This is a genomic window from Acinetobacter sp. NIPH 298, from assembly GCF_000369505.1.
Taxonomy (GTDB): Bacteria; Pseudomonadota; Gammaproteobacteria; order Pseudomonadales; family Moraxellaceae; genus Acinetobacter.
Genome location: NZ_KB850055.1, coordinates 1517706 through 1633048, shown reverse-complemented (window position 1 = coordinate 1633048; position 115343 = coordinate 1517706). Strand labels below are relative to the sequence as shown.

Annotated in this window: 107 protein-coding genes, 1 tRNA gene and 1 CRISPR repeat array; of the genes, 55 read left to right on the top strand and 53 right to left on the bottom strand. The window is 39.4% G+C overall.

Going from position 1 to position 115343, the window contains the following annotated elements; genetic code table 11:
* The first annotated feature begins 119 nt into the window (after positions 1–119).
* The gene (locus tag F903_RS12665; RefSeq protein ID WP_005197517.1) at positions 120–674 is read left to right on the top strand and encodes an NAD(P)H-dependent oxidoreductase; all 555 of its coding nucleotides are present in this window, start codon (positions 120–122) and stop codon (positions 672–674) included.
* 87 nt (positions 675–761) lie between these two features.
* On the opposite strand, the gene rplI is transcribed toward F903_RS12665, so the two are convergent.
* From rplI to ppsA, 10 genes are all read right to left on the bottom strand, one after another.
* Positions 762–1208 (bottom strand): 50S ribosomal protein L9, encoded by a 447-nt coding sequence (rplI, locus tag F903_RS12660; protein ID WP_004670630.1) that lies wholly within the window; start codon positions 1206–1208, stop codon positions 762–764.
* A gap of 12 nt (positions 1209–1220) precedes the next feature.
* On the bottom strand, positions 1221–1448 hold the full coding sequence (gene rpsR / locus F903_RS12655) for a 30S ribosomal protein S18 (protein ID WP_004648825.1): 228 nt from the start codon (positions 1446–1448) through the stop codon (positions 1221–1223).
* An 11-nt stretch (positions 1449–1459) separates the two neighbouring features.
* Positions 1460–1843 carry a 30S ribosomal protein S6 gene (gene rpsF, locus F903_RS12650; RefSeq protein WP_004670631.1) on the bottom strand — a complete coding sequence of 128 codons (384 nt, stop codon included), beginning with the start codon at positions 1841–1843 and terminating at the stop codon, positions 1460–1462.
* A gap of 203 nt (positions 1844–2046) precedes the next feature.
* A complete protein-coding gene (gene cyoE, locus F903_RS12645) occupies positions 2047–2925 on the bottom strand; it encodes a heme o synthase (RefSeq protein ID WP_005197516.1) in 879 nt (292 codons plus the stop codon).
* A 10-nt stretch (positions 2926–2935) separates the two neighbouring features.
* On the bottom strand, positions 2936–3265 hold the full coding sequence (locus tag F903_RS12640; protein WP_004670633.1) for a cytochrome o ubiquinol oxidase subunit IV: 330 nt from the start codon (positions 3263–3265) through the stop codon (positions 2936–2938).
* Positions 3265–3885 carry a cytochrome o ubiquinol oxidase subunit III gene (gene cyoC / locus F903_RS12635; protein ID WP_004670634.1) on the bottom strand — a complete coding sequence of 207 codons (621 nt, stop codon included), beginning with the start codon at positions 3883–3885 and terminating at the stop codon, positions 3265–3267. Before cyoC ends, F903_RS12640 begins: the two co-directional genes overlap by 1 nt.
* Positions 3886–3889: 4 nt before the next feature.
* Positions 3890–5872 (bottom strand): cytochrome o ubiquinol oxidase subunit I, encoded by a 1983-nt coding sequence (gene cyoB, locus F903_RS12630; protein WP_005197515.1) that lies wholly within the window; start codon positions 5870–5872, stop codon positions 3890–3892.
* 3 nt (positions 5873–5875) lie between these two features.
* Positions 5876–6919: a ubiquinol oxidase subunit II gene (gene cyoA, locus F903_RS12625; protein WP_005197514.1), complete on the bottom strand. Its 1044-nt coding sequence runs from the start codon at positions 6917–6919 to the stop codon at positions 5876–5878.
* Positions 6920–7218: 299 nt separating this feature from the next.
* Positions 7219–7995, bottom strand: coding sequence for an RDD family protein (locus F903_RS12620; RefSeq protein ID WP_005197511.1), 777 nt, complete (start codon positions 7993–7995; stop codon positions 7219–7221).
* Positions 7996–8061: 66 nt separating this feature from the next.
* Positions 8062–10440, bottom strand: coding sequence for a phosphoenolpyruvate synthase (ppsA, locus tag F903_RS12615; RefSeq protein WP_004670638.1), 2379 nt, complete (start codon positions 10438–10440; stop codon positions 8062–8064).
* Between the two features lie 158 nt (positions 10441–10598).
* On the opposite strand from ppsA, the gene F903_RS12610 reads away from it, so the two are divergent.
* Both F903_RS12610 and F903_RS12605 read left to right on the top strand, forming a co-directional pair.
* Positions 10599–11435, top strand: coding sequence for a posphoenolpyruvate synthetase regulatory kinase/phosphorylase PpsR (locus tag F903_RS12610; protein WP_004670639.1), 837 nt, complete (start codon positions 10599–10601; stop codon positions 11433–11435).
* A gap of 337 nt (positions 11436–11772) precedes the next feature.
* Positions 11773–13824, top strand: a complete 2052-nt coding sequence (locus F903_RS12605; protein ID WP_005197510.1) for a sensor domain-containing protein — start codon at positions 11773–11775, stop codon at positions 13822–13824.
* 63 nt (positions 13825–13887) lie between these two features.
* On the opposite strand, the gene F903_RS12600 is transcribed toward F903_RS12605, so the two are convergent.
* Both F903_RS12600 and F903_RS12595 read right to left on the bottom strand, forming a co-directional pair.
* Positions 13888–14889, bottom strand: a complete 1002-nt coding sequence (locus F903_RS12600) for an LLM class flavin-dependent oxidoreductase (protein ID WP_171065239.1) — start codon at positions 14887–14889, stop codon at positions 13888–13890.
* A 140-nt stretch (positions 14890–15029) separates the two neighbouring features.
* Positions 15030–15533 (bottom strand): glycine zipper 2TM domain-containing protein, encoded by a 504-nt coding sequence (locus F903_RS12595; protein WP_005197504.1) that lies wholly within the window; start codon positions 15531–15533, stop codon positions 15030–15032.
* A gap of 256 nt (positions 15534–15789) precedes the next feature.
* On the opposite strand from F903_RS12595, the gene F903_RS12590 reads away from it, so the two are divergent.
* On the top strand, positions 15790–16503 hold the full coding sequence (locus F903_RS12590) for a pseudouridine synthase (RefSeq protein WP_005197503.1): 714 nt from the start codon (positions 15790–15792) through the stop codon (positions 16501–16503).
* On the opposite strand, the gene F903_RS12585 is transcribed toward F903_RS12590, so the two are convergent.
* The 3 genes from F903_RS12585 to F903_RS12575 form a co-directional block, all read right to left on the bottom strand.
* Entirely contained in the window at positions 16504–16947 is a 444-nt protein-coding gene (locus F903_RS12585; protein WP_004670644.1) for a GNAT family N-acetyltransferase, read from the bottom strand.
* 99 nt (positions 16948–17046) lie between these two features.
* A complete protein-coding gene (locus F903_RS12580) occupies positions 17047–17355 on the bottom strand; it encodes a type II toxin-antitoxin system RelB/DinJ family antitoxin (protein ID WP_005197502.1) in 309 nt (102 codons plus the stop codon).
* Between the two features lie 109 nt (positions 17356–17464).
* On the bottom strand, positions 17465–18373 hold the full coding sequence (locus F903_RS12575; protein WP_005197501.1) for a pseudouridine synthase: 909 nt from the start codon (positions 18371–18373) through the stop codon (positions 17465–17467).
* Positions 18374–18490: 117 nt separating this feature from the next.
* On the opposite strand from F903_RS12575, the gene tsaE reads away from it, so the two are divergent.
* The 7 genes from tsaE to F903_RS12540 all read left to right on the top strand — a co-directional run bounded on the left by tsaE (position 18491) and on the right by F903_RS12540 (position 25226).
* Positions 18491–18967, top strand: coding sequence for a tRNA (adenosine(37)-N6)-threonylcarbamoyltransferase complex ATPase subunit type 1 TsaE (gene tsaE / locus F903_RS12570; protein WP_005197500.1), 477 nt, complete (start codon positions 18491–18493; stop codon positions 18965–18967).
* Positions 18957–20909 carry a DNA mismatch repair endonuclease MutL gene (gene mutL / locus F903_RS12565; RefSeq protein WP_005197498.1) on the top strand — a complete coding sequence of 651 codons (1953 nt, stop codon included), beginning with the start codon at positions 18957–18959 and terminating at the stop codon, positions 20907–20909. The genes tsaE and mutL overlap by 11 nt, the downstream gene beginning before the upstream one ends.
* A 6-nt stretch (positions 20910–20915) precedes the next feature.
* Positions 20916–21860, top strand: coding sequence for a tRNA (adenosine(37)-N6)-dimethylallyltransferase MiaA (miaA, locus tag F903_RS12560; RefSeq protein WP_005197494.1), 945 nt, complete (start codon positions 20916–20918; stop codon positions 21858–21860).
* A gap of 90 nt (positions 21861–21950) precedes the next feature.
* Entirely contained in the window at positions 21951–22472 is a 522-nt protein-coding gene (hfq, locus tag F903_RS12555; protein ID WP_005197492.1) for an RNA chaperone Hfq, read from the top strand.
* A gap of 352 nt (positions 22473–22824) precedes the next feature.
* Positions 22825–23682 (top strand): EamA family transporter, encoded by an 858-nt coding sequence (locus F903_RS12550; RefSeq protein WP_034595056.1) that lies wholly within the window; start codon positions 22825–22827, stop codon positions 23680–23682.
* 252 nt (positions 23683–23934) lie between these two features.
* Positions 23935–24531 (top strand): TetR/AcrR family transcriptional regulator, encoded by a 597-nt coding sequence (locus tag F903_RS12545; protein WP_005197489.1) that lies wholly within the window; start codon positions 23935–23937, stop codon positions 24529–24531.
* A 68-nt stretch (positions 24532–24599) separates the two neighbouring features.
* Complete coding sequence (locus tag F903_RS12540; protein ID WP_005197488.1) at positions 24600–25226, top strand: NAD(P)H-dependent oxidoreductase; 627 nt, start codon at positions 24600–24602, stop codon at positions 25224–25226.
* 115 nt (positions 25227–25341) lie between these two features.
* Here the strand turns inward: F903_RS12540 and F903_RS12535 are convergent, their stop codons facing one another.
* The 3 genes from F903_RS12535 to F903_RS12525 all read right to left on the bottom strand — a co-directional run bounded on the left by F903_RS12535 (position 25342) and on the right by F903_RS12525 (position 27551).
* Complete coding sequence (locus F903_RS12535; RefSeq protein ID WP_005197487.1) at positions 25342–25995, bottom strand: oxygen-insensitive NAD(P)H nitroreductase; 654 nt, start codon at positions 25993–25995, stop codon at positions 25342–25344.
* A gap of 230 nt (positions 25996–26225) precedes the next feature.
* Complete coding sequence (locus F903_RS12530) at positions 26226–26942, bottom strand: UDP-2,3-diacylglucosamine diphosphatase (RefSeq protein ID WP_005197486.1); 717 nt, start codon at positions 26940–26942, stop codon at positions 26226–26228.
* A 99-nt stretch (positions 26943–27041) separates the two neighbouring features.
* Positions 27042–27551, bottom strand: a complete 510-nt coding sequence (locus F903_RS12525) for a peptidylprolyl isomerase (protein WP_005197485.1) — start codon at positions 27549–27551, stop codon at positions 27042–27044.
* A gap of 168 nt (positions 27552–27719) precedes the next feature.
* On the opposite strand from F903_RS12525, the gene F903_RS12520 reads away from it, so the two are divergent.
* Entirely contained in the window at positions 27720–29447 is a 1728-nt protein-coding gene (locus F903_RS12520; protein ID WP_005197484.1) for a glutamine--tRNA ligase/YqeY domain fusion protein, read from the top strand.
* Positions 29448–29539: 92 nt separating this feature from the next.
* On the opposite strand, the gene F903_RS12515 is transcribed toward F903_RS12520, so the two are convergent.
* Positions 29540–29851, bottom strand: coding sequence for a hypothetical protein (locus F903_RS12515; protein ID WP_005197483.1), 312 nt, complete (start codon positions 29849–29851; stop codon positions 29540–29542).
* A gap of 158 nt (positions 29852–30009) precedes the next feature.
* Complete coding sequence (gene ahpF, locus F903_RS12510; protein ID WP_005197480.1) at positions 30010–31575, bottom strand: alkyl hydroperoxide reductase subunit F; 1566 nt, start codon at positions 31573–31575, stop codon at positions 30010–30012.
* A gap of 231 nt (positions 31576–31806) precedes the next feature.
* Here ahpF and F903_RS12505 point away from each other — a divergent pair, with 231 nt between their 5' ends.
* Positions 31807–32022 carry a DUF1653 domain-containing protein gene (locus F903_RS12505; RefSeq protein ID WP_005197478.1) on the top strand — a complete coding sequence of 72 codons (216 nt, stop codon included), beginning with the start codon at positions 31807–31809 and terminating at the stop codon, positions 32020–32022.
* 41 nt (positions 32023–32063) lie between these two features.
* Positions 32064–32651, top strand: a complete 588-nt coding sequence (locus tag F903_RS12500; protein WP_005197477.1) for an O-methyltransferase — start codon at positions 32064–32066, stop codon at positions 32649–32651.
* On the opposite strand, the gene F903_RS12495 is transcribed toward F903_RS12500, so the two are convergent.
* The gene (locus F903_RS12495; protein ID WP_005197476.1) at positions 32628–33677 is read right to left on the bottom strand and encodes a helix-turn-helix domain-containing protein; all 1050 of its coding nucleotides are present in this window, start codon (positions 33675–33677) and stop codon (positions 32628–32630) included. The genes F903_RS12500 and F903_RS12495 overlap by 24 nt on opposite strands.
* Before the next feature lie 119 nt (positions 33678–33796).
* Between F903_RS12495 and F903_RS12490 the strand changes: the two genes are divergently transcribed.
* Positions 33797–34990, top strand: a complete 1194-nt coding sequence (locus F903_RS12490) for an alkane 1-monooxygenase (RefSeq protein ID WP_005197475.1) — start codon at positions 33797–33799, stop codon at positions 34988–34990.
* A 68-nt stretch (positions 34991–35058) separates the two neighbouring features.
* Here F903_RS12490 and F903_RS12485 read toward each other — a convergent pair whose 3' ends face one another.
* Both F903_RS12485 and ahpC read right to left on the bottom strand, forming a co-directional pair.
* On the bottom strand, positions 35059–35274 hold the full coding sequence (locus F903_RS12485; protein WP_004670664.1) for a KTSC domain-containing protein: 216 nt from the start codon (positions 35272–35274) through the stop codon (positions 35059–35061).
* Between the two features lie 251 nt (positions 35275–35525).
* Positions 35526–36089: an alkyl hydroperoxide reductase subunit C gene (gene ahpC / locus F903_RS12480; RefSeq protein ID WP_004670665.1), complete on the bottom strand. Its 564-nt coding sequence runs from the start codon at positions 36087–36089 to the stop codon at positions 35526–35528.
* Positions 36090–36434: 345 nt separating this feature from the next.
* Between ahpC and F903_RS12475 the strand changes: the two genes are divergently transcribed.
* From F903_RS12475 to F903_RS12465, 3 genes are all read left to right on the top strand, one after another.
* Positions 36435–37595 (top strand): sterol desaturase family protein, encoded by a 1161-nt coding sequence (locus tag F903_RS12475; protein ID WP_005197474.1) that lies wholly within the window; start codon positions 36435–36437, stop codon positions 37593–37595.
* 112 nt (positions 37596–37707) lie between these two features.
* On the top strand, positions 37708–41583 hold the full coding sequence (gene hrpA / locus F903_RS12470) for an ATP-dependent RNA helicase HrpA (protein WP_005197473.1): 3876 nt from the start codon (positions 37708–37710) through the stop codon (positions 41581–41583).
* 46 nt (positions 41584–41629) lie between these two features.
* On the top strand, positions 41630–42736 hold the full coding sequence (locus F903_RS12465) for a beta-ketoacyl-ACP synthase III (protein ID WP_005197471.1): 1107 nt from the start codon (positions 41630–41632) through the stop codon (positions 42734–42736).
* 66 nt (positions 42737–42802) lie between these two features.
* Here F903_RS12465 and F903_RS12460 read toward each other — a convergent pair whose 3' ends face one another.
* Both F903_RS12460 and lipA read right to left on the bottom strand, forming a co-directional pair.
* The gene (locus F903_RS12460) at positions 42803–44509 is read right to left on the bottom strand and encodes a DUF4394 domain-containing protein (protein ID WP_005197470.1); all 1707 of its coding nucleotides are present in this window, start codon (positions 44507–44509) and stop codon (positions 42803–42805) included.
* Between the two features lie 364 nt (positions 44510–44873).
* On the bottom strand, positions 44874–45887 hold the full coding sequence (gene lipA / locus F903_RS12455) for a lipoyl synthase (RefSeq protein WP_004670670.1): 1014 nt from the start codon (positions 45885–45887) through the stop codon (positions 44874–44876).
* Between the two features lie 188 nt (positions 45888–46075).
* Here lipA and sthA point away from each other — a divergent pair, with 188 nt between their 5' ends.
* Complete coding sequence (sthA, locus tag F903_RS12450) at positions 46076–47491, top strand: Si-specific NAD(P)(+) transhydrogenase (RefSeq protein WP_004670671.1); 1416 nt, start codon at positions 46076–46078, stop codon at positions 47489–47491.
* An 80-nt stretch (positions 47492–47571) separates the two neighbouring features.
* On the top strand, positions 47572–48036 hold the full coding sequence (locus tag F903_RS12445; RefSeq protein WP_005197467.1) for a DUF3465 domain-containing protein: 465 nt from the start codon (positions 47572–47574) through the stop codon (positions 48034–48036).
* 40 nt (positions 48037–48076) lie between these two features.
* Here F903_RS12445 and F903_RS12440 read toward each other — a convergent pair whose 3' ends face one another.
* From F903_RS12440 to F903_RS12405, 8 genes are all read right to left on the bottom strand, one after another.
* Positions 48077–48529: an Mpo1 family 2-hydroxy fatty acid dioxygenase gene (locus tag F903_RS12440; protein WP_004670673.1), complete on the bottom strand. Its 453-nt coding sequence runs from the start codon at positions 48527–48529 to the stop codon at positions 48077–48079.
* A gap of 159 nt (positions 48530–48688) precedes the next feature.
* Positions 48689–49300 (bottom strand): septal ring lytic transglycosylase RlpA family protein, encoded by a 612-nt coding sequence (locus F903_RS12435; RefSeq protein WP_005197464.1) that lies wholly within the window; start codon positions 49298–49300, stop codon positions 48689–48691.
* A gap of 332 nt (positions 49301–49632) precedes the next feature.
* The gene (mltB, locus tag F903_RS12430; protein WP_005197461.1) at positions 49633–50634 is read right to left on the bottom strand and encodes a lytic murein transglycosylase B; all 1002 of its coding nucleotides are present in this window, start codon (positions 50632–50634) and stop codon (positions 49633–49635) included.
* A gap of 19 nt (positions 50635–50653) precedes the next feature.
* Positions 50654–51796, bottom strand: coding sequence for a rod shape-determining protein RodA (gene rodA / locus F903_RS12425; protein WP_004670676.1), 1143 nt, complete (start codon positions 51794–51796; stop codon positions 50654–50656).
* A gap of 152 nt (positions 51797–51948) precedes the next feature.
* Positions 51949–52608 (bottom strand): hypothetical protein, encoded by a 660-nt coding sequence (locus tag F903_RS12420; RefSeq protein ID WP_004670677.1) that lies wholly within the window; start codon positions 52606–52608, stop codon positions 51949–51951.
* A 33-nt stretch (positions 52609–52641) separates the two neighbouring features.
* Positions 52642–53457, bottom strand: a complete 816-nt coding sequence (queF, locus tag F903_RS12415; protein ID WP_005197458.1) for an NADPH-dependent 7-cyano-7-deazaguanine reductase QueF — start codon at positions 53455–53457, stop codon at positions 52642–52644.
* Positions 53454–54227 carry an ABC transporter permease gene (locus tag F903_RS12410; protein WP_005197456.1) on the bottom strand — a complete coding sequence of 258 codons (774 nt, stop codon included), beginning with the start codon at positions 54225–54227 and terminating at the stop codon, positions 53454–53456. The genes queF and F903_RS12410 overlap by 4 nt, the downstream gene beginning before the upstream one ends.
* On the bottom strand, positions 54224–55159 hold the full coding sequence (locus F903_RS12405; RefSeq protein WP_004670680.1) for an ABC transporter ATP-binding protein: 936 nt from the start codon (positions 55157–55159) through the stop codon (positions 54224–54226). Before F903_RS12405 ends, F903_RS12410 begins: the two co-directional genes overlap by 4 nt.
* A 401-nt stretch (positions 55160–55560) precedes the next feature.
* On the opposite strand from F903_RS12405, the gene F903_RS12400 reads away from it, so the two are divergent.
* Positions 55561–55977, top strand: coding sequence for a hypothetical protein (locus F903_RS12400; RefSeq protein ID WP_004670681.1), 417 nt, complete (start codon positions 55561–55563; stop codon positions 55975–55977).
* A gap of 210 nt (positions 55978–56187) precedes the next feature.
* Here the strand turns inward: F903_RS12400 and F903_RS12395 are convergent.
* The 3 genes from F903_RS12395 to F903_RS12385 all read right to left on the bottom strand — a co-directional run bounded on the left by F903_RS12395 (position 56188) and on the right by F903_RS12385 (position 57755).
* Positions 56188–56263, bottom strand: a tRNA-Arg gene (locus F903_RS12395).
* 122 nt (positions 56264–56385) lie between these two features.
* Positions 56386–56961 carry a hypothetical protein gene (locus tag F903_RS12390; protein WP_005197454.1) on the bottom strand — a complete coding sequence of 192 codons (576 nt, stop codon included), beginning with the start codon at positions 56959–56961 and terminating at the stop codon, positions 56386–56388.
* A gap of 101 nt (positions 56962–57062) precedes the next feature.
* Positions 57063–57755, bottom strand: coding sequence for a 3'-5' exonuclease (locus F903_RS12385; RefSeq protein WP_005197452.1), 693 nt, complete (start codon positions 57753–57755; stop codon positions 57063–57065).
* Positions 57756–58012: 257 nt separating this feature from the next.
* Here F903_RS12385 and F903_RS12380 point away from each other — a divergent pair, with 257 nt between their 5' ends.
* Positions 58013–59278, top strand: a complete 1266-nt coding sequence (locus tag F903_RS12380; protein ID WP_005197451.1) for an alpha/beta fold hydrolase — start codon at positions 58013–58015, stop codon at positions 59276–59278.
* Positions 59279–59566: 288 nt separating this feature from the next.
* Complete coding sequence (gene glyA / locus F903_RS12375) at positions 59567–60823, top strand: serine hydroxymethyltransferase (RefSeq protein WP_004670686.1); 1257 nt, start codon at positions 59567–59569, stop codon at positions 60821–60823.
* 153 nt (positions 60824–60976) lie between these two features.
* On the opposite strand, the gene F903_RS12370 is transcribed toward glyA, so the two are convergent.
* Positions 60977–61408 carry a glycine zipper domain-containing protein gene (locus F903_RS12370; protein WP_005197450.1) on the bottom strand — a complete coding sequence of 144 codons (432 nt, stop codon included), beginning with the start codon at positions 61406–61408 and terminating at the stop codon, positions 60977–60979.
* A gap of 258 nt (positions 61409–61666) precedes the next feature.
* Positions 61667–62134 carry an inner membrane protein YiaA gene (gene yiaA, locus F903_RS12365; protein ID WP_004670688.1) on the bottom strand — a complete coding sequence of 156 codons (468 nt, stop codon included), beginning with the start codon at positions 62132–62134 and terminating at the stop codon, positions 61667–61669.
* Positions 62135–62386: 252 nt separating this feature from the next.
* On the opposite strand from yiaA, the gene prfA reads away from it, so the two are divergent.
* Entirely contained in the window at positions 62387–63475 is a 1089-nt protein-coding gene (prfA, locus tag F903_RS12360) for a peptide chain release factor 1 (RefSeq protein ID WP_005197449.1), read from the top strand.
* The gene (gene prmC, locus F903_RS12355) at positions 63475–64293 is read left to right on the top strand and encodes a peptide chain release factor N(5)-glutamine methyltransferase (protein WP_005197448.1); all 819 of its coding nucleotides are present in this window, start codon (positions 63475–63477) and stop codon (positions 64291–64293) included. Before prfA ends, prmC begins: the two co-directional genes overlap by 1 nt.
* On the opposite strand, the gene F903_RS12350 is transcribed toward prmC, so the two are convergent.
* Both F903_RS12350 and F903_RS12345 read right to left on the bottom strand, forming a co-directional pair.
* A complete protein-coding gene (locus F903_RS12350; RefSeq protein ID WP_005197447.1) occupies positions 64290–64922 on the bottom strand; it encodes an FMN-binding negative transcriptional regulator in 633 nt (210 codons plus the stop codon). The two genes, prmC and F903_RS12350, sit on opposite strands and share 4 nt — an antisense overlap.
* Positions 64923–64938: 16 nt before the next feature.
* Positions 64939–65997 (bottom strand): AraC family transcriptional regulator, encoded by a 1059-nt coding sequence (locus F903_RS12345; RefSeq protein WP_005197445.1) that lies wholly within the window; start codon positions 65995–65997, stop codon positions 64939–64941.
* 144 nt (positions 65998–66141) lie between these two features.
* Here F903_RS12345 and F903_RS12340 point away from each other — a divergent pair, with 144 nt between their 5' ends.
* A complete protein-coding gene (locus F903_RS12340) occupies positions 66142–66912 on the top strand; it encodes a 3-hydroxyacyl-CoA dehydrogenase (RefSeq protein WP_005197444.1) in 771 nt (256 codons plus the stop codon).
* Between the two features lie 149 nt (positions 66913–67061).
* Positions 67062–67745, top strand: a complete 684-nt coding sequence (locus tag F903_RS12335) for a superoxide dismutase (protein WP_005197443.1) — start codon at positions 67062–67064, stop codon at positions 67743–67745.
* Positions 67746–67807: 62 nt separating this feature from the next.
* Here F903_RS12335 and F903_RS12330 read toward each other — a convergent pair whose 3' ends face one another.
* Positions 67808–68830 (bottom strand): AraC family transcriptional regulator, encoded by a 1023-nt coding sequence (locus tag F903_RS12330; RefSeq protein ID WP_005197442.1) that lies wholly within the window; start codon positions 68828–68830, stop codon positions 67808–67810.
* 279 nt (positions 68831–69109) lie between these two features.
* On the opposite strand from F903_RS12330, the gene F903_RS12325 reads away from it, so the two are divergent.
* From F903_RS12325 to F903_RS12290, 8 genes are all read left to right on the top strand, one after another.
* Positions 69110–70129, top strand: a complete 1020-nt coding sequence (locus F903_RS12325; RefSeq protein WP_005197441.1) for a lipase family alpha/beta hydrolase — start codon at positions 69110–69112, stop codon at positions 70127–70129.
* An 82-nt stretch (positions 70130–70211) separates the two neighbouring features.
* Positions 70212–71246: a lipase secretion chaperone gene (locus F903_RS12320; protein ID WP_005197440.1), complete on the top strand. Its 1035-nt coding sequence runs from the start codon at positions 70212–70214 to the stop codon at positions 71244–71246.
* Positions 71247–71308: 62 nt separating this feature from the next.
* Positions 71309–71876: a CRISPR direct-repeat array (repeat unit 28 nt; unit sequence TTTCTAAGCTGCCTATGCGGCAGTGAAC).
* Between the two features lie 292 nt (positions 71877–72168).
* Positions 72169–72897 (top strand): HesA/MoeB/ThiF family protein, encoded by a 729-nt coding sequence (locus F903_RS12315; protein WP_416202030.1) that lies wholly within the window; start codon positions 72169–72171, stop codon positions 72895–72897.
* Between the two features lie 57 nt (positions 72898–72954).
* The gene (locus F903_RS12310) at positions 72955–74253 is read left to right on the top strand and encodes an ABC1 kinase family protein (RefSeq protein WP_004670699.1); all 1299 of its coding nucleotides are present in this window, start codon (positions 72955–72957) and stop codon (positions 74251–74253) included.
* A gap of 29 nt (positions 74254–74282) precedes the next feature.
* On the top strand, positions 74283–74663 hold the full coding sequence (gene folB / locus F903_RS12305; RefSeq protein WP_004670700.1) for a dihydroneopterin aldolase: 381 nt from the start codon (positions 74283–74285) through the stop codon (positions 74661–74663).
* Complete coding sequence (locus tag F903_RS12300; RefSeq protein WP_005197438.1) at positions 74620–75054, top strand: 2-amino-4-hydroxy-6-hydroxymethyldihydropteridine diphosphokinase; 435 nt, start codon at positions 74620–74622, stop codon at positions 75052–75054. The genes folB and F903_RS12300 overlap by 44 nt, the downstream gene beginning before the upstream one ends.
* A 38-nt stretch (positions 75055–75092) precedes the next feature.
* On the top strand, positions 75093–75644 hold the full coding sequence (locus F903_RS12295) for a DUF2799 domain-containing protein (protein ID WP_004670702.1): 552 nt from the start codon (positions 75093–75095) through the stop codon (positions 75642–75644).
* Between the two features lie 139 nt (positions 75645–75783).
* Positions 75784–76239, top strand: a complete 456-nt coding sequence (locus tag F903_RS12290; RefSeq protein WP_005197437.1) for a hypothetical protein — start codon at positions 75784–75786, stop codon at positions 76237–76239.
* A 61-nt stretch (positions 76240–76300) separates the two neighbouring features.
* On the opposite strand, the gene coq7 is transcribed toward F903_RS12290, so the two are convergent.
* Together coq7 and F903_RS12280 are read right to left on the bottom strand one after the other, a co-directional pair.
* Positions 76301–76939 carry a 2-polyprenyl-3-methyl-6-methoxy-1,4-benzoquinone monooxygenase gene (gene coq7 / locus F903_RS12285; protein ID WP_005197435.1) on the bottom strand — a complete coding sequence of 213 codons (639 nt, stop codon included), beginning with the start codon at positions 76937–76939 and terminating at the stop codon, positions 76301–76303.
* Positions 76940–76942: 3 nt separating this feature from the next.
* Entirely contained in the window at positions 76943–78265 is a 1323-nt protein-coding gene (locus F903_RS12280) for an MFS transporter (RefSeq protein WP_155757051.1), read from the bottom strand.
* A gap of 163 nt (positions 78266–78428) precedes the next feature.
* Here F903_RS12280 and F903_RS12275 point away from each other — a divergent pair, with 163 nt between their 5' ends.
* From F903_RS12275 to F903_RS12255, 5 genes are all read left to right on the top strand, one after another.
* On the top strand, positions 78429–81134 hold the full coding sequence (locus F903_RS12275) for an autotransporter assembly complex protein TamA (RefSeq protein WP_005197431.1): 2706 nt from the start codon (positions 78429–78431) through the stop codon (positions 81132–81134).
* A gap of 45 nt (positions 81135–81179) precedes the next feature.
* Positions 81180–85685 carry a translocation/assembly module TamB domain-containing protein gene (locus F903_RS12270; protein WP_005197429.1) on the top strand — a complete coding sequence of 1502 codons (4506 nt, stop codon included), beginning with the start codon at positions 81180–81182 and terminating at the stop codon, positions 85683–85685.
* Positions 85686–85986: 301 nt separating this feature from the next.
* Complete coding sequence (locus F903_RS12265) at positions 85987–86346, top strand: hypothetical protein (protein ID WP_005197427.1); 360 nt, start codon at positions 85987–85989, stop codon at positions 86344–86346.
* 253 nt (positions 86347–86599) lie between these two features.
* Positions 86600–89239 carry a bifunctional aconitate hydratase 2/2-methylisocitrate dehydratase gene (locus tag F903_RS12260; protein WP_005197425.1) on the top strand — a complete coding sequence of 880 codons (2640 nt, stop codon included), beginning with the start codon at positions 86600–86602 and terminating at the stop codon, positions 89237–89239.
* A gap of 112 nt (positions 89240–89351) precedes the next feature.
* The gene (locus tag F903_RS12255; protein WP_005197424.1) at positions 89352–90104 is read left to right on the top strand and encodes an abortive infection family protein; all 753 of its coding nucleotides are present in this window, start codon (positions 89352–89354) and stop codon (positions 90102–90104) included.
* A 58-nt stretch (positions 90105–90162) separates the two neighbouring features.
* Here F903_RS12255 and F903_RS12250 read toward each other — a convergent pair whose 3' ends face one another.
* The gene (locus tag F903_RS12250; protein WP_005197422.1) at positions 90163–91620 is read right to left on the bottom strand and encodes a DASS family sodium-coupled anion symporter; all 1458 of its coding nucleotides are present in this window, start codon (positions 91618–91620) and stop codon (positions 90163–90165) included.
* 314 nt (positions 91621–91934) lie between these two features.
* Between F903_RS12250 and F903_RS12245 the strand changes: the two genes are divergently transcribed.
* The 6 genes from F903_RS12245 to F903_RS12220 all read left to right on the top strand — a co-directional run bounded on the left by F903_RS12245 (position 91935) and on the right by F903_RS12220 (position 97568).
* Entirely contained in the window at positions 91935–92924 is a 990-nt protein-coding gene (locus F903_RS12245; protein WP_005197421.1) for an ion transporter, read from the top strand.
* Between the two features lie 90 nt (positions 92925–93014).
* The gene (locus F903_RS12240; protein ID WP_005197419.1) at positions 93015–93632 is read left to right on the top strand and encodes a LysE family translocator; all 618 of its coding nucleotides are present in this window, start codon (positions 93015–93017) and stop codon (positions 93630–93632) included.
* Between the two features lie 318 nt (positions 93633–93950).
* On the top strand, positions 93951–94904 hold the full coding sequence (locus tag F903_RS12235; protein WP_005197418.1) for an ABC transporter permease: 954 nt from the start codon (positions 93951–93953) through the stop codon (positions 94902–94904).
* Positions 94897–95853, top strand: a complete 957-nt coding sequence (locus F903_RS12230; RefSeq protein WP_005197416.1) for an iron chelate uptake ABC transporter family permease subunit — start codon at positions 94897–94899, stop codon at positions 95851–95853. The genes F903_RS12235 and F903_RS12230 overlap by 8 nt, the downstream gene beginning before the upstream one ends.
* Positions 95844–96608: an iron ABC transporter ATP-binding protein gene (locus tag F903_RS12225; RefSeq protein ID WP_005197414.1), complete on the top strand. Its 765-nt coding sequence runs from the start codon at positions 95844–95846 to the stop codon at positions 96606–96608. The genes F903_RS12230 and F903_RS12225 overlap by 10 nt, the downstream gene beginning before the upstream one ends.
* A gap of 9 nt (positions 96609–96617) precedes the next feature.
* Entirely contained in the window at positions 96618–97568 is a 951-nt protein-coding gene (locus F903_RS12220; RefSeq protein ID WP_005197412.1) for a siderophore ABC transporter substrate-binding protein, read from the top strand.
* A gap of 44 nt (positions 97569–97612) precedes the next feature.
* Here F903_RS12220 and F903_RS12215 read toward each other — a convergent pair whose 3' ends face one another.
* Positions 97613–98833: an MFS transporter gene (locus tag F903_RS12215; RefSeq protein WP_004670719.1), complete on the bottom strand. Its 1221-nt coding sequence runs from the start codon at positions 98831–98833 to the stop codon at positions 97613–97615.
* A gap of 230 nt (positions 98834–99063) precedes the next feature.
* Here F903_RS12215 and F903_RS12210 point away from each other — a divergent pair, with 230 nt between their 5' ends.
* Positions 99064–99855 carry a DUF4198 domain-containing protein gene (locus F903_RS12210; protein ID WP_212749529.1) on the top strand — a complete coding sequence of 264 codons (792 nt, stop codon included), beginning with the start codon at positions 99064–99066 and terminating at the stop codon, positions 99853–99855.
* Positions 99856–99927: 72 nt separating this feature from the next.
* On the opposite strand, the gene F903_RS12205 is transcribed toward F903_RS12210, so the two are convergent.
* Positions 99928–100602 carry an epoxyqueuosine reductase QueH gene (locus F903_RS12205; RefSeq protein ID WP_034595055.1) on the bottom strand — a complete coding sequence of 225 codons (675 nt, stop codon included), beginning with the start codon at positions 100600–100602 and terminating at the stop codon, positions 99928–99930.
* A 308-nt stretch (positions 100603–100910) separates the two neighbouring features.
* Here F903_RS12205 and F903_RS12195 point away from each other — a divergent pair, with 308 nt between their 5' ends.
* Positions 100911–101831: a LysR family transcriptional regulator gene (locus F903_RS12195; protein ID WP_171065287.1), complete on the top strand. Its 921-nt coding sequence runs from the start codon at positions 100911–100913 to the stop codon at positions 101829–101831.
* Between the two features lie 96 nt (positions 101832–101927).
* Here F903_RS12195 and F903_RS12190 read toward each other — a convergent pair whose 3' ends face one another.
* Positions 101928–102383: a DUF441 domain-containing protein gene (locus F903_RS12190; protein WP_004670724.1), complete on the bottom strand. Its 456-nt coding sequence runs from the start codon at positions 102381–102383 to the stop codon at positions 101928–101930.
* Positions 102384–102499: 116 nt separating this feature from the next.
* Positions 102500–102955: an Rrf2 family transcriptional regulator gene (locus F903_RS12185; protein ID WP_005197402.1), complete on the bottom strand. Its 456-nt coding sequence runs from the start codon at positions 102953–102955 to the stop codon at positions 102500–102502.
* Positions 102956–103062: 107 nt separating this feature from the next.
* Between F903_RS12185 and F903_RS12180 the strand changes: the two genes are divergently transcribed.
* A complete protein-coding gene (locus tag F903_RS12180; protein WP_005197399.1) occupies positions 103063–103941 on the top strand; it encodes an NAD(P)/FAD-dependent oxidoreductase in 879 nt (292 codons plus the stop codon).
* Positions 103942–104002: 61 nt separating this feature from the next.
* Here the strand turns inward: F903_RS12180 and F903_RS12175 are convergent, their stop codons facing one another.
* The gene (locus tag F903_RS12175; protein WP_005197398.1) at positions 104003–104863 is read right to left on the bottom strand and encodes a hypothetical protein; all 861 of its coding nucleotides are present in this window, start codon (positions 104861–104863) and stop codon (positions 104003–104005) included.
* A gap of 451 nt (positions 104864–105314) precedes the next feature.
* On the opposite strand from F903_RS12175, the gene F903_RS12170 reads away from it, so the two are divergent.
* Entirely contained in the window at positions 105315–105875 is a 561-nt protein-coding gene (locus tag F903_RS12170) for a TetR/AcrR family transcriptional regulator (RefSeq protein ID WP_005197396.1), read from the top strand.
* Between the two features lie 98 nt (positions 105876–105973).
* Here the strand turns inward: F903_RS12170 and F903_RS12165 are convergent, their stop codons facing one another.
* Positions 105974–106753 (bottom strand): ferredoxin--NADP reductase, encoded by a 780-nt coding sequence (locus tag F903_RS12165; protein WP_005197395.1) that lies wholly within the window; start codon positions 106751–106753, stop codon positions 105974–105976.
* 100 nt (positions 106754–106853) lie between these two features.
* Here F903_RS12165 and tsaA point away from each other — a divergent pair, with 100 nt between their 5' ends.
* Both tsaA and F903_RS12155 read left to right on the top strand, forming a co-directional pair.
* Positions 106854–107594: a tRNA (N6-threonylcarbamoyladenosine(37)-N6)-methyltransferase TrmO gene (gene tsaA, locus F903_RS12160; RefSeq protein WP_034595054.1), complete on the top strand. Its 741-nt coding sequence runs from the start codon at positions 106854–106856 to the stop codon at positions 107592–107594.
* A 43-nt stretch (positions 107595–107637) separates the two neighbouring features.
* A complete protein-coding gene (locus F903_RS12155) occupies positions 107638–109416 on the top strand; it encodes a type IV pilus assembly ATPase TfpB (protein WP_005197393.1) in 1779 nt (592 codons plus the stop codon).
* Positions 109417–109499: 83 nt separating this feature from the next.
* Here the strand turns inward: F903_RS12155 and hemP are convergent, their stop codons facing one another.
* Positions 109500–109670, bottom strand: a complete 171-nt coding sequence (gene hemP / locus F903_RS12150) for a hemin uptake protein HemP (protein WP_004670732.1) — start codon at positions 109668–109670, stop codon at positions 109500–109502.
* 177 nt (positions 109671–109847) lie between these two features.
* Between hemP and F903_RS12145 the strand changes: the two genes are divergently transcribed.
* Positions 109848–110759 carry a thiamine phosphate synthase gene (locus tag F903_RS12145; RefSeq protein WP_005197391.1) on the top strand — a complete coding sequence of 304 codons (912 nt, stop codon included), beginning with the start codon at positions 109848–109850 and terminating at the stop codon, positions 110757–110759.
* An 8-nt stretch (positions 110760–110767) separates the two neighbouring features.
* On the opposite strand, the gene F903_RS12140 is transcribed toward F903_RS12145, so the two are convergent.
* Together F903_RS12140 and mrcB are read right to left on the bottom strand one after the other, a co-directional pair.
* The gene (locus F903_RS12140; protein ID WP_005197390.1) at positions 110768–111328 is read right to left on the bottom strand and encodes a tetratricopeptide repeat protein; all 561 of its coding nucleotides are present in this window, start codon (positions 111326–111328) and stop codon (positions 110768–110770) included.
* A gap of 19 nt (positions 111329–111347) precedes the next feature.
* On the bottom strand, positions 111348–113747 hold the full coding sequence (gene mrcB / locus F903_RS12135; RefSeq protein ID WP_005197389.1) for a penicillin-binding protein 1B: 2400 nt from the start codon (positions 113745–113747) through the stop codon (positions 111348–111350).
* A gap of 231 nt (positions 113748–113978) precedes the next feature.
* Here mrcB and F903_RS12130 point away from each other — a divergent pair, with 231 nt between their 5' ends.
* Both F903_RS12130 and F903_RS12125 read left to right on the top strand, forming a co-directional pair.
* Positions 113979–114887, top strand: a complete 909-nt coding sequence (locus F903_RS12130; protein ID WP_004670736.1) for an NAD(+) kinase — start codon at positions 113979–113981, stop codon at positions 114885–114887.
* Positions 114884–115156, top strand: a complete 273-nt coding sequence (locus F903_RS12125; RefSeq protein ID WP_004670737.1) for a YeaC family protein — start codon at positions 114884–114886, stop codon at positions 115154–115156. Before F903_RS12130 ends, F903_RS12125 begins: the two co-directional genes overlap by 4 nt.
* Positions 115157–115343: the final 187 nt, after the last annotated feature.

The window sequence follows — 115343 nt, the reverse complement described above, 5'->3', positions numbered from 1 at the left end:
CTAACTTTTGGTCTAGTATATAACCATAATTACCGTACTTAAATTATTTATAGCGTAGATTTATAATCAATTTCATACCTTTTACTGAACGATTCATAAGTTTGATGGAGTTTGTTGGAATGAAAAAAACGCTAGTGATTATTGCTCACCCTGATATTGATAATTCCGTCATTAATAAACGTTGGACGGAGGAGTTACAACAATATCCAGATGAGTTCACTGTACATGAGCTTTATAAAAGTTACCCCGATGGTCGTATTGATGTAATAAAAGAACAGGCATTGGTTGAAGCGCATCAAGATTTGGTCTTCCAATTCCCGATTTATTGGTTTAACTGCCCTCCATTATTAAAACAGTGGTTGGATGATGTGCTTACCTATGGCTGGGCTTATGGATCTACAGGTAATCAGTTAAAAGATAAAAAAATAACGCTCGCTGTGTCAGCAGGTATTAAAGAGAAAGACTATTCAGGAGATGGGCGATACCAGTTCAGCCTCAAAGAACTGTGTGCGCCTTTTGAGCTTACAGCGCGTTATGTGAAGGCTGACTATCAAGCTATGTATGCGTTTTATGGAATGGACACTAATCCAGAGGAAGGAGAGGTTCAGCCTACCCAAAATGATATTGAACAAAGTGCAGTAAATTATGTGAAATATTTATTGGAGATGCGCTAATTGTATTTTTAATCATTAACTTTGTAATTACATGATGATTAGGCATAAAAAAAGAGCATGTAAAACATGCTCTTTTTTTTGCAGAAATTACTCAGATACGATAGTAACGAGAACTTCAGCAACAACATCATGATGCAATTGAATTGCGACGTTGAATTCACCAGTGTGACGAAGCGCACCGTTTGGTAAACGAACTTCTGCACGGTCTACAACTAGACCAGCATTCGTTAAAGCATCAGCAATATCACGAGTACCGATAGAACCGAAAAGTTTACCTTCATCACCAGCTTTAGCAGTGATAACGATATTAACTTCGTTCAATTGTTCAGCACGTGCATTTGCAGAAGCCAAAATGTCAGCTTCTTGTTTCTCAAGTTCAGCACGACGTGCTTCAAAAGCAGAAGTATTTGCTTCAGTAGCAGCTACTGCTTTACCTTGAGGAATCAAGAAGTTACGACCGTAACCAGCTTTAACTGATACTTTGTCGCCTAATTTACCAAGATTTTTAATGCGTTGTAATAAGATAACGTCCACAGCTCACCTCACTTACTTATGGTTGTCAGTGTACGGAATCAAAGACAAATAGCGAGCTTGTTTAATAGCTAATGCTAATTGACGTTGATAACGAGCTTTAGTACCTGTAATACGGCTAGGAACAATCTTGCCGTTTTCAGTAATGTACTGTTTTAAAGTGTCGATATCTTTATAGTCGATGTACGCAACTTTCTCAGCTGTAAAGCGGCAGAACTTGCGACGACGGTAAAAACGTGCCATTGAGGTTCTCCTTATTCAGCTTCTTGAGTGACGTGTTGTGCTTCTTCACGTTGAGCTTTACGCGCACGTTTTTCTTCAGCACTTTTCGCAAGTAAAGATTCTTCAGTAATTGCGTGTTCACGACGAATAATGATGTTACGAATAATTGCATCGTTATAACGGAACAATTCTTCTAATTCATCAAGAGTCGTTTGACCACATTCAACATTCATAAGAATGTAGTGCGCTTTATGAATTTTGTTAATCGGGTAAGCCAATTGACGGCGGCCCCAATCTTCTAAACGGTGAATTTGACCTTCAGCTTCTTTGATCTGAGAGATATAGCGTTCTACCATACCTACAACTTGATCGCTTTGATCTGGGTGTACTAAAAGTACGATTTCGTAATGACGCATTGTCAGCTCCTTACGGTTTAAACAGCCCCTAACAACAATGTTAGAAGCAAGGAGTCATAACTTAAAAAGTTAAGTCGCAAATTGCGAAGCTGCGATTTTAGACAGGTTTAGTTGAAATCGCAAGCGATATTCGTCGTTTGGCGTGAAGTAAGGCAGTAAAGCCTAGATATGCGAATAAAAAGATAGAGCTGATCTCTATCTTTTTAAAAAATTGGGAGGAAAGGTGCAGGGCTATTGAAAGTAAAACTAAAACTTAAACTAATCACAGTGATTAAAATCACTGAAAATAGGAAGAAGCGTTTTGCCCAAAGCTGATCGTTCTCAGCTTTAAACCCTAAAATACCAATGTAGAACCAGTACGCGCAAAGTGCATTACAGATCACCAGAAAAATAACATCGGTGTATCCATAGACATACAGTGCGTTCATCGCCAGCGTAAATAAAACCACATAAATGAGTGATTCTATTTTCGTTCGAAGAATAGAACGAGCTACAGGTAAAATAGGAATTCCTGCATTTTTGTAATCGTCAAAGCGATAGATTGCGATTGCCCATGAGTGTGGCATTTGCCATAAAGCATATGCAACAAAAATCAAAAGGGCAGCCATATCGAATTGATGACTAACAGCCGTATAACCAATAACAGGAGGACTCGCCCCAGAAATACTACCAATCACGGTTTGATGGATTGTGGTACGTTTCGTCCACAAACTATAAAAACCGACATAGACCACAAAACCAATAACTGCGAATAAAAAAGCATAAGCATTGACATAAAACCATAGAATGCTAAAGCCAATCAGACCAAGTACTAATGCATAAAGTAATGCAATGGGAGAGGAGATTGTTTTTTTAACAAGTGCACGGTTCATGGTGCGTTGCATTTTTTGATCGATGTCTTGATCAATTACATTATTTACAACACAACCAGAAGCAACCACGAATGTTGTTCCGATTAAGGTCAATAATAATAAGAAGAGGTCTATAGAGCCTTGGGCGGCTAGAAAAAAGCCGCCCAAGGTGGTAATGAAATTACCGAAGAGAATTCCTGGCTTAGTCAGGAATAAGTATTTTTTCAACATGTCAATCAGTTTAGATCATCATGTTGTAATGTAGATAATTCATAATCCACACAGAACCGACTAGAAGTACAGCGATACATAAAATTGTGTAGATAAATGCAATAAGGTTCCAGCGTTGATCAGATGATGTATTCATGTGTAAGAAGTACACAAGTTGTACAAGTACCTGAGCTACGGCAGTGATTGCAATTACTGTAACTAAAACGCCACGACTGAAACCGCCAGCCATCACCATCCCGAAAGGGATGATGGTGAGTAGGACAGAAAGGATAAAACCAACCGTGTATTGTTTTACATTACCGTGTGATGCGCCAGCAGCATTATGATCATGACTACTCATTAGAGAACTCCCAGTAAGTAAACGACGCTGAATACACAGATCCAAACGATGTCAAGGAAGTGCCAGAACAAGCTTAAGCAAGCAAGACGACGTGTATTCGGTAGTGTCAAACCGTTCTTCTTGATCTGATACATGAGTACGATCATCCACACTAAACCAGAGGTTACGTGGATACCGTGTGTACCAACCAAAGTAAAGAACGCTGATAAGAATGCACTCTTAGTTGGGCCATAACCTTCATGAACAAGGTGATGGAATTCATAGATTTCCATCCCAATGAACGTTGCACCAAAAATAAAAGTAATGATTAACCATAAAAGAACTTGGTTAACATTCTTTTTATAAGATGCAAGTACTGCAAAACCAAATGTCACAGAAGAAATAAGGAGTGCAAAGGTTTCAGCTAATACGAATCCCAAAGAATCATGGAATAAGTCGTATGCACTAGGTGTACCAGGTGGAATATGACTGCTTAATACAGCAAATGCGATGAAGAGTGATCCGAAAAGGATCAAGTCACTCATCAAATATGTCCAGAAACCAAAGACCGTTATATCGGTATCATCATGTTCGTGATGACCGTCGTGTCCGTGGTTATCGTGATGAAGTACTTCAGCCATATCCTTAGTCCTTCTTCAAGTGTTTTTCAAGTAACGCATAGCGTTCATTCTCAATACGTTCTACTTCAGCAGCAGGGACATAGTAATCCACATTCTTTGTGAATGAGCTTACGATGAAGCTGATAATAGCAGCGACGAATGAAACGACAGCAAGCCACCAAATATGCCAGATGAGAGCAAAACCAAGAATGGTAATGAACATCGCAATGACGAAACCAGCAGCACGATTTGTCGGCATGTGGATATCTTCATATTTGGTATTGCGAGCGTAAGCTACACCATTTTCTTTGTCAGTCCAGAAGCGATCAATACCATCGGCAGCAGGAACATGCGCAAAGTTATAAAATGGAGCTGGAGACGAAGTTGCCCATTCTAACGTACGGCTATCCCATGGGTCGCCAGTGTAGTCCATATTGTCTTTGCGTTGTAAGAAGCCAACGATGATTTGCATTAAGAAACATGCAATACCGATTGCAATCAAAACAGCACCAAACAATGCGATCGCTAAGTATGGATCCCATTCAGGGTTGTCATATGTATTCAAACGACGTGTCATACCCATGAAACCAAGGATATAAAGTGGCATGAATGCAAAATAGAAACCGATGAACCAGAACCAGAATGAGGCTTTACCCCATGCTTCATTGAGCTTCCAACCAAACATTTTCGGCCAGTAGAAGATGATGCCGGCAAACATACCAAACACCACACCACCGATAATCACGTTATGGAAGTGAGCGATTAAGAATAATGAATTATGTACAAGGAAGTCCGCAGGTGGAACAGCCATAAGTACGCCAGTCAAACCACCGATACCAAAAGTCACAAGGAAGCCAAGCGTCCATAACATTGGTGTCGTGAATGTGATACGACCTTTATACATGGTGAATAACCAAGAGAAGATCTTCACACCTGTAGGAATCGCAATAACCATGGTCATGATACCGAAGAACGCATTGACGTTCGCACCAGCACCCATGGTAAAGAAGTGGTGAAGCCATACAACAAACGCAAGTACAGTAATTGCGATGGTTGCATACACCATAGACTTATAACCGAACAACGCTTTACGAGAGAAGGTTGCTACGATTTCTGAGTATAAACCAAAGGCTGGTAATACTAAGATGTATACTTCAGGGTGACCCCATGTCCAAATCAAGTTCACATAAAGCATTGGACTACCGCCAAGCTCATTTGTGAAGAAGTGGAAACCGAAGTAACGGTCAAGTGTAAGCATTGCAAGTGTACCTGTTAATACAGGGAACGAAGCAATGATCAATACAGCCGTACAAAGTGAAGTCCAAGTGAAGATCGGCATGTCCATCAGTTTCATGCCTGGCGCGCGCATTTTAATGATGGTAACAAAGAAGTTAACACCTGTTAAAAGCGTACCGAGACCAGAAACCTGAAGTGCCCAAATATAATAATCAACACCAACACCAGGAGAATACTCAATACCTGATAGAGGAGGGTAAGCCATCCAACCTGTTGCTGCGAACTCACCAAGCGCAAGAGATGCCATCATCAAACCAGCAGCACCGGCGAATAACCAGAAGCTCAAAGAGTTTAATAATGGGAAAGCCACGTCACGTGCACCAATTTGCAGTGGAACGGCGATGTTCATCATACCTACAACAAGGCCCATTGCTACGAAGAAGATCATGATTACGCCATGCGCAGTGAAAATCTGATCGTAGTGTTCTGGGTGTAAATAACCTTCACCGCCACCTTTAGCGAGGAAAAGCTGTAAACGCATCATGATTGCATCAGCAAAACCACGCAGAAGCATGACCACTGATACGAGGATATACATGATACCAATTTTTTTATGGTCTACAGAGGTGAACCATTCGTTCCACAAGTAGCCCCATTTTTTGAAATAAGTAATACCTGCAAGAAGTGCGATACCACCTAAAACCATTAATGCAATAGTCACCAACACGATTGGATCGTGTGGAATTGCATCCAACCCTAACTTTCCAAACATGTCTTATTCCTCTGTAGAAGCTGTCGCATGTTCAACATCAGTGGTGTGGTCAGCAGAAGATGCTGAGTGATCTGCACCATGATAGTTGCTCATGTATTGATTGATTACAGATTCGAACAATTTAGGCTCAACCGAAGAGTAATAAGTCACTGGATGTGGGGCAGTAGGATATGATTTCATTTCCTCAGCCGCTTGTTTCTCTTCTGGTGTTTTTGCTTTGGCGATTAGAACTTCGATCTGATGTTTAGAACGGTTACCATCACGTAAAGTTGCTAATTCAGCTTGGTCAAGTGTACCTTTTTGAATTGCTTCAGCATTGATACTTGTACCATTACCCGCTTTTACCGCTTCTACCCACTGTGCAAATTCTGCGTCACTAACACCATGCGCCATGAAACGCATTTGTGAAAAGCCATAACCAGAATAGTTCGCAGAAATACCACGGAAGATACCTGGCTCATCTGCCAATAAGTGAAGATGAGTTTGCATACCTGCCATCGCATAAATTTGACCGCCTAACTGTGGAATGAAGAATGAGTTCATTGTGAAGTTAGAGGTGATTTTAAAGCTGAGTGGCGTTTTTACTGGGAAGCGTATTTCATTTACCGTACCAATATTTTGCTCAGGATAGATAAATACCCATTTGAACTGTTCAGCAATTGCTTGAATCGTTAATGGTGCTTTATCTGATTCTAATGGACGGTAAGGGTCATACTTGTGGGAACCCCACCAAGTTAACCAAGCTAAAATACCAATAATAATGACTGGAACACCCCAAACAACGATCTCAATTGTCGTAGAGTGTGCCCAAGTAGGTTTATAGTCTGCATCTTTATTTGACGCGCGATATTTCCAACCAAACCATAATGCCATAATGATTGATGGGATGACCACCAATAGCATTAGATAGATCGCAGTCATCATCAGGCTACCTTGACCCTGACCAACTGGACCTTTACTGTTTAGAAGTACCATATCACCACCGCACCCAGTTAAGAGCACAGCAAGCGTTGATAAAGACAATACAGCTAAAATCGTTTGTCTCATTTTACAACCTCGGTGAAGAGTCCCATTCCCTAATTAAATTATGGGATAGCGAATAAAGTGTCGCATGTTTGCTAAGAATTTCTTTTAATAAATGCTTAACAAACATGCGACACCGCTACGTTGTTGGGCATTATGCCTCATATTGAAAAACTAAGCTACTGATAAAGTGGTGTGAAATGCTTGTTTTAAAACCCGATTTATTTTGTAGGGATTGTTATTTCGCGATATGCTTTTTCTATAAATATCAGCTTAATATAAAGAAAAGAGGATTTAGTCCTCTTTTCTTTATTGATTTGTAATTATTGCTTAATCACTTTGGTTTTTGCGAATTTATCGTGTAATGTTTGGCGGTTTTTGCCAAGTGCAAATGCATAGTCAATGATTGTGATAATCGGGACTAACAGGAAGTTTAAAATAATAAATAAAACGCTACGCAACCAAAACGAGCGGATTAAACTCACCTGATCGTTGCTTTCGACATCAACAATTTTAATTCGAGCAAGTTTTTTGCCGATACTTTGACCAGATTTGGCAATAAAATAAGCTTGAATCATGAGCATAACCAAGATATAGATCATGATGCTCTGCCATGCTTCAACGGGAATGAGTTGAAACAATTGTTGTTGCAGTTCGGCGGCTTTCGATGAAGCAAACTCAGTTGCTTGCATTTGTTGTTGCAGTTCAGAAAGCTGCTGAAGTTGTTCATCGTTGAAATAAAATGATGGAATAGCTAGGGTTGGTAGCCACAACATGAGATCAACCGCTTTGGCTAATGCACGAGAACCAATAGATGCTAGTTCGACATTGCTTTCTTGCGTAGATGCTTTAGCTTGATACTGTTGAGTAGGAGATACTGTTTCAGTTTGAATTGGCGATGGAAATGGAGCCGATGTATGACCAATTGGTTCATACACAAGTTTTCCTTGGGTTAATTCACCAAGCGTTTTCCATTCTGCCATCCCTTCATGCCATGCAAGATCAGTAAGAAGAACTTGTTGACTAGCAAGCATTTGGTTGATTTGTTCTAAGGTATAGGGACCAGCTTGCTGATTATTACGAGCCAAGTAAATTTGCATATATTCTAAATCTCTATCACAAATGATGAAAAAAGACCCCACCAGTGGGGTCTTTTACAATAGTGGTTAAGCTTGCTTAATTTTTTCTTCAGCCAAGAAGAACCAAGTATCAAGCACTGAATCAGGGTTAAGTGAAACAGACTCAATGCCTTGTTCCATGAGCCATTTTGCAAGATCAGGGTGGTCGGAAGGACCTTGACCACAAATACCCACGTATTTTCCTGCTTTACGACAAGCATGAATCGCCATAGAAAGTAAGGCTTTTACTGCTGGATCACGTTCATCAAATAAATGCGATACGATGCCAGAGTCACGGTCTAGACCTAATGTTAATTGGGTTAAGTCGTTTGAACCGATTGAGAAACCATCGAAGTGTTCAAGGAATTGTTCAGCCAATAAAGCATTGGTTGGTAATTCACACATCATGATGACTTTCAAGCCATTCTCACCACGTTTCAAACCATTTTGCGCAAGCAGTTCGATGACACGTTTTGCTTCAGAAACAGTACGAACGAATGGGATCATGATTTGAACGTTGGTTAAGCCCATTTCATCACGTACTTTTTTCAAGGCACGGCATTCAAGCTCAAAACAATCGCGGAAGTTGTCGGAAACATAACGACTTGCACCACGGAAGCCCAACATTGGGTTTTCTTCTTCTGGTTCGTATAACTTACCACCGATTAAGTTTGCATATTCATTTGATTTGAAGTCAGACATACGAACGATGACTGGCTTTCCTGCAAACGCAGCAGCAAGCGTCGAAATACCTTCAACTAACTTCTCAACATAAAACTCGATTGGAGAGGTGTAACCTGCAGTACGTGTTAGAACAGCAGCACGTGTTTCACGTGGTAAGCTTTCAATGTTGAGTAATGCTTTTGGATGCACACCGATCATACGGTTGATGATGAACTCAAGACGAGCAAGACCAATACCTTCGTTTGGAATTTGAGCAAAGTCAAACGCTCGGTCAGGGTTACCGACGTTCATCATGATCTTGAACGGAAGTTGAGGCATTGAGTGAATCGAGTTGCGTTGAACTTCGAAGTCTAATGCGCCTTCATAGATAAAGCCTGTATCGCCTTCAGCACAAGAAACGGTGACTTCCTGACCATCAGTAAGAACTTCTGTTGCATTTCCACAACCTACAATTGCAGGAACACCGAGTTCACGGGCAATAATTGCTGCGTGACAAGTACGGCCACCACGATTGGTTACAATCGCAGCAGCACGTTTCATGACAGGTTCCCAATCTGGGTCGGTCATATCAGAGACAAGAACATCACCGTCTTGAACTTTGTCCATTTCTTTAATCGAGGTAACAACACGAACTTTACCAGAACCAATACGCTGACCGATTGAACGACCCTCACAAATTACTGTGCCGCGTTGTTTGAGTAGATAACGTTCCATTGTGCCGACATTTTGACGACTTTTTACTGTTTCTGGACGTGCTTGAACAATATAGATTTGACCATCATCGCCATCTTTAGCCCATTCGATGTCCATTGGCGAACCATAATGTTCTTCAATAATCAGCGCTTGTTTGGCTAATTCATGTAATTCATGATCATTTAACGCAAATTGTTGGCGTTCTGGCTTTTCGACATCAACAACAACAACAGATTTACCCGCAGAACCTTCTTCACCATAAATCATTTTTTGGTGTTTAGAACCGAGGTTGCGGCGTAAAACAGAGTGTTTGCCATTATTTAATAGCGGTTTAGATAAATAGAACTCGTCAGGGTTAACTGCACCTTGCACGACCATTTCACCCAAACCATATGATGCGGTAATAAACACGACATCACGGAAACCTGATTCTGTGTCTAGGGTAAACATAACACCAGCAGCACCAGTTTCAGAGCGAACCATACGTTGTACGCCAGCAGAAAGGGCAACGACACTATGCTCAAAACCTTGGTGTACACGATAAGCGATTGCACGATCATTATACAGGGAAGCAAAAACTTCTTTAATCGCAATAAGAACGTTATCAATACCGCGAATATTTAAGAAAGTTTCTTGTTGACCTGCAAATGAAGCGTCTGGTAGATCTTCAGCAGTAGCAGATGAACGTACAGCAACAGCGATGTCTGGATTACCGTTTGAAAGTGCAGCAAAAGCGTCACGAATTTCTTGTTCTAGTGCGGAAGTGAGCGGAGTATCAACAATCCATTTACGGATTTTTGCACCAGTTTCGACAAGTGCATTTACATCATCAACATTGAGTTGAGCCAATTCAGCCTGAATTCGAGCGTTTAAACCGCTTTGATCTAAGAACTCACGATAGGCAGCAGCAGTCGTTGCAAAACCCCCTGGTACCGATACACCAGCATTGGATAAATGGCTGATCATTTCACCTAGAGATGAGTTTTTCCCACCTACGAGTTCTACATCGTGTTTCCCTAGTTTTTCCAGACCGATTACGCGCGCTTCCAAAGTATTTACTCCACTTTTTTTGCAGGATGAATGACCATCATTGGTATGAAATTATACGAAAGTGCTTAGAATTAGTATTTTACTAAGCGACAGTCATGTTAGATGAGTTTACTATAAAGATTATAGAGCACTAAGACAAATGTTTAAGGAGAATTTTGATGCCCGAAAGTAAACAAATTAAACGGAGCGTATTTTTTATTTCAGATGGGACAGCAATCACCGCAGAAACCCTTGGACATTCACTACTTGCGCAATTTCCAAACGTAGATTTTGACATTCATATTATGCCTTATATCACCACTGAAGAAGCGGCAATGAATGTGGTTGTAGAAATCAATGCATGTCAAAAACGTGATGGCTCTTTACCGTTGGTTTTTGATACTTTGGTTGATCCAAATGCCCGTGAAATTATCAATACTGCTAAAGCCGTAAATTTGGATGTATTTGAAGGCTTAATTAGTAAACTTGAACAAGAGCTAGGTATTCCACCAACGACATTGGTTGGACAAACGCATGCAGTAACAGATTCAGAGTCATATAAGGCGCGTATTGATGCGGTGCATTTTGCACTGGACAATGATGATGGTGCGCGAACACGTCATTATGATAAAGCTGATTTAATTTTAGTGGGTGTTTCACGCTCTGGCAAAACCCCAACCTCAATTTATTTGTCGTTACAATTCGGGATTCGTGTTGCAAACTACCCTTTAACTGAAGAAGATCTGGACGACAACCGTCTACCAACGGTCTTGAAAGCACATAAAAATAAGCTCTTTGGTTTAATGATTGATGCTGAGCGTTTAGTTGCGATTCGAAGTGAACGTAAGGCGAATAGTCGTTATGCAAGTTTTAGTCAGTGTCAAATGGAATTACGTGCGATTGAAGGCATCTATATTTCAGAAGGGATTAAATACTTAAATGTCACTGAAATGTCGATTGAAGAAATCTCAACGCGTATTTTGCAGTCGACAGGTTTAAAACGTCGTATTGGTTAATCAAATAGGGCTGCCTAAACACTGCTGGATAGGTGGCCTTTGATTGCAATTTTTTTCTAAATTATGATGCTAAGTTTGTAATAAATATTTAATTAAAAATAAACAATTGATGTTGAATGATAAAATCTAATTAATAAAAATGCCGCTATGATGTTAAATTCCACACGTTTATGATAAAATATTGTGATACAAATCTCACTTTTGCTATAATTGATGGTATGTGGTTTTTATTGCAACTGAACATCTTGAAATAAAGAATTCTGTTTGAACCTAAAGCCAGTAAAGTTATTTAAAAGCATGTGAATTCTTGGCTTTAACTTTTCAATCAAACCATCAAATGAACGAAGTCCAGCAAAACGTTTTCAATAGTATACCGAGTCTAGTCTGGTTGCTTTCAGATCAGGGTGACGCTTATTTTTTTAATAGCGTCAGCCAAGAATATATCGGTTTAAATGAATTAGAGAAGTTCAAAAAAAATTGGATGGATTTGATCCATTCAGACGATATTTCGGTTTTTCAAAGCGAATGGCTACAAGCATTCTCATATAAAACCCCTTTTAACGTTGAGTGCCGATTGAAACATCGATCAGGTGCATATCGATGGTTTTTATTGTCTGCAAAACTTGTAGCAGACAACTCTGGTGATCATGCATATTGGTTTATTAATAGTGTCGATATTCATGAAACCAAACAATATCAACAAAACCTAGTGCAATGTATTAATGCGCAAACCAACATGCTTGATAATAGCGTGGATTGCATCAAACTCTTAGATGTAGATGGTTGTTTACTGCATGTAAATAGAACTGGATGTATTGCCTTAAATATTCCCGAAAGCAATCATCGATTTGGGATGAAGTGGACAGAGCTTTTAGCGCCTGAAGTGCGATCAAAGGCAAATTATGCATTAAAGACGGCACTTAAAGGTAAAACCGCTCGTTTTCGTGGCATGAGTGGTCACGGAGAAGATAAGCAATATTGGGACAATTTACTCACGCCGATATTAAATGATAACGGTCAAGTTGTGCAGATTCTTTGTCTGTCTCGTGATGTAACTGCTCAAAGACAAACAGAAATTCAACTGCGCCTTTCGAGTGAATTGGATGAATTGACAGGATTGTACAATCGTCGTTTCTTTAAACTACAACTTAAACGCGCATTGCAAAGACATAAAAAGAGTGAAAAGTTTCTTGGTTTAATGTTGTTAGATTTAGATTATTTTAAACATGTCAATGATACGCTTGGGCACGCCGCAGGAGATCACTTACTGCGTGTTTTATCGAAGCGAATAGAAAACAATCTACCTGAAAATACTTTTGTGGCGCGTTTAGGCGGTGATGAGTTTGCTATTTTAGTCAATGGAATCGATGCTGAGTTTGATCTTGAAAAAGTTGCAATTGAAGTTAGTCGACAGTTAGATGCGCCAATCACCTATGCGGGCAATTTAATTAATGGCAGCATGAGTATTGGCTGTGCGATTTACCCACGAGATGCAAAAGATTCCTTGAATTTAATGAAATGTGCAGATACTGCATTAAATGATTTAAAAGCCACAGGGCGCGGTGGTTTTCGTATGTTTAATCAACAGATGCAGGTTGCTGCGCAAAATATCGCCATTCAATTAACCAAAGCACGTCATATTATTCGTGATGATCTTATGGTTCCGTTCTATCAACCTAAGGTGCGTTTATCTGATGGTAAGGTCGTTGGATTTGAAGCATTGTTACGTTGGCAAACGGACGATAAACGTATTCATTCACCTGTTAATATTGAACAAGCTTTTCAGGATTATGTGTTAGCTACACGAATTAGTGATGCGATACAGAATAAAGTTTTTAACAATATTGCCATATGGATTGAGCAAGGGGTGGCTGTTGTTCCTGTCTCGATTAATGTAGCGCCTGTTGAATTTCTTAAAGATAATTATGCTGAGCGCTTATTGTATCGTTTGAACCTGTATAAAATTCCGCATCATTTGGTCGAGATAGAAATCACAGAGCACATTTTGGATGATCGTGGTTCTGACTATGTGATTCGCGCATTAAATTTGCTCAAACAGCAAGGCGTTAAGATTGCACTTGATGACTTTGGAACAGGGCATTCATCACTTACAAGATTAAGGGATTATCCTGTAGATTGTTTGAAAATTGACTGCGATTTTATTCGTCAAATGAATAGTGACGAGGCGATTTTAGCAATCGTGCAAGCAATTATTGCTTTAGGGCCAAAGTTATCTTTGGATATCGTTGCTGAAGGTATTGAAAATGCTGAGCAATTAGAGTTGCTAAAACAATTTGGCTGCTCGATCGGGCAAGGTTATTTATTTAGTCGAGCAGTGAATGTGCAACAAGCGACACACATGCTGAAACGTGAAATGCACCTCTATTGATTGACTGAAGAAGCGAAAAAACAAGGCTTAAATTGAATAAGCCTTGTGGATGGAGTCGAGACATTAATTATTTCTAATATCCATCAATAGACTAAAGTTGTCTAAGCGTTTTTGTGTGTCATAAATATCACAAGTGAAAATAAACTCATCTACATCATACTGAGCCGCGATTTTATTTAAGCCAGCTTTAACGGTAGCTTGAGAACCAATTTGAGCCATTGCATAAAAGTTTTGAATCGCCAGTTGCTCAGCACTGGTTGCTAAACCTTGTGTAGACTCAATTGGTGGCTTGAGTTTTAGGCTATGACCACGAATCAGATTTAAAATACGCTGATATGAACTGGTTGCCAAATATTGAGCATCTTCATCTGTTGCCGCGACGACAGTGGGAACACCCATCGAAATATAAGGTTTGTCTAAATATTCTGAAGCTTGGAAATTCTCGCGATAGATTTCGATGGCTTGACCTAACATTCTTGGCGCAAAGTGCGAAGCAAATGAATAGGGAAGTCCGAGCTTTGCCGCGAGCTGTGCGCTAAACAGACTTGAACCCAATAACCAAACTGGTACATGCGTATTTTGCCCAGGCGTGGCAATAATTCTTTGGTTGGGTTCAGGTGCTTTAAAGTATTGTAAGATTTCCATCACATCTTGAGGAAATTGATCTTCTGTTTCTTTACGCCCACGACGTAATGCACGCATAGTGAGCGGATCTGTTCCGGGAGCACGTCCCAATCCAAGTTCAAAACGGTTTGGATAAAGCGTCGCTAATGTCCCAAACTGTTCCGCCACAACCAATGGAGCATGATTGGGGAGCATGATGCCACCTGAGCCTAAACGAATATGCTGAGTATTCGCTGCGATGAAACCCAATAGCACTGCGGTTGCAGAACTGGCGATACCATCCATATTGTGGTGTTCTGCTAACCAAAATCGTTCATAGCCTAAATTTTCAGCATGTTGTGCGAGTTCAAGTGCATGGCGCAGTGAGAACTCAATACTTTGATCGTCTCGAACGGGCGCTAACTCTAAAATTGAAAACTTAATATCTTGCAATGATTTCATCATCGATTCTCATAACCACATATCGATATAATACGATATATACTCGAGTCTGTATATCTATTTTGTTCGATATAATGTTTCGAACCTATGCAACAAAAAAAGCACCCGAAGGTGCTAAAGAGGTAACGCATATGCTTTTATTAACGGTTCTTGTACCAACCGCGATGTAGTCCATTGTCGTGACGAGCGTTTTTACGTGAATTATAATGACGACGATCATCATAGCGACGGTTGTCATAAGCGCGACGATTATCATAACGACGATTATCGGCATCACGATCTTGTCCGACTTTATTGCCTAAGGCTGCACCACCAGCCGCACCGACTGCTGCGCCAATATATCCACCATTGGTACCACCCATGTTATTACCAACAGTATAGCCACCGACACCACCTAAACCGCCACCAATTGCAGCTTCAGTACGATTACGTTTATTGCTAGATGCTGCAGCTCCACCAGCGCCACCGATTGCAGACCCAATCATTGCACCAGTATGCCCGCCGAGCTCTTTACCAACTGCTGTACCAACCACACTGCCTAAAGCCGATGTTGCAGCAACGCGTGTTGTATTATTTGCATGAGCAACAGACAGCATAGAAGAGGTTGCTAATAGAATGCTACATAACCAAATATTCGATTTCATGGTGAAACTCCTTGTCCTTTATTTGTGGGACAATATTCTTGATAACTTGAGATAAATGTAACAAGACTTTCGAGTAGAAATATGGAGTGCAACCTCTAGATTGATAGAGTTTAACGATGGTTTTGTAGGGGTTGTATTACATATGAAGAAATTGTGAATAAAATATAAAGATAAAGATAAAGAATGATGAGAAAGCAAACAACAGCAGCAGACACAATCAAGTACAATAGGCTGAGTTTTGATTTAGGGTTTGGTTATGCTGTTGGAAAAAATATTGCAATCTCAAGGTTTTGGTTCACGTAAGTATTGCCAACAGTTAATTAAAAATGGTGCTGTATGCATTGAAAACCAAGTATGTGATAATCCAAAACAGAACTTTAATCTTGACCAGCTGCATTTTCAGGTTTTTGGTGAAGACTATTTATATCGAGAACATGTTTATCTTGCATTAAACAAACCGCAAGGTTATGAGTGTTCACATCAAGCAACTCATCATAAAAGTGTATTTAGTTTATTGCCTGAGATACTTATTCATCGTGGTATTCAGTGTGTGGGACGTTTAGATCAAGATACAACGGGGCTTTTATTGTTGACAGATGATGGTCAGTATTTACAGTCGCTTACTCATCCGCGTAAACATGTACCTAAGGTCTATCATGTGACTACAGCAGATCCAGTAACAACTGAACAAAAACACCAATTAGAGTTGGGCGTGGAACTACGCAATGAAAAAGGTATTTATGCTGCAACCGATGTTCAGTTAATCTCAGAAAATCAGCTTTCAATGACCATTCATCAAGGCGTCTATCATCAAGTTAAACGCATGTTGGCAGCCGTAGGTAATAAGGTTAAATCTTTACATCGGCATCAAATCGGATTGCTCGAACTTCCTCAGCTCGACGAAGGTGAGTATATCTATTTAACACCTTCGCAAAAGCAGTTGAGTCAGAATATTCAATTGGATCTGTAATTATTTTAAAAAGCAGTGAAAGGTCTTAAATTCATCATCATGGATAAATCCCATTTTTTCATAGAGCTGATGGGATTGATAATTATTCTTTTGCGTTTCAAGGCTAATGCGTTGTGCATTTTCATGACGAGCAAACAGGATAGCGGTATCGATCAATTGTTTTGCAGAACCTTGTTTCCGATAAGTCGGGGTAACGTAGACATCATCTAATACATAGTAGGTTTCACAAGCAACGGATGAAAAGGCGAGATAAAGTAAAACAAAGCCTGTAAAAATTTCATCTTTTACATGAATAAAAATGACACTGTCTTTGTTGTCAAATCGATGATTTAAAAATTGAAAAGATTGCACAACATTGGATGAAGCACCGTAGAACTGACGATATTCATCAAATAAGACTGCCAATTGATGGAGGTCTTCTTTGGTTGCTCGCTTTACAATCATCCTTAATTCATCCTATAGCTTATCGTTTTATTTGGACTGTCAGGATAGCGAAAAAAATTCAGCTTAAAAATTAAAAACTTGTGTATAAATGCGACATTGTTAAGTTTTGTCACTTTCACCTAAAAGCGCATTCAGCTCTTCAAATAAATCCTCGTGATCATCTTCAATATTCATATCTGATGGATTCTCTGTTGTTGCTGTCGCTTTGGATTTCCGTAGTTTGAGCAATTGTTCCATATTGATATTCTGGTTTTCAATTGCAAAGGGAATAGATTTTGTAAGCACCACCTGTTTAAAGAAAAGGCGGACTGCTTGAGCAGGGGAGATACCAAGCTGTTTAAAAACGGCAAAGGCTTGTTTCTTTTCCTGTGAATCAAGTCGAACCTGATAAACTTCTGTTTTTCGCATGAAGAATAAGACCAAATATTTTTAGTTATGGTCATGTATTTTAAACGATCACAATGTAATTTCAATATTTTTGCAGTGAAAAAATAGAATTTTTGTCATTACGTTGTGTTTACAGTGTTAGTTCATAGTTAGAACTAAAGCTCATTTGCATATCTAAAATGGGATCTATGAAGTGAATTGCTTTTGCAAGTAATTGTAAAGGATGACTAAAGTCTTCATCTGCTTTGTGCACAATGGCTGGATAAAATGAATCATTTAGGATTGGAACACCGAGATAATTGAGATGTACACGCAACTGATGTTGTTTACCAGTTTTGGGTTTGAGTAAATACTTTGCGTGTGCTTGGTCGTGATCTAACAATTCGATCCATGTCTCAGTGTTACTGGGTTTATTCGCATTGACTTGCATGGTGTAAAAAGGATCACTTTTTTCTAAATGCAGTTGTAATGTCTGTGGAAACTTGAGTTCTGGGCGATAAGCAGCGATGGCATGATAGGTTTTTTGAACTTTTCGTTCAGCGAATAGTTGTTGATAAATACCACGTGATTCTGTTCGTTTACAGAACAAAACCACACCTGCTGTTTCTCGGTCAAGCCGATGGATTGGGGTTAAATCGAAATAGCCAGTCTGTTTTTTTAACCGAACCAATAATGTTTCTTGAACGTATTGACCTGTTGGGCTCATCGTTAAAAAATGCGGTTTGTCGACGACGAGCAAGTCTTCATTTTCAAACAGAATTTCGTGTTGAAAGGGCACGTGGATTTCATACGCCAAAAAACGATAATAAAAAATGTGAGTGTTAGGTGTATACAGACTATCTATTTTTAAAATAGAACCATCGGCTGCATAGATGAGTTCGTCTTTAAATCGTTGCTGCCATTCTGATGCTTGAATATGTGGAAAATGCTGACACAAATACTCAAAAATGGTGGGTGTGGAAATATCATTGGGTAAAAAAACTTTACTGGCACTCACGCCATTGATGAGTGGTGGTGTGAATTCAATGATGGGTTTCATGCAACAATACTAACCTAGAGTGAACGCTGTAAAATAAGCCAGTTTAAAAGCTGTTTATTAGGCTTTAAAGCAGCGCAATGTTATCATAGCCACCATCCCAATTTTGTTTTATTTGCCATGTCATATTCAGTGAAATTTACCTTAAATCATGAACAAGACACTCAACATTTTGCACAAGTGCTTTCTCAATATGTGCATTCAGGCGTTATTTATTTAATTGGGGATCTTGGTGCAGGCAAAACCACATTCACACGTTATTTTCTCCAACATTTAGGGCATCAGGGTTCGGTCAAAAGTCCAACATATACGTTGGTAGAACCGTATACGATTCAGGGTAAAGAAATTTTCCATTTTGATCTATATCGCTTAGATGATCCTTATGAGTTGGAGCTGATGGGAATCCGTGATTATTTGGAAGTAGAGGATGCGTTATTTCTATTTGAGTGGCCATCTAAGGGTGGTGATGAAATTCCCAAAGCGGATGTTGTTGTAGATATCCAAAAATCGGACGATGAATTAACCCGATTTGTAACTTTAACAGTCAACTCAGAATCGTTATTTCAAACCTTGCAGGAACAATTGAATGGTGCATGATTCAACGCGTCGTATTCATACACTCAATGCCGCTTTAGCCAACCAGATTGCTGCTGGTGAGGTTATTGAACGCCCATCCTCAGTGGTGAAAGAGTTATTAGAAAACTCGATTGATGCGGGTTCAACTGAGCTGATTATTCGTATTGCTCAAGGTGGTTCGACCCTGATCGAAATCATTGATAATGGTAACGGCATTCACGCTGAAGATTTACCATTGGCGGTGATGCGTCATGCCACCAGTAAAATTCAAACAGCTGAAGATTTACATGCCATTGTGAGCTTAGGTTTTCGGGGGGAGGCATTAGCCTCTATTGCTGCGGTTTCACGGTTGACATTGACCAGTAGCCAAGATGAAGCTGGGATTGGTTATCAAGTTGAAGTCAATGGTACGGCTTTTGATCACCAACAAGTACAAGCTGTCGCAGCACAAAAAGGCACACACATTCGCGTGCAGGATTTATTTTTTAATGTGCCTGCTCGCCGTAAATTTTTAAAAAAACCAAGTACAGAGTTTGGCCACATTGAAGAAATTGTACGCCGTTTGGCTTTAACCCATTTCGATATTCGTTTTGTACTTGAACATAACGATCATATTCGTTTGAATTTACCGATTGCGGATAGTGGCGAGCTGCGTTACCAACGAGTACAACAATTACTGGGTCAACAATTTATTCAAAATGCCTATTGGATTGATGCCGAAAGCATCAATATGCGATTGTCGGGTTGGTTAGGTCATCCTTCTGATGCCAGAGCGCAGGCCGATATGCAATATGTCTATGTGAATGGTCGTATTGTTAAAGACAAAACCATTTCCCATGCGTTGCGTATGGCCTATGAAGGAATTTTGCATGGGCATCAACATTCTTCTTATTTGTTGTTTCTAGAAGTAGATCCTGAAAATATTGATGTCAATGTCCATCCAACTAAGCATGAAATTCGTTTCTTGAATCAGCGTGAAGTACATGAGTTCGTACGTCACTATGCCAAAGCAACTTTATCTCAGTTTCAAACCGCCAGTGCGGATTTGGCACAAGCGATGAAAGTGGATGAACTGGTAACTGAGAATGCCCAATACCAGCCGCAGCCTAAGTATCAAGAACAGTTTCCTTTGCATCGCGTAAATGATGCGATTGAGCCACAGTCGTATGATCAAAATCAAACTGATGTATCGACAGATTTACTTACTGAGTTTAATCAAAGTCGACCTCAGGCAGTGCAATACAATTCATCTCATTCGCAACAACCAAGATATAATGGCTCTACGCAACTGAATAATGCATTAAAGAGCTATTTATCGCCGTTACGTGATGATGCGGACCTAGATTCGGAACAACAAATACCATCTAGAGTAGATGAATTTCCACTGGGTATTGCGATTGCGCAATTGCATGGCATTTATGTTTTGGCACAAAATACCGAAGGCTTAATCATTGTTGACATGCATGCAGCCCATGAGCGGATTTTGCTGCAACAAATGAAAGCCGCATGGGATAAACCTGAATTTTGGACATCACAACAATTACTGATCCCTAAAATAGTTTCGATTACCCGAATGCAAGCAACACGTGTGGATGAGTTGCAATCACAATTGCAACGTTTGGGCTTGGAGGTCGATCAATATGGTGATGAACAAGTCATTGTTCGTGGCGTACCTGCGATTTTACACAAAGCAAATTTTGAAAAACTTATTCCTGAACTACTCAATGATCTTGACCCAAATGACGAGGCGAGAGGGTTGCTACAAAAGCGTGATGAGTTATTGGCAGGTATGGCGTGTCATGGGGCAGTACGAGCACATCGGCAACTAAGTTTGTCCGAGATGAATGCGTTGTTACGTCAAATGGAACAAACTGAATTTGCCAGCCAATGTAATCATGGTCGCCCAACTTGGCGCGCATTTCCATTACACCAATTAGATAAATTATTTGCTCGAGGAGAGTAGTTTTACATGTCAAATCAATTGCCCGTAATTAATTTAATGGGGCCTACCGCAAGTGGTAAAACAGCATTGGCATGTGAGCTATATGAGCGTGGTAATTTCGAGTTAATTTCTGTTGATTCCGCTTTAGTTTATAAAGATATGGATATTGGCACTGCGAAACCGACTAAAGAAGAGCAAGCGCAGTATCCTCATCATTTGATTGATATTATTACGCCGTTAGAGGTTTATTCTGCAGCTCAATTTGTTGAAGATGTTTGTCCTTTAATTGATGATATGCATGCGCGCGGCAAAACCCCAATTTTGGTTGGCGGAACCATGTTGTATTTTAAAGCGTTACTGGAAGGTCTTGCAGATAATTTGCCAAATGCAGATCAGACAATACGTGAGGCTATTCTTGCAAAAGCCGAGGCGGATGGCTGGCAGGCAGTTTATGATGAGCTAGTAGCAGTTGATCCTGTTGCAGGTGGGAAATTCAAAGTATCTGATAAACAAAGAATTATTCGGGCATTAGAGGTTTATCGGATTACAGGTGAACCAATAACAAAATTACAAGCGCAGCAGCCTAAAAATCAACCCTATCGTTACATATTTCATAACTACGCACTGATGCCTGATCGGTTAGTATTACATCAACGCATTGAGCAAAGATTGAGCAAAATGTGGAGCATTGGTTTTTTAAATGAAGTAGAGGAATTAATTAGAAAATACGATTTAAATGATAATTTACCCTCCATGCGGTCTGTGGGTTATCGTCAAGCTTTAGATTTTTTATTAAAAAGTGACCTAAGTCTCAAAAATAAAGTAGAAATGGAGAACAAAGCGTTATTCGCGACACGGCAACTCGCCAAACGTCAATACACTTGGTTACGTTCTTTGCAAGAAATACACGATTTTAAAACTTACGTGACGATAAAGCAGGCGAAAGAAGACTTGCGAAACTTCTTGGGATAAAGCAAAATTCGCAGGCTGTCTTTTTATAATTTTTAGTTGAAAAATAAAGATAGTTTTTTTGCGCTGATTTAAAAATTTTTGGAGTTAAAAATGTCTAAAGGTCAAACTTTACAAGATCCGTTCTTAAATTCTCTCCGTAAAGAACGTATTCCAGTTTCTATTTTCCTTGTGAACGGTATTAAATTGCAGGGTCATATTGAGTCTTTTGACCAATATGTTGTTTTATTAAAGAATACTGTAAGCCAAATGGTTTATAAGCACGCGATTTCTACAGTCGTTCCTGCACGTAATCCACGTCCAGCTGGTGCTCAAGCTACTGGCGGCTTCCCAGCACAAGCTGGCACTACTGGCGGTTTCGGTGGTGGTCAAGGCGGTGCTGCAGGTGGCTTCGGCGGTCAAGGCGGTGGTTTTGGTGGTCAAGGCGGCGGCTTTGGTGGTCAAGGTGGCTTTGGTGGTCAAGGTGGCTTCGGTGGTCAAGGTGGCTTCGGTAGTCAAGGCGGCTTTGGTGGTCAAGGCGGCGGCTTTGGTGGTCAAGGTGGCTTCGGCGGTCAAGGTGGTTTTGACAGCGAAACTAAATTTGAAGATGGTCAAGAAGACGAAAATAATCGTTAATTGATGGATGATCTTTAAAAAAATGCCAGTCTTAAAATAGACTGGCATTTTTGTATGTGCTTTAAGTGTCTGTTGACATTTCAGCCATGCATTGCGTTATAGGCTAAAACAACGCAAACAAGGCATGAAACGTAGGCAATGGCAATTCCCTTGTCAAGTTTCATAACGGAGTTTGAGGAAGTTTTAGCCATAACCCTTCGGGACAGGGATATTTTTTGCCGCTACTGTGTTATGTCTTGCGCATTTAGAATGACTAAATTTTGCAAAACATGCCTTGTATCGACTAAAAATATCCACTGTCGGAAGCATCTGTGAAATGTCTACAGCCCCTTATATAAGTTCAAGAATTGCTATGGAAATCATTTTTGCTGCGGCATGTTGTAGCGTTATCGTTTCAATTTTGCTGAAATTTCTAAAAACCAAAGGTTTTGATGTTTTACAAATGATTGCATGGAACTATTTTAGTGCAAGCATTTTATGTTTCTATTGGTTTAAAACTGATATTACCCATATCTCATGGGCGCATACACCTTGGTGGTTGATTTTAATCCTCGCCGTGCTATTGCCTAGTATTTTCTTGTGTTTAGCAAAGTCATTACAATACGCTGGGATTTTAAAGACAGAAATAGCTCAACGGCTAGCTGTGATACTTTCTTTGTTAGCCGCCTATTTTATTTTTGCGGAACAGTTTAGCCAATTAAAATTAATCGGTGTTGTTTTAGGTGTGATTGCGATATTGGCGATTATTTTTGGTCAAGCAACTGAAAACACCAATAAAAGTTTGAATCTAAAATCGGCACTATTTTTATTTTTTGTATGGGCGGGCTACGCTGCGATTGACGTGTTGCTCAAATATAGTAGCAGTCTGGGGTTACAGTTTGCTGTCACGTTAAATTTAACTTTTATCGGCGCATTTATTTTGTCGATTGCTTATCTTGCAGTGACTCAGTCTCATTGGCAGCCAAAGAATATTTTCATGGGTTTAATTTTAGGTGGACTGAATTTTGCCAATATTGCTTTATATGTCAAAGCACATATGATTTTTAAAGATACACCTGCCATAGTATTTGCAGGGATGAATATTCTTGTGGTGGTACTCGGGGTATTGAGTGGTGTGGTCTTATTTAAAGAACGCTTAAAAGTTTATACTTGGGTGGGACTGATCTGTGGAATTGTTGCGGTACTGTGTTTAGCCAAAGCGATGATGTAGAAATTGTAAATTGTAAATTGTAAAAGCAGGTCTTTTAAATTTTGATTCAAAGAATTTTAATGAAAGATAAGACTTCTTTCTTGAACCACTTGTATCCCTTTCCATGAGCGATGCAAAGTGGGTGTACATAATGATGAAAGCGGTCTATGGGGATGAAGTATAGGCATGCATGTAATTATTACTGAAGATAACTGAGTTTAAAGTTGTATTCTAAGTAAAATATATAATGCGAATAGTGATGAGATCGAATAGATGACGGGCAAGAGACTAACAAAAGATGATCGTAGGCAGCAGCTTTTGCAGGTCGCTCGATCGATTATTCGTGAGCAGGGTGTTGAAGCGCTAACCTTGGGTTATTTAGCGGAACAGGCTGGGATTAGCAAACCAATTGCGTATCGGCATTTTAAAGATAAAGAAGGTTTATTAATCGCAATTTATAAAGAATTTAGTGACAAACAAAAACAGGATTTATCTAGCGCATTAGTACAGCATGCAAATAGCTTAGATCAAACCATTCATATTTTTTGTAGCGCGTGTTTGAAATTTCATATTGCAATAGGTCCTGAGGTGGGGTTGGTTGTTGCTGCACTTTCTGGCACTGATATTCTGCAAACTTACCTACTGCAGTGCCAAAAAGAATTTATTGATATTTTTAAAGAGAGTATTCATCCCTTTATTCGACTCGAAGGTCAAGATGGTGAAGCAATCATTATTGCAATAACAGGACTGATGGAAACAGTTTGTGTGGCTGCAAGTAATAATGTGATTGGGGCTGCAGCGGCACAAAAGGTGATGGAAAACTCTATTCTTCTTATACTCCATGATTTTTTAAACAAAGCGGATGTTTGACAGAGACTATTGATCACATAAGTTACTAATGGTAACTTATGTATTATAACATCTCTGGAATAATATTTATGTCGATTTTAGAACAAAACAAAAATGCATTGGTTGTCATTGCTCACCCGGACATGAAGTCGTTATCGCATCAAATCTCACACCATATCGCGAGGCATTTGACTCAGCAGGGAATGAATGTCGAAATTGCTGACTTGTATGAAGAGGACTTTAAACCAGCTATCACCATTCCTGATCTCAAGGCCTATCGTGGTCAGCAAACATTGGGCAATGATATTTTGTTGGAACAAGCACGTTTTGACCGTGCCGATATCGTTTATTTTGTTTTCCCTATCTATTGGTGGTCTATTCCTGCTGTTTTAAAAGGTTGGTTTGAACGTGTATTTACCCACGGTTGGGCTTTTAAAGTTGATGATCAGGCTGTGTTGACTGGCGAGCTTAAAAAGATACCTATAAAACTGATTGCAACGGGTACGGGAGATCAGGCTGGATATGATAAGCATGGCTATACTCAAGCAATACGCACACAGGTTGTAGAAGGAATTTTTGGTTTTTGTGGCATAGAAGATGTGCAAACATCGATTCTCTATAATTCTGATTTTATTCAGGCTGAAAATCTACAGACATTTTTAAAAGAACTTGATATGACGGTTTTAGATCTAAATCAGCGAAGTGTGAGTTGTTAGATAAATACTTTTAGATAGATCAAGTAAAAAGCGGCTTTAACAAGTACGTACTTGATCTATCTATCGCTAATGTTAAGAATTAAACGAGCGCGGTTTTACGCTACAAATTCGAAAATTATAAACGAGTAAAAATAACTTCCTCTGGAAGTCGTGATTTTGGCAAAACCGCATTGAAATCTTGTTCACTACGATAACCCAAAGCGACGATGACAGAGGCTTTTAAACTTTTTTCGGTTAAACCAAATTCTTGATTAATGGTATTCCGATCAAAACCTTCCATTGGTGTCGCATCAATCCCTTCAAGCCCCGCAGCAAAAAGGAGTTGACCCAGTGCTAAGTAAGTTTGATTTTCCATCCACGCAGAAAGATTTTTTAATTCGTTGCGATAAAACTCAACGTAACCTTGACGTGTATCTCGTTGACCTTGTTTAGCTGCCTCATCTTTAAAGCGACCACTGGCAGCATCTTGTTGAAGTAGCTGTTCTAAATACTCAGGTGAAATATCGGTACGGGTACAAAAAACCAAAGTATGTGAAGAGTTCAATACTTTAGCAGCATTATAAATGTAATTGCCTGTCAGACCTGCTGCAATACGTTGTTTGGCTTCATCTGTTTCAGCAACTAGAAAATGCCAAGGTTGAATATTTACAGAAGATGGGCTAAAGCGTAAAACTTCTAAGAGTTTTTCGAATTGTTGCTTTGGAATTTTTTTATTTGCATCGTAAGCTTTAGTTGCATAACGTTTTTTTGCAGTAACTAGAGTATCCATTTATCTCAACTCGATTCAAAATTCAATTTATTCTACTTGATCTAAATTTTACTGAAAGTAGCTAAATGTGATTTCTATATAGATTTAAGTGGTAAGTGTGCAAAGCAGTGCGATTAAAAACTTGGGTTATTAATGGAATTAGTGCCAGATAGCCCAGACGATAGGTGCGTTGTTTGACATGAAGGGCAATAAGAGAATTTTAGAAGCAGTGTATAAATCTGCCTCAATGATTAATACATCCACTGTTTAAAATCGAATGGATCATTTTCTTGTTCATTGATTTCTAAAATCCAAGCCGAATCTGCGCGCCAGTCACCCAATACGATACGTTGTTTATTGCCTAGTTGGTGGATTTCTGGACGGTGTGTATGCCCATGAATTAAGAAATCGACTTCGCTAATCACATTTACTACAGCTTGTGCATTTACATCCATGATGTCATAGCTTTTGAGTTGCTTGGTTTCACTGCTTTTTTTACGAAATCCATTGGCAAGTTTTTGTCTAAAACTTAATGGTGTTCGCTTTAAAAAACCGAGTAAAACAGGATTGCGAATTATTTTACGGAAACGTTGGTATGCAACATCATCGGTACATAGCGCATCGCCATGTTCGAGGCGAATTTTTTTGTGGTTGATTTCGAGGCTATAGACATCAGGTAATAAAATTCCGTCGAATTGATCTAAGAATTTTTGACCTAAAGCAAAATCACGATTACCCACTTGGAAGTAAACTTGGTTGCCTGCAGAAGTAAATGTTTGCAAGGCGCTGATAATGTCATTTAACCACGGTGCAGTATAGTCATCACCGATCCATGCGTTAAACCAATCGCCTAAAATGTAGAGTTGGGTGTTTTTATTTTTATATTCAATGAGTAAGTCTAAAAACCCTCGAACGAGTCGAGGGTGATCAGGTGACAAATGTAAATCTGAGATAAATAGGTAAGTCACACTTTTATCCTTTTAATCTCCCTAAATCCCTCTTTAAAAAGAGGGACTTTCATCCCTTTATAAAGGGACTTGCGTAGCAATGCTACTCAGGAGGGATTATTATTCAGAGATAATTTTAGCAGATTCGATCACAACATTCTCTAAAGGAACGTCTGCATGATAACCACGGTTACCTGTACGTACGCCTTTGATTGCATCTACAACGTCCATACCTTCAACAACTTTACCAAATACGGCATAACCCCAACCTTGAGCTGTTTTGCCTGTGTGGTTTAAGAAAGAGTTATTTTTAACGTTAATGAAGAATTGAGCAGAAGCAGAGTGCGGTGCTTGAGTACGTGCCATAGCAACAGTACCTTCATCGTTACTTAAGCCGTTGTCAGCTTCGTTTTCGATTGAATCACGTGTTGCTTTCTCTTTAAAGTTTTCGTCCATGCCGCCGCCTTGGATCATAAAACCTTCAATCACACGGTGGAAAATTACGCCATCATAGAAACCGTCACGTACATATTCTAAGAAATTTGCAACCGTTTTTGGTGCTTTTTCAGCATTAAGCTCAAGAACAATACGGCCTTTATTGGTGTTTAATTCGACTTGAGGAAAACTCATTACATTAATCTCCTAAACATGGGCAAATTGACCATGGGTTTTTGGTTGAGAGAAGCATAAGCAAACTGTAAACTACAAGGCAAGTAAAAAACGTTAAAATCTTTGAGAAAAAGTAAAGATTGCGTTTTTATTCCCTATTTTTTAACTGTAAGAAGTGATTTACACACTATGAAGCCAAATGATGTTGTTTCAGAACTGCCAAAGACCCCGACACCGAATACTCATGCCTCTGTCGATGCAGCGCAGCAAGAACAACAGGCTGGCTTAGATTTTGTACGCCAAGTAATTACTGATGATTTAAGCGATGGACGTACCCAAAAAGTTGTTACTCGTTTTCCACCTGAGCCAAATGGTTATTTGCATATTGGTCACGTAAAAGCGATTTGTTTAAACTTTGGTATTGCCGAAGAGTTTAACGGTTTATGTAATTTGCGTTTTGACGATACCAATCCAGATGCTGAAGAACAAGAATATGTAGATGGTATTGCCAATGATGTGAAATGGCTCGGCTTTAATTGGAATGGTGAGCCACGCTATGCTTCGAGTTATTTTGACCAGCTCTATGCATGGGCAGTGCAATTGATTGAACAGGGCGATGCGTATGTTGATTTGCAAACACCTGAAGAAATTAAATTAAATCGCGGTAACTTTGTAGAGCCCGGGAAAAACTCGCCGTATCGTGATGCGACTATTGAAGAGAACTTAGCGCGTTTTGAGCAAATGCGTAATGGTGAAATCCAAGAGGGTGGTGCTGTGTTGCGTGCCAAAATTGATATGGCAAGCCCAAATGTCCATATGCGTGATCCGATTCTTTATCGTGTTTTGCATTCAGAGCATCACCAAACGGGTGATAAATGGAAAATGTATCCAATGTATGACTATGCGCATCCATTGTCTGATGCGATTGAAGGCATTACCCATTCACTTTGTACATTAGAGTTTCAAGATCACCGTCCATTTTATGATTGGATCGTTGCAAAGGTTCATTCTCAAGCTGTACCACGTCAGTATGAATCATCACGTTTAAATATTGATTACACCATCACCTCTAAACGTAAGCTGCGTAAGCTCGTTGAAGGTGGCCATGTCAATGGTTGGGATGATCCACGTATGCCGACTGTTGTAGGAATGCGTCGTCGAGGTTTTACTGCTGAAGGTTTAAGAGATTTCTGCAAACGAGTAGGCGTGTCAAAAACCGATGGTATCGTTGATGTTGCAATGCTTGAATTTTGTATTCGCCAATCTTTGGAAAATACGGCTGCGCGTGGTATGGCGGTATTGAATCCATTAAAAGTGACCTTGACCAATTTGCCTGAAGAATTGGACTTAACCCATGCACGTCATCCAAACGTCGATATGGGTGAACGTATCATTCCTCTAACACGTGAAATTTATATTGATCGTAAAGATTTTGAAGAAGTGCCGCCGAAAGGCTTTAAGCGTTTAATTCCTGAAGGTGAAGTGCGTTTACGTCATGCCTATGTGATTAAATGTGATGAAGTGATTAAAGATACCAACGGTGAGGTGATCGAACTGAAATGTTCAATTGATCCAAATACCTTAGGTAAAAATCCTGAAGGGCGCAAAGTCAAAGGGGTAGTGCATTGGGTATCAGCGAGTAAAGGCGTTCCAGCGGAAGTGCGTATTTATGATCGCTTATTCACAGAGTCGGATCCTGAAACAGGCGATGATTTCTTGGCAAATCTGAATACAAACTCACTGCAAATCGTGCAAGCGGTGGTTGAACCTGCTTTAGCGCAAGCGAAACCTGAAGACCGATTCCAATTTGAACGTGAAGGTTATTTTGTTGCTGATCAATATGATCATGATATCGAAAAACCAGTCTTTAACCGTATTCTTGATTTAAAAGATAGTTTTAAAGTTGAGAAAAAGTAAAAGCCGAGTGGGTTTTCTTCTATTTAAATGATATTTGAAAACCTGAAATAAAAAAGCCTCTGATAACAGAGGCTTTTTTTAATCTCAACGAATTATTGTTGAGCTTTTTCTTTCATATCAGCAGCTGTAGATTCAATAGCACCTGCAGCATTTGCAGCAGCTTCACGTGCAGCAGCTTCGGTATCCGCAGCAGCTTCAGCGGTAGCAGTTGCGGTGTGATCAGCAGCAGCATCGATTTGATCACCAGCAGTGTCAATAGCTGTTGCAACATCATGGCCCGCTTGGTCAGCAGCATGCTCTAAGTGTTCGCCAGTTGTAGCCCCTGTTTCAGGTGCTTTATCTTTATTACAGCCTACAAGAGCAACAGTAGCAGCGAGACCTAAAGCAACAAGTAATTTATTCATTTTCATATTTCCTTTTCATTGTGGCATCCAAAAACAATGGATAGCAAAAATATAAACACAAAGCGGATAGATAATAAAGTTGAATATTTGTTGATAACTTGTAAAAACACGCACTTACATTTGAAAATGTAAATGCGTGCACATGTTTTTAAGCTGTGTTAATTACCCGAACGAATCATATAATCAAAGGCAGAGAGTGATGCTTTGGCGCCTTCACCCGTCGCAATGATGATTTGTTTGTAAGGCACAGTGGTACAGTCACCCGCAGCAAACACACCTTTGACATTGGTTTCATTACGATCATTTACCATGATCTCACCACGATTGCTGAGTTCAACTGCACTGTCTTTTAGGAAATCGGTGTTGGGTAATAATCCAATCTGAACGAAGATCCCTGCAAGCTCTACCGTGTGTTCAATATCAGTTGCACGATCTTTATACTTCAAGCCAGTGACTTGAGAACCATCACCCAACACTTCTGTACTTAATGCATTCAGGATTACAGTAGTATTTGGCAAGCTGTTTAACTTGTTCTGTAATACTTGGTCGGCACGAAGTTTGGTATCAAATTCCACCAACGTGACATGCTCAACGATACCAGCAAGGTCAATTGCTGCTTCCACACCTGAGTTTCCGCCACCAATCACCGCAACACGCTTACCTTTGAAGAGTGGGCCGTCACAGTGCGGACAATACGCCACACCACGAGTACGGTATTCTGCTTCACCCGGTACATTCATTTCTCTCCAACGCGCACCTGTAGAAAGAATAATGGTTTTTGATTCAAGCTTGGCACCATTTTCAAGTTCAACTTCGACCAAGCCTGTCGTCGTTTGATCTGCACCGATGATTTTGCTGACACGTTGCAAGTTCATGATGTCGACATCATATTCACGCACATGCGCTTCCATCTCGGCAGCAAACTTAGGACCGACGGTTTTTTGTACAGAAGTAAAGTTCTCGATATCCATGGTATCCATCACCTGACCGCCAAAGCGCTCTGCCACGATACCGGTATTGATCCCTTTACGAGCCGCATAGATCGCTGCGGTTGCCCCAGCAGGACCTCCACCGATCACCAAGACATCAAAGGCATCTTTGGCATTGATCGCTGCTGCATCTTTCTCAGCTGAGTTGGTGTCTAACTTGGCAATGATTTCTTCCAAAGTCATACGACCTTGGCCAATGTGTTGATCATCTTGGAATACCATTGGTACAGCCAAGATTTTGCGTTGTTCCACTTCGTCTTGGAAGAATGCCCCATCAATCATGGTGGTGGTAGTATTGGGATTGTTGATCGCGATCAAGTTCAATGCCTGAACCACATCAGGGCAGTTATGACAGCTCAATGAGATAAACACATCAAAGTTTGCCGCAAGATTTAAGCCTTTAATTTGAGTTAAAACTTCATCAGAGACTTTAGGGGCATAACCTGACACTTGTAACAATGCCAAGATCAAAGAGGTAAACTCATGTCCCATCGGCAAGCCAGCAAAGAACACACGTGGCTGTTCACCTACTTTCGCCACCCCAAAACTTGGACGACGAGCATTTGAACCATCAAAACGCGCGGTCACCTGATCAGACAATTCCGCAATTTCGGTGACAAGTTCTTTGATTTTTGCCGCTTTGTCGGAATCATCTAAAGCAGCAACCAACTCGATCGGACTTTCTAAACGTTCTAAGTAAGCTTTTAATTGCGTTTTAATATTTTGATCTAACATCGATGTCTCCAAATTCTCAACAATTCAAGTCGGCTAAATTCATTCAATGAGGCTATAATACGCAAAAGCACTAAATAGGTAAAACAGTATGTTTTTATAGGTTTGATCGGTTTTTTGGATTGACGCTGTACCTGTCGTATTTTTGATCACTCATCTATTTAAAAGTTTGATCGGCATTGATCTTGTTATATAACTGCAATCATTTCATGGCATAACTAAAAGGTAAGCGAGATGGCGTTACAGCGTGGTATTTATCAACACTATAAAGGGCGGCTTTATCAGGTGTTTAATGTGGCTCGACATAGTGAAACAGAAGAAGAATTGGTGGTTTATCAATGCTTATATGGTGATTACTCGATGTGGGTACGCCCACTCACCATGTTTACTGAAACTGTTCAGCTTGAAGGGCAAGTTATTCCAAGATTTAAGCTGATACAAGCGACCTAAACGCGATATTTTTCTAGTTTGAGCATCATGGAGAATCAGATATGACCAACACTGTTTTCTTGCAACGTATTGCTGATTTATACGATGAATTTAAACAACATGATGCTCGACAGTCTGATCGTCTAAGGCGTTATCGCAATATTGAAGCAGAATCAGCTAAATTACTGGCGATGCTGGTACGTACTCAGCAATCAAAACGCATTCTTGAAATTGGAACGTCCACAGGATACTCCACCTTATGGTTGGCAGAAGCAGCCAAAACGGTTCAAGGGAAGGTGCTCACTTTAGAAATCAATGCATTTCGGAGTGCGCAAGCCAAAAAATATGCAGAAGATTTTGAGTTAGAAGGGTTTATTGATTTTTGGGTGGGCGATGCTGCCGACTATTTGAAACAAGCAATGGAACCCTTTGATCTCATCTTGTTAGATGCAGAACGTGGCAGTTATGTGAGTTATTGGGAAGACTTAAAACGCTTATTAAAATCCTCTGGCAGCACCTTGATTATTGACAATGTCATTTCGCATCCAGCTGAAGTTAAGCCAATGCTAGATCTCATTAAACAAGATGAACACTATATGAGTAGTATTTTACCAGTGGGCGCTGGTTTATGTATGGTGGTTGTCAAATAACTGACTTCTACTTTGATGCTCTAAACGATAAGCCTGTGGACTACAACCTCGTATTTTATTAAAAGCGCGGGTGAAGTTGGCGGGGTTTGAGTACCCTAATTCATAGGCAATATGGGTAATGGTAAACTTAGAATTTTCTAATAGATCAATGGCTCGTTCGGCACTAATCTTTTGCTTTAGTTGGTGGAATTCGACACCGTACTTTTGCAGATAACGTTGCAATGTTTTGGTCGAAATATTTAAGACTTTTGCACATTCATTTAATGTCGGGATTTGATTCGCTTGACGAAGCATCATACTAACCCATTCGACAATTTCTCCCTGATGATAAATTCTTTGAATTTGCTCCTGACAACGTTGTTCGACCACTTTTAAACTATGGGCATCGGCTAAAGGTAAGGGAAGTGAGAGTTGCTGTTGATCCATCACTACACGAACGCCTGTAATCCAATGATCGTTAAAATGAAAATTAGCTTTGATTAAATGGATATACTGTTCTTTATATTTTGGTTCGGGTACACTGAGATAAACCTGATATCGTTGTAATTGGTTCCCAGCTAATTCTAATAAACTGTAATAAAAAGCCACTGCAATCGCTTCGATATGGAAGGCAAGACATTGTTTATTCATTTGTAATATCGGTTCAAATAATAACTCAACTTTTTGCTGATCGTGTTGAAACTGAATCGTGAGTTTAAAGCTTGGCATAATCAGTCTGAAGTATTGAGCGATCAGTCGTAAAGCATGTTCAAGATGTGGGCTGGTCATGAGGGCATAACCCACCAGACTATGTGAGCTTAGCTTGATATTTTTGCCTAATTGGAATGCGAGGTCTTCGGTATTGGGGAGGTTTAAACCCATTTCAATAAATTGTTCAATCTGTTGAATGCTAAGGAGTTCAGTCGTAGAAAGTTGATCACGTAATTGCATTAATAGGTTGTTATCATATTGATTTGTTTGAATTAAAATATCAATCAATCGTAGATAATAACGTGAAGGAATGACAGGAATTTGTTGGTTTTGCACAATTAACAATCCATATAGTCTTAAAATGATAATACCAAGTCTTAAAATGATAATAAAGACTCACTTTAAAAGAACACAATTGATGGAAGCAAAAAGAGTAATTGATTGAGGAGTTTCTAATGAATATGCATACTCAACTGCATGTAGCGCACGCAACAACACGGTTCAAAGATAAAAAGCGTCATTGGTGGTTATTAGGTTTGGCTGTACCTGCAATTGCCATGAGTGGCTTAGCTGGTTATCAGTTTGGTCCTAAAAAAACGAAAAAGTTTTTTGCTTCATTTGGTCCTTTGTTTTTGCATGGTGTTATTCCGAGTTTGGATAAACTGATTGGTGAAGACGCTGAAAATCCACCGATTGATGCAATCGCAGATCTAGAAGCTGATCCATATTATGCGCGTATTGTTAAACTGTATATTCCCTTGCAATACGCTGTAAATATCTACGGTACATATCTCGCAAGTCGAAACAATACCTCTGTCGCCGATCAAGTTTTATTGGGAACATTAATCGGGATGGTGAATGGTGTCGCGATTAATACTGCACATGAGTTGAGTCATAAAAGTGGCAAGCTAGAACATTATTTATCGCATCTGGCATTAGCACCATCAGGATATAACCATTTCCGTATAGAACACCCTTATGGTCACCATCGTCGTGTCGCCACACCAGAAGATCCTGCTTCATCACAATTTGGCGAAACATTTTGGAAATTTTTACCACGGACAGTCATTGGAAGTTTTAAGTCCGCGATTGAAATCGAAAAGAGCCGTTTAGCTCGTAAAAAATTACCATTTTTATGTAAAGAAAATGAGCTCTTACATGGTTGGGCAATGTCAGCCATTTATCATGCAGCGATGTTTAGCAAATTTGGTGTACGTTCGATACCATTTCAAATGACACAGGCCGCTTATGCAGTAACGCTGTTTGAATCTGTAAATTACATCGAACACTATGGTTTGAAACGGGAAAAGCAAGCCAATGGAAAATATGAAAGAACATTGCCTGAACATAGTTGGAACAATAATAATGTGGTGACCAATTTGTTTTTGTACCAATTACAACGACATTCGGACCATCACGCCAATCCAGCGAGAAGTTTTCAAACCTTACGTCATTTTGAAGATGCACCTCAATTACCCGCGGGCTATGGTGCAATGATTCTCCCTGCATTTGTTCCTGCATGGTGGTCAAAAATTATGGATGATCGAGTCGTGCAGCACTACAACGGTGATTTAGCTAAAATCAACATGCATCCGAGTGCCAAAGAAAAAATGCTTGAGAAATATGCAGAGCAAGTAGATGTCGCGTGATTAGAAAGCGTTGGTATTTCGCAGACTTCGTTGTCACAACAAAGATCAGCCCCAATCGGGCTGATTTTTTATGAGGAAGCTGAAATAGAGAGTCGTTTAAAATGTAGGTCAAACTCAAGATACTTATGTACAAATGCAGCTTTGTCAGTAGAGCGGAGTAAATTATCGTAAATAAATTTTGGTACAGGATGGTACAGTTCACCTGAACCATTGTTATAAAATATTTTTAAATAGCGTGAAGAAACGTCATATTTCCAAGAAGTTACAATAACAGTTTTTTCCATACATTTGCCCCCATATCAATAGTAGACTCATGTCCATATAAAAAACGCTTTATTCCATCATTTGACAGTACTCCAAGTCTCAGAAGCTGACAATTGATAAATGAACTTTGCTATGAAGATATAAGTATAAGAATTGTAAAAAATTTGCAATTAAATCGAAGCGCAGACAAGCAGAAATTTATAAATATTTTAGACAAAAAGAAACCACCCAAAAAAGGGTGGTTTCTGACGTATCGGTTGAATCTAATGAATTAGATTTTACCAACTAAGTCGATAGATGGAGCGAGGGTAGCTTCACCTTCTTTCCATTTCGCTGGGCAAACTTCACCTGGGTGGCTAGCTACGAATTGAGCAGCTTTAAGTTTACGTAAAGTTTCTGATACATCACGAGCAATTGAGTTGTCATGAATTTCAGCAGTTTTGATTACGCCTTCAGGGTTAATGATGAACGTACCACGAAGTGCTAAACCAGCTTCTTCAATATGAACATCAAAAGCGCGTGTTAATTGATGAGTAGGATCACCAATTAATGGGAATTGAGCTTTACCAACAGCTGGAGAAGTTTCATGCCATACTTTGTGAGAGAAATGAGTATCAGTCGTTACGATATAAACTTCCGCACCAGCTTTTTTGAATTCTTCATAGTTGTCAGCAGCATCTTCAACTTCTGTTGGACAGTTGAATGTAAAAGCAGCTGGCATGAAAATAAGAACAGACCATTTACCTTTAAGATCTGCTTCAGTTACTTGAATGAATTCACCGTTACGGAATGCATCAGCTTTAAATGGTTTAACTTCAGTATTAATCAAGCTCATCATTGTCTCCATGATTGCGGTATATCTTTAAACGAGGAAAGTGTTTACGAGATATAGAATAGTTAATTTTTCATTATTGGGGAAATAGTATTTTTACATGATTAGAATCGGAAAAATGAATTGATCGATTTAAATCCACATTTTCACCCAATCTATCCTGATTTGACTTCAAGTTGATGACGTCAAGATGACAGGAGATTTTAAAATTAATGCGTTAGACAACATGCAGTCTATATCATTAAAATTCAAGGGTAGAATGGAAAAATATATAAAAATGTTTAATTTCTGGACTATAATTTAATTTGTGAGCTTTTTGCTCGAGTAGATAGCGAATTAACACGAACAATGACTGATCATTTAAGAACAAGATTCGAAAACTTAGAACTGAATATGGGTTTGGGGAAAATTAGCGCTTTTATTTCAATGTCCTTAGGTTTGCTAAGTATATTCGGCGCTTTATGTTTTTTATTTCCCACTGTATTAACGACACCAGAACTTCGCCCATTTTATGTGCAATATTATGATGTCTTTTATTTTAGTTTAATATTGGCGGTTGTTCTGAGTGTCGGTTTTGGCGCATATAGCTCAATCATTCGTCAAAATCGATATGGGTTTTACGGATTATGTTTTGCTTTAGTTGCAGCAGTTCTCGGCTGTGGCTTGATCAAAGCACCGATACTTCCAAGTCTTCCTTTCTATGCTGGGATTGATTATTTCGTTCTGACGCTTGTGATTTTGGCTGTTATTTTTATTCCGCTTGAGGGTTTTTTTGCCAAAAATCCTGAGCAAAAAATTCTTAGGGTTGGCTGGGTGACAGATATGAAATATTTCATGTTTAGTCATATTGGTATTCAGTTATTCACCTTTTTAACAGTCATGCCAATTCAATATTGGATCACTCATTTACCAAATAATCCAATTGTGCCTTATGTGCAGGCGCAACCGATTTGGTTACAGTTCATCGAGTTACTGATTGTTGTGGATTTTGTGGTGTATTGGCTGCACCGAGCGATGCATGAAGTGAATTTCCTTTGGCGTTTTCATGCCATTCATCATTCTACTGAATATATGGATTGGCTGGCATCTTCACGTTTGCATGCTGTTGAAGTGTTAATGACACGTTTTTTAGCAACTTTACCTATTTTTCTTTTGGGTTTTCACACTTCAGCCGTGTTTGCGTACCTGATCTTTATTTCCTTTCACGCCATATTTATTCATTCTAATGTACGTTTTCGCTTTCCTTATTTGCGTTGGATTATTGCCACTCCTGAGTTTCATCATTGGCATCATTCTTCTGAAAAGCCTGCAATTGATAAAAATTATGCCGCATTTATCCCTGTGTATGATGTCGTTTTTAAAAGCGTGTATATGCCAAATCATTTGGCGAGTGTGTATGGTACGGTAGGCTATAAAATTCCAAATAGTTTTGTGAAGCAGTTTACTTGGCCTTTTAAAAAATACGTAAAGCGTTTTCTTCAGCGTTTTGATTCGTCATCTAAATCTTGAAGATATTGATCAATATGCATCAATTTCCCAACGGGATTGGTGTAGTTGCTTTGCATAGCAACACTTTAAAGCGTAAAATAGCCGATTATTTTATTTTCAGGAAAGCTGTTCAGTGCAGAGTCATTTAAATGTAGATCAATGGGTTATGGCACGTGACCGCCACCGTTTAAATCGACTGCGCAAAGATAAAAAAACCGAAACAGCAGAAATTGAAAAACTATTTGCACAATCGAATCATAAAGTTAAACAGCGATTGGCGCGTCTCCCAAAGATCAAACTCAATCAAGACCTACCTGTTACGCGCTATGCAGATCGTTTGATTGAAGCGATTCAAAAGCATCAAGTGATCATTGTGGCGGGGGAAACTGGCTCAGGTAAAACCACACAGCTTCCTCAAATTGCAATGCTGGCAGGTCGTGGTTTGACAGGCATGATCGGGCATACTCAACCGCGTCGTTTGGCGGCGCGAAGTGTATCGCAGCGTATCGCGGAAGAAGTGGGCGAAAAGTTAGGCGAATCCATTGGTTTTAAAATTCGATTTAATGAGCAAGGGTCACAAGACTCGATTGTTCGTTTAATGACGGATGGTATTCTGCTTGCTGAACTGACCAATGACCGATTCTTATCAAAATATGACACGATTATTATAGATGAAGCGCATGAGCGTTCGCTCAATATTGATTTTATCATGGGCTATTTAAAGCAGCTTTTGCCGAAGCGCCCAGATTTAAAAGTGATCGTGACCTCAGCCACGCTTGATGTAAATCGTTTTAGTCAGTATTTTTACAATGCACCCGTATTTGAAGTTGAAGGGCGGAGTTTCCCTGTTGAGCTTCGTTATCGTCCAATTTCTGAACTGAATATTGTCGGCAGTGATGATGACGAGTTTGATGATTTTGAGGAAAATTTACCGCGTGCGGTCGTACAAGCGGTAGAAGAATGTTTTGCTGATGCGGATAGCAAAGGTCATCCTGAACATGCTGATATTTTAATTTTTGCCAGCACTGAGCAAGAGATTCGGGAATTGCAGGAAACCCTGCAAAAATTTGGTCCTCGTCATACGGAAATACTTCCGTTATATGCACGGTTAGCGATTGCAGAACAACAAAAGATTTTTAGCCCAAGCGGAAAAGGTCGACGGATTATTATTGCCACTAACGTTGCTGAAACGGCACTTACCGTACCGAATATACGTTATGTGATTGATAGTGGTTTTGCACGTCTTTCACGCTATAACTATCGTTCGCGGGTACAGCGTTTACCGATCGAGGCGATTTCACAAGCTGCGGCGAACCAACGTAAAGGACGTTGTGGTCGTATCGCTGCGGGTGTCTGTATTCGCCTTTATAGTGAAGATGACTTCCTTAGCCGCCCAGAGTTTACCGAACCAGAAATTAAGCGAACCAATCTTGCCTCTGTGATTTTACAAATGCAAAGTTTGGGATTGGGCGATTTGGAAGATTTCGATTTTATCGAGCCACCTGATTTCCGTTTAGTCAATGATGGACGTAAGTTGTTGGTTGAGTTGGGCGCTTATAACGAGCACACTCAATCCGCTCATAAGAAGAAAGGTGGATTAACCAAAATCGGTCAAATGATGGCACGTATGCCGATTGATCCTCGTTTGGCGCGTATGATTATTGGTGGTGCGCATTTTGGTGTGCTGAAAGAAATTTTGGTGATTGTCAGTGCTTTGGCTGTTCAAGATCCGCGTGAACGTCCTGCGGATAAACAAATGCAGGCGGATCAAAAGCATGCTTTATTTAAAGAAACCGATTCTGACTTTTTATTCTATTTAAAGCTATGGGATACCTTACAAACCAGTCCAGAAACACAATCAGAAAGTAAGCGTCGTCAATTTGCGCGGAACCATTTTTTAAGTTGGTTGCGTTTACGTGAATGGAAACAAACTTATCAGCAGTTGGTTGAGTTGGCTGAAGGTTTGAAACTTAGCTTTAATGAAAAACCAGCCAATTATGAGAATTTACATCGTGCTTTGTTAACAGGTTTACTTTCCTTTATCGCCAACAAAACGGATGAACGAAATACCTTTATGGCGGTGCGCCAACAAAAAGCGAAGGTGTTTCCAGCCAGCACTTTACATAAGACCAATACCGCTTGGGTGATGGCGTTTGAGATGGTGGAAACGTCTCAAGTTTATTTGAGGACGTTGGCGAAAATTGATCCTGAATGGATTTTATTGGCTGCTGGCGATTTATTGAAACATCACTATTTTGAACCGCACTGGTCGAAAAAAGCGGGTATCGTCAACGCCTATGATCAGATTTCATTGTTTGGTTTGATTATTGAACCTAAGCGACTGATCAATTTTGAAAAAGTGGACCAAGCTGCTGCACATGAAATCTTTTTACGAGATGCGTTAACAACAGGGCATTTGGGGATTACTCCACCATTCCTAAAACACAACTTATTAAAACTTGAGGAAGTTGAGCGCGTTGAAGACAAATTACGGCGTCGTGATTTGGTGGTAGATGAAGAAACGATTTATCAGTTTTATGCCAATAAAGTTCCGACCGAAATCGCCAGCCGTCGTAGTTTCGAAGATTGGCGAGCAACGGTAGAGCCTGAACATCCACGTTATTTATTCGTTGATGATGACGCCTTGTGGATGAATGATCGCCCAACTACACAACAGTTTCCTGACTATTTGCATAATGGACAATTGCGCTTGGCTGCCAGCTATCGTTTTGACCCAAGTCATGATGAAGATGGCGCGACTGTGAAGATTCCAGTGCAAGCTTTAGCACAAGTTGATGAAAATCAATGGTCATGGGGCATTCCAGGTTGGCGACAAAATTTAATTGAGGCGCTGTTAAAAGCATTGCCAAAAGATAAACGTCGAAATATTGTTCCCATTCCAGATACAGCACGAAAGTTGATTCAAGGGATCGATGCAGTTCATTTGCGTGAACATTTATTTAGTTATTTGGCTTTTGCCTTACGCGGTGAGCAAATCACTGAAAAAGATTTTTCTTTTGAACGAATTGATCAATACCTGATCCCTTTTATTAAAGTTCTCGATGAAAAAGGTAAATTAATCGCGCAAGGTCGTGACTTGGATGAGTTAAAAGCGCGTTGTCGTGTAGAAACGCATCGCGCTGTAAAGCAACATGAGGGTGAGTTTAAAACTTTTCCTGAGCATTTTGTTTTTGAAGCTTCACAAAAAGTGACGGGTGTATTGGTGAAACAATATCAAGCACTTGTACCAAGTAAAGCATTTGCTGATTTAGATGTAAAAGATGAATCAGGTGTTGTGATTCAGACGTTTAATGATCAAGAAGAAGCAATTAAACAGCACAGAGAAGGGGTAATTCGCCTTGTTCACATGCAACTTGGTGATTTGATTCGTCAGTTGAAGAAGCAAATTTCTAAACCATTAGCATTGGCTTATTCACCATTAGGTGATAAAGCAAAGTTGGAACAAATGTTGGTTTACGCGACTTTGCAAGTTTCGATTCAAACGCTTCCTATTGATGCTACTGAGTTTGAAAGCTTATTGGCGAATACCAAAAAGCATTTTTTATCTTTGGGTCAACAGACATTGACTGATTTGACTGAAATATTTACGCAATGGCAGCAAGTTCGCCGTGAATTGCTCGTCCTCGATCAAACCATTTTCACTCGCAGTGTAGATGACATCGAAGATCAACTGGATCTTATGTCCCTCGCAAACTTTGTTTATAGTCGTCCTGCTGATCTTTGGCAGGAATACCCGCGTTATTTAAAAGCTTTGCTATTGCGTTTAGATAGATTGCCCAATAATCTACAAAGAGACCTTGCGGCAATTGATGAAGTCGATCCTTGGATGGACAAGCTATTTAAATTTAAAAATGATCCTAAAATCAAAGAATTGTATTTGATGATGGAGGAGTTGCGAATTTCCTTGTTTTCTCAACCGATGAAAACAAAGATGCCAATTTCACCAAATAGATTACAAAAACTATGGGATCGATTATCAATCGGTTAAACTGAGCAATAATGAAAGCTAGAACCATTCTTTACAGGAGTTTTACATGGGCATTCGTATAACAGGTACAGGGTTATTTCACCCGACCGAATCTATTTCCAATGCAGAATTGGTGGAAAGTTTAAATGCTTATGTAGAACAATATAACCAAGAACATGCTGACAAAATTGCAGCAGGTGAATTAGAGCCATTACGTGGTTCAAGCCCTGAGTTTATTGAAAAAGCATCAGGTATTCAGCGCCGTTATGTGGTTGAGAAGTCTGGTATTCTTGATCCAAAGCGTTTACGTCCTCGTTTACAAGAACGTAGCAATGATGAGCTTTCACTTCAAGCAGAATGGGGTGTGATTGCAGCAAAACAAGCGATGGAAAATGCAGGTGTTACCGCAGAAGACATCGATGTTGTGATTTTAGCTTGTTCAAATATGCAACGTGCTTATCCAGCTGTGGCGATTGAGATTCAATCTGCACTTGGCATTCAAGGCTATGCGTACGATATGAATGTGGCTTGTTCTGCTGCCACGTTTGGTTTAAAGCAAGCTTATGATGCGGTGAAGTGTGGTGCTCGCCGTGTTTTACTGCTCAATGTTGAGATTACATCAGGTCATTTAGACTATCGTACCCGTGATGCACACTTTATTTTTGGTGATGTTGCGACAGCATCGATTATCGAAGAAACTGAAACAAAATCAGGTTATGAAATTTTAGATATTCATTTGTTCACGCAATTCTCAAACAATATTCGTAATAACTTTGGTTTCTTGAACCGTAGTGAAGATGCGGTGGTGGATGATAAATTATTCCGTCAGGATGGTCGTAAAGTCTTTAAAGAAGTTTGCCCACTTGTTGCAAAAATCATTACTGCGCAATTAGAAAAACTCGAATTGACAGCTGAGCAGGTTAAGCGTTTCTGGTTACACCAAGCCAATGCCAATATGAATGAACTGATTTTAAAATTAGTTGTAGGTAAAGAGGCTGATTTAGAGCGTGCACCAATCATTTTAGATGAGTTTGCAAATACCTCATCTGCGGGTGTGATCATTGCGATGCATCGTACAGGTGAACAGGTCAATGATGGTGAATACGCTGTGATCTCTTCATTCGGTGCAGGTTATTCAGTCGGTTCGATCATTGTGAAAAAGCATATTGCATAAGTTTTGAAAATTTAAAAAAAACACCGCATCTGAATATGCGGTGTTTTTTTATTTAAGCAATGATATTTACTTCAACATAATAGCGAGGTCTATCAGTTGTGGGGTGGTGCTGCTACCAATTGTCGAAGCCGCCAGATTTGGTGTGCCGTCTACATTAACAGCGAGTCTAGCTCTTGGTGTCATAATCGTTGTATCACTGTTTAAATCGATGCGATATAGAACGGAGGGCCCCGTCATTCCAGACACGGTTGCTAAAGCAAAACCATTGTCTCCACCAGCAATGTCAAAACCATTATCCATCCCTAGATTGATTCCTAATGCACCAATTGAATTGAGTACACCATCATTTGGTGGACTTTGTTTCACTAAAAGTTGGTTGCCTTGATCTACGTTAAACAGTTCTGTACCAATCATTGGGATAGGTGTTTGGAAACTGTTGGTATAGGCGGCTGCGCTGACGACTGCATCATCGATACCATTTAGGTCACCATCAGTAATGGTGTCGCCTGTATCAACATTGATCCTTAAACTTTGTCCTGTATTACTAATGACACGTAAACGATCAGCAGCAGGGTTAAAGTCAACAGCAAAGCTTGTACCAAGTAGCGTTGTGAAAGGATTGTCATCACCCATCGCAGCTTTCAGTGAGGATTGAAGTGTTGCCATACCTGTTTGAGTATTAATGGTATATAGATTTGATTGGTCACTGAGTCCATATAGCATGCCAGATTTATCAGTCGTGGTTTTAAATCGAAAATCGATTCCAACAATTTTTTCTGCAACTTTTAAACCGGTAATATTGATTTGTTTAACTGAATTTGGAGTATTCGCCATAAAATGAATCAGCTGGTTGTTGGCACTCAAACCATATGTATGTGCGCCGCTATCGGCAGCACTTGCGAGTGCTAAACCTCGAATACCAGAAGTCTGAAATAGATTTGGCAAGTTTTTGCTTTCAACAACGGCAGCATTTTCTGAGCCGACGGCAGCAACATTGAGGTGGTGGAGTTGATATGTGCCTGCTACTTTAAGGGCGGCATAGCCAACGTTATTAATCGGGTCAATATCAAAACCACCGCCGCCTTCAACATCAACACCTGATGCAAGCATTGCTGAATTGCCTAATGTGCCCGCATTTGCATTTTGTAGATAGATGCGATCAGTATTCTGGTCAATACTAAATAATCGTGTTGAAGCTGTACCAGCAAACGCATTGGTATATGCAGCAGCAATAATAGCGACTGATTCGGCACCTAAACTAATGTTGCCATCTGTGATCGTCGCCCCCGTATCAACATTAATTCGCAGATTTTGTCCATCATTGCCAATGACTCGTAGTCGATCCGCTGCTGGATTAAAGTTTACAGTCATCAAGTCAGGATTACCTGTGATTTTGTCAAATGGTGCATTGCCATCTGTAGTATCCATTGGGTCAGCAACTAACTTACTTACCCAAGTCGCACGTCCAGTTTGAGGGTTCAGCGTATAGATATTGCCCATAGTACCGACGGCATATAATTTTCCATCTTTTGGACGGTGGTCTATGCCAATAAGTTGTTCACCAGATTGCAGATTTGTGATTTTTAAATTAGAAACCAACATTTCAGGTTGATCACGATTGATTGAACCTATCATTCCATTGCTTGTCAGAATCAGCACATCGCCCGTTTTCGTGGGAGAGGGATTGGAATTATTATTTGAGTCATTATTGCAACCCAAAAGGAATAAGCTGCCTAAGACTGCGGTAGTCAGTGATAATATTCTTGTATTCATTTTTTAAATCCTGATTAATATTTTTGTTCATACAAAGCCTTAAGAAATATTCCTTATTACTTATAAAACTTGGGGCTTCTGTGATTGAGGGACTTACTGTAAATAAAGATTGAGCGCTTTATTTTTAGCTGTTAATTTAAAAAAATTTATTAACTAGAATCAGCATATAATTGCTGATATTGAAAGTAAATCAATGTTTTTAAGTGGTTTTTTTGTAGTTGGGTTTTGAGTTGTAATTATTCACGCGGAATTCACGGCTGATCAGAAATTTTAATTGTTAGGATGTGGTGATTTATGTGAGTTAGTGTTCTTAGGTATGAAAAAAAGAGAGAATCAGGGGATTCTCTCTTTTGCTTGGAAACGATTATGCTTCTACTGTTTGGACTGCGATTTTTTTAGCAGGATCGGCTTTGCGTCGAACAGCAGGAACCGGTTCACCACGATATTGGCGATCAGCAAAATAACTAGAACGCACCATTGGTGCAGACCAAATATTTCTAAAACCTAATTTACGTCCATGCTCAGCATAACGCTCGAATTCTTCAGGTGTGACAAAACGATCAATTGGCGCATGTTGTTTAGATGGCTGTAAATACTGACCAATCGTGATGTAATCTACGTCATGTGCTCTAAGGTCATCCAAAAGGGCAATCACTTCTTCTTCAGTTTCACCAATGCCGACCATCAAACCACATTTGGTTGGAATATCTGGACAATATTCTTTAAACATTTTTAACAGATTTAAAGAATGTTGGTAGTCAGAGCCCGGACGCATGGCTTTATATAAGCGTGGTACGGTTTCAATGTTGTGGTTGAAAACATCAGGCGGGCATTCGGTCATGATGCGAAGTGCAATATCGAGACGACCACGGAAGTCAGGAACTAAAATTTCCAGCAAGGTATTTGGACTAAGTGCACGTGCTTCTCTGATACAGTCAACAAAATGTTGAGCACCGCCATCAAGTAAATCATCACGGTCCACTGAGGTGATCACGGCATATTTTAAGCCGAGATTCGAGATTGTTTCTGCCATGTGGCGTGGTTCGTCCGCATCAAGTGCATTTGGACGACCATGCGCAACGTCACAGAAAGGACAGCGACGTGTACAAATATCGCCCATGATCATAAAGGTTGCTGTACCGCCACCAAAACACTCTGGTAGGTTGGGGCAAGCAGCCTCTTCACATACAGTATGCAGTTTTTGCGAGCGCAAGGTTGTTTTGATACGTTGAACCTCTTCTGGTGCGGCCATCTTGACGCGAATCCAGTCTGGTTTACGAGGTACTTCAACCGTAGGAATCACTTTTACAGGAATTCTTGCGACTTTTTCGGCGCCACGAAGTTTTAAGCCCTGTTCAGCTTTACGGTGTTCAGACATATCTTTTCTACAACCTTTAACTTGAGATATCTAGACATTATAGTCAAATTTACGAGTATATAGGACGAAATAGGTATTCATTTTAAAAATGTGTATATATAAAATATATGGTTGAGAAATACATCAATTCAACGCATATTGGTTATCATATATAGAGTAGTAAAAGTTTAACAGTCAAGGAGCTTTGAATGCCACGTAAGAAAGAGGTCGTTGGTGGGAATATTGTAAAATATGATGCAGTCATTCTCGGTTCTGGCCCAGCTGGTGAAGGCGCGGCAATGAAGCTGGCAAAAGCAGGTAAACGTGTTGCAATAGTGGATGTTCGTGATCAACTCGGCGGTAACTGTGCGCATGTCGGTACTATTCCAAGTAAAGCGTTACGTCAAACAGTTTCAAGTATTATCCGTTATCAACGTGATCCAATGTTTCAAAAAGTAGGTGAGTGGAAGCAATTCACCATGAAACAAGTGTTACGTAACGCACACAAAGTGATTCAGCAACAAGTCGATACGCATACCCGTTTTTATGATCGCAATAAAATCGAAACTTTTCATGGCCGTGCCTATATCCACGATAAAAATACCGTCTTGATTTTCAGTCATGATGGGATTAAGGACACGATTATTTGCAAACAAATCGTGATTGCTACGGGTAGTCGTCCTTATCAACCACAGGGTTTAGACTTTAATCATCCTCGCGTATTTGATTCAGACAAGATTTTAGATTTAGATTATACGATTCAAAAGATTATCATCTATGGTGCAGGCGTTATTGGATGTGAATATGCGTCTATTTTCATTGGATTAGACCATAAAGTCGACCTAATCAATACCCAGCAAAAGTTATTGAGTTATTTGGATGATGAGATTGCTGATGCCTTGTCTTATCATTTGCGTGAACAAGGCGTTTTGATTCGTCATAATGAACAAATTGATCGCTTAGAAACTTTTGATGATCACGTGGTATTGCATTTACTTAGCGGTAAGAAAATCAAAGCTGATGCGATCTTATGGTGTAATGGTCGTTCAGGCAATACCGATGGTTTAGGTTTGGAAAATGTTGGTTTAGTGCCAAATAGCCGCGGTCAGTTGATGGTTAATGATCAATATCAAACCGAAGTAGACAATATTTTTGCTGCGGGTGATGTCATTGGTTGGCCATCATTGGCATCTGCTGCCTATGACCAAGGTCGTTGTGCGGGTGCAAATATGGTCGGTGAGAAAAATGTCAAACCAATTAAAGATGTGCCAACTGGAATTTATACCATTCCAGAAATTTCTTCGATTGGCAAAACCGAGCAAGAGCTGACTGAAGAAAAAATCCCATACGAAGTAGGACAGGCTTCTTTCCGTCATTTGGCACGTGCCCAAATCACAGGTGATACGGTCGGCGAATTAAAGATTTTATTCCATCGAGATACTTTAGAAGTGCTGGGCATTCACTGCTTTGGTAACAACGCGGCTGAGATTATTCACATTGGGCAGGTGGTGATGCATAGTCCAAACAATACCTTGAAGTATTTTGTAGAAACGACATTTAACTATCCGACAATGGCAGAAGCATATCGTGTTGCTGCTTTGAATGGGATGAATCGTCTATTCTAACTGTGCTAGACATTGTATGATCCAAATGCCAATCAAATTGATTGGCATTTTGCTATTTTGTATTTGATAAAAGGGTTGCTATGAAAACTCAGAAAAATAATGTACTTGTCTTGATCGTTATTGCCTTGCTGATTTTTGCTTATGTCGGTTTGGAGCTTAAGCAAAATAGCACACAGCTCGAGACATCTTCATCTGTTGAGCAGCGTGTTGATGATCAAGCCAAGATCATGCAAGCCTATCAACAACAACGAAGTAAGCTTCAGGTACGCTCACAAGGAATAGTGAAAGCGATTTTGCCTGATGATAATGATGGCTCAAGACATCAAAGGATGATTTTAGAGTTGGACAATGGTTTAACGGTTTTGATTGCCCATAATATTGATTTGGCACCCCGAATAGAGGGGTTGCAAAAAGGTGAAACGGTTGAGTTTTATGGGGTGTATGAATATAACAATAAAGGTGGGGTGATCCATTGGACACATCACGACCCAAGAAGAAAACATATTGATGGATGGTTGAAATATAAAGGAAGAATGTATCAGTAACCATCTTCCTTTATCAGTTGTTGTGAAGATATGCGCTAAATCAGCTTGTAAGCGCCAATTTTTGACGGGATTTCCATTTGGGTAGCACTTTAGCTAAATAAGCGTCCATACACCATACAGGGCCAATCAGGAGGAATTGTAAGTCTTTAAAGAAAGATGGTTTTTTGCCTTCAACTTTATGTCCGTAAAATTGACCAATCCAAGCGATGACGAATATGCCGATATAGAAACCGATGCCCACAGGTAAGATAATAATCAGCCATGCCATTACAGCGAGTAAAGCAGCCATTGCGACCGCAAGCACGATATCTAGACGTGCATAGAAAACCAAAGTCAAAACAAGTAATAGTGCGGTTAATAAGGCACTAAAGTGCGCAAGAATACCAATAATCGAAAAAAGAATTGCTGGAACACATACCCAATGGATTTTTTTATTGGTTTGGTTTTGATGACTTTCACTATATTCATCGAACCATTCGTCGATTGATTTCACAGCGCTCTCCTTGCGATCTTGGTTATTTTTTAATTATCTCAATATACCGAAGAAAGTTAGAAGGGTCAAAATATCTGCGGGGTATTTAGGTTTGTTGCCGTGTAAAAATGATAAAAGCCACACTAGGCGGCTTTTATTTATTGTATGACTGACTGTAACTTAAGAGTTAGGCCCGTCTACACGTTCGATGCTCACTTTACCAAGACCTGCATTTGTAAGTCCGATTTGCTTCGCTGCACCATAAGATAAATCAAGTACACGGTTACCATGGAAAGGACCACGATCGTTTACCTTTACCACAACACTTTTACCATTATCACGATTGGTTACACGGATATAGCAGTTTAGTGGAAGGCTACGGTGAGCAGCGGTCATTGCATTCATATCGAATGTTTCACCACTTGCTGTTTTACGGCCATGGAACTGACGACCATACCAAGAAGCAACGCCAGTTTGGCTAAACTTACGAACTGTGTTCGAAGCAACCGCATTAAGCTTTTCAATCACTGAAGGCTCTTCTTCAGGAATGTCAATTTTTGCTGCAATCGTTTGGCGACGTACTTGGTCACCCGAACGCTCAGTGATTGAAAGACTATTTACGTTAGAAAGACGCGAATTAAAATTTTGAGAATCTTTACTTAGAACACGAGCGGCTAAGTTAGATCCATCCACATCATTATTCAATGATGAAGATTGTACCATTTCTGCATGTAACGGGCTTAAACTTAAGCCGGCTGTCAGCGCTAGAATATATTTTAGCGAAAACTGCATTGTATAAACTCCTAGAGAACATGCTTTTCTACTTCAATCAAACAGTCTGAAATATAGTGCACATGTCTAATTATTCACTTTTGCAATTTGCAATTTGGGGGCAGTTGTAACCACTTAAAGAGTTTGAACAGCCCGAACACTTGGGATGGATAATATTCATCGGCTATGAAGTGTGTCTAGTCATTAAAGACAAATAGCAACAAAAAGAACAAAAACACACAGTTTTTGATTAAAAAATGAACAATATTGTAACCAAATATGAAAACAGCTCAAAAAACATACTTTTTTAATAATAAAATTATTGACTTTTTAGTGTTGTTGAAAAAGCTAGTCTATCGACTAGCTACTTCAGTGCCTAATAACCATACAGCAGTCGCATACATACGGCTTCTGTTGTAGGTGGTAATGACTTGGAAATTTGGATAAGTGATGTAATAGATCGGACCAGAACGATCTTGTAATTCAATGACATTTACAAGGTCTAAATCATCAATTTTTACCAAAGGGTTAACAGGTGATATGCCCAATCGCTTGAGTTCACCGTAAGGTCTAGGTAAGGTCAAATCCTTCGCAATCACGCTTTCTGGATCATTTCCTAAATAACGAGCAGGGAAGCCAATTGGTCGATCTCGTTCCCAACCATGTTTAGCTAAATAGTTCGCAATTGATCCAATTGCATCAACAGCCGAATTTCTAAGATCAATATGACCATTACCATCGTAATCTACACCGAGTTTTTGGATATTACTCGGCATGAACTGTGGATAGCCAATTGCGCCTGCATAAGAACCAACAATACTATTGGTTGGATAGCCTTCTTTATATGTCCATGCAATTAGTGCTGCCAGTTCATCGCTAAAGTAATCTGCACGACGAGGGTAGCCAAATGCAAGTGTTGCTAAGGCATCGCGGGAGACGAAAGAGCCTTTATTTGCGCCGTAGCCTGTTTCTACCCCTAAAACACCGAGGATAACTGCTTTAGGTACACCAAATTGCTGTTCTGCGCGGTTTAGAGTATCTTCGTATTGATTTTTAAAACGGATACCGCGTTGAATCGTACCTTCAACCAAAAACATTGAACGATAATCATACCAAGGTTTACTTTCACCTGGACGCGTCATAATATTTAGAATGTTAGGAATATTACGCGCACCACTCATCGCAGTATCGATTTGTTCACCGCTCAAATTATAGGTTGTCATCGCTTTTTGTTTAAAAGCCATATAATTTGGATGGGTGTAAAATTCGTTCGCGTATGCCCAATTACAGCTTAAAAATAAACTGGCACTTAAGCTAAGAAATTTAACTGTTTTATTTAAAGTTATATGCAACATATGTTTATAAAATTCCTCGTTATCGATGCGTATGGATGGACATAACCAGTCCAAAAGTAGACATCAGCGTTATAATTGCAGTTCCGCCATAACTCATGAACGGTAACGGCACACCTACTACGGGTAAAATACCACTGACCATGCCAGCATTTACAAATACATAAACAAAAAATGACAAACCAAATGCGCCAGCGATCAAACGGCCATAATTATGGAAGCTTTGTAACCCAATTTGGAATGTTCTAAAAATAATCGCGAAATATAAAAGAATAAGCAGTATTACGCCAATCAAACCAAATTCTTCTGAATATGCGGCAATAATAAAGTCGGTATGACCCTCAGGAAGAAAATGTAGATGAGCTTGCGTGCCTTCTAAGAAGCCTTTTCCAGAGAAGCCACCTGAACCAATTGCCGTTTTGGATTGGATAATATTCCAACCTGTACCTAAGGCATCCGCTTCAGGATTTAAAAGTGTGAGTACACGCTGACGTTGATAGCCATGTAATAAAAATGTCCATGCGATCGGAATAATAATGGCCACTGCACCAGCGGCAGCAGCGATCAGCTTCCAAGATAAACCACTTAAAAAGAGTACAAAGATACCACTTGCAATAACCAGTAATGAAGTGCCTAAGTCGGGTTGTTCTGCAATCAATAAAAAAGGAATAAGAATCAGAACTAATGACAGTATGACTTGAGAAAAACTTGGGGGTAGTGCTTTGCGTGACAAGAACCACGCAATCATCATCGGCATGCCGACTTTCATAAACTCGCTGGGTTGCACACTACCAAAGCCCGGAATATCAATCCATCGCTGCGCACCCATACGCACTTCACCAAAAACCATAACCGCAATCAGTGACAACACGCCAAAAATGTAAAAGTAGGGCGAAAATGCCTGATAGACTTTTGGGGGGATTTGAGCCAAGCCCAACATGACGCCAAAACCGATGCCAAAACTGATTGCTTGTCTCGTAACTAAGCCAACATTCTGAGCGGAAGCACTATATAAAATAGTCAATCCAAGTATGGCATTTAAGATCAAGAACAGACAAAGCCATGGATCAATGTGTAATTGTTGCCAACGTGAAAGCTGCGTGGCTGTACTTAATCCATCGCGGGGTGCTTGACGTAAAAATTTATATTGTGAGCTTGGGGACATGTGATTCTAAATCAGGTAAAGCTAAGCTTCGAGAATGCTAACATAAACGCTGATATAGACAATCAAAATTTAGAAAATGTGACATTTATAAGTTTTAGCTTACGATAAAAAAACGGCCATTTTGCAATGACCGTTTTTTTATCAGCAGAAGCTTATTTTTGTACTAACAATTGATCAAAGTGTTTAGCGAATACTGCAAGCTCAGCTTGGCTTAGACTTGGAATTAATTTCTTAATTACAATATGAACTGCTGTTTCTACACCGCTGGTTGCAACGCTTGCAGCACCACGTTTAAGCATTCCTAAACCTAGCGTCTTATTGTACTCAGTCATGAAATGATGAATCAACGCATCAGCAAAAGATTTAAACTGTTTGGTGAGCGCATCACGTTGTTCCTTGCCATTACCAGCTTCGACTTCCGCAAAACTCTTTTTCATATCAGCAACAAGACTATCAGGCAGTACAGTACCAATACGTTGTTTACCTTCGTTGTCGATAAACAAACTTTTTTCCATAAAGTTCAATGACTCTAATACTTGGTCATTTGATGTTTTACCGAGTAGTTGTTTCATTAAAGACGAAACAATGCTACGAATTTTTTGAGCAAGTTCTTCAGTGGTATCTCGTTTGTCACTTGGTGGAAATTGTTGAACCAAATGAACCAACATGGTGTCAATTAACTCATCAGTAAGCTGTAGAGATATTTTGTCACGTAAAGGGTATTGTGGTTCTTTACTGTCACGATTGGCTTGTGCAAGTTGAATATCCTGACTCAAGCTTGCTGAAGGAAGAATACCGAAATAACTGGTCATTGAAGAACGTCCTCTATATCAAATTTATTCGTTTTATTGTCGTGCCAAGCGAATTGGCTCGGGCATCCATGACAAATCTGAAACTCGACATGGATTAATATCCAATCCTCCACGACGAGTATAAGTTGCATAGACCATCAACTTTTCTGGTTTAAGCAATTGCCAAATATCCGCAAATATTTGTTCTACGCACTGCTCATGAAAACCATTATGCTGACGGTACGAGATAATATAAGCTAATATGCTGCGATAACAAGGTCTTTTGCCTTTAAAACGGATAAAAACAGTTCCCCAATCTGGCTGTCCAGTCACAGGACAATTACTTCTAAGAAGATGTGAGTAAAGCTCAATTTCTACATTCTCTTGTGTCGTCATATCGTGCTGCAACAAAGTTGCATCGGGGTGCTCAGACAAACGCTCAGGGATAAGGTCATCAATACAAATACCCGTGGGTTGAGTAATCTTTAGATCATCCACTTGAAACAATTCAAGTTTAAGTGTTGCGCCAGCCGCTTTTGATAAATCTTGCTCAACAGTCTCAATAAATACCTGTTTAGAGGCGAATTGAGTGAAGTTCAAACTATTAAAATAAAGCTTGAGTGATTTTGATTCGATCAGATTTGGCGAGCTTGCAGGTAAGGTAAGACGACCAATCGCAACTTGGGGTAATCCATGAGGATTTAACCAAGAAATTTCAAAAATATGCCACCAGTCTTTGCCCTGAGTAATCCCATCAATATGTGCATATTGTTGGCGAGATTCAGCGCGAGCGATTGGAAATAAAACGTCTGGCTGATATTGAGTTGGATATTGGGTGTCTTTACCCAACAAAGAATGTTCTACACTCATTCACGCATTCCTGAACCACGAGCTAATAAATGATATGCAATTGCATAGAGGACGATACAGCATAAGGTCACAACGATTAATGAAAGCGAAACATTCACATCACTATGCCCTAAAATACCAAAACGGAAAGCATTGACCATATATACAATTGGGTTAATTAAAGATAAATTTTGCCAAAATGGGCTTAATGCACTAATGGCATAGAACACGCCGCCTAAATAGGTCAGCGGTGTCAATACAAAGGTCGGGATAATTGAAATATCATCAAATGACTTGGCATAAACAGCGTTGATTAAACCACCAAGTGAAAACAATAACGAAGTAATGATGACCGTATAAATAGTCACAAAGAAATTATGAATTTCTAGATGTGTAAAGAACAAGCTCATGATCGTCACAATCAAGCCAACCAATACACCACGAGAGACGCCGCCAATCACATAGCCCCACAGGATTAGATGTAGAGGTACGGGACTCATAATCAGTTCTTCAATGCTTTTTTGAAATTTCGCACTAAAGAAACTTGAAGATACATTGGCATAGCTGTTGGTGATGACTGCCATCATGATTAAACCGGGGATAATGAACTGCATATAGCTAAAGCCGCCCATTTCACCGATACGTGAGCCGACTAAGTTGCCAAAAATCACAAAGTACAAACTCATGGTGATCGCAGGGGGCAATAAGGTTTGTGGCCAGATCCGCATAAAACGGCGAATTTCTTTAACAACTAAAGTCCAAAGCGCGGTTTGTAATTGACTAAAGTTCATTGATCCGCTCCTGCAAGATTCTTCTCAACCATTTTTACGAATAATTCTTCTAAGCGGTTCGATTTATTTCGCATACTACTGACGTGGATATTCTGTGACTGTAACAATAAGAATAAATCATTCATGTTATGTGCTTTATCCATCGTTACTTCTAAAGTCACAGGATCAATTAAATTAAAGGTGAAACCGATAATATTAAAATCAATCGAATTGATCGGTTCTACCAAATCACAAATGAACGATTCTTCATTCATTTGATTTAGGAAACCTTTCATCGAGGTATCTTCTTTTATTACGCCACGATCGATGATCGCTATACGGCGGCATAGCATTTCAGCTTCTTCAAGATAGTGGGTCGTCAGAATGATTGACGTTCCATTTTCATTCATTTCAGTCAGAAAATCCCACATTGAGCGACGTAATTCAATATCGACACCCGCCGTTGGTTCATCCAGAATCAGCAACTTAGGTTCATGCATCATGGCACGTGCAATCATCAGGCGGCGTTTCATGCCCCCAGAGAGCATACGAGATTGAATGTTCCGTTTGTCCCATAAGCCAAGTTTTTCTAAATACAATTCGGCACGTTGTTCCGCCAGTTTTTTTGGAATGCCGTAATAACCTGCTTGGGTCACTAAAATATCAAATGTTTTTTCAAACTGACCAAAATTGAACTCTTGAGGAACAACACCCAGACATTGCTTGGCATGTGAAGGGTGGGTATCTAAGTTATGTCCAAAAATCTCAACTGAACCCGATGTTTTTTTGGTTAAAGAGCTAATGATACTAATCGTCGTCGATTTACCTGCACCATTAGGCCCTAATAATGCATAAAATTCACCTTCAGGCACGGTCAAATTAATACCTTTTAACGCCTGAAAACCATTACGATAAGTTTTGGACAAATCGCTCAACACCAAAGCATCAGTCATGAACGTCTCACGTTGTTAAATAGAATGAGTATTCTGAGCGATATGGAAAAATAAACCAAGTGGGAAAGTGATTTATCATGTTCTATATATAGAACAGAAACTAAAAAATTCACCGCAATTAAATCTTGATTTTTGGCGCAACAACAATTGACATGATGAGCTTTTAGTCATCTGAAGACGCGGACGACCACAGCCAAAAATTATCAGGGTTTGGCAATAAGGTTAATTTGTTTTCATGGGTAAAACTGAGCTTTGTGTTGAAGTGCCCCTAATGATCTTAAATATACATTAGAGAAATAAAGGTTTTGTTCAAATGGTATATTCTTGTAAATCATATTTTATGAATAATTATAGATGGTGGTAAGCTTTTCCATAGTTCTATTGAGAAATGAGTAAATCTAATGAATAAGCTGATTTTGTTGATTGTAAGTTTTGTGGTTGCTGGACATGTATATAGTGCTGAGGATTTGTATAGTAAAACAGAGTCTATTTTAATTAAAAAAGATAATGAGCAATTGGGTGAACTAGAAAGCAGTCAACAATATGATTTCTTTGGATCATCAATGCAACGAGAGCAAGACCGCATAAAGCAACAAGAAAAAGAAGTAGGCAAAATATATGATGAAAAAGCAATAACTGCCAATATGAGTCCTCATGATAAATCTCAGTATCTTCTAAGGAACAATGATCTAAACACACTGAATAAATTTGAAATTAATCAGCAAATTAAGTCCAATCAAGAAGGTAGAAATAAAGGTATTATTACTGAAAGGGATTACCAAAAAAGACTTGTAGAGTTAAATTCCAAAAAAAAGTAGGTGTAAAAACAAAGGTTAGTTAACTAACTCCAATCAAATATCTGAAATAGAGTTGGATTGAATATGAGATTTTTAAAGTTTTGAAATAAATACATAGCACCGCCCAAGTGGCGGTTTTTTAATGGGGTCAAAAATGGAACATATCAAATGCGCACAACTTTAAAAGAATTCGTTGTATGAAGAGTACTATGAAGTTATGAAAAGTAATTGTGGTGCGCTCAGCGGGACTCGAACCCACGCCACAGGCTTCGGAGACCTGTACTCTATCCAGTTGAGCTATGAGCGCATGTGTGCCACATCATAGGCAAAAAATACTTATAGGTAAATATATACCTTTAAACAAAGATGCTTCTTGATTATTAAAACAACGATTTTAGTCTTATTTAGAAATACTCATCCCGATATGTTCTATAAATGCTGCACTGAGTAATTAATCAATTTCAATGTTTGATTCAACTGACTTGGTGCAATGCGAGATTCCTGTAGAGATGTAATCCATTGCATCTGACAAAGTTTGAGTTGAGCTATTGTTTTGCTTTGTTGTATCTGTTGAATCAATGGTTTTGCCATTAAACCGCAATAGGTGGTTAGTGTTTGAATCATGACTTGCTGAACTTCAACAAAAGAAAGTTTTTCTAACGCAATTACTTCAGTTGCAATATTTTCATTGTTCGTCGCTGTTATTGTCTCTACGCTTTGTGTCGGCATAGATTGCGTTAAATTATTTGCTTTATGATTTTCTATGTATAAATCTTCTTGGACTCTCGTTTTTGTAGTCGATGAAGTTTGCTCAGCTAACAAGCCCATGTCTATTAATTGTTGAACAAGCTCAGTTGGGGCAATTTTTTTCTTATAATCATGATCAAGCATTTGGAAATCTTCATGATCAATCAGCAGTAATAAACGACGTTGACGAGCATTTAAAGCAATATTACGTTGTTGTAAGGCTATTTGTCCCAGCTCAGTTTTAAAAAAATGTGACATCTGTTCGTCTTGCCCCCAGTCAAAAATTTGATAGGGGCTAAGATACGATGCAATAATGACATTTATGTTAATAATTTATTAAATATCATTGGGTTGATATTTTATTTAATGATTTTGGTCTCTAAAGCCTTACGAAGATAAATATCTAAATCATCTTGGCGTAGTAACCATTGAATATAGTCGGCTGGTAAGTCTTGGATGGCTGTACCTTTATGTTTACCAAAAGTGATCGTTTTAGGAATACGTGCTTCTTCTGAGGCAAGATAAAGTTGTTCAATATTTTGAATATCCAACTGATGAATAATATGCATCAAAATATTGGCTGTTAAGATGATATCAGCATCAGCACGATGCGCACCTTTTAACATTTCTCGCGCTTTATCGCTGCCTTTTGCGATTAAATAAATTAAAGCTGAAATATTGTGCGCTTCAGCATCTTCCCATACTCGACGTGCTAGCGCTAATGTACAAATCGGTTTTAATTTTGAGATATCCACGCCACATTTTTCGATGGCGGTAATGTCGTAATCAACATTATGACCAATGATATAAGTGGTTTGATCTGGCAGTTGGAACGTCGTGTAAAACGGTTGATCAATTAAATCTGATTCTAAAATATGATGCACCGCCATTGCGGCAAAGGAAATCGGTTGACCGACTTGATAAAGCTGATCAAAAATTTTCTTTTTATCTAAGCTTAATTTTCCATTTTCTATTTCGATGGGTGCATAAGCGATTTCAATCGGCAAACCATTTAGCGTATGTGTTTCAGTATCTAAGATAATGGCTTGCATGATGTTAAACCTACGACGAATTTAGAATTTTATTATCTTACAAGAAATTCTATAAAAGCGGGGCGAATGATCGATTGTATTGCTTGATATTTTAAAAAATTGAGAGCGCGTTGCATAAAGAAAAGTCAAAAAATAGAATGAATGATAAAAAAGTACTTGAAACAATTTTGTAATAGGCGTAATTCTTGTTGCTGTAATTGCCTTAGAGTAATCATTCCTAAGGATAAAATCATAAAAAATAGTTAAGGAAAAACGAAATGCATATGAAGTTATTAACGGTTGCGATGCTGAGTACGAGCTTATTACTTACAGCTTGCGGCGGCGGTGACGATAATGGGACGACGATATTTGTTCCAAAACCTGAAATTCCTGAAAATAATATAAAAGATCCCGTACCCAGTATACCTACTAATTATGAGCTAGATGGTATGGCTACTGCTTCATCAGATAGTGTTGTAATGACCTATAAGATGTTGGGTGTCAATAATAAAGAAGTTTTGGCAACAGCTTTAGTATTTACACCGCCAGCTTCAGTTTCACAGCCTGAAAATGGTTGGCCAATTGTAGTTTGGGCGCACGGAACGACTGGTGTCGCTGATCAATGCGCTCCAAGTCGCCAAGGTTTAGGTGGTAATGAAGTTTTATTAAAAGCACTTTTAGCATCAGGGTATGTTGTTGTTGCACCTGATTACGAAGGGTTGGGTGAACCTAGTGAGCGAGAACCTCATCCATTCTTAAATGTGAAAAGCGAGGCATATTCAATCACTGATGCCGTTGTTGCTACACGTGCTTACTTAACAAGCCTGAATAAAAAGACAAATGGACAATGGTTGGCTGTTGGACATTCTCAAGGTGGGCAGGCTGTACTTGGTGCAGCGCAATATGCAAGTCGTGCGAAGTTGGAATATAAGGGATCCATAGCAATTGCACCTGCATCAAATTTGGCGCTAATTTTAGCTGGTGGTGAAAATCTAGCAACTAATGAACCTGATCCAATTAAAAAAATCGGTATATTAGCTCCTTTGGATACATTTACTGCATTGATTACGGCGGGTCTAAAAAATACTGATCCAAGTTTTAAATTTAGTGATGTATTTGATTCACCTACAGATCTAATTGCCGCAACTGCAGAAACCTCCTCTGCAAATTCTGCATGTTATGATACTTTAGGCCAGGCTTTGGGAGGAGCTATGGTGAGATATCTAAACGATAATAAAACGCTTAAAGGGTATCCAAGAACGAAAGCTAATTTTATGGCTATTCCAAGTGTTAAAGCTTTTTTAACCCTTGATTCTCAACCATTACAGAAAAAAATAACAACGCCAATTATTATTTATCAAGGCACTCAAGACAAAACTGTACCTAAACAAGTGACAGATTTTCTAGTTAACTCTGCTAAAGTCGTGGGAACACAAATTCCAAGTTCTAATTATCGAGTAGGTGAGTGGGATCATACGACAGCTTATTCTTTAAATATTGGAAATATTGTGAAGGATGTAAGTGTATTAATGCCTGCTAAATAGTTAGAACTAAAGAAAGCTTGAAGGCTCAGTTTTCTTTGCTTCAGAGAACTGGGCTTTGATGCTTAATTTTATGACTTCTGTTTACACATCTTTATTTCTAATATATTGATTGGATAAAAACGTCGTTACGATCATCCAAATTTATACTTTGAGTTTTTCAAGTTAAACAAGAATGGAATTCACGAAGAATTAAATAAATATCAATCTGTGAAACAGTAAACTTCATGCTATAATTCGCACCAATCTTTAGCACGGCTTAAAAGCCCTAATTTATAGGACCCTCCGCTAATGTTTGCCAATATTTCTATTGCTGAATTTGATCCAGAAATTGCTCAAGCGATTGCTTCTGAAGGCGTACGCCAAGAAGCTCATATTGAGTTAATTGCATCTGAAAACTATTGCTCTCAAGCTGTGATGGAAGCACAGGGATCAAAACTTACTAACAAATATGCAGAAGGCTATCCTGGCAAACGCTATTATGGCGGTTGTGAATATGTGGACGTGATCGAACAACTTGCAATTGATCGTGCAAAAGAATTGTTCGGTGCTGATTATGCAAACGTTCAACCACATGCGGGTTCTCAAGCGAACTCTGCCGTTTACTTAGCGCTTCTAAATCCTGGCGATACAGTATTGGGTATGAGCTTGGCGCATGGCGGTCACTTGACGCATGGTGCTAAAGTTAGCTTTTCTGGTAAAACCTATAATGCGATTCAGTATGGTTTAAATACTGAAACTGGCGAAATCGACTATGAAGAAGTTGAGCGTTTAGCGCTAGAGCACAAACCACGTATGATCGTGGCGGGTTTCTCTGCATATAGCCAAATCGTTGATTGGCAGCGTTTCCGTGACATCGCTGACAAAGTCGGTGCTTACCTATTTGTTGATATGGCGCATGTTGCTGGTTTAGTTGCAGCGGGTGTTTATCCAAACCCAGTGCAAATTGCTGACGTAACAACCACAACAACGCATAAAACCCTTCGTGGTCCGCGTTCTGGTTTAATCCTTGCGAAAGCCAATGAAGAAATTGAGAAAAAACTTCAATCTGCAGTTTTCCCAGGTAACCAAGGTGGTCCTTTGATGCATGCGATTGCTGCTAAAGCAATTTGTTTCAAAGAAGCGATGTCAGAAGAGTTTAAAACTTATCAACAGCAAGTTGTTAAGAATGCTCAAGCGATGGCTGAAGTCTTCATTTCACGTGGTTACGATGTTGTTTCTGGCGGTACAGAAAACCATTTATTCTTGTTGTCATTGATTAAACAAGAAGATGTAACTGGTAAAGATGCAGATGCTTGGTTAGGTGCTGCTCATATCACAGTAAACAAAAATGCTGTTCCAAATGACCCGCGTTCTCCATTCGTTACTTCTGGTATTCGTATTGGTACGCCTGCGGTAACGACACGTGGCTTCGGTGAAGCTGAAGTACGTGAACTTGCTGGTTGGATCGCTGATATCATTGATAGCAAAGGTGATGAGAAAGTCATCGCTGATGTTAAAGCTAAAGTTGAAACTGTTTGTGCAAAATTCCCAGTATATGCAAACTAATTTGTATATCTAAAAAAGCGCCGTAAGGCGCTTTTTTATTGTCTAATTAATTTGATTAGAGATAGAGTTTTCAAGTAATTATATTTTTTATCTGCTTATGTAGGATTAATTTCTAGTCGCGAATAAAAAGCACCCGAAGGTGCTTTATTTGAATCAATGGCGACGATTTTTTTTCTTTTTCCATTTTTTCTTTTGGTTTTGGCGGCTATCGTAATAACGATCTTGACCGACTTGCCGACCTAAAGCCGCACCACCAGCAGCACCAGCAGCAGCACCGATATAACCACCTGTAGTTCCGCCGACATTTTTACCAACAGCATAACCACCAACACCACCTAAACCACCACCAATGGCAGCTTCTGTACGAGTACGTTTGTTACTTGCAGCAGCAGCGCCACCAGCACCACCTACAGCAGAGCCAATCAAAGCACCATTATGGCCGCCAATTTCTTTACCAATAGCCGTACCTGCCACACTACCTAGCGCTGATGTTGCCGCGACACGAGTGGCATTATCAGCATGAGCAACAGTGACCAAAGAAGATGTTGCGAAAATCGCACTACACAACCAAACGTTTAATTTCATTTTTGACTCCATGTCCTGAGTAAATTGGACATCATTTCTAATGGTTGCAAATGTAACAAGAGTTGAGTGAGAAATTGTGGAGAGGTCAGTCTTAAGTATTGCGGTTTAGTGTCTGGATTGTAGCATTTTGTTGCGAAACAAAAGTTATTATATAAAAAATCATGATAAAACAATTGGTTGTGATTTTATGGTGAAAGAAGTTTTATGATCTAAAACTTCTTTATATTTATTTAAGGGTCTGCTGACATTTCACAGACCTTAGTCTTGATCATTTTGTTGTGATGAAGATTCTTCGCGCTGTGGTTGACGCGTATCAAGTCCTGTTTGTAGACGTAAATAGTTCAAATCACGAATATTCTTTTGTGTCGCCACCACACCAAACAAGCTGAGTAGAAATGACATGATGTAAAAACCTTTTTCACTCATGGTGATGTCGGCATTCCATAAACTAATCAGTAACAGCACAATACATACAGCCATAGATGCCCAGCATAAAGCATAGTAGATCGCTGTCACGGGAATCTCTTCTAATTGGTCTCGAACTGTTTTTTGTAATGACGCGGCAGAAAATAAGCCATAAAGTAAAATCACAAAGTAATAACCTTTTTCATGCAGCGGCATATCAGCATTCCATAATCCGATAATGAAACCAACAGCTCCTGTAAGTAATGCGACCCAACTTGCCGCAATAAACGCAGAGGTAGGGCGGTTAATAAAATTATTCATCGTTTTATCCTATTGTTTTATCTTTGTATTTACTCTTTTAGACTTTTTTATATATGAGATCGGCAATTAGAACAAGTCATGAAAACCAAAGCAGAACAATTTGTGATGAAATGATGATGGAATCGTAAGTTACGGGGCTTCTCTATGTCTTTTAATCAGTAGAATCTGTAAACTATGCGCAATTTTTTGATTTTGCTTATGCCTTATCATTTTGATAAGCGCTGAGCCTTTAGATTTTGAGATATTTCGCCCATGAAAGCATCACTCCGTTTAAGACTAGATCAACTTTGTGATCGTCATGAAGAGCTGACTGCATTGCTTGCTGATGTAGAAGTGATATCAGACAATAAACGTTTCCGTAAACTGTCTCGTGAACATAGTGATTTATCAGAAATTACCGAAGTTTGGGGTAAATATCGTCAAGCTGAAGAAGATATTGAAACCGCAGAAATGATGAAGTCTGATCCAGATTTCAAAGATATGGCCGAAGAAGAGATTAAAGCCAATAAGACGCTTTTGGCTGAATTAGAAGAACAACTCAATGTTCTGATGATTCCTAAAGATCCAAATGACGCCAATTCAGCATATCTAGAGGTTCGTGCTGGTACAGGTGGGGATGAAGCCGCAATCTTCTCGGGTGATTTGTTCCGTATGTATAGTAAATTTGCTGAAACACAAGGCTGGCGAATTGAAGTGCTTTCAGAAAATGAAGGTGAGCATGGCGGCTATAAAGAAGTGATCTGCCGTATTGATGGTGATGGCGTATATGGTCGTTTGAAGTTTGAAAGTGGTGCGCATCGTGTACAACGTGTTCCTGCAACCGAATCTCAAGGTCGTGTACACACTTCAGCGTGTACTGTTGCCATTCTGCCAGAAGTCGATGTCGATACCACAGTTGAAATCAATGCCTCAGATTTACGTATTGATACATACCGTGCATCAGGCGCAGGTGGTCAGCATATTAACAAAACTGACTCCGCTGTGCGTATTACCCATATTCCGTCGGGTGTCGTGGTTGAGTGCCAAGAAGAGCGCTCTCAACATAAAAACAAAGCCAAAGCCATGGCGCTACTGGTTTCTCGTTTAGAAAATGCAAAACGCCAAGCACAGGAAACGGCAACTTCTGAAATGCGTCGTGATTTAGTAGGATCAGGCGATCGTTCAGAACGTATCCGTACCTATAACTATTCACAAGGTCGTATGACAGATCACCGTATCAATCTAACTTTATATAAGTTGGATGCGATTATGGAGGGTGATTTGACTGAATTACTTGATAGTTTACATCGTGAATATCAAGCAGATCAGTTAGCAATGCTGGCGCAGGAAAATGGCGGCTAATGAATATTGCTCAAGCTTTAGAGATGAATGGCGAGATTGATAGCTATGAACGTCAAGAAGCAGCATGGCTACTTGAACATCTTTTAGGTGTCAGTTCTTTAGAATTAAAACTAAGACTTGAGCAAGAATTGACTGAAATTCAAGAGCAAACTTACCTCGCGGGGCTTGCTCGAATTTCGCAGGGTGAACCACTCGCGTATGTCATCGGTTCACAACCATTTTGGACTTTAGATTTAAAAGTGACATATGACACTTTAGTTCCTCGTCCAGATACTGAAATACTCGTTGAAACTGTGTTGAACTTAGTGCTTGCTCGGGATATTAACATGGTTGATTTGGGCACAGGAACAGGGGCAATTGCTTTAGCCCTCGCGAGTGAACGGCCACAATGGTCAGTGACAGCAACCGATATTTATCAACCGACATTAGATGTTGCTAAAGAAAATGCGGTTCGACATGGCTTAACTCAAGTTAAATTTGCTTGTGGGGCTTGGTTCGATGCTCTAGACGCGCAAAAGTTTGATTTAATTGTATCAAATCCGCCTTATATCGATCCTGATGATGTGCATATGCAAAAGCTCAAGTCAGAACCTGAACGTGCATTAGTTGCAGATCAGCATGGGCTAGCGGATATTGAGATCATCATTTCTCAAGGGAAAAGCTGGCTCAAGGCTAAAGGATGGATTGTCCTTGAACATGGTTATGATCAAGGACAAGCAGTACGTGAAATCTTTGAACAGTTCGGTTTTAGCGAAATCGAAACGATCAAAGATTATGGTGGTAATGATCGAGTCAGCTTAGGACAAAAGCTGTTTTAATCCTCGATATATTGCTGAACTGCTTTAGCTAAACCTTGCTCGCCTTGTTGTTCTAAACCAGCGACAACACCTAAAGCATCAATTTTCTCACGATTTTGACTAAGCTTGAATTTACCCGTAATTTTTTCAATTTGGATCTCAATTCCAATAATCCCTTTCAACTCTTCGGCAATATATTCGTTTGGTGCATCTGACATTTTCCAAGGTTTGGCTTGTTTGGCCTCATGCGTACGGGTGAGTTTTGCCAGAATTCCTCGCAAAGACTTTTCATCATGTAAAAAGTTAATCTTTCCTTTGATATGCACAACTTGATAATTCCATGTCGGTACATGTTGATGATGTTGCTGCTTAGTTGGATACCAGTTAGGCGAGATATAACCTTGTTCTCCCTGAAAAATAACGAGGACGTCTGTGTTATTCTCAATTTGTGTATGTAGAGGGTTACCCTTGGCGATATGCGCGATTAAAACAGCAGTATCACTTTCTTTGTCGAGTAATAACTTAAACGGCAAATGATTGGCTTCTACACCTTCAGCACTATGACTAATCAACGTTGCAAAAGGATAGTCTTGAATGAGTGCGTATAACTTCTCAAGATCTTTTTCCACAAAAATTTCAGGTAAGAACATCATTAAACTCCATTTACTACTCTAAATGACCGAGAAAATTTTGTTTACTCGGAGATGATTTCCTATAACTACCGGGACTTACGCCACTCCATTTTTTAAATGCGCGGTGAAAGGCACTGGGGTCATGGAAATTAAGATCATCGCTGATGCTTTGAATTGAATCATTAGTTTTACTTAATCTTACAATCGCAATATCACAACGAATATCATTTTTAAGCTGTTGATAACTGACACCTTCTTGTTTTAAGCGGCGTTGAATCGTTGCAGTCGACATATTCAATTGCTGTGCAAAATCTTTCAGCTCAGCCCACTGAGAAGGTGCTTGTATGAGCAGTTGACGACGGATTTGCAAACTTAAAGAATTTTCATTCTTAAAACGTACAATCAGATTGTAAGGTGTATGTTTTAGAAAATCCTTTAAGGCATTTTTATCTTTCTTAATTTTATGTTTGAGATAATGTGCATCAAATTCAATTCTGTTTTGTTCGGCATTAAATTGAATATTTTCACAAAAACGGACACGATAGTCCTGTATTTCTACAGGCTGATGACATTTGAATGTCATTTTGTGAAAGTTAATGCGTTGATCACTTAACCAACACATTAAACTATGCACTAACATTAAGAATGTGGAGTAAGTGAACATACGTTTAGGTTGTTCACGATCATGTAATATTAAATACGCTTTATCGCCTTGTTGAATAAGTTCAGCTTGAATATCATCAAGCACTAGCGCTAAAAATCTCAGAATTTCCTTAATCGCTTGCTCTAATGTTTCGGTATTAAATGCCAGTTTGGCCAATAATTTATAACTTCCTCGGCGCATTGGATGCGTATCCATTCCCAAGAATTCGTCATTCATGCTTTCAGCAAGTTCTACCCATAATTGTGCACACTGTGTGACAGGAATACGGGCTTTCGTTGATGTTAATAACTCAGATGAAATGCCAGCGCGATTCGCAATCTGTACAATATTCAAACCACGACTTGCAGCGACGCTCACTGCTTCACGAATCAGTGCATTCGAAATTGTATCTTTAGTGGAATGAAGATCAAGACTTGGGTTTAGGCTCATATGCGACAGGAACAATAGGAGGGTAAATCGGTTGAATGCTCAAAAGTTGCATCACATTTGTTACTTTTTGGAATTGTATCGGAAAAAAGTTGTCTTTACTCTCTGTTATAAAAATATATCACTTTAATTTGATAGGAAAAGTAAATGAAAATTCAAGGAAAGCACTTTGTTATTACAGGTGGTGGTTCAGGTCTAGGTGCTGCAACTGCTGAATATCTCGTTGAAAAGGGTGCTTCTGTTACCTTGGTGGATATGAATGCCGAAGTTGGAGAGCAACAAGCGCAGGCTTTGGGTGTAAACGCGCAGTTTGTAAAACTAGATGTCACTGATGAACAGGCAGCAGAGCAATTCTTTAAAACTGTGCTGGAAAAACATGGCAGTTTGCATGGTTTAGTGAACTGTGCAGGGATTGGGCCATCGGCAAAAGTAATCGGAAAAGAAGGTGTGCATGATCTTGCTATGTTCTCAAAAGTTTTGCATATCAATGTCACAGGGACCTTTAATATGCTTCGCTTTGCAGCAGATGCGATGAGCAAAAATACCGTCGAGGACGGTGACGAAGATCGAGGTGTGATCGTAAATACAGCATCAGTTGCTGCTTTTGATGGTCAAATTGGTCAGGCCGCTTATTCGGCATCTAAAGGGGCTGTGGTGGCGATGACCTTACCACTTGCGCGTGAATTGGCACGTCATGCGATTCGCGTGATGACTGTGGCACCAGGCATTATGGAAACGCCAATGCTCAAAGGCTTACCACAAAATGTCCAAGATGCGTTAGGGCAAATGGTGCCTTATCCATCACGTTTGGGTCGTCCTGAAGAATTTGCGCGCTTAGTGGTTCATATTGCTGAGAACTCATATCTCAATGGTGAAGTGATTCGCTTAGATGGCGCGATTCGTATGGCAGCGAAGTAACTGAATCCACCTGAAAAGTGCAGTCAAATAGCACTGTACTTTTCAACTTTTTTGATCGTTTTAATGTATCAGTTTGTAGCCTATTTTGACGCATGCTTGATTTACTTATATATTGATAATGAAAACTATTATCAAATTGGATTTAAATAATGCGATATCTGAACAAAGGTTTATTGGCTTTGGTTGTGTGTTCGAGCTTGAGTATGTCTGCTTTTGCAGATTTCACACAAGCACCATTACCCTACAAAAGTAATGCTTTAGAGCCTGCCATTGATCAGCAAACGATGGAAATTCATTATGGTAAACACCATAAAGCATATGTCGATAATTTAAATGCTCAGATCAAGACGTATTCTGAATTGGATAAATTAAATGTAGAGCAAATCCAACAACAGATTTCTAAATACAACGCCGCAGTTCGTAATAATGGTGGTGGGCATTTTAACCATACTTTCTTTTGGGAGAGCTTAGCGCCAACCAATAAAACAGGAAAAGCAAATGCCAAGCTGTTAAAGCAAATTGATCAGGATTTTGGCTCATTTAAAGCGTTCCAAGAGCAATTCAATCAAGCAGCGACCAGTCGTTTTGGCTCAGGTTGGGCATGGTTAATTGTCAATTCACAAGGTAAATTAGAAGTTACTTCAACCCCAAATCAAGATAACCCATTGATGGATATTGCTGAGAAAAAAGGTCAACCTTTGCTGGGATTAGATGTTTGGGAACATGCGTATTATTTAAAATATCAAAACCGTAGAGCGGACTATACCAAAGCCTTTTGGAGCGTCGTGAATTGGAATAAAGTCAATGAGCGTTATACAAAAGCGGTAAAATAAAATTTAAATTGGGATGCTTCAAATAAAAGCGATGGTGTTAATAACGCCATCGCTTTTTCTATTTATTCTCCAATATCCCAACGTTTAAAAGCACGGTTAAAACTTGATATAGACGAATACCCCAGTTTTTTTGCGACGTCATCTTTGGTGATAAAAGGGTTCAGGAGCAATTTTTGAGCTTTTGACTTACGAACATCATCATAAAGGATTTGGAAGCTTATATTTTTTTCTTGCAACATACGTTGTAAGGTTCGCTTGGTAAGATTTAATTTTTTTGCAACTTGATCAATGCTTAACAAGCCTTCAACTTCATCATCAATTAATTGTTTGACGCGATACAGGATATCTTGTGTTGTCGCTAAATCATCTAATTCTTTTTGACAAAGGAGCTTAAATTTTTCGGAAGTGAGTGGATCTGACATGCTCAAGGGCATTTCTAAAAGCTGAGTAGAGGCAATTAAGCAGGTACGAGGTTGCTCGAAGCGGATTTGTTCAAAAGTCGAGCTTAGTATCTCTTCAAAACGAGAAAAATACTCTGGATATTTACACTGTAAATCTATACTCGGTTTGAAGCTTGGAATGAAAAATCTGACCAAATATACAAAGCCCGTTAGAAAGAAAACACAGCTAAACTCATATGCTTGTAAGTCAGCACGATCATCAAAATCAATCGCAGTACCGTCATAAATAATATGGTAATAGGCGCGTTCTTGCTCGATGTTAAAACTTAACTCAACAAATGAACATTGCAAACTGACAAATTGATTGATGGTTTCAATAGCATCCAGCGGATTTTTTGAGATTGCGACTGTAAAACCAAGCAAACCATGTGAGCTAATTTTTAATTGACGGCCTGCGAAGAAACCAAGGCCTTGTTCTTTGGTGAGTTCAATCGAGCGCGCAATCACTTTTTTAAATGAAGAAAGACTAATTTTATAATTCAGATCGTTTAGTTTTTCTATTTCAACACCAGTGCCCCAAAACAACTCTGCAACAGTGATATCCCACTGTGAGACGACTTCACTAATCAAGTGAGCATAAGAACTACTAATGAAATGCTGATGAAGATGGCGAGGAATACTCATAACGCTACTCAAATTCCTTTTGAAAGCTTATTTGATTTAATTTGAAAATAATGTAGCACACGTAATTTCAAAATGTACACTCATCGGAATTTTGTAACTTAATAAAAAAATTGGCGCGTGATGTTATGATTTTGGCGCAGTTTGTTTTAGTCTAAAAATCACACAATATTTCTTGCGAGTATACTTTTGCAAGTCTTTTGTAGATTTGGAATGATTCCTTATACAAAGTTTAAAGACGATATTGTTGTTATAAAAATGAAAAATGCTTGGAGCAAAAACGTGAAAAAAAAATATCTAAACGCTATGACTTTGATGGCTGGCATGCTGGTGAGTAGCGGATCTGTTGTTCATGCCGGTTTATTCGATTTTCTATCACCAAAAGCATCATGGCAAAATTGTAATGTGAACTCCTGCTCCGTTGGCGGAAGTGCAAGGGTGACATCTGACTATGCAAAAACCAAATATCCTATTTTGTTAGCACATGGGATGGCTGGTTTTTCGGCTGTTGGCCCAATGCAATACTGGCATGGGATTACAGAAGACTTGGTTGGAAATGGTGCAAATGTCTTTGTGGCACAACAAGCATCCTTTAACTCATCAGAAGTTCGTGGTGAGCAGTTATTACTCCAAACCAAACAAGTTTTAGCGATTACAGGTGCTGAAAAGGTGAATTTGATCGGACATAGCCACGGTACACATTCGATTCGATATGTGGCAGGTTTATTACCGAATAGAGTTGCATCTGTTACAGCAGTTGGAGGTCCAGTTAAAGGTTCAGATGTTGCTGATGCAGTATATGCCTTTACTCAATCTCCAGTTGGCCCTGCCGCAACTCCTGTGATTACAGCGGCGGTGAATGCATTTGGTGCATTGATTGGTATCGGTTCTGGTAATTATTATGATCAGAATTCTTTAGCAGGGCTTAATTCACTAACGACGGCTGGATCTGCTGACTTTAATCAACGCTTTCCAGCAGGTGTACCAACAACAGCCTGTGGATCAGGTACGGAGCTTGCAAGTAATGGGGTTCGATACTATTCATGGAGTGGAACAAGTCCATTTACCAATGCTTTAGATCCAATGGATTATGCATTAACAGCGACATCATTAATAATACCGGGTGAAAGTGATGGTCTTGTTCCTCGTTGTTCAAGCCATTTGGGCACAGTAATACGTGATAACTATGCATTTAATCATTTAGATGAAGTCAATCAGGTCTTAGGGCTAGTGGGCTTTTTACAAAATCCTGTGACACCATTTCGCCTCCATGCTAACCGATTGAAAAACCAAAACCTTTAAAAATATCATCAAGGGAGTAATGGATTTACTCCCATGATTTAACATGGATTCAATAATTAATTAGAAAATAGAGTAACGGAATATGAGTGCCAAGTTTTTAAATAATAAGACAATAATTTTAGTAAGTGTTGCGTGTTTATTTATTATATTGGCGCTAATTTACTGGGCTTTTAAACCCTCAGTGCAAAATCAAAGTAGTCAAAATGATCTGCATACTCAAAGCTTGATGAAAAATAATATTCTGCCAAATGGTGATAATGAAAGTAAGACAGGGAAAATGCCTACGCTTGCGCCGTCTTTACAGGGCACTCAAATTGATTGTCCAATTCAAGTTGATGCAAAAGGGAAGTTGATTTTAACTGTTGGTATTCGCAGTTGTTTTGATTATTTCTTTTCGAGTTTGGGAGAAAAGACTGAACCTGAGCTTATTTTAGATATTCGACAATACTTAAGCGCAACTTTACCTGAAACGGCTGCAAGTTATGCAAGCTACTTACTTGATCAATATGTGGCCTATACTCATAGCTTGAAGAACCTTCGAACCAGTACTCATTTTAAAAGCGATGAAATTGATAAATTTCAAAATATCATTGATCAAATGGCGAAGTTACAGCAACAGTTTTTTAATGAGGCTGAAATCCAAGCTTTTTTTGGGAATGAAAGAAGTCTGAATCAGTTTAGTATTGATCAAATGCGCATTCACGCCAATAAGAGTTTAACCACTCAGCAAAAGGCAATGGAGTTGGCGAAGACGATTGATCATTTACCTGAGACGATGGCAGATGGTGTGAAAGTTTCAATGCAATTTTCTGAATTGCAGCAACTTACTCAAGAAATTAAAGAAAAGGGTGGCTCAGCTCAAGAATTACGTAATATGCGAGAAAGTTTGCTAGGACCAGAAGCGGCTGATCGTTTAGAAAAAGTTGATCATGAAGAAGCTGTATGGCAAAAACAGGTCAATCATTATCTGTCAGAGCGTCAGCGAATTTTGCAAAGTGATGTGGGTGATGCAAATAAACAGAAATCAATTAATCAACTTCGGAATAGTACATTTGGTACTAAAGAGGAGTTATTGAGAGCGCAGTCTTATGAAATTATGCATGATCAGAAGAGGTAGGGGGGTGAAGCTGCCTATGTAGCAGTGAACTTATCCCAAGTTATGCAAAGCATGGTGATGCATTTCTAAGCTGCCTATGCGGCAGTGAACTTCCTCATTCATGGAATAAACCTTTAATATTATTTCTAAGCTGCCTATGCGGCAGTGAACCTTTCTCGAATCAATACGGGTGAGCTTGTTGATTTCTAAGCTGCCTATGCGGCAGTGAACCAATAATCTAACGGTCAGTAATTCTTACTATATTTCTAAGCTGCCTATGCGGCAGTGAACGGTGAAAAACCCAAAGATTCTAAACATGCTATTTTCTAAGCTGCCTATGCGGCAGTGAACCCCCATCATCCAGTGTACTGAACTTTTCACAATTTCTAAGCTGCCTATGCGGCAGTGAACAACAAGAGATTTATCAAGAACCGCCTCAAGAGTTTCTAAGCTGCCTATGCGGCAGTGAACGATGCTTTTGTCTGAATGTCGCCTCCTTTACTTTTCTAAGCTGCCTATGCGGCAGTGAACCATCATCAGTCGCTCGCGTACCTGCTGGTAAATTTCTAAGCTGCCTATGCGGCAGTGAACATCTTAGCTGCAAATCAAATCGTATGTATTGCTTTCTAAGCTGCCTATGCGGCAGTGAACTATAAAATAGCATAAATAAATTAAGCAAAAACATAAAGTTGAACGCTAATTTATGTAAATACCCAAAGTTTTTACACTGTATCGTAACTTATTGATTTTATTAGGCTGTTAAAGAATAATAAAAATATTGGGGTAAAAGTGTGAGTTTGTCAAAGTAAAATCATTGAAGATATAACACTTATTTCTTTGCTAAATCATTTTGCACATTTAAAATCAAGAATAAGTGATTCATTTGAGAAGAAAGAACGTGTCTGACCATCAAGAAAATGCATTTGAACTGAGTGACGATGAGATGCATCTATATAGTCGTCAGATTCTGTTGGATGGTTGGGATATCGAAGCACAAGAAAAGCTGAAACTTGCTAATGTTCTGATTGTCGGTGCAGGGGGTATCGGTTGTACCAGTGCTGAATTGCTTGCTCGTGCGGGCGTAGGAAAGATAACGATTGTTGATGCCGATAGTATTGAAATGAGCAATCTACAACGACAGATTGCGTTTACCTCAAATGATTTGGGACACTACAAAGCAGAAGTTCTAGCTAAACATCTACAAGATATTAACCCACATATACAAGTCAACTATCAAAATATACGATTTGATGAAACGAATGCTGATGATTTAGTACAGCATCAAGATGTAGTTTTAGATGGTTGTGATAACTTTACTACCCGATATCTAGTAAATTTAACTTGTAGAAAGCAGCAAGTTCCACTGATTAGTGCGTCTGCGATTGGTTTTGAAGCACAATTATTCATGGTGGATACCGATTCAGCTTGTTATGAATGTCTATTTCCTAAAGAACAGCAAGCTGATGAAGGCCTACGTTGTGCTGAGTCTGGGGTACTAGCGACCACACCTGTAATGATAGCGTCATTACAAGCACATCACACTTTACTTTATCTAGGCTTGGGTCTAACACCGCTCAAGCAAAAACTGTTACTTTGGAATGGTTTCAACCTTTCACAGCGCATTCTACAATTTGAAAAAGATGCAAATTGTCCAGTTTGTCAGGCAACTTGATCGGTAATATCAGCAAACTTTGCTAAACTAATGCCATTTTCGAGACAATGAAAGATTATGAAAAGAAATATTTTATTTGATGGACTACGCTCTGTTGCACGTATTGGTGAGACAGTTATGGTTGCGGCACAAGCAGGTGTGAAATATGCAACCGAAAAACCGAGTAACGCTAAACTTATGCGTGAAACCTTTGAATCATTAGGTTCAACTTATATTAAGCTCGGGCAGTTTATTGCCAGTACACCATCTTTATTTCCTCGTGAATATGTTCAAGAGTTCCAAGGTTGTCTAGATCAAACCCCAACGTTGCCATTTAGTTATATTCAAGGCGTTTTGGCTGAAGAGTTTGAGGGCAAAAACCTCAATGAGATTTTTAGTTTTATTGATGAAAAACCGCTTGCTTCAGCATCAATTGCCCAAGTACATGCTGCTAAATTAGTCACAGGTGAAGACGTTGTATTGAAAGTACAAAAGCCTGGGGTTGAAACCATCTTATATACGGACTTAAATGTTGTACATTGGGCTGCAAAATTACTAGAAAAAGCGGTTCCAAAGATTAAATTTGCATCTTTGTCCGAAATTGTAGATGAGATCAAAACACGTATGGTACGTGAAGTCGACTTTATTGAAGAAGCGCAAAATCTCGATGATTTTGTTCAATATCTCAATGTTTCAGGCAATACTGCTGCAACTGCACCAAAGGTTTATCATCAGTTTTCAACACGCCGTGTTTTAACGATGCAGCGTTTGTACGGTGTGTCATTAACGGATTTTGATGTTGTTAAACAATATGCAAAAGATCCAACGCAAGTTTTAATCACAGCAATGAACACTTGGTTCGGTAGCTTAATGCTATGTAAAAGTTTCCATGCTGATCTGCATGCTGGCAATCTGATGTTGCTTGAAGATGGGCGTGTTGGTTTTATTGATTTTGGTATTGTTGGGCAACTCAATCCTGCGGTGTGGACAGCGTGTATGGCATTTATGGATGCTTTGCAGCATACCAATTATACCGCTATGGCTGAAAACATGCTCAAGATGGGAATGACCAATAAAAAGATCGATACACAAGTATTGGCTGATGATTTAGAACGTTTATTTAGCGGCGTATTATTGGCTGACCCTCAAGAAATTTTGAGTTCAAATCCTGCTGATTTGAATGACATCATGATGGATATGATCGGTGTTGGTGAGCGTCATGGGATCAAATTCCCGCGTGATTTCGCTTTACTATTCAAGCAAATGTTATATTTTGATCGTTTCATGCGTATTCTTGCACCATATACCGATATTTATGCTGACCAACGTCTGAAAATGGTTCACAATATCGAACCTGCTTCGTTTTTAAAGCATTAATTTATTTATCGGTTCATTACTAGGTCATTATGGATGCCATTATTATTGAAGGATTAAAGGTTGATACGGTCATTGGTTGTTTCAACTGGGAGCGCCAAATTATTCAACCTTTGATGTTAGATCTCACCATTCATAATGATCTCAGTCAGGCTGCAAACTCTGATGAGTTAGATGATACTCTTAACTATGCTCAAATTTGTGAACTTGCAGCCGAAGTGATTCAACAAGCTCAACCCAAACTCATTGAGCATGCGGCTCAGTTAGTACTTGATCGTTTATTTTCTACTTTCCCTTCAGTCGAATCTATTATTATCACGATTCGCAAACCTGCAATCATTGCACAAGCTCAAGCAGTAGGAATTCGTCTTGAACGCAACAGAAACGATTTTTGCGCTCGCACTGGCGAGTAATGTTCAGCAACAGCAAAATTTTACTTTTGCTTATACTCAACTTGCAGATTTAGGTACGGTGAAGTTTTCTCCGATTTATCAAATCCCATGTCGTGATGGGATTGGTGCTGATTATTGGAACTCAGCATGTTTATTGCAAAGCCATCTGCCTGTTGATGAAATAATAGAGATACTCAAAAAATTTGAAACGCAATCGGGGCGTATTCGTCCATCGCACCATATCAGTTTAGATATCGATGTAATTGCCTGGGGCAATACTTTAGACAATATGCAATTTAATCCAAAAAAGTTACCATTAGCATTAGACGTAAAAATTCCTTTAAGCGATTTATGGCAGCAAACTGCATTAAGTTATGACCAAAATATACAGTATCCTGTCATTACAATATAATTTTTTATAAATAATAGCGAATAATTAGGAAGCGCTTTATGAAGACTATTTTACTCGGTTTCACTTTGGCGGTTTTACTTTCTGGCTGTGCGTCAATGAGTGTTGAGCAATGTAAAACAGCAAATTGGTTTAATGTCGGTGAGAAAGATGGTTCGGCTGGGCATGCATCTCGTTTAGATAAATATTATTCATCTTGTCAAAAAGCCAATGTTGTTCCAAATCAAAGCTTATATGAAAAAGGTTATCAGAAAGGCTTGGGTTATTATTGTCGACCTGAGACCATTTTTAATGAAGCATTAGATGGTCGTGGTGATTTTAGGGTTTGTCCAATCGAAAAACGAGAGTCATTGCGTAATTATTACCAAGTTGCAAATGCTTACTATCAAGCAGACTCAGAATTCAATCGTTCACAAACTGACATAAATCATTATCTCAAAGAATTGGAGCGCAAAGATCTATCGATTAAGGATCGTGATGATTATAAAAAGCGTTTATATGATTTAAGAATAAATAGTAGTCGGGTGCAATCACGCTATCACGATGCAGTTCGAAACTTAGAGCGCTTTAAAGCAGAGCATGGTTTAAACTAATTACGAACAATTTCTAAAAAAGCCTATGGTTTATTTCATAGGCTTTTTTTACTTTTAGAGTCAACATTTAAATTACAGACCTATTATATGATTGATGTTTAAATAAATAATTGATGAATAGAACATACAAGGGTGCACTATGCAAATGAAGCTGATGATTGCTGGTCTTATCTCCTGTGGCGTTATGAATTCTGCTTATGCAATCGATGCCAAATATAGACAACAACTGGAATTTTCAGGCTGTACACAATTAAGTGAATTACAAGGCTGTGATATTAGCAAAACTAAAGAAGAAAATATCAAAGCTGGATTCGTTCAATCTAGTACCGTGGTCACTGATCAAAATACATCAATAAGCCAGCCGCAGTGGATCGCTGAACGACGAGATGGAACATCTTTAGCTCGGATCAAAATTGATCAGCAACAGCGTATTTGGGTAAATGATCTAAGAGTTATAGCTGTAAAAAATCGTGATCAAATCAGTTTTAGGCAAGGAAAAATTAACTATACGATTTTTACAGATACAGAAAAGCAATCTCAAAGTTTTTGGTATGATCGTTATTCAAAAGATAAGGGAAAAATTGTATTTAAATAAAATTACTTAAAGTTTTGAAAAAATAGGGGAATTATGATTTCACAATTCCCAAGTCTAAAATTTATAAATAATAACTGGTTTTAGTCATCAATTTTGAAATGGCGGTCATGGTGATACGCACAGGCGCTGGTAGTTCAACAACGCCACCTGCTTGTAATGCGGTGTCGCGATGCTGTAACTCATCCTCATTCATTTGCTCTAAGATCTTACGGGAACGGTCATCGTGTTCAGGTAGTTGTTGAAGATGCTCTTGCAAATGTTGACTGACTTGGCGCTCAGTTTCCGCGACGAACCCTAAACTGTATTTATCACCTGCAATTCCAGCGATTGCGCCCATGCCATAAGATAACCCATACCATATTGGGTTTAAGACACTGGTATGACTATCCAACTCTTTTAAGCGATCCTCGCACCAAGCTAAATGGTCTTGTTCTTCAATCGCAGCATGTTGCATTTCTTTACGGACATGTGGAAGTTTTGCCGTCAATGCCTGACCGTGATAAAGCGCTTGTGCGCATACTTCACCACTATGGTTTACCCGCATTAAACCCGCGACATGGCGTGCATCGCTGACGCATAATTGTGCAGCTTCGTTATGTGCAGGATTGGCGCGCTGAGAGGCGGTCGCACCCGGAACTAAACTGCGTAATGCTTGGTCAAAGGAGTTAATGAGTTGGTCGAGACCTGTGTACTGACGCATAGATTAATCCTCTAAAGTATTGGGAGCGTTTTCCAATAAAGGTTTTAGGCGTTTTAATAACCAGAATGAATAAATTGCACTTAAAACCGCAGTAATCGTAAATAATATTTTAATATCAATTTTTAAGATGCTTAAGATTAAAATTGAGAAAATTGCTGAAGAGACCATAAATATAGCATTCAGAATGTTATTTGCAGCAACAACTCGAGCACGATGAGAGCGTGGTGAATAGGCTTGCATCATTGCATATAAGGGGACGATATAGAATCCACCGCTAATGCCAAGCAAAGTGACTGCAAGCATAACATGATAATACACAGCACCTTCGGTAAAGACATCTTTTAAGCTCAGCAGTTCACCTGTGCGTTCTGGTACAAACGCTAAGCTAGCAGCCAAATAAAGCGCGAAAACGGTTAAACCAATCGCGCCATAAGGAACCATTTTGATATTAATGTCAGTTCCACCAATTCGTCTACATAGTAAAGAACCGACACCAATACCGACAGAGAAAAAGGTGAGTAGTAAGCTGACAACATTCTCTGAAGCATGAAGATTCTGTTGAGTGAGCTGTGGAATCTGAGTTAAATAAGTCGCCCCATAAAACCAATACCAAGAGTTACCGAGCAGAATCATAAAAATAACAGGAATACTTTTCGCGTATTTTACCGTTTGCAGGCTTGTACGGAGAAAATTCCAGTCTATTTTTAAATCTGGCGCTGCAACTTTTTGCGGGAGAATAAATCGACTACACAAATAGCCTAAGCAAGCAATCGTAACAACCGTAATACTAATCCACAATAAATTGCCTGCAGAGGTTGCAATCACAGCGCCACCCAAGATCATCCCGAATAAAATGGCGATAGATGTACCTGACTGGAATAGCGCATTTCCTGACATGAGTTCATTTGGCTTTAATATTTCAGGGAGAATGGCGTATTTGATTGGGCCAAAACAGGTTGAATGTGTTCCCATTAGAAAAAGAGCCAATAACAGTAGCCACAAGTTACCGAGCAAGAAACCTGCGGTACCGATCAGCATAATCACGATTTCAAGTAGCTTAAGCAAACGGACGAGCTGTGATCTTTCATATTTATCAGCAACTTGACCAGCAGTTGCAGAAAAGAAAAAGTAAGGCAAAATAAACAGTAAAGCAGCTAAATTATTGAGTGTACTTACGGCTGCGGTTTGTTGTTGAATCCAACCATAAGTAATGACTAAAAGAAGGGCTTGCTTATAGACATTATCATTCAGCGCGCCGAAAAATTGAGTGAAAAACATCGGGGCAAACCGACGTGATGTCATTAAGCGCTCATCTTGTTTCATCATGTGTTCACTTCATTGTGATTTATAAAAAAATGTGACGTAGTGTAAATTTACTAAATAATACATGTATGATACTTTCATGTTTGATTGGATGAAAAATCAAAGATTTGAAGCGGTTTTCAACCATCAAAAACGATAAATCTAAAAAGTAAGTTTAGAGTACTACATGCTATCTAAATCTAAGTTTAAACAGTCAACATTGGTTCATTCTATGCATTTAATTTTTAAAATGCAGAGCTTTCCTAAACTTATTTGTAGTGGTTTTTTGATTAGTTGTTTTATATCAAATGCTTATGCGGAAGATCAGGTTGCCGAAGCGATTGAAAATCAAACAATTGAGCGGATGAAAGATCAGGTTAAAAGCATTCCTGCTCCAGAAATCCCAATTCAAGCCTTTCAAATAGATCAACAAAATTTCAATCCGGCACAAGACAGTGTGGCTGCACTGAAACAACAAGAACAGGCAGCACATCAAATTGATGTGTTGCAGCCGATCGATTTGGATGAAAATTTAGACAATTTGCCAGTGATCACTGTTGATCAAAATATGGCGAATGAAATCTTTCAGGTTGCCGAAGACGCAAAAAATCAAGCACAGTCACATCGAGCAGACACTTCGAAGAACACCGATATTTTAGTCAACGAAGCAACACAAACTGAGCTCACCGAGATCAGTCAGGCACCTATTAATATTGATCAATTGATGAAGGATATCCAAACCGATAGCCAGATCATTGTTGAAGCAAATGAATCAGGTAAGACATTGTCTGAATTTCAGGTGCAAACAGATCAAGAGCAAGAAAAAGTTGGGTTCTTTAAAAGGGTTTTGAATCGATTGCGCCCAGAAAATTTGCTCGGTGCAGACAGAATTCCGCGTATTAGTGCGGATGTGACAGGTGCTCCACCTGTGCTTGCTGCAAATATCAAAGCAAAGCTATCCAGTTTTACACAGGAGGCTTTCGAGGAGTTTAATGTCGCTTTGCCTCAATTGAGAGTATTGACCAATCAAGCGGCGCAAGCAGTCGGCTATTATGATTCAACCTATACCTTTGAGAAATTGAGTGATAGCAAAGTCAAAGTGAACGTTGTTCCAAATGAACCCGTTCTTATAAAAGAACAAAATATTGAATTTACTGGCGCGGGTGAAAATGTCCCTCAATTCCAAGTTATTGGTTTGATTCCTGAGCAGGATGAAGGTGATATTTTCAATCACGGTAAATATGAGGCAACCAAAAATAAAATTGCAACAACAGCGTCAGACAATGGTTTCTTTGATGCATTTTGGCGATTACATGACGTTAAAATTAGCCAGCCTGAGAAAACAGCAGAAATTAATTTAAAGTATGAAACAGGCGACCGCTATAAACTCAAACAAGTCCAATATAAAATGAGTGATCCGAGCAAGCCATTACCACTGACACAAAAAGTGCTCGACAGCCTCGTGCCTTGGAAAGAGGGTGATGATTATGCTTTTTGGCGGGTTAATCTTTTAGCAAATAACCTAACCAATACGCGTTATTTTAATTACACGTTGGTCGATACCATTAAACCAGATCTGAACCAACCGCCTTTAGAGTTACCGCCTGACTTGCAAGCATTGGTCGATCAACAACGTATCGAGCAATCTCAGCTCTTAAATACACAGCAAAAAGCTGACTTAGCGCGACAGAAAGTGACCTCTGCCGAAGAAGTCACCCAAGATGTTGTAGATGAGTCCCAGTTCTCAGGGAGTGAACCAGCACAAGCTTATTCTTTGGCACGTTCGATGCCAAGCGTACAGGATGACAATCAAGAGCGGCAGCAACAAGAAGAACAAGCGCGTTTGGATAAAAAGATTCCAGTTGTAGTCACCTTAAATGCCGATCGGTTAAATAGTATTGAAACAGGTGTGGGTTATGGTACGGACACTGGAGCGCGTATTCGTTCTCAGTATCGTCGTGCAATAGTCAATAAACATGGTCATGCTTTTGATGCCAACATCGAGGTTTCGGAAATACGCCAGTCTATTGATGGACGTTATAGCATCCCTTATAAGCATCCACTCAATGACTACTTTAACCTTGTCGGAGGTTATGAGCGTGAAACTCGAGATGACATCGGTCCTAACATCGGTTTGTTAGTTGAGTCTGCTGTACTTGGTGGTGAACGTGTAATTAAGAATCCACTTGGAAATTGGCAGCATACTTTTGGATTGCGCTATCGCTTAGACCGCTTAACTGAAAAAGGGAATGTTGATATTTCGGAGTTACCAGATGCCTTTAAAGCAGCAGGTACAAACTCTGAGCAACAATCGTTACTCTTAGGTTATGAAATTTCTAAGACAAATACGAATACTCGTTTAAATCCAACCAAAGGCTTTAAACAAATTTATAAACTCGAATTAGGATCTGAGTCACTCCTTTCAGATGCCAATATGGCGATACTGGGAGCAGGTTGGAGATTTATTTACTCGCTAGGCGAAAATGACAATCATCAATTTGTCGGGCGTGGCGATGCAAGTTATATTTTTACCGATGATTTTAATAAAGTCCCTTATAATTTGCGTTTCTTTACGGGTGGTGATCAATCTTTACGTGGATTCGATTATAAAAGTCTATCCCCAGAAATAGATGGATATAAGATTGGTGGGCAGGCGTTAGGTGTTGGATCGTTAGAATATAACTATCAATTTAAAGATGGTTGGCGTGCTGCAGTTTTTTCTGACTTTGGTAATGCTTTTGATAAAGATTTTAGTAATCCAACTGAATATAGTGTAGGTGTTGGTATCCGTTGGAGATCTCCAATTGGTCCGATTCGTTTGGATGTTGCATCGGGTATTTCTAATGAAAACCGCCCAATTCGACTGCACTTCTTTATTGGATCACAACTTTAAAGACTTTTTATAACCCTTTAAAAGCGAAAAAAATTTAGGTTAATTATGACGGAAGCAGACCAGCAACTTACACCTCCAACTGCACCAAGACGAGAACGGCGTATTCTTCGGAGTATCGTGCTGGTGGTGCTGTTCATTCTTTTATTCTTGGTCAGCTCATTATTTGTGATGATGTCAACAGATAAGGGAAGTCGTTTTTTACTCGATCGTGTGCTACAAAACCAAAAAATAATTCAATACGAATATGAAAGTGGCAATTTATTACGAGGCATTATTCTAAAAAACGTTTTGGTGAAATTAGAGGCCGTTGATGTTTCTTTGGATCGTGCAGACGTTTCTTTGGGTTGGCGTGCGATTTTAAATAAAGAGGTGCATTTGAGTCATGCGGATATTTCCAACCTCATCGTTATAAATAAAAAGCCGCCATCAGGAAAACCATTCGATTTTGCGCCAATCAAACTTCCGTTTGTACTTCGTATTGATAAAGCTACTTTAGATCATTTGGAAATAAAGACCACAACTGCAAAAATTGATTTTAATGATATTTATTTAAAAGATGCACTTTGGTCAGATACGAAATTAGAGTTTGAAGACTCTCGTATGGATATGGGGTATTTGGCGGTTAAAAATGCCACAGGTCAAATGGATTTTAATGGTAAGTATCCTTTAGATCTAAAAGCAGATCTGATTATTCCATCACTAAAAAGTATTGACGTTGAGACGATCAAGGTCGTGGCGACAGGTACATTGGATACCATAAGAGCAGGTGTGGCGACCCATACACCAGATTTGTTGACGGGTTGGGCTGTGATTCATCCTGTACGTGATCAGGTGCCTATGAAGGGGGCGCTATTATTCAAAAACTATCATCTTCCGATATTGAAAGAGCAAAAACTTTTTGCGAAAGATGGTATCGCTAGATTTAATGGTGATATTGATAAACTGATTTTGAGCTTGGATACTGACCTGAAAGGTGAGCAACTTCCCGAAGGCAAGTATAATGCGCTCATGGAAACAGACCTGAAAAATCAACTCAACATCCAAGACTTTAATGGTCAGTTAATGGGTGGATCGGTTGGATTAAAAGGCTTTGTAAATTGGAATGAACAAGTGTCATGGGATATAAAAGGGCGATTAGATCGCTTAAACCCAAAAGACAAAACGCTACCGCAAATTGCGCAGGATTTTTTACCGCCAAGCTTGGATGCAAATATAAGCGCTGTAGGCTCGTTGGAAAATGGGTTAGCACTCAATGCGCAGCTTGCCTTTGATAAGTACGAAACTTGGCAGGTTAAATTAAATCAGGCAGAAGCAAAAAATAATAAACCTCAACCGATGGTGTTAGATATTGCTTGGCAAGGTATAGATCGAGCGATGCCTTATATTGGTTGGTTAAGTAGCGCGGAAGGTCAAACCAATGTGACCTTAAGAGAAGATCAACAAGACATTTATCTTACAACGACTGTACGTCCCAATGAGCAAGGTTTATTGCCAGCAGGGAAATATGATGCAAAAGTTGATTTGAAATCGAATGTTCTAAATGTCGAAAATTTCCTTTATCAAGCGGATAAAGGTAGCTTAATTGGACAAGCGACAGTTAAATTACCACATGAAAAGCAGCAACTGTCATGGCAAGCCCAACTTAAAGCACAAGACTTTAATCCTCAAACAGTCGCGACTGCAGCACCTGTAAATCTACTGAATGGCGAAATCAAAGCGTCTGGTTTTGCAAAACCGAACCAACAGATTATTCAACTTGAAAATATTGATCTAAAAGGACAACTTGCTCAAGCCAATCAAAATGAAACGATTGTGCTCAAAGGAAAAAGTACAACGACGTTAATGTTTGATGATGTTCAGGCAGGCGGTGGATTTAAACGTTTTTCGGTAGATTATGATGGTTCGTTAAATGCTTTGAATCAAGGCAACGGGCTGTTAAAGATTAATATTGCAGGAACACCGACCGAGATTCAAATCAATGAGTTAAAGCATGATGGTGTTGCAGGCAAAATGTTTGCAACAGGTAAAGTCGATCTTAAAGATAAGCTTGGTTGGAACATGGAAGTATCTTTAGTCCGATTTAAGCCTCATTACTTTGTTTCTAGTCTTAAAGGTGAACTCTCAGGTCATGTAAAAACGCAAGGCGTTTGGTCAGATCAAGTGAAACGCGTTGATATTCGAGAACTCAATGCGGCGGGTTTTCTCAACAATAAGCCTGTACGCGGTCGTGGTAATCTGTCTTTGTTGCTGGATTCCAATCAGACTGGTTTCTTACCACAGCAGTTTGAAGCAAATAATTTATTTTTTGCTTATGGACAGAACCAACTTCAAGCCACTGGAAATGCACAAAGTTTACAATTTAAGATAAACGCACCTGCATTATATGAGTTATATCCTGGCTTACGTGGACGTGCTTACGGCAGTTTAAATGTACAGTCACAACCACGACTTAAGGCGACTGCAAATATAGCTGTCGATAATTTTGCTTTCAGTGACTTAGCAAGTATCAAATCTTTACGTGTTCAAGGTGAGTTACCAACTTCAGAAACAACAGCAACGCAATTGACTGCAACATTGGATCATTTACGCAGCGGAAAACGTGAAATTGAAAAGGCAACGATCAATTTAGCAGGCACACGAAAAGCGCATTTGTTAAAACTAGAAAGTAAAAATGCGCACACCAATTTTTATGTGCAGCTTGCTGGTGGTTTTAATCAAAACAATGATTGGCTAGGTGAAATCCAGAAAGGAAGGCTCAACTCGCGCCGCATTGATCTTGCCCAAAATCAAAATACTCCTGTTATCTATACGACAGCACGATCTGAGTTATATGTCGGTCAGCATTGTTGGCAAAGTGCTGAAAGCCAATTGTGTTTAGATCAACCTGCTCGTATTAGTAAAGAAAAAGGAAGCTTTTCGTTTATTACTAAGGATCTCGATCTAAAAGACTTTGCCGCGTTTATGCCTGAAGGTTTGGCTGTAACTGGACAGTTAAATGGTTATGCAAAAGCATCTTGGGTAAAAGGTACTCGCCCTAAATTAGATTCACGTTTAGTGACACGCAAAGGTGAGATTGGTTTAGCCGCAGAAGATCCACAAGATATTGCAACGACAGTGACCTATGACGAGTTAAGCTTAATTGCAAAAAGTGTCAATGATGGACTTCTGTTCCGTGTTGATATGAGGACACCTGATATTGGAACTGGGTATGCCAACGTTGTAGTCGATCCATTTCAAACGGGTATGCCTATGCGTGGAGAAATTGCTTTTGATGATGTACAACTGAAAATCTTTAAACCATTTATTAAAGATGTACGTTCTATAGCAGGCACATTAGCGCTTGCAGGTAAAATTAATGGCACACTGACTCAGCCACAATTTACAGGCGAAATGCGTTTGAAAAATGGCGCAATCAGTATGATTTCATTGCCTGTAAATTTAACCAATATGCAGCTTTATTCATCTATTCGCCAAGACTCGGCAAGTATTGATGGTGCATTTAATAGTGGTCAAGGCGTTGGGCGGTTGAAAGGTAGCTTTGATTGGAAAGATAAACCACATTTGGCACTGACTTTAAAAGGTGACAACCTCTTGGTTCGCCAAGCTCCAATGATTACAGCAATTGTTAAACCAGATCTCAGTCTAGATGTTTATCCATTTGACCAGCGATTAAGTTTGAAAGGTACAATTGATGTGCCTCGTGCCCGAATCTCTATGCCAGAATCAACAGCAAACGTCGTGACGCTTTCACCAGATGTTCGCGTTGTTCATCAAGGACAAGATTTGCTTGCAACTTTAAAGGCATCGAAACCGTGGGATATTCGTGCAGATATGACCCTCACGTTGGGCAATCAAGTTATTTTCCAAGGTTTTGAAAGTAATATTCCATTGGTTGGGCGTTTGCATTTATCACAACGTGGTTTGGAAACAGCCATGCGAGCCAATGGCGCAATTGGTGTCAGTCAAAAAGTAAAAATTGAAGCATACGGTCAAAGCTTAGACCTAAATCGAGCGATTGCACGTTTTAATGGCCCACTTGCAAATCCAACCCTTGACATTGATGCCAATAAGCCCGTTCAAGGTAGTATGGTTGGGATACGTGTGACAGGCACCGCGACTGTTCCGAATATTCAAGTCTACAACGATGCGGGACTATCTGAGCAAGAAGCATTGAATGCGTTATTGACAGGGCGTATCAATGAAGGCAGCAGTGGTCTAAGTAATACTGAAGGATTTAAGTCGGATGTCAATAATACTATTGCCGCGGCGGGTATTAGTATGGGCTTGGGTGGCACACGGGCACTCACCAACCAAATTGGACGAACCTTTGGTTTAAGTGGCTTAGCACTTGATGCACAAGGAACGGGCGATGATACCCAAGTCAGTTTGACAGGATATATCACCCCAGATCTGTTTATCCGCTATGGTATCGGTGTATTTACCCCTGTAAATAAGTTGACCTTACGTTATCAAATGAATCGTCGCTTATATCTGGAGGCCAGCCAGTCTTTAGAGCGAGCTATCGATGTCTTCTATAATTGGCGATTCTAGAGTTTAGAGCAGACCTGTTTTATGTAAATAAAACAGGTTTTTTTATTTATAGTTACTTCTACCAAGCTTTGGCATATTCTTAAAAATGAATGTTTGAATATGAATGAGAATATGATCGTTTATAGATAGAGAACGATTTATCACTGTAAGTGGCGTTAAATGCCAAAACACAGGCAATACCATGTATAGTAGTGACGGATTTGTATGTTTTTATTGCTAAAAGGTCAGTTTTAAATGCGTCCTTTTGCAAAATAATTCAGTTTTAGTATGATGTGCGCATCAAATTAGCCGTAGTATGATCATGAAAAAAGTTTTGTTGATTGCAATAGGTTTAGTTTTGGTCGGTTGTGCTGAAAAAAAACCATTAACACCCGAAGAACAATGGCATGGCTATTGTGTTAGTGTCGGCAATGCAGCGCGTTCTATTACGTTGGATCGTCAAAATGGAATTGAGCAAAAGCAAGCAACAGAACATGCTGGCAAAATTGAAGATGAAACAACACGTAAATTTATCTTTGAAATTATTGAAAATGTATATGCGATGCCTGTAGATCAAATAAAAGCAGATCCAGCGGCTATACGCGACAAACTGAAGCAGCAATATACGGATCAATGCTTAGCCACTCCACACGATAAGCTACCGAGTTATAAGTCATTTTAATGTGTTAATCGAAAAGACAACGCTGTTGTCTTTTTTTATGTTTGTAATGTTTTATTAGACTTTCGAGTAAGACCAAAGCGGTATTTAAAAGGTATGAACATTTCGCTATAAAATAATGGTCATCACGTAGATATACGGCAGTTGCATTAACTTTTAACGCGAAGTCTAGTAAAATTTTGCTGTCCATATTGCTTGTAAAGCTTGTACAAAGCTGGAACTTACAAGTAATTTTTTAAAGAAGAGGAATAACACTGTGCTAGAAGCTTACCGCCAACACGTTGCAGAACGTGCCGCACTCGGAGTCCCACCGAAGCCACTTGATGATGCTCAAACTGCTGAACTCGTAGCATTATTAAAAAACCCACCGGCAGGTGAAGAGGCATATTTAGTAGATTTGCTTGAAAATCGTGTTCCAGCAGGTGTTGACCAAGCTGCTTATGTAAAAGCTGCTTTCTTAGCTGCGGTTGCAAAAGGCGAAGCGACTTCTCCACTTATTACTAAAGAACGTGCTGTTTACTTACTTGGTACGATGCTTGGTGGTTATAACGTAGCACCACTTGTTGAACTTCTTGACAATGCTGAACTTGCTGGTTTAGCTGCTGAAGCATTGAAAAAGACGCTTCTTGTATTTGATGCATTCCATGATGTTGCTGAAAAAGCAAAAGCTGGCAATGTAAATGCAAAAGCTGTTTTACAGTCTTGGGCTGATGCAGAATGGTTCACAAGCCGTCCTGACGTTCCAGAAGAAATTAAAATCACTGTGTTTAAAGTCACTGGTGAAACCAACACAGATGACTTGTCTCCTGCACAAGATGCTTGGAGTCGTCCAGACATTCCATTGCATGCGAATGCAATGCTTAAAAACGAACGTGATGGTATCAACCCTGAAAAACCAGGTGAAGTTGGTCCATTAAACCAAATCAAAGACTTGATCGCGAAAGGCAACCAAGTTGCTTACGTAGGTGACGTTGTTGGTACGGGTTCATCTCGTAAATCTGCAACGAACTCTGTGCTTTGGTTCTTTGGTGACGAACTTCCACACATTCCAAACAAAAAAGATGGTGGTGTGTGCTTAGGTTCTAAAATCGCGCCAATTTTCTTCAATACAATGGAAGATGCAGGTGCGTTACCTGTAGAAATCGACGTTGCCAACATGAATATGGGCGACGAAGTTGTATTGAAAATTGACCATGCTGCTGCAAAAGTAACTGCATTCAAAGATGGCGTACAAATCTCAGAAGCAGAACTCAAAACGCCTGTACTTCTAGATGAAGTACGTGCTGGTGGTCGTATTAACTTGATCATTGGTCGTGGTTTGACTTCAAAAGCACGTGACGAATTAGGTTTAGAACCTTCTACATTGTTCCGTACGCCAGTACAACCTGCTGACACAGGTAAAGGTTTTACTCAAGCGCAGAAGATGGTTGGTCGCGCATGTGGCTTAGCTGAAGGTCAAGGTATCCGTCCGGGGACTTACTGTGAACCTAAGATGACCACTGTTGGTTCGCAAGATACAACGGGTCCTATGACGCGTGATGAGTTAAAAGACTTAGCTTGCTTGGGCTTCTCTGCTGACTTAGTCATGCAGTCTTTCTGTCACACTGCTGCATATCCAAAACCAGTTGATGTAACAACTCACCATACATTACCTGACTTCATCATGAACCGTGGTGGTGTATCTTTACGTCCAGGCGACGGTATTATCCACTCTTGGTTAAACCGTATGTTACTTCCTGATACCGTTGGTACAGGTGGTGACTCGCACACGCGTTTCCCAATCGGTATTTCATTCCCAGCGGGTTCTGGTCTTGTTGCTTTCGCAGCTGCGACAGGTGTTATGCCACTGGATATGCCTGAATCTATCCTTGTTAAGTTCAAAGGTAAAATGCAGCCTGGTATTACTTTACGTGACCTTGTACATGCGATTCCTTACTATGCGATTCAAGCAGGTGATTTGACTGTAGAGAAGAAAGGTAAGAAAAACATCTTCTCTGGTCGTATCCTTGAGATTGACTTAACAGAAATGGAAAATGACTTGACGGTTGAGCAAGCATTCGAACTTTCTGATGCGTCTGCTGAACGTTCTGCTGCTGGCTGTTCAATCACACTTTCTGAAGAGAAAGTTGCTGAATACTTACGTTCAAACATGACCATGTTGAAGTGGATGATCGCTGAAGGTTATGGCGATGCGCGTACGATGGCTCGTCGTGTAGAAAACATGCAGAAGTGGTTGGACAACCCAAGCTTGTTAAAAGCGGATGCTGATGCTGAATACACTAAAGTGTATGAAATCGATCTTGCTGACATCAAAGAACCAATCCTTTGCTGCCCGAACGATCCAGATGATGCGAAGCTTCTTTCTGACGTTCAAGGCGACAAAATTGATGAAGTATTCATCGGTTCTTGTATGACTAACATCGGTCACTTCCGTGCGGCTGGTCAGTTACTTGATAAAGTACCAAGTGGTTCATTAACGACTCGTCTATGGTTGGCTCCACCAACACGTATGGACGAACATCAGTTGATGGAAGAAGGCATGTATAACATCTATGGTCGTGCTGGTGCGCGTACTGAGATGCCGGGCTGTTCATTGTGTATGGGTAACCAAGCACGTGTAGCACCGAACACGACATGTGTATCGACTTCTACTCGTAACTTCCCGAACCGTTTAGGTCAAGGTGCGAACGTTTACTTAGCTTCTGCTGAGCTTGCATCTGTAGCTGCTGTTCTTGGCAAATTACCAAGCCCAGAAGAATATCAACAGTACGCGTCGCAAATTGACAGCGCTTCTGCTGACATCTACAAATACTTAAACTTCGACAAGATGAGCGAATATACAAAAGAAGCTGATCAAGTTGATACCAAGAAAATCCAAGCTGCTCAATTGACTTAATGAGCTAGGATTAAGAAAAGCCGAAAGGCTTTTCCCTAGCGCAAACTGTCGATTTAGTGCATCGTAAGGGCTGAGTTATCAGCCCTTATTTTTTTATAAGGAAAAATGATAAATGTCGAGTCTAACGTATTCAGATAAGCAAAAACTTGAAAAGCTTTTTGAAATGGATTCTGGTTATGTCTTGAATTTTAGTGACAGGACATTTTCTGAGTTCTTTTCGGATTTAGGCATAAACATTAATGAAGAAAAATATTTTCTATATGGTTCTTCTAAAGCAAAACGATTACGTGCATTTTGGGAAATTGAAGAAGATTTTTTAGTTGCAGCAGTTCTTAGAGCTCTTTTTAACTATGACACAGGCTTATCAACTAAAAATCTTGAATTAATACAAGCTTGTCAAGCTATTGCCGAACGTTTAATCAGTAGTGGGGCAGATATTACTGGAATCAACGAAATTTCAAATTTTAATAACATAACTTTAGAGTTATTGATTGAGGAAATGAAAAGCAGCTTAGAGCGTGGTAATCCTGAAGCTACTATCGATCGATTGCACACCTTTACTACTAATTTTATTAGAGACTTGTGTGGGAAAAATAATATAGAAGCTCATAGGGATAAACCATTGCATAGCCTTTTAGGTGAATACATCAAATGTTTAAAAGGTAGAAACTCTTTAGAAAGCTTAATGACGGAAAGGATCTTAAAAAGTAATATTTCAATATTAGAAGCATTCAATGATGTTAGGAATAATCAAAGTCTTGCCCACGATAATAGAACCTTAAATAAATTAGAAAGTAGATTTATATTTAATAGTATTGTTAATACAATTAAATTTTTGCGGTCACTAGAAGAAATTGAAGCCTAAAGGATCCACTTAAATTAATAATGAAATCCTTTAGGAGGTAGGAGGTTTGACTATAGAATCACCAATAACCCAGCATTTTCCACCAAAGTCCACCTATCACCACAAAGATGATTATATTGACCACGCTCATGACAAAGCCAGCTTTCCACCATTCACCCAGTGTGGTGTAACCTGAACCAAATACCACAGGCGATGTACCCGTTGCATAATGGGTTAAGGTCATCATGATACTTGAAGCGGCTGCCATCATTAATGCAAACAACATCGGCGGTGCACCAAGTGCAATCCCTGCGGTATAGAACGCAGCAAACATCGCAGTAATATGTGCTGTGGTACTCGCAAACATATAATGTGCATAGAGATAGGCGAGCATCAATAATAAGCAAGCAGGCATCCAGCTTAAACCAAGTGAACCAATACCACTTTCTAATAAACCTGAGAACCAAGCAATCAAACCGAGTTTATTCAGATATGTTGCCATCATCACCAAAGCGGCGAACCAAGTAATCGTATCCCATGCACTTTTTTGCGTCAGAATATCTTCCCAAGTCAGCACACCAGTGAGCAGAAGTAATGTCAAACCAATAAATGCTGTTGTGGTTGGATCAACAGCCCAAGCAGCACCAAAAATCATGGCAGGGATACCCGCCCATAACAACAGTAAAATACCAAATACACCGAGCATGATGCTTTCATTTCGACTGACTGAACCCATTTCTTTTAACTTATCTTTAGCAAATTGAGCTGCATTGGGTGTTTCTTTCACTTCAGGTGGATACATCAAGTACAGAATCAATGGCATCACGATCAATGCAATTAGACCAGGGAGTAACATCGCCAGTGCCCAAGTGCTCCAACTCAGTGAAATTTCACTATTGGTTGCTTTTGCGACTAGATCAACAACTAAAGGGTTCGGTGCAGTTGCAGTGATAAACATGGCGGAAGTAATCGGATTGGCCTGATAGCTGACAAGGGCTAAATACTTTCCCATGCGTCCCTCAGTTCCTTTGGCGGGATCTGAATCATAGCTAGTCGAAATCGCACGAACGATAGGATGGATGATCCCACCGCCACGTGCAGTATTACTCGGTGTAACAGGTGCAAGAATTAACTCAGAAAGCACCATGCTATAACCGATACCAATGGTTTTCTTGCCCCATACTGCGATAAATAAATAGCCTAAGCGAGCGCCAAGTCCTGTTTTCTGTAAACCTTTCGAGATCATGATTGCAATACCAATCAACCAGATCAAAGGATTGGAGAAACTGCTCAATGCATCTTGGATAGCGCCGCTTGGACTATCATTGGTTACACCTGTGACTGCAACGAGCATGATCGCAATAATCGCGATTGCACCAATTGGCATGGCTTTACCAATAATTGCAGCGATTACGCCAACAAACATCGCCAATAAATGCCAAGCATTCGGATCTACACCTATCGGCACAGGTATAACGAACCAAATAATCAATGTAATAAATAAAGAAATAAGCGCAGGGAGGAGCTTAAATCCCATGTGGATTCCCCTTGTGATCATGGGTTTAATAAAATTTATAGTTCTTTATGAATGAATCGTTAAAGAAACAACCGTTAAGACGTGATTATCGAAAGTGAGGGGCTAGAATTCAAAGGGAGTTTTGTAGATTCAACGTTATATAAATCCTTTTATTTTGCCGATGGCAGAAATACAAAACGGCTAAATAAGGATGAAAGATCTACTCACTTTTTTGTTTGATTGAGGAAAGTTATTTATCTAGATCAAAATCATTTATCAAATTGTTTGATGCTGTGTTACATTTTTAACTTGGTTAACATCACTATAAGTGCGGTATGACTCTATTTTCATGGCAACAATTACGTCAATTTGTTTATAAAACACTACATGATGATGACTATCAAACTCGCTTTAGCCGCTGTGTTAACTACTTTTTAATTATTTTGATCGTGGCGAATGCTTCAGCAGTCATCCTTGAATCGATAGATTCAATTTTTTATCCACATCAACGCATATTTGAAATATTCGAAAATGTATCGATTGCTATTTTCTCAATTGAATATTTACTCAGAGTATGGAGTATTGCAGAAAAAGATTCAGAATCATCCGCATGGAAACAACGCTTTGCATGGATGAAAAGTGGTGGGGCAATCATAGACCTGCTTGCAATCTTACCTGCTTATCTAAACTTCTTCGTCAACTTCGATTTACGTGTACTCCGAATTTTACGACTTTTACGTTTATTAAAATTGACGCGCTATTTTGTTTCTTTACAAATTTTGTTGAGAGTTATTCAACGCGAAAAAGGTTCTTTTCAGGCGGTTATTTTCATTTTAGTCATTATGATCGTCATGACAGCCTCAGCTATGTATGTGGTTGAGAATAAAGTACAACCAGAAGCATTTAGCTCAATACCTCAGTCTATGTGGTGGGCAGTCGTCACATTAACGACAGTGGGCTATGGTGACGTGACACCTGTGACCAATGTGGGGCGTGTATTAGGTGCTTTGATCACGATTTTGGGTGTTGGTATTGCGGCATTACCCGCAGGTATTTTGGCATCAGGACTAGCCAACGAATTAAACCAAAGGAATCAACGATTAGAACAAGAATTTCGCGAAGCTTTACAAATTCGGGGACTTGATTTATTACATGATCAACGTGAAATTGAAAAGATTCGTATCAGTGTGGGCTTACCTAAAGAGCAAACCCATGAAATTATTATGCAACTGGTCAAGGAAAAGCTGCTAGAAGAACAAGAGCAAGCAAACCAACAGAAACAAAAAACCTATTGCCCACATTGTGGTGAAAAGTTATCCGAGTAGATGTCAATTTTATTGTAATAATCAATGAAAAATGAGATGAATTTGATGTTATATTAAATGAAAATTTAAACAAATGAATTATTTTTCTCTATGAGTTTACTGACTTTTTTCTCTTTTATTGTTTATTCAACCGTAACTTCAATTACCCCCGGTCCAAATAATATTATGTTGGCCGCTTCGGGTTTGAATTTTGGCCTAAAGCGAAGCATCCCGCATATTTTAGGAATTGGTTTTGGCTTTGGTGTCATGGTAATTCTAGTTGGTTACGGGGTTGGTGCTGCGCTTGGTTCTTCGCCTTTGCTTTATGAAGTCTTAAAAATCGTCGGTATTAGCTATTTATTGTATTTAGCCTACAAAATCTATCGAGCAGGTAGCATTAAAACCGATACCAAAGTTGATAAACCATTAAGTTTCATTGGCGCAGCGTTGTTTCAATGGGTCAATCCCAAAGCATGGATTATGGCAATGGGTGCAATTACCACTTATAGTTCTGCAAATAGTCGATTGGTCGAATTTATTTTTATTGGTGTGATCTTTGGCTTGGTGAGTATACCAAGTGTTGGGGTGTGGGCGTATATGGGGGAAAAGTTGAAAACGATCGTAAATCACCCCCAAAAAGTACAATGGTTTAATACCGCGATGGCATTGTTATTGGTTGCCTCCGTTATTGTTCCGATTAAAGATTCAGTTCAGTTTTTTATCCACTAATCTTTTAAAGGCTTTAACTAAACTAGCCATATTTTCGAGAGTCTGATCTGTGGATTACGTTATTTTATTAATATTTTTTAATGGGTTGAATGAATATACTCGAAAAGTATGGTGATTTATCCTGTTTTAAAATTATGATCTTAAATCAGCTCTGTTACTGAATAATATTTAATAAAACTTAATGTTGATGTTGGTGGTTTAGTAAAAATTAAAAAAAGATAACAATAATAATTATCATTTATGATACTTTCTTATTTGATGTTTATCGTAATTTTTAAGCATTTTTTAAGGTTGTTTATTAAATGAAATTCTCCCGCCATGATTAAACGGCGCTATTTACTTGTGTTACTCATTCCTTTGGCATTGATTTCCTTGTTCGTCGGTGTTGGGGACATGAGCATTGCTGGTTTGATTGCAGGCAATCCGCAAGACTGGCAGCTTTTTTGGACGAGTCGCTTACCGCGTTTGATGGCGATTGTTGTTGCAGGTGCTGGTCTAAGTGTTTGTGGTTTAATTATGCAATCACTGAGTCGGAACCGTTTTGTTTCACCAACCACAGCAGGTTTATATGACTGTGCGCGGCTAGGTGTTTTGATTTCGATTATCTTACTTCCAAGTGCTTCCATTTTTGCCAAAACTGGATTTGCCATCATCGTCACGCTGATTGGTGCGATGACATTTATGAGTATCCTTGCCACCTTAAAGCATCGAGATACGGTATTTGTTCCATTAGTCGGGATGATTTTTGGCAGTATTATTTCTGCATTTACCACTTTTATTGCTTTGCAACTTGATTTGTTGCAGAACTTAGCAGGGTGGCTACAAGGGGATTTCTCGACTATTTTGAATGGTCAATATGAATTGATCTATTTAAGTATTCCTGTACTGGTACTGATTTATATATTTGCCAATCGTTTTGTGTTGGCGGGCTTAGGTGAGGATTTTGCAACGAATCTTGGCTTAAATTATAAACAGACACTTTTTTTAGGTTTGCTGCTGATCTCGGTGATTACCGGTGTGGTGATTGTTACGGTGGGAGCGATTCCATTTCTCGGTTTAATCGTACCAAATCTAGTGAGCCTTTATTTGGGTGATCATATTCGTAAGACACTCTCACATACGGCATTGCTTGGTGCATTGCTGGTCTTGCTTTGTGATGTTTTTGGGCGGGTGGTGATTTATCCGTATGAGGTTTCTGTCAGCCTGATAATGGGTGTGGTCGGTAGCGTGATCTTCCTGTGGTTATTACTCAGGAGGTATCGTTATGCATAATACGACGAAGCTGGTTGTGCTTTCGATTGCTGTATTGGTTAGCATTGGATTATATCTCGGTTGGAATCTCGGGATTGCATGGCAGTATGCACTGGGACTGCGTTTAAGAACGGTCGCTGCAATTGTCGTTGCAGGTGTTGCTGTTGGTGTTTCAACTTTGGTTTTTCATACGATTGTGAATAATCGCGTGGTCACACCACAAGCCTTAGGTTTGGATAAATTATACGAACTATCTAAAACTGCAATTATTTATTTTTTTGGTGCGAGTACGTTATTGTCGCTTAACTTTGTGACTGATTATTTGATCAGTTTGTTGTTAATGGTGACTTTTGCTTTATTACTGTATCGCTTCATTTTTCAGAAAGTTGCACAACAAAATATTTATTTTTTGCTGTTGGTTGGTCTGATTTGTTCGACTCTATTTGACAACATGACGACCTTTTTTCAGGTGTTGCTCGATCCTGATGAGTTTCAGGTTGCCGCGTATGCTGGATTCGCCAGTTTTAATGTCGTGAAAATGGAAACGGTTGCACTATCTTTACTGACGATTCTCCCCATTCTTTTTTACAGTTTTAGACATTATCACAAGCTGAATGTGATGGCGTTGGGACGAGATCATGCATTAAATCTTGGGCTGGACTATGACAAAACCAGTCGGTTGTTACTGGTTTTAGTGGTGTTTGCACTCGCATCTGCAACAGCACTCGCAGGTCCAATGATGTTCCTTGGTTTATTGGTACTCAATATCACGTTGGAACTGTTTAGAACGCATCAACATCACATTTTACTGCTCGGCATTATTTTGGTGAGTGTGCTTTGCCTCATGCTCGGTCAATTCATCGTATTACATGTACTGAATTTCAAAACCACATTGAGCGTCATTATTAACTTTGCCGGTGGAATTTATTTCTTCTGGATTTTATTGAAGGAAAATAAAAAATGGCAATAGAGCTGAAGAATTTACGAAAAAGCTATCATCAACAGTGCGTCGTCAATCAAGTCTCACTCACGATTGCCAAAGGTCAATTTACCGCATTTATCGGACCCAATGGCGCAGGTAAAAGTACGCTGCTTTCCATCATGAGTCGTCTGATTGATGCAGATCAGGGGCAGGTATTGTTGGATGGTCAAGATTTACATGACATGAAAAGTGCGGATATCGCCAAAAAAATGGCGATTTTAAAGCAGTCCAATCATACCGAGTTGCGTCTGAGTATCGAGGATTTGGTGGCATTTGGTCGTTTTCCATATTCACAGGGGCGTTTGACCAAGCAAGACCACGAAATTATTGATCGTTCAATCGCTTATATGGATCTGCAATCGATGCGTCATCGTCAGTTAAGTGAGTTGTCAGGTGGACAACGCCAACGCGCATATATAGCGATGATTTTGGCACAGGATACAGAATATATCTTATTGGATGAGCCGTTGAACAACTTAGATATGAAGCATTCCGCACAAATTATGCGTGTGCTGAAAGATCTTGCTGAAAATCATGGCAAATCCATCATTGTAGTGATTCATGATATTAACTTTGCCTCAGTGTATGCCGATCACATTATTGCAATGAAAAATGGTGAGTTAGTCTATCAAGGGCATCCACAGCAGATTATGAATGAAACAACTTTAGAAGCGATCTTTGATTTTCATATCCCGATTCAACAAATTCAGCAACACAAATTAGGTTTGTATTTTATTAGTTAGGAGTTCGTTATGCTGTTCAAAAAGACGTTGCCGATCATGATGTTGAGTGCAGTATTGGCTGCATGTGGTCATTCAAATGAACCCTCTGCGGCACAGGAAGGAACAACTAACTCACATGAGATGATGAGTTTTAGCAGTAAAGCGGGTCAGATTTCGATTCCATCCACTTTGTCACGTATTGCGGTATTAGATACCAACGCCCTGAATACCATTCATGCACTTGGGGCAGATGACAAAGTGGTTGCTTTACCCAAAGGTACGCCGTTACCTGCGGTGCTACAAAACTTTAGTGATGGTCAATATCTGGATGTTGGCACAGTAAAAGAGCCAAATCTGGAAAAAATTGCGGGTAGTCAGCCTGAGTTGATCTTGATGAGTGGGCGTATGGAAAATCTGGTGAATCAGATTAAACAAATTGCACCAACTTATTTTGTAGATGTGGATTATAACGATCAGTTTAATTCGTTTAAACAACAAACCTTGAATGTTGCAGAAATGGTCGGCAAGAAACCTGAGGCAGAGCAACAATTAAAAACTTTGGAGCAAGACATTGCTGCATTAAAAGAAAAAACCAAAGGTAAAACTGCATTGGTGATCTTGGTGAATAATAGCAAGATTGCTGCCTACGGTTCAGGTTCGCGGTTTGGTAATATCCATGATTTATACGGCTTTACCCCTGCAGATGCTTCGATTAAAGTGGGCTTGCATGGGATGGCCATTTCCCACGAGTTCATTGCCCAGAAAGATCCAGACTATTTATTCGTAATTGATCGTGGTGCTGCAATCACGGGCAATCAAGAGGGTGCAAAACGTGTGTTAAATAACAATATTGTCAATCAATCCAAAGCGGCCAAAAATGGCAATATTGTTTATTTGGATTCGAGCAACTGGTATTTAATGAATAACGGTTTGGGTGGTATGCAGGCGATGTTAAAAGAAGTAGCTGATGTTGTGAAATAACATTTAGTGATGACGCCTTGTATTCTATTGAGAAGAATCTGTCGTTAAGCAACGACAGATTCTTTTTTATCAGTGTATTTTGCATAAGCCAAGGCGATTAATAAAATCACTAAACCGCCTAAACTGAGTACGAACCCCACCCAAATCGGTGCTAACCAACCCATATTATGGCTCAGTACCCATCCACCTAAAAAAGCGCCTAATGCATTGGCTAGGTTGAAGGCCGAGTGATTCAACGATGCAGCTAATGTTTGTGCATCACCTGCAATATCCATTAAATGCGTTTGTAAGGCACTGCCTAAACCAATCACCGTAAAACCAATCAAAAATAAGGCTGCGATAGCCGTATATAGATTTGCCATCATAAAACTGGCGAGCACGAAGGTGAGTGCGGAACTGATTAAAATCCCAATCATGGTTTTAAACAAATGCCGATCTGCGAGCCAACCAGCAACCAAGCCACCAATCACCATACCCACGCCCCAGATCGCCAATGCAATTGGAACAACGGAAATATCGGCATGTGTATATTCAGTGAGGATTGGGGAGACGTAACTATAAACGGAAAACATGCCGCCAAAACCAATCGCACCAACTGCTAGAGTGAGCCACATATTGATATTTTTTAAGCCTTTCAATTCTGCTCGAATACTTGCCGTTTTTTGTGGGCGAATATTGGGCACAAAAAGTCCGATGCCGATCAAGGTAATAAAGGCAATGACAGCAGAAAATTCAAAACCAGTTTTCCAGCCGAATTGTTGACCGAGCCATGTTGCGATGGGTACACCAATCACATTGGCAATGGTTAAACCCATCATTACTTGGGCAATAGCAATCGCACGACGTTGCTTACCGGCTAACTCGGCTGCGACTAGCGCAGCAACACCAAAGTAAGCACCATGTGGAAAACCTGCAATAAAACGTGAAACGAGCATGGTTTCTGATGTGGTTGCGAACGCTGTAGCTGCATTTGCCAAACCGTAAAACAGCATTAAACCTAGCAATAAGGTTTTACGTGGGACTTTAGCGCCTAATATCGCAATAATGGGTGCACCAACCATCACGCCGAGCGCATAAGCACTGATGAAATAACCTGCATGGGGAACACTGACATTTAAATCTGTGGCTATTTCTTGGATCAGTCCCATTGCAACAAATTCAGTTGTGCCAATACAAAAACTACCAATCGCAAGTGAAAAAATCACCAGAAATAAAGAATAGTTTTTTGACGGAGAAGAAAGAGAGGGAGAGCTTGGGGAAGACATACGATCTCGAAACATATAAAGCGACGATATTATATCGAGCAGATCACAGAAATGTGAAAAAGAACACAAATTTTATATATGCAACCTAAGATTGAAATAGCAGGTCAAAATAGTAATACTAAATCTTTATGATAATTATTTTCATTTATGTATAATGCATTTTATAGACTAATTGGCTGAACCACTACACTTAATCAATGAGTAAGTGGATGAATGGATGGGAAACAACTGTGAAAAAATTATTGATTGCGTCGTTGGCTTTAATCTCAGGTTATAGTGCTGCACACGAGCCTTATGTTGCACCTGTTGCATATCAAACGACAAATACCCAAGTCGCAATTTTAGCAGGTTATGCTGAAGAAGCCTTGAACAGTGAATATGCGCTAAAAAGCCCTAAGTTTGAAATCACAAATCCGAAACAAATTAAAAGTACGATAGAGCCAGATTCGAAACTTGGTTCTAGCACAGTATTTGATTTGAAATTACCTGAAGCGGGTACTTATAGCGTACAAACCAAAGCAAGCTATCCATTGAAGTATGTACAAGACCAAAAAGAATGGAAATTATTTTTTGATTTAGCGGAAGACAACGCACCAGCAAAAGCTGAACGGGATTATCTGATTCCTGCTGATTTAAAAGGCAAGAAAATTGCCTCAGTTGAAGTGACGCGTGAATGGTCATTATTTACCTATATCACAAAAGAGAAAAGTTCACCTGTACGGTCAACTGCAGCGCCGATTCAGGTTGAGTTTTTAACTCATCCAAATGAGTTAAAAGCCAATCAAGCGAATAAAATAAAAGTGATTAAAGCGAATCAGCCTTTAGCAAATGCTGAAGTTGTGCTTCGCGCTAAAGGTGCAACGGACGAACAGGCGAAAACCCTAAAAGCAAATACAGATGGGACAGTGGATTTAGTTTTCCCAAGTGCAGGGGAGTATTTAGTAGAAGTTACAGAGTCGGTTGATAGCAAAAAAAAACCAAGTAATCAGTTCTATAGCATTATTAGTTTGTCTGTAAATTAAGAAATGGAAAGGCTAATCTCTAGAATGGATTAGCCTTTTTTAATCACATTTGCCCGCTTTTCATTCTATTCATCAAGTTGATTCATTGTGTTCATCATCCATCGCATTGCTATAGAACTTTACGCCAAGTTTAATGCGATCGCGTCCATTGCCCATACGCCAGCGATTGGTATCTCTGAGTGAATAAACACAGCCACAGTACTCTTGCTGATAGAATTCTTCACGTTTACTGACTTCCAGCATCCTGACAGCACCACCGTTTTTACGCCAGTTATAGTCCCAATATTGCATTTCGGGATAATGAGATGCGGCTCGAAGACCACAGTCGTTGATTTGCTGCATATTCTTCCAACGCGAAATACCCAACGAACTACTAATTAAGCCAAAGCCATGTTCATGGGCGTACAGTGCAGTTCTCTCGAAGCGCATATCAAAACACATGGTGCAGCGAATGCCTTTCTCAGGTTCGTCTTCCATACCTTTGGCACGTGCAAACCAATTGTCGGTATCGTAGTCACAGTCAATAAACGGAATATTATGCTTTTCTGCAAAACGAATATTTTCTTCTTTACGAATCAAATATTCTTTGACTGGATGGATGTTGGGATTATAAAAAAAGATCGAAAAGTCGATACCAGATTCGATTAATGTTTCCATGACCTCACCTGAGCAGGGAGCGCAGCATGAATGTAATAATAATTTATCGTGACCTTCAGGCAGTGTAAGCTTTTGGCGTTCAAGAGACATGGCAAACGAAGATAAATAAGTGAATAATCTCCTATTGTAAAAGGTTTCTGATCGTCTTGAATTTGAATTAAATGAAATATTCTCAGGTTGAACTGAATTTTGCTAATTATAAAATACGCTTGAAAATTTCGGATAGCCAAGAAGAATCGGATAGCTCAGTATATGAGCTTGAATGGACAGAATATGCATTCAACTTTTTAAGATTATTAAAATTCATTTTACCTAAGAATAATGAGGTAAAATTCATGTTGAGACAAGCTCATTAATTCCATGTTAAGATGAATTTAATTCAATTTTTGGTTCGTGTCGTGCTAGAACTTCGTCATTTAAAAACACTGACTGCTTTAAGAGAACATGGTTCATTGGTTGCAGCCGCAGCAGATTTATGTCTTACGCCTTCGGCAATTTCGCATCAACTCAAAGAGCTTGATCACTGGTATGGTATAGAAGTGGTCAATCGCCGTAGCCGTCCAGTGACCTTTTCTAATGTTGGGGAGCGCTTGCTCAAACTTGCAGATGATGTATTGCCACAGGTGCAAATTACCCAAACGGATATTGCACGTATCGTACATGGGCAAACAGGGCGGATCATCTTTTCGTCTGAGTGTCATAGTTGTTTTGATTGGTTGATGCCTTTGTTAAACCAATATCGTCACCAATATCCTGATGTTGACTTGGATTTTGCCGCAGGCTTTGAATCAAACCCACATGAATTACTCCAAAATGCGGAATTTGATTTGTTGATTACGGCAGATCCAATTGCACTCAAGGGGATCGCGTATTTCCCAATCTTTGAATATGAGTCACGTTTGGTGTTATCTAACACACATCCTTTTGTTCGCGCAGAACATGTTTCTGTACAAGATTTGGCAGAAGAAACCTTAATCACTTATCCCGTCGATAAACATCGTTTGGACATCATGGCGCATTTGTTCATTCCTGCAAATATTCAACCTAAGCATATTCGAACCACCGATTTGACGCAGATGTTAATTCAGTTGGTTGCAAGTGGGCGAGGGATCGCTGCTTTGCCTGATTGGGTGGTTAATGAATATGAGCAAAAGGGTTGGGTGGTCAGTCGTCGTTTGGATTGCGTTTCACCTCAAGGGCTAAGACGTACCTTATATGCTGGCTATCGTTCTGAAGATAAAGAAAAGAATTATTTTGAGGGCTTTTTAAAGCAGCTAGAAAAATTTTCGCAGAAGCGAGCTGTTTATTATGAAAAATAGTTAAAACAAGCGTCTGTTGAATGGGTAGTGAATGAAATTAGTTTTTCTGAACTACCCCTTAGACGGTTTTCTATCAAAATGGATGTACGACGAAGATTAAGATTTCCCAATAAAAACAGATAAAATCCCCGCAGCGATAAGTGGACCAACAGGAACACCTCTCAGCAACGCAACACCAGCGACAGTTCCGATCAATAAGCCTGCGATGACATCGGGTTGGCTGGTCATGAGTTTCATACCACGGCCTCCCAGCCATGCAACCAATAATCCGATAGCAATGGCGATTAAAGACTTCACACTGATAAAAGATTTTAAAATATTCTCGCCACTTATTTTCCCGCTAGCGATAGGCGCAAGCACGCCGATAGTAAGAATAATAATTCCAATGTTTAGGCCATGTTGTTGGATATAAGGGAAAAATTGTTCTAACGGTGTGAGTTTTACGAGTATCAGTACCCCAGTTGCAATCGTCACCGCAGTATTATGACTAAAAACACCAACAGCGAGTAAGATGAGCAGAACCAATAGATTGATATCGAGTTGTGAAAACATATCGCCGTCATTTATAAATAAAGTTGAATTGTATCGCAATTTATCAGGCTGCTCTTTAATAAATTACATGATCGCAAAGTAAGCGAATCCTGTGAAAAACCTTGAATATGCCGTTATTAAGATTTTACTGCATGGTGGTCGTGCATTTTTGCTTGATAAAGTTGATCAAACTCGTATGCAAGGTCAGCAAGTGTCGTTGCTTTTAATTTTGCTAAAAGAATATTTTGTGCCTGTTGCATTGCATCTTCTAAGGCTGCATTTACAACACGTTCGACACCACACTCTGGATTTTGTCTTTCATTACCCATAGCAAAAATTGTTGGCTCACCCACTGCATTATAAATATCTAGTAAAGTAATTTTCTCTAAATCGGCGATAAGATGCCAACCACCCTTAGGTCCTTTTTCTGATTGGATAAAACCCGCGGTTTTCAATCCAGCCATCGTGCGTCTAACGACCACTGCATTGGTTGATAGCATATTGGCGATCTCTTCCGAAGTAAAAATTTTATTCTGTCTGGCCATGTGAAGCAGTACATGAAGCATACGAGAAAGCTTGCTGTCGATACGCATAAGATAAAAAATCAAATGTTGAAATGGATTATTAATGTAACATTAAAAGTTGCAAATATAAATGAAAAGTATTAATGTAACTTTAAAAGTTACTTAATGGTGTTGAAATGAATTATGATGTTGCAATCATTGGAGGGAGTTATGCGGGCTTAGCGGCAGCGTTACCTTTAGGACGAGCGAGAAGGCGTGTGGTGGTCATCGATGCAGGGCAGCGCAGAAATCGTTTTGCAGATCATTCACATGGATTTCTCACGCAAGATGGTACTGCAGCGAGTGAAATAGCTCAGATCGGAAAGCAACAATTACTTCAGTATAAAACTGTAGATTGGATGGATGGATCCGTCAAACGGATTGAACGGAAAGAAGATAACTTCCATCTTTGTATTGATGGAACACATGCAGTCAGCGCTAAAAAGATCATTGTAGCAACAGGTGTGAAAGATCAACTACCTGAAATCAAAGGACTTGCGGAGCGGTGGGGCAAAAGTATTTTTCATTGTCCTTATTGTCATGGCTATGAACTCAACCAAGGACGTATTGGTCTTATTGCCAGCTCAGAAAACGCTGCGCACATGGCGATGATGTTGCCTGAATGGGGGAGTGTGACTTTCTTTTTAAATGGACAAAAAATCGAGGCAGAAATACAAGCACAACTTATTGAGCGCGGTGTCATTATTGAACAACGAATCATTAAGGAAATCGTGGGACAAAGTGAGATTATTCTTGAAAATGAAGAGCATCTTTCAATGGATGGTATTTTTGTCACAACTCAATGTTTAATTTCACAAGACTGGATAGCACATTTAGGCTGTGAAATAGAAAAAAATGTAATGGGTGAGGTGATTAAGACCAATGCGCTAAAAGAAACATCCGTGGCTGGTGTTTTTGCCTGCGGGGATGTAGCACGATTGGGTGGTTCTGTATCACTTGCTGTTGGGGATGGAACAATGGCGGGTGTGGCAGCACACCGATCACTGATATTTTAATTAAAATTTAAAGGTCATTTTCCATGAAAAATATGGAGATGACCTTTGATTGATTTTATATTTAAGCTAACTTTCTGTTTGCTTCATATTGATAGCTCACAATTTGTTCATCCCAAAATTGTTGCCATAAATCACAGTACTCAAAACAAATTTTACGAATAGATGTATAGTCGGCTTCAGTACATGCTTGAGCAAGGACAAACCATAAATCATCTTCGTGATCATCGTCTGCGGCTTCAGATGTTGCATCATGTGAGACGCCATGCACGTGATAATATCCGCTGCTCACATCAAAGCCAACCGAATGGGTTGCTTGACGAAGCGCCGGACTAAATAAAATGACTTCTTCTTCAGCAACAGCTAAGAGTGCGGTAACTGCGCGATAGCAATGAAAGGAGTTTTCTAGATATGCACGAACTTTTTGTGCGATGATTGAAGGTAAATAGTTATTGCGTTCCGCTTGAGTTAATTCAAAATCATCAAGGACGTCTTCAAATAATGGATAATGTGCATATTCTGGATTTCCAGAATAATATTCATCTTTATCGAGTGCAGGGCGGAAACCAAACTCATCTAATATATTAAGATTTAATAAAAAACGAGGGTACATTTTGGAACCAGATAATAGTCGAGGTTCTAATTGTTTTGTTTGGAATTGCGCCATCAGCAAAGCATCGGTAAATACCTGTACGATTGCATGGCGATATTCTAAATGAATGTGTTTTAAGGTCTCCTTATCAATTAAACCGTCATTTAGAAGTTGGATTGCAGGATGTTTAGATACTGGATGATTTGAAATTTCTGCTCTTAATGTCTTCAGAAAATTCAAATTGTTGTTCCATACATCGGCAGAAATACTATTTTTCATTCCGTCTATAGCTTTCTGTCTAGGGTTGTCAAAGTTTTCAATTTTTTTTGGCATAGTTTTTTACTCAATGAATTAATAAATATTATTGCTTTTCCAATGGTATAGTTCGATTTTTTTGGTTGCTTATGAATATAACTATTGGCCCAACCAAAGATATTTTTATTGGATAAATTAAATATAAGATGAATTTTTTGTGAAATCAATTTTTTCAATAAGCTAAATAATCTCAATTTAGATTGATAATTAATCAAAAGTGCACTAAAAGGTGAATTAATGCACAATATATTTTAATTTTTTTAGAAATAGAAAGATTTTTTTACAAATCAGCTTGTTTATAACCTCATTTTTGCTTAATTTATAAGAGAGATAATAAGGAAAAACCTATATTTTCTGTAATGATCTTAAAATAATATGAAAAAGCATGGTTGCCAGAATTGTCCAGCTTATAAACCATGCCTAAATAATACATTAATTTTTTTTAAAGAATTCTAAAAAGGATAATAAAATGTCAAAAAAAGAAGATATTATTGCAACGGCTCTAAACCTCTTTAATCGTCATAGTTTCAGTTCGGTAGGCGTAGATCGAATTATTGCTGAGTCCAACGTTGCAAAAATGACGTTCTATAAATACTTTCCTTCCAAAGAAAATTTGATCGAGGAGTGTTTATCTCGAAGAAATAAAAGTATTCAAGAAGCGATTGAGCAAGAAATTAACTTACTCAAAGAAGATGATTACTTGGGTAAAATTAAAGCGGTCTATTTTTGGCACTTAGGTTGGTTCAATTCCGATGACTTTCATGGATGTATGTTTCAAAAAGCATCCCTGGAAATCTTACAACAATACCCATCCATTATCGGTCCAATTGTAGCGTATAGAGAATGGTTAATGGGATTGCTTGAGGATTTGTTCGAAAAGGCAAAGGTTGACCAACCGCATGTAATGACATCTATGTATATAAATATTTTAGATGGCATGACAGCTTATGCAAAAGTAAGCAAAGATCATACTGAAATTGAAGAATGTTGGTCTTATATTGAACGATTAATTACTTTGGATGCAGCCTAAGTCATCATTTTTAACTGATTTTTTATTTTCCATGAATTTAAGCTAAATAAAAGAAACCGAGTCAATTGACTCGGTTTCTTTTAGATCTCATCTGAAAATTACTTTTCAACAAATGCACGTTCGATCACATAATCGCCCATAACACCCATACGTGGTGATTCGACTAAACCATGCTGATCAAGTAGCGCAGCCACATCTTTTAGGAAAGCTGGGCTACCACAAAGCATGGCACGGTCAGTTTCACGATTAAAACGAGGTAAACCGATTTTTTCAAACAGTTCACCAGTCTCAATCGCTGTTGTTACACGACCTTGAGTGTGGAACGGTTCGCGCGTTACAGTTGGGTAGTAAATCAATTTATCTTTGATCCCTAATTCTTCAAAGAACTCGTGATTCGGAAGCTCATTTAGGATTAAGTCTTGGTAAGCAAGTTCTGAAATATAACGTGTACCATGTACCATGATCACTTTCTCAAACTTTTCGTAAGTTTCTGGATCACGAAGCAGAGAAAGGAATGGCGCAAGTCCAGTACCAGAAGATAAAAGATATAAATTTTTACCTGGTAGCAAATCATCGTGTACTAAAGTACCTGTTGGTTTTTTAGAAATCAGGATTTCATCACCTACTTGTACTTTTTGTAAGATCGAGGTGAGTGGACCATCTTGTACTTTAATTGAGAAGAACTCTAACTCTTCTTCATAATTTGCACTTGCGATCGAATAAGCACGCATTAAAGGCTTACCATTCACTTCAAGTCCGATCATCACGAACTGACCATTTTTAAAACGTAGGCTCGTATCGCGTGTTGTTTTAAAGCTGAAAAGAGTGTCATTCCAGTGGTGAACATGAGTAATGCGTTCAACGTTAAAAGCAGCCATTAAAGGTCTCGATCACATATAAAAGAAACAGATTGCTATTCTAATCTAAAATCATTCTCGATAAACTGAATATATTTAATTGTGTTTATCAGAAAAAGTGATGAGTAACTCTGTAATGATGCCGATAATCGGTTATATGCATTCTCCTTATCGTGAGAAATTTGGCATCCCAAGGCAGCCGAACTTAGTGCAAATCGAGTCGTACATAGAGATGGTTGAACCTTATAATGAGATTTTGGCATTTGAGGGAATAGATGACTTTAGTCATTTGTGGTTGCTGTGGCAGTTTCATGAAAATAAACAAAATGATAGTGCTCCGAATCAAACGACTAAATTTCGTGCACAAGTCCGTCCGCCGCGTCTCGGGGGCAACCAAAAAATAGGTGTTTTTGCGACCAGAAGTATGTATCGGCCATCGCCAATCGGTTTGTCTGTGGTTCGTTTTCTTCGTGTTGAAAAGCACGGCAAAGTGATTCGTTTGTACGTCACAGGTAGTGATTTATTACATGGCACCCCAATTTTTGATATTAAACCTTATATTCAATATTCAGATGCAATTGAAGACTCGATCAGTGGTTATGCACAAGATGAGCCGATCCGTAAGAATGTCATTTGGGCAGAAACTGCTTCGCTACAGCAAAAACAACTGTTAAATCAGGCTATTCTAGATAAAAAGATATTGGATGAACTTGAACAAGTGTTATCTTTAGATCCTCGTCCAGCGTATCAAGAAGATACTGAGCGGGTGTATGGGATGTGTTTCGCTCACTTGAATATTCGTTTTACAGTCGATGAAAAGAATGTCACAGTGGTGAGTGTAGAGCAGTCCAATATAATTTAATTTAAAAATATAAATGATTCATAAATTTGGGGAAATTACGGTCATGCAAGCTGAGGCAAAATTTACGAACTTTTCTTTTACGATTGATGTGACTTGGTGCTTAGAGCAACTGCAAAAAGATGGTCGTATTACTGAACGAGATAAGTTGTTAATCCAAACCACACATCGTCAAAAAGAACAATTGAAATGGCATCCCTTACAATGGATTGCCAATTTTAATTTAAAAGATCAGTTAAGTCCTGCTGCAACGCTAACTCTGCATCGTTTGTGTCAGTGGTTGGCGGAAAAAGCGGCTTTGCCCATGTTTGTGATTGATCCATTAAAAGCGGATGTTGCTGCTTTAACCAGTGTGATGTCGCAAGAGTTCGCTGTTAGAAATCATATTTTGGCTGTTGAAGTACATGCTGATCGTATTTTGATTGGTACGGATCAGCCCTTTACATCGGAATGGGAAAATAACTTACAGCGTAGTTTGGCGCCTAAAAAGATTGAGCGAGTTTTATTAAATCCTGAACAGTTACAACGATATTTACACGAATATTATCAAGTCAGTCGTGCTGTAAATTCGTCACAAAATACCAGTGCTTTTGATCGTGATAATAAAGGTGTTGAGGCTCTATTACAGTTAGGGGATACGCAAACTCCTGATGCGAATGATCAACATATTGTGAAGCTAGTGGATTGGGTGCTGCAATTTGCCTTTGAACAAGGCGCAAGCGATATTCACTTAGAACCACGAAAAGACAAAGGCAAGGTGCGTTTTCGTATCGATGGTGTTTTGCATACCATTTATAATATGCCTGCAAACACTCTGACTGCCGTGATTTCTCGGATCAAAATCTTAGGGCGAATGAATGTCGCAGAAAAAAGAAAACCTCAAGATGGCCGTTTAAAAACACGGACACCAAAAGGGCAAGAAACTGAATTACGTCTTTCAACCTTACCTACGGCATTTGGCGAAAAGTTGGTAATGCGTATTTTCGATCCAGAAGTCTTGGTTCGCAGTTTTCAGCAGCTTGGTTTTGAGGGGCACTTATTACAGAGCTGGCAAGCACTGACTCAGCACAGTCACGGTATTATCTTAGTGACGGGGCCGACAGGTTCAGGTAAAACCACGACGCTTTATTCCTCTTTAAAACAACTGGCAACAGAACAAGTCAACGTCTGTACGATTGAAGACCCGATTGAAATGCTTGAACCGAGCTTTAACCAAATGCAGGTAAATCCCAATATTGAACTGGGCTTTGCTGACGGGGTTCGCGCCCTAATGCGACAAGATCCCGATATTATTATGGTCGGGGAAATTCGTGACCATGATACCGCCAATATGGCAATTCAAGCTGCATTGACAGGGCATTTGGTATTATCAACACTACATACCAATGATGCACCATCAAGCTTAACCCGCTTACATGATTTGGGTGTACAGCCATTCTTAACCGCAGCCACGATTCTTGGTGTGCTTGCACAGCGTTTAGTGCGTCAACTGTGTCCACACTGCAAACAAGAAACCGCAATCAATGAGCAGGAATGGGAACACTTAACATTCGACTATATTATGGATATGCCAGCGACCATGTATAAAGCTGTCGGTTGTGAGGTATGCCGCCAGACTGGCTATAAAGGGCGAGTGGGTATTTATGAGTTTATGCCTGTAAGTTTGGAGTTGAAAACACAGATTAGTGCAAATGGCACATTAAATGATTTGAAAGCTCAAGCGAAAAAAGAAGGGGTTGAACCTTTAAGAATCGCGGGGGCACGTAAAGTCATAGAGGGTGTAACGACTTTAGAGGAAGTGCTAAGAGTTGTTCCTTTAAATTAATACTATTATTTCAAGCAAAAAAAAGCAGTACGCGCTGACATACTGCTATTCCCACGTTTTTTTATTCTCTGATTTTTATTATATTACTTGGTTAAAATCAGGCGATTGTTTCGAGTCAAGCGTAAGCGGTATTCTTCTCCAGCATGCATGATGCGTATTTCACGTCCTAAGGCAAAAAGGTTGTTCGAGTGCAGCATTGGCAATGATTGTGCTGAATCTGTGCTGCGTGTAAAAAGGCTGAATGGTGCGTTCATTTGTTATACTCCGTGGTATGTCTTTTAATGTTTTAAATGATAATCATTATCGAATAAGCCTGTCAACGTAAATTTTTGACTATTTACAAAATCATTTATTATTTTTATTTTGCAAGTGTGAAAGGCTTAACAAATTACTTAAAATTGCTGCATATAGATGAGGAATATAAGACTTTGATGTCAAAGAATACAGTTGATGTTGCGATCGCAATTTTATTACATAGGTCAAAAGTGTTGGTGGGATGGCGACAGGCAAATCAACATCAAGGCAATAAACATGAGTTCCCAGGTGGGAAGGTTGAGCAGGGTGAAACGCCTGAACAAGCGTGTCGTCGTGAAATATACGAAGAAGTCGGTATAGGCATAAAAAACTGGCATGTTTTTGATGTGATACGACATGAATATGATGATGTGATCGTTCATTTACATTTATTTCATGCTTATGTTCCTGATGAGCTGCTTGATCTGATACACCAACCATGGACTTGGTATCGTCGAGATCAGTTAGCAGAGCTTAACTTTCCTAAAGCGAATACGCAGATTCTTCAAAGGTTAATGTGGCCGAACCTGATTAAAGTCAGTTCGGAACTTATGGCGCTGCCTGAAAGTGATTGTTTGTTGTATTGGCGTATACAGCCGCAAGATGTTGATCAAATCGAAGCACAATTATTGGCTTTATCGGATGAGCAACTTGCAAAATTAATCCTTAACTTTGATATTTGGCAGCAGTTGAATGTCGTAATTCAAACGAAAATACAAACGATTCATCTAAAACAATCACAATTATTGAGTTTGAAAAAAGCTGAATTACCTGTCGGAAAGCGTTTGATTGCTGCTTGTCACGATGCGGTGTCTTTACAACATGCGCAGCAAATTGGTTGTGATGCGGTGTTCTTAAGCGCTGTAAATTCAACGGATACACACCCTGATGCGAAAGTGTTAGGGTGGAGTGGTTTTGAGCAGTTAGCCAAAAATAGTGATATTCCAGTGTTTGCTTTGGGTGGTGTTGCGCCCGAAGATTTAGAAAAAGCCCAAAAACATAATGCTTATGGGCTTGCTGGAATTCGCCAGTTTGAATCAATAAATTGAATCGCTGCTTAAAGCGCCTGAATCGCTTTTCTCGCTTCTTGGGCTTTAACGGGGTGGTTACGTGCTTCACTCGCACGTAGCACGATTAACCAGAGTTGCTTCTTCATGCTATTGCTCTGAGCATAACTTAAGCCACGACGAGCCAGTGCTTCTGCATTGGCATATTGTTTACGCTGATCTGCGATTAATCCTAAATATAAATAGGTTTCCGCAGCTTGTGGTGCGATGCGTTGCGCTTGAAGTGCAAAACGTTCTGCATCCGCAAATTGCTTTTGCTTATACGCTGTTTGGGTTTTTTGCATTAGCGTTCTAAAAGCCGGTAGCTGAGAGCCGTCATTACTAAATTTTTGTTGAACTTTCTGTTCAGGCACAACGATAACTGGAACAGTTTGTCGTTTAATCTCTTTTTGCTCATAAGGCGTGATTTTGACGCCAGAAGAAGGTGGCGTAACCTTCTTCTGGCTATCAGTTGCCTTCGCCGGTGGTGTTTGAGGTGCTGGGCGCTCTGGTGTTGTCGTACAACCAGTGAGTACCAGTATCCCAATAGCAAACGTTGCTTTCTTAATCATGTCCAACCATCCTTTTAGATTAGTTCTCACCGTTATAACTACCGCTAGAAATAACGCGTGTAGAGGTGTGATTGGATAAGTCAGTATCCATTTGGTTTTCAGTCTCACGAATATAATTACTGATGCTGTCATCATCAGTTGTTCCATCATTTTGAGGCATATAGGTCGGCTCAACTTCGTAATGCGATTGACCGCATAGTGTTGCACGGCGTGGTACAGTTTGACGAAGCAGTGGAATATACATCGCACCTTCACAGCCTTGAGCAGATAAATCACCACTGGTACGATCAATCCATTGCCATTGTACATTGTCTGTTTGACGCAAGTTGACAGGTTCTTGGCGCAGTTGTTTCATGACATTGGTCCAAACTGGCAATGCACCTGAAGAACCTGTTAAGCCCGTTACTTTGTTATCGTCTAGACCTAACCATACAACCGCAACATGATTGCCTGAATAACCTGCAAACCATGAGTCTCGAGTATCGTTTGTGGTACCTGATTTGCCAGCAAGATTTAATGATTCAGGTAAGCTACTGTAGGCTGATCTGCCTGTACCTGAGCGCATTACTTGTTGTAAACCGTAGTTTAAAATATACGCGGCTGCCGGGTCGATGGTTTGTTGAACATTTAAACCATAACGGTCGAGTAAACGTCCTTGCGCATCAACCACAGTACGGATAGAGCGTGGTGGATATTTAAAGCCACCTGTTGCAAAGTTGCCATAAATGCCTAGCACTTCCATCGGTGACATATTGACGGCACCCAAATAAATGGATGGATATGCTGGGATATCTGAGCTGACACCAAATTGCTTTAACTTATTGCTAAATGTCGATAGACCAAACTCATTTGCTAAGCGCACGGTAGAGAGGTTATACGAATTTGCCAAGGCTTGTTGCATTGGCACAATTCCATTTTCATTACCACTATAGTTCTTTGGTGACCAACCTTTACCGCCATCAATCGGAATATTTACCGCAGTATCTTCAATCGGACTCGCCCAAGTATAGCGACCAGATTCAATGGCATTGAGATAAATGACGGGTTTCAAGAGTGAACCCACCTGACGTTTCGCATCAAGTGTTCGGTTAAAACCGGTAAAATCCTGTGTTGAACCCACTGCTGCAATCAGTTCACCATTTTCAGGGTGTGCCACTAAAACAGCGCCTTGCAAATTCTTCAAACGTGCTGGGTTTCTTTGTGCTAAACGCTCGACCGAATTTTTAAACACGTTTTGAACTTTGGTTTGTGCAATCGGGTCTAAGGTGGTGAAAATTCTTAAACCTTGATTAGTGATATCACTTTCTTGATATTCAGTTCGCAATTGACGACGTACAATATCAAGGAAATCAGGGAATTTTGCAGGCCCAATCGTAGGTTTACTAATTACATTTAAAGGACGGGCGATTTCGTCTTGATATTCAGATTCTGTTAGATAACCCATGACCAACATGTTATTTAACACGACATCACGGCGTTTTTTTGCATTTTCAGGGTTGCGCCAAGGGTTATATAATGATGGACCTTGTACTAGACCAACCAAGAACGCTTGTTGTGAAATATTAAGCTCACGTAATGGCAAGCCAAAATAAAATTGTGAAGCGAGACCATAGCCATTAATTGAATAATTGCCATTTTGACCTAAATTTACTTCATTCAGATAGGTTTCAAGAATTTCATCTTTGCTGTAGTGAAACTCAATTAATAAAGCCATCAGGGCTTCATTTACTTTACGTTTAAGTGTTTTTTCAGGGGAAAGATAAAAGTTCTTCACCAATTGTTGCGTTAAAGTCGAACCACCTTGGCGTCGACCTCCTGTCGCATTACTGACCAGAGCACGAGCTGTTCCTCTGACAGAAACACCATGATGATTATAAAAGTTACGATCTTCCGTCGAAATCAATGCTTCGATCAATGTTTTTGGTACTTTATCTAATTTGATCAGTACGCGATCTTCATTGTGTTGCGGATAAATACCGCCGATCAATAGTGGTTCTAAACGAGCGATCCCTGTACTTGAGGGCTTAGTCGAACGGATATCTCCAACACGATCACTTGAGAAACCAATTTCTAGTACCTGTTCAGGTTCAGTACTGTCACCATAGTCAAAACCACGGGTATGCACATACATCTGGTTGCCTTGTGTAACATAGCTACCTGATTTTTCATAGTTTGACGTGTTTTTATAACCCAGTAATTTCAATTCTTGGATGAAATTTTCTTGAGTAATAGGTGCATTCGCATAAATTTCTAATGGGCGAGCAAAAACCTTAGCGGGGATGTCCCAGCGCTGGCCTTCAAACTTATTGCGAATAATACTATCCAAGCGAATCAAATAGATGCTAAAGGCAACAAAAATACCAATCACTAAAATTGAAAAAATTAGTGTTATAAAACCAATACCACGTTCACACTTCATAGATTTGCGTTAAAACCAAAACAATGAGGGTAATGATGCGATAGCTTATCAGTAATTTGCAATCATAAAACTGTGAATAAATAGCAACATGCAATAAAAAATTCAGAAACTATTGATATTCATCGTATAAAAATAAGCAATAGACATTTTTATACTTTTTAATCAATCATCAACGCAACATTGATTGTTAGTGATATGATAGGCAGGAATCGCAGCGGAGCCAAATTTTTCGTGCAAATTTCACATAAATCCTTTCGAAATATTGGTCTAATTGGGCGACCAGATAAATATTCTGTTGTAGAAACGTTATGTTTAATCCATGATCATTTGATCACTTTGGGTTTAAATCCTGTTTTTGATCAGGAAACATCTAAACTTGTACCTTATAGCCATGGGCAGACCGTAAGCCGCAACCTGCTTGGTGAGGTGGTCGATTTAGTGATCGTAGTGGGTGGAGATGGGTCGCTATTACATGCTGCTCGTGCACTAGTTCGACACAATACTCCAGTCATTGGAATTAACCGTGGTCGATTAGGCTTCTTAACTGATATCAAACCTGCTGAAGCGATTTTTAAACTTGATCAAGTTCTACAAGGTCAATTTCAATTAGATCGCCGTTTTTTACTGGAAATGGAAGTTCGTACCAACGGTGAAACGATTTATGATGCGATTGCATTAAATGATGTAGTTTTGCATTCTGGCAAATCGGTTCACATGATTGATTTTGAGTTAAATATCGATGGACAATATGTCTATCGTCAGCACAGTGATGGTTTAATTGTTGCGACCCCTACAGGTTCAACTGCATATTCGCTTTCAGGTGGCGGACCAATTGTACATCCGAGTATGGATGCAATTGCTTTAGTACCGATGCACCCGCATACATTATCCTCTCGTCCCATCGTTGTCGGTGGACAAAGTGAGATTAAAATCGTTATTAGAGAAAATCGTGTTTTACCAATGGTGAGCGCCGATGGTCAACACAGTGTTGCACTAAATGTTGGGGATAGTGTGCATATTCGCAAACATCCGTTTAAACTTAGCTTATTACACCCGCCCGGTTATGACTTTTATATGGCATGTCGTACCAAATTGGGGTGGAACCAAGACTTTGAATCTTTTCAGCAGGACGACTCATGAATATTGAACAAATGCTCGCTATTTTAAATCCTGAGATTGTTGAGCGTCTAAGAACTGCCGTTGAAATTGGTAAATGGCCAAATGGTATTGCTTTGACCAAAGAGCAGCGCGAAATTTGTATGCAAGCTGTTTATGCGTGGGAAATGGAAAACCTTCCAGAAGAGCAGCGTAGTGGTTATATCGACCGTGGTACAAAAGAAGAAGGCGAGGAATGTGATGATGACCATCACAAAAATGAACCTGAGTTTAAACCGATTCGATTTGTGTAAACCGATTGTCTAAAAAATGCTCCTAAATATTAAGGAGCATTTTTTTATTGTTCTTTAAATTTATTGACGATATTTAGAGATTGTGAACAATTTCTTTATCGTCTTTATCGTCTTTATCGTCTTTATCGTCTTTATCGTCTTTATCGTCTTTATCGTCTTTATCGTCTTTATCGTCTTTATCGTCTTT

Coding starts and splice junctions, on each gene's coding strand:
- F903_RS12665 (WP_005197517.1), top strand. CDS start 120: ATGAAAAAAACGCTAGTGATTATTGCTCACCCTGATATTGATAATTCC.
- rpsR (WP_004648825.1), bottom strand. CDS start 1,448: ATGGCACGTTTTTACCGTCGTCGCAAGTTCTGCCGCTTTACAGCTGAG.
- rpsF (WP_004670631.1), bottom strand. CDS start 1,843: ATGCGTCATTACGAAATCGTACTTTTAGTACACCCAGATCAAAGCGAT.
- cyoE (WP_005197516.1), bottom strand. CDS start 2,925: ATGTTGAAAAAATACTTATTCCTGACTAAGCCAGGAATTCTCTTCGGT.
- F903_RS12640 (WP_004670633.1), bottom strand. CDS start 3,265: ATGAGTAGTCATGATCATAATGCTGCTGGCGCATCACACGGTAATGTA.
- cyoC (WP_004670634.1), bottom strand. CDS start 3,885: ATGGCTGAAGTACTTCATCACGATAACCACGGACACGACGGTCATCAC.
- cyoB (WP_005197515.1), bottom strand. CDS start 5,872: ATGTTTGGAAAGTTAGGGTTGGATGCAATTCCACACGATCCAATCGTG.
- cyoA (WP_005197514.1), bottom strand. CDS start 6,919: ATGAGACAAACGATTTTAGCTGTATTGTCTTTATCAACGCTTGCTGTG.
- F903_RS12620 (WP_005197511.1), bottom strand. CDS start 7,995: ATGCAAATTTACTTGGCTCGTAATAATCAGCAAGCTGGTCCCTATACC.
- F903_RS12610 (WP_004670639.1), top strand. CDS start 10,599: ATGCCCGAAAGTAAACAAATTAAACGGAGCGTATTTTTTATTTCAGAT.
- F903_RS12605 (WP_005197510.1), top strand. CDS start 11,773: ATGAACGAAGTCCAGCAAAACGTTTTCAATAGTATACCGAGTCTAGTC.
- F903_RS12600 (WP_171065239.1), bottom strand. CDS start 14,889: ATGAAATCATTGCAAGATATTAAGTTTTCAATTTTAGAGTTAGCGCCC.
- F903_RS12595 (WP_005197504.1), bottom strand. CDS start 15,533: ATGAAATCGAATATTTGGTTATGTAGCATTCTATTAGCAACCTCTTCT.
- F903_RS12590 (WP_005197503.1), top strand. CDS start 15,790: ATGCTGTTGGAAAAAATATTGCAATCTCAAGGTTTTGGTTCACGTAAG.
- F903_RS12585 (WP_004670644.1), bottom strand. CDS start 16,947: ATGATTGTAAAGCGAGCAACCAAAGAAGACCTCCATCAATTGGCAGTC.
- F903_RS12580 (WP_005197502.1), bottom strand. CDS start 17,355: ATGCGAAAAACAGAAGTTTATCAGGTTCGACTTGATTCACAGGAAAAG.
- F903_RS12575 (WP_005197501.1), bottom strand. CDS start 18,373: ATGAAACCCATCATTGAATTCACACCACCACTCATCAATGGCGTGAGT.
- tsaE (WP_005197500.1), top strand. CDS start 18,491: ATGTCATATTCAGTGAAATTTACCTTAAATCATGAACAAGACACTCAA.
- mutL (WP_005197498.1), top strand. CDS start 18,957: ATGGTGCATGATTCAACGCGTCGTATTCATACACTCAATGCCGCTTTA.
- miaA (WP_005197494.1), top strand. CDS start 20,916: ATGTCAAATCAATTGCCCGTAATTAATTTAATGGGGCCTACCGCAAGT.
- hfq (WP_005197492.1), top strand. CDS start 21,951: ATGTCTAAAGGTCAAACTTTACAAGATCCGTTCTTAAATTCTCTCCGT.
- F903_RS12550 (WP_034595056.1), top strand. CDS start 22,825: ATGGAAATCATTTTTGCTGCGGCATGTTGTAGCGTTATCGTTTCAATT.
- F903_RS12545 (WP_005197489.1), top strand. CDS start 23,935: ATGACGGGCAAGAGACTAACAAAAGATGATCGTAGGCAGCAGCTTTTG.
- F903_RS12540 (WP_005197488.1), top strand. CDS start 24,600: ATGTCGATTTTAGAACAAAACAAAAATGCATTGGTTGTCATTGCTCAC.
- F903_RS12535 (WP_005197487.1), bottom strand. CDS start 25,995: ATGGATACTCTAGTTACTGCAAAAAAACGTTATGCAACTAAAGCTTAC.
- F903_RS12525 (WP_005197485.1), bottom strand. CDS start 27,551: ATGAGTTTTCCTCAAGTCGAATTAAACACCAATAAAGGCCGTATTGTT.
- F903_RS12520 (WP_005197484.1), top strand. CDS start 27,720: ATGAAGCCAAATGATGTTGTTTCAGAACTGCCAAAGACCCCGACACCG.
- F903_RS12515 (WP_005197483.1), bottom strand. CDS start 29,851: ATGAATAAATTACTTGTTGCTTTAGGTCTCGCTGCTACTGTTGCTCTT.
- ahpF (WP_005197480.1), bottom strand. CDS start 31,575: ATGTTAGATCAAAATATTAAAACGCAATTAAAAGCTTACTTAGAACGT.
- F903_RS12505 (WP_005197478.1), top strand. CDS start 31,807: ATGGCGTTACAGCGTGGTATTTATCAACACTATAAAGGGCGGCTTTAT.
- F903_RS12500 (WP_005197477.1), top strand. CDS start 32,064: ATGACCAACACTGTTTTCTTGCAACGTATTGCTGATTTATACGATGAA.
- F903_RS12490 (WP_005197475.1), top strand. CDS start 33,797: ATGAATATGCATACTCAACTGCATGTAGCGCACGCAACAACACGGTTC.
- F903_RS12485 (WP_004670664.1), bottom strand. CDS start 35,274: ATGGAAAAAACTGTTATTGTAACTTCTTGGAAATATGACGTTTCTTCA.
- ahpC (WP_004670665.1), bottom strand. CDS start 36,089: ATGAGCTTGATTAATACTGAAGTTAAACCATTTAAAGCTGATGCATTC.
- F903_RS12475 (WP_005197474.1), top strand. CDS start 36,435: ATGACTGATCATTTAAGAACAAGATTCGAAAACTTAGAACTGAATATG.
- F903_RS12465 (WP_005197471.1), top strand. CDS start 41,630: ATGGGCATTCGTATAACAGGTACAGGGTTATTTCACCCGACCGAATCT.
- F903_RS12460 (WP_005197470.1), bottom strand. CDS start 44,509: ATGAATACAAGAATATTATCACTGACTACCGCAGTCTTAGGCAGCTTA.
- lipA (WP_004670670.1), bottom strand. CDS start 45,887: ATGTCTGAACACCGTAAAGCTGAACAGGGCTTAAAACTTCGTGGCGCC.
- sthA (WP_004670671.1), top strand. CDS start 46,076: ATGCCACGTAAGAAAGAGGTCGTTGGTGGGAATATTGTAAAATATGAT.
- F903_RS12445 (WP_005197467.1), top strand. CDS start 47,572: ATGAAAACTCAGAAAAATAATGTACTTGTCTTGATCGTTATTGCCTTG.
- F903_RS12435 (WP_005197464.1), bottom strand. CDS start 49,300: ATGCAGTTTTCGCTAAAATATATTCTAGCGCTGACAGCCGGCTTAAGT.
- mltB (WP_005197461.1), bottom strand. CDS start 50,634: ATGTTGCATATAACTTTAAATAAAACAGTTAAATTTCTTAGCTTAAGT.
- rodA (WP_004670676.1), bottom strand. CDS start 51,796: ATGTCCCCAAGCTCACAATATAAATTTTTACGTCAAGCACCCCGCGAT.
- F903_RS12420 (WP_004670677.1), bottom strand. CDS start 52,608: ATGACCAGTTATTTCGGTATTCTTCCTTCAGCAAGCTTGAGTCAGGAT.
- queF (WP_005197458.1), bottom strand. CDS start 53,457: ATGAGTGTAGAACATTCTTTGTTGGGTAAAGACACCCAATATCCAACT.
- F903_RS12410 (WP_005197456.1), bottom strand. CDS start 54,227: ATGAACTTTAGTCAATTACAAACCGCGCTTTGGACTTTAGTTGTTAAA.
- F903_RS12405 (WP_004670680.1), bottom strand. CDS start 55,159: ATGACTGATGCTTTGGTGTTGAGCGATTTGTCCAAAACTTATCGTAAT.
- F903_RS12400 (WP_004670681.1), top strand. CDS start 55,561: ATGAATAAGCTGATTTTGTTGATTGTAAGTTTTGTGGTTGCTGGACAT.
- F903_RS12390 (WP_005197454.1), bottom strand. CDS start 56,961: ATGTCACATTTTTTTAAAACTGAGCTGGGACAAATAGCCTTACAACAA.
- F903_RS12385 (WP_005197452.1), bottom strand. CDS start 57,755: ATGCAAGCCATTATCTTAGATACTGAAACACATACGCTAAATGGTTTG.
- F903_RS12380 (WP_005197451.1), top strand. CDS start 58,013: ATGCATATGAAGTTATTAACGGTTGCGATGCTGAGTACGAGCTTATTA.
- glyA (WP_004670686.1), top strand. CDS start 59,567: ATGTTTGCCAATATTTCTATTGCTGAATTTGATCCAGAAATTGCTCAA.
- F903_RS12370 (WP_005197450.1), bottom strand. CDS start 61,408: ATGAAATTAAACGTTTGGTTGTGTAGTGCGATTTTCGCAACATCTTCT.
- yiaA (WP_004670688.1), bottom strand. CDS start 62,134: ATGAATAATTTTATTAACCGCCCTACCTCTGCGTTTATTGCGGCAAGT.
- prfA (WP_005197449.1), top strand. CDS start 62,387: ATGAAAGCATCACTCCGTTTAAGACTAGATCAACTTTGTGATCGTCAT.
- prmC (WP_005197448.1), top strand. CDS start 63,475: ATGAATATTGCTCAAGCTTTAGAGATGAATGGCGAGATTGATAGCTAT.
- F903_RS12350 (WP_005197447.1), bottom strand. CDS start 64,922: ATGTTCTTACCTGAAATTTTTGTGGAAAAAGATCTTGAGAAGTTATAC.
- F903_RS12345 (WP_005197445.1), bottom strand. CDS start 65,997: ATGAGCCTAAACCCAAGTCTTGATCTTCATTCCACTAAAGATACAATT.
- F903_RS12340 (WP_005197444.1), top strand. CDS start 66,142: ATGAAAATTCAAGGAAAGCACTTTGTTATTACAGGTGGTGGTTCAGGT.
- F903_RS12335 (WP_005197443.1), top strand. CDS start 67,062: ATGCGATATCTGAACAAAGGTTTATTGGCTTTGGTTGTGTGTTCGAGC.
- F903_RS12330 (WP_005197442.1), bottom strand. CDS start 68,830: ATGAGTATTCCTCGCCATCTTCATCAGCATTTCATTAGTAGTTCTTAT.
- F903_RS12320 (WP_005197440.1), top strand. CDS start 70,212: ATGAGTGCCAAGTTTTTAAATAATAAGACAATAATTTTAGTAAGTGTT.
- F903_RS12315 (WP_416202030.1), top strand. CDS start 72,169: ATGCATCTATATAGTCGTCAGATTCTGTTGGATGGTTGGGATATCGAA.
- F903_RS12310 (WP_004670699.1), top strand. CDS start 72,955: ATGAAAAGAAATATTTTATTTGATGGACTACGCTCTGTTGCACGTATT.
- folB (WP_004670700.1), top strand. CDS start 74,283: ATGGATGCCATTATTATTGAAGGATTAAAGGTTGATACGGTCATTGGT.
- F903_RS12295 (WP_004670702.1), top strand. CDS start 75,093: ATGAAGACTATTTTACTCGGTTTCACTTTGGCGGTTTTACTTTCTGGC.
- F903_RS12290 (WP_005197437.1), top strand. CDS start 75,784: ATGCAAATGAAGCTGATGATTGCTGGTCTTATCTCCTGTGGCGTTATG.
- coq7 (WP_005197435.1), bottom strand. CDS start 76,939: ATGCGTCAGTACACAGGTCTCGACCAACTCATTAACTCCTTTGACCAA.
- F903_RS12280 (WP_155757051.1), bottom strand. CDS start 78,265: ATGATGAAACAAGATGAGCGCTTAATGACATCACGTCGGTTTGCCCCG.
- F903_RS12275 (WP_005197431.1), top strand. CDS start 78,429: ATGCTATCTAAATCTAAGTTTAAACAGTCAACATTGGTTCATTCTATG.
- F903_RS12270 (WP_005197429.1), top strand. CDS start 81,180: ATGACGGAAGCAGACCAGCAACTTACACCTCCAACTGCACCAAGACGA.
- F903_RS12265 (WP_005197427.1), top strand. CDS start 85,987: ATGAAAAAAGTTTTGTTGATTGCAATAGGTTTAGTTTTGGTCGGTTGT.
- F903_RS12255 (WP_005197424.1), top strand. CDS start 89,352: ATGTCGAGTCTAACGTATTCAGATAAGCAAAAACTTGAAAAGCTTTTT.
- F903_RS12250 (WP_005197422.1), bottom strand. CDS start 91,620: ATGGGATTTAAGCTCCTCCCTGCGCTTATTTCTTTATTTATTACATTG.
- F903_RS12245 (WP_005197421.1), top strand. CDS start 91,935: ATGACTCTATTTTCATGGCAACAATTACGTCAATTTGTTTATAAAACA.
- F903_RS12240 (WP_005197419.1), top strand. CDS start 93,015: ATGAGTTTACTGACTTTTTTCTCTTTTATTGTTTATTCAACCGTAACT.
- F903_RS12235 (WP_005197418.1), top strand. CDS start 93,951: ATGATTAAACGGCGCTATTTACTTGTGTTACTCATTCCTTTGGCATTG.
- F903_RS12230 (WP_005197416.1), top strand. CDS start 94,897: ATGCATAATACGACGAAGCTGGTTGTGCTTTCGATTGCTGTATTGGTT.
- F903_RS12225 (WP_005197414.1), top strand. CDS start 95,844: ATGGCAATAGAGCTGAAGAATTTACGAAAAAGCTATCATCAACAGTGC.
- F903_RS12220 (WP_005197412.1), top strand. CDS start 96,618: ATGCTGTTCAAAAAGACGTTGCCGATCATGATGTTGAGTGCAGTATTG.
- F903_RS12215 (WP_004670719.1), bottom strand. CDS start 98,833: ATGTCTTCCCCAAGCTCTCCCTCTCTTTCTTCTCCGTCAAAAAACTAT.
- F903_RS12205 (WP_034595055.1), bottom strand. CDS start 100,602: ATGTCTCTTGAACGCCAAAAGCTTACACTGCCTGAAGGTCACGATAAA.
- F903_RS12190 (WP_004670724.1), bottom strand. CDS start 102,383: ATGTTTTCACAACTCGATATCAATCTATTGGTTCTGCTCATCTTACTC.
- F903_RS12185 (WP_005197402.1), bottom strand. CDS start 102,955: ATGCGTATCGACAGCAAGCTTTCTCGTATGCTTCATGTACTGCTTCAC.
- F903_RS12180 (WP_005197399.1), top strand. CDS start 103,063: ATGAATTATGATGTTGCAATCATTGGAGGGAGTTATGCGGGCTTAGCG.
- F903_RS12175 (WP_005197398.1), bottom strand. CDS start 104,863: ATGCCAAAAAAAATTGAAAACTTTGACAACCCTAGACAGAAAGCTATA.
- F903_RS12170 (WP_005197396.1), top strand. CDS start 105,315: ATGTCAAAAAAAGAAGATATTATTGCAACGGCTCTAAACCTCTTTAAT.
- F903_RS12165 (WP_005197395.1), bottom strand. CDS start 106,753: ATGGCTGCTTTTAACGTTGAACGCATTACTCATGTTCACCACTGGAAT.
- tsaA (WP_034595054.1), top strand. CDS start 106,854: ATGAGTAACTCTGTAATGATGCCGATAATCGGTTATATGCATTCTCCT.
- F903_RS12155 (WP_005197393.1), top strand. CDS start 107,638: ATGCAAGCTGAGGCAAAATTTACGAACTTTTCTTTTACGATTGATGTG.
- hemP (WP_004670732.1), bottom strand. CDS start 109,670: ATGAACGCACCATTCAGCCTTTTTACACGCAGCACAGATTCAGCACAA.
- F903_RS12145 (WP_005197391.1), top strand. CDS start 109,848: ATGTCAAAGAATACAGTTGATGTTGCGATCGCAATTTTATTACATAGG.
- F903_RS12140 (WP_005197390.1), bottom strand. CDS start 111,328: ATGATTAAGAAAGCAACGTTTGCTATTGGGATACTGGTACTCACTGGT.
- mrcB (WP_005197389.1), bottom strand. CDS start 113,747: ATGAAGTGTGAACGTGGTATTGGTTTTATAACACTAATTTTTTCAATT.
- F903_RS12125 (WP_004670737.1), top strand. CDS start 114,884: ATGAATATTGAACAAATGCTCGCTATTTTAAATCCTGAGATTGTTGAG.